Here is a 115343-nt window from a genome sequence, read left to right as displayed (position 1 = left end):
TCGTCATGGCGGTGATTTGCAAGGCGTGATCAATAATCTGGATTATATCCAAGGGCTTGGTGTTACTACATTATGGTTTACTCCAATTATGGAAAATGATATGGAAAAAAGAACCGAACACGGATATGCCATTACCAATCATTATAAAATTGATAAAAGATATGGCGACGAGGCGTTGTATCTGAAGTTGGGTGATCAATTACATAAAAGAGGGATGAAGCTTATTTTTGATGCGGTCTACAATCATATCGGATCGTTTCATTTTTTAGAATTAGATCCTCCAGCCAATGATTGGGTACATCGCTGGCCAACCTATACGCAAACCAATTTCAGAGAAATTACTTTGTTTGACCCGTACGGCACAAAATCAGATAAAAAAAGAATGAGTGATGGCTGGTTTGATACGATAATGCCAGACATCAATCACGATAATCCATTTATGGCCAATTTCATTATTCAAAATTGTATTTGGTATATTGAAAAGTTTGGTATTGACGGAATTCGTCTCGATACCTATACTTATAATGATTTGGATTTTGCAAATCGTTGCAACAAAGCGATTATGGATGAGTTTCCTAAAATGACTCTTTTTGGAGAAATAATGGTTCATGGTGTCGCTAATCAGGCGTATTTTGAGCAAAATAATATGGATGTGAGTTTCAAAAGCAATTTGCCATCCGTTGTTGATTTTCAAGCTTTGTATTACGGAATTATCCCCGCTTTGACTGAGCCTTTCGGATGGAAAGAAGGTGTAAACAGAATGTATTATACTTTGAGCAGCGATTATTTGAGTAAGAACCCAATGCAAAAAGTATTGCTGTTGGATAATCATGACGAACCACGTTTTTTCTCAGTAGTCGGAGAGAATGTAGAAAAGCAAAAAATGGGATTTCAATGGTTGCTGACCTGCAGGGGAATTCCGCAGCTGTATTATGGATCCGAAGTGTTGATGAAAGGATTTAAAGCTCCTGATGTTTTGGTTCGTGCTGATTTTCCTGGTGGTTGGAAAGGAGATTCCAAAAATGCATTTACTGGAAAAGGAATGACAGATGATGAAAAATCTACACAGGATTTAGTTCGTAAACTGGGAAATTTCAGGAAAAACTCTTCTGCACTTAAAACGGGAAAAATGATGCATTATGTTCCTGTTGATGGATTGTATGTTTATTTCAGATATGATGAAAATCAAACTATAATGTGTGTTATGAATACAAGCAATTCTGAAAAAGAAATTGATTTTCAAAAGTATGATGAAAGAACTACTGGTTTTACCTCTGCAAAAAATGTTATTACAGAGGAGGGATTAAATACTTCGAATAAGACTTCTATTCCTGCGATGAAAATGTGGGTGTTGGAACTGAAATAACAGGGAAGAGACAGCCTATTTTTTTATTTTGTAATAAAATATACATATCTTGTAGTTTAAAACATTTATTATCAACAGATTTGTATTTGTAAAAAATAGCCTAACATGAAACAAACGTATTTAATAGCTATAATAGTAATTCTTTTTGGAGTAAACAATTCTACTGTTTTTGGGCAGCAAGGAAAAAAAGGACCTACGAGTGCATTTCAAAATCGCCTCTTTAAAGGTGAAAAATATATGCCTTTGCGTGATCTAAAATGGACTTTTAAAACAAACGGAAAGATCTTTTCATCACCAATTGTTCATAATGGAGTTGTTTATGTAGGTAGTGAGGATGGGAATCTTTATGCTATTGATGAAAACACGGGCAAGACATATTGGAAATTTAAAACCGGTGGTCCAGTACATAGCTCTGCTGCTGTTTTCAAGAACACTGTTTACATAGGTAGTTTTGATGGCTATTATTATGCTGTCGATTCCAAAACAGGTCAGTTGAAATGGAAATTTAAAACTGGGGGCGAACAATGGTCTGGTGAAATAAGCTTTTTAGGATTGAAACCTATTGATAAGTATATGGATGATTTGTGGGATTTCTTTTTGTCATCCCCAGTTATAAATCCTGACAAGCAAAACCCAAGTGTTTTCTTTGGGAGCAGTGATGGAAATGTATATGCACTCAATGCAAATACAGGTGAACTGAAATGGAAGTTTGAAGCTAAAGGATCGATTCACTGCAGTCCTGTTCTGTATAAAAACACTTTGTATATAGGTAGTTGGGATGCAAATTTGTATGCCATAGATATAAAAACCGGAGAAATGCGTTGGAAATTTGAAACAGGAAAACAGATGGGTTTCAAAGGAATAGAATCTACTGTGGCTGTTGCCAATGACATGGTGTACTTTGGAGCTCGTGATCCCTTTTTATTTGCACTCAATGCCGAAACAGGAAAATTAGTTTGGAAGTATGATGCCGCTTATTCTTGGATAATCAGTTCGGCAGTTGTGGATAACGGTGTTGTGTATGTAGGTACTTCGGATACTTTTGCATTATTAGGTTTGGATGCAAAAACAGGAAAAGAATTATTTAAGTTTAAAGCAAACGGTTATGTGTATTCTTCTCCTGCTATTGCTGGTGATACGGCTTATTTTGGAGATTTTACAGGTAATTTTTTTGCTGTAAATACAAAATCTTTGGGTAAGGAATGGAATAGCTTCAGCACGGAAAACAGAAAATTGTTTAGCCCGGAAATATTAAATAATAATCTCATTGACTTTTCTTATGCTGCCAAAGGAGCAGATCTTTCTTTTTATGATATCAATAAAACGGTGATGGACCAATTTTATAAAATGGGATCCATTGTTTCTTCTGCTTTTGTAGCTAATAATACTGTTTATTTTGGAAGTGCCGATGGCAATTGTTATGCCATTGAATTGCAGAATAAAAAATAATTTCCAAAAGGTGTCATTAAATAAAAAAGAAGCAAGAATCTCTATGGTTGCCAACCAAATGTTATTTCTGCTTCTTTTTTGTTTTTATTTAAACTGAGTACTAAAAACTGCTAACTGAGTTCTTTTTCTAATGTGCTTCCAGCCAATTTTTTCCCATTCCAATTTCTACATCCAAAGGAACTGCCATTGTAAAGGCATTTTCCATCTCATATTTGATCATTGGCTTAATTTTTTCCAATTCAGAGTTATGGACATCAAATACAAGCTCATCATGAACTTGCAATAACATTTTGGATTTCCAGTTTTCAGAGGTTAGCTTTTTGTGGATATTAATCATCGCAATTTTGATAATGTCGGCAGCACTTCCTTGGATTGGGGCATTCACAGCATTTCGTTCGGCACCACTTTTCACCATCATATTGGCAGAATTAATGTCTTTCAAGTAACGTCTTCTTCCTAAAACTGTTTGCACATACCCATTTTCTCTGGCAAAATCAACTTGATCGGACATATAAGATTTTAATTTTGGATAGGTTGCATAATATGCATCAATCAACTCGGCACTTTCTTTTCTTGAAAGAGATGTTTGATTGCTTAATCCAAAAGCAGAGACACCATATATAATTCCGAAATTTACGGTTTTGGCATTGCTACGTTGTTCTTTGGTTACTTCTTCTAATGGAACGTTGAATACTTTAGCAGCAGTACTCCTGTGGATATCTTCGTTGTTTTGAAAAGCTTTAATCATATTTTCTTCGCCAGATAAAGCCGCTATAATTCGCAGTTCTATCTGAGAATAATCCGCAGAAACCAAGGTGTAATTTTCATCACGGGCAATAAATGCTTTTCGGATCAAACGTCCTCTTTCGGTACGAATAGGGATGTTTTGCAAGTTTGGATTGTTAGAACTCAAACGCCCTGTTGCAGCAACAGTTTGCATATAATCGGTGTGAACACGTCCTGTTTTTTCATCAACTTGGTTAGGTAAAGCATCGATATAAGTACTTTGTAATTTTACCATTTGACGCCATTCGAGAATATCACGGACAATTTCGTTATCATTGGCCAGATACGATAAAACTTCTTCGCCAGTGGCATATTGACCAGTTTTGGTTTTCTTTTGTTTAGCTCCGCCAATTTTTAATTTGTCAAATAAAATATCACCAAGTTGTTTTGGAGAAGCCAAATTGAATTTCTCGCCAGCAGTTTCATAGATTTTTTGTTCCAATGCATTGCTTTCGGTGGCCATTTCAACCGACATCGATTTTAAGAAAGGAACATCCAGATTAATTCCTTCCAATTCCATTGCGGCCAAAACAGGTATTAATGGAATTTCGATTTCGTCAAATAATTTTTTTGTTTCCGCTTTGTCAAGAATTGGACTGAAATTTTGTTTCAATTGGTAGGTAACATCAGCATCTTCCGCAGCGTATTCTTTAATGTCTTCCAATGCTACATCACGCATTGTTTTTTGCCCTTTGCCTTTTTTACCAATTAAATCTTCAATTGATTTTGGTGAATATTTCAAATAGGTTTCGGATAAGACATCCATATTATGACGCATATCGGGATTGATTAAATAATGCGCAATCATAGTATCAAATAACTTTCCTTTGATTTGAACACCATAATTCAATAAGATTTTTAAATCATATTTGACGTTTTGACCAATTTTTTCGATGTTTTCATTTTCAAAGAAAGGCTTGAATTTGTCAACTAAAATTTGTGCTTCGTCTTGGTTTTCCGGAAACGGTACATAAAATGCTTTTCCTTTTTCGAAAGAAAAGGACATTCCAACCAGTTCGGCATTCAAGGCATCAATTCCGGTAGTTTCAGTGTCAAAACATACCGAAGTTTGATTCATTAGGTTTTGCAAGAGTAATTTCACAGCAAAATCTCCTTGAATACTTTGGTAAAAATGTTCGGTATTTTCTAAAGTTGCATAATGTGAATTCTGATGAACTTCGTTGCTTTCTTCATCCGAAAAACCAAACAAATCAAATTGATCTTCGTTAGTTTTTTTAGCGGGAGCTTTTTTTGGAGTTCCTTCTCCCTCTCCTTTGGAGATGGCTGGGGTGAGGATTCCATTTGTATCAATTTCATCATATTCTTTGCCCGTGCCAAAATATTTATCAAATTGCGCTTTCATTTGACGAAATTCCAATTCCTGAAATAACGCATCAGTTTTTTCAACATCAGGTTTTGATAATTCGTAGTCAGCTTCGTTGAATGTTACTGGGCAATCGAGTAGGATGGTGGCTAGTTTTTTAGATAAAATTCCTAATTCTGCATTGGCTTCAATTTTATCTTTTATAGCACCTTTTAATTGATGTGTGTTGGCCAATAGATTTTCCATTGATCCGTATTCGGCTAAGAATTTTTTTGCTGTTTTTTCGCCAACGCCTGGTAATCCAGGTATATTATCGGCAGCATCACCCATCATTCCTAAATAATCAATTACTTGTAAAGGATTGGTGATTTCAAATTTTTCCAACACTTCAGGAATTCCCCAAATTTCTATACCATTTCCCATACGTGCGGGTTTGTACATAAAAATATTCTCGGAAACCAATTGGGCAAAATCCTTGTCTGGGGTAACCATAAAAACTTGGTAGTTTTCTTTTTCCGCCTGTTTTGCAATGGTTCCTATTAAGTCATCAGCTTCAAAACCAGGAACTTCAATAATGGGAATGTGCATTGCTTTCAATAATTCTTGAATATATGGAACGGCAATTTTAATGGCCTCAGGGGTTTCGTCGCGATTTGCTTTGTATTCTTGGTACATTTCGTATCGGTATGTACTCCCGCCTTTGTCGAAAGCCACAGCCAAATGATCTGGCTTATCCCTTTTTATAACATCCATCAAGGCATTCATAAATCCCATAATAGCCGAAGTATCCATTCCTTTCGAATTGATTCTTGGGTTTTTTATAAAGGCAAAATAACCACGAAATATTAATGCATAAGCATCAAGAAGGTAAAGGCGTTTTTGAGCAGACATATAAAAAATTTAGTCTGTAAAAATAGGCAATTGAGTTTTAAAAATGAATTTGTTGTCGAAATTTATAGATACCAATCGAAAAGTAGTAATCGTTCCCTTTTTTTAAACTTTAAAGATGAGTGCGTTAAGACAAAGTTAAACTTTTGTACAATGGTAAATCTTCATTTTGTCTTCATTTCACGGTTATACATTTGACCTATAAATAACAAATTATTAATTCAAAATTTTAGAAATCATGAAAAAGTTATTGATGTTAATCGCAGTATTATTTGGAACAACAGTTATGGTAAATGCCAAAACACTGACTGAAAAAACAGCTACAGTGAAAGAAGTGAAAATGACTAAACATCCAAAACACAAAAAAGCGAAAAAAGAGCAAAAAGAAGCTACAACAGCAACACCAACCTCTAAAGAAAAAAAATAATCAATCCTTTTGTTTTGCTTGCATATGAGGATGCAAGCAAAACAAAAGGGATAATTGTTTTTGAAAGTCAGTAGAGAAATTTACTGACTTTTTTTGTATTTTTAGTTACGTTAAAATTTTAATAACGTAATATGTTTTAATTTTTCATTAGTTGTTACTTTGAGTGTTTATTAATTTTAGAGTTTATGAAGATTCTTATTGTTGAAGATAATCCCGAATTGGCTTTGGAAGTGAAAGAGTATCTTTCAAGTAATGGTTATATCTGTAAAATATCCAAGAATTGCGAAGAAGCATTAGAGGAAGTTAATAGTAATGATTACGATATTATGCTTTTGGATTTAGGCTTACCTGACGGAAGTGGTTTTGATGTTTTAAAAAGCATTCGTAAAACAGATTCAAAAGTTGCCGTAATCATCATTACTGCCCAAGGAGAATTAGAAGACAGAATAAATGGACTGCAACTTGGCGCTGACGATTATTTAACAAAACCTTTTGCTTTGACAGAGTTGGGAGCTCGCTTGTTTGCCATTATTCGTAGAATGCATGGGTATACTGTCAATCAGTTGGATGTTCATGGATTTAGTCTGAAATTACAAGATTATAAAGTGAATTACAATGAAGTTTCAATTAATCTCACCAAAAAAGAGTTTGATATTTTTCAATATTTAGTCTTAAACAAAAATCGTGTAATAACACGTTTACAGTTAACCGAGCATATTTGGGGAGATATTCTTGAAGTAAATTCCGATTCTAATTTTATAGATGTTCATGTTCGAAATCTTAGAAAAAAATTGGACAAACATTCCCCAATTGAATGGTTTGAAACGGTTAGAAATGTGGGGTATAGAATAAATGTGTAGCTTTAAATAATTAAATCCTGTATATGAAAATCAAGCACCAACTGGCTATTTTTAATGCATTGTCGCGTTTGTTGCTGATTTTAGTTTTATGGCTAATGCTTCCTGTTTTGGTCGAAAAAGTGGTTTACAATCACATCAACAAGAGTTTACTGGAGAAAAAACAAAAGTTCATTGAGCATTTAGACAAGGAAGAAATAAATGATTTTATTGTTCGGAATGACACTTCTGAGACTTATGCCAGTTTTTCAACTTTACATAGTGAATTTCTTTCGCTTTCCAGAGAGCCTTCCAATAGTAAAATAAATCAAACCTTTTTTATCACAGAGCCAAGAATAATTGAAGATGAACGCAACGATTATAGAATTCTTCAATATTATTTTAAGTACGAAAAGGCAAACTACCTTTTGGAAATTGGAAATAGTTTAAGCGAAATTAATGATCTTACCTTTGTGATTCGATTTTTCTTTATAATTGTTTTAATCATAATAGTTGTCATTACTTTTTTGGCAGATACTTTTTATATCGAATATTTATTAACGCCATTTTATAAAATTATAGACACTAAAATTCGTCATGTAAACGAACCCGAATCTTTTGATCATACGCCAATAAAAACTCATTCTAGGGATTTTCAGGAATTGGATGTTGTTCTGAATCAAATGATGGATAGAATAAGTGACTTGTTTAAAAAGGAAAAACAATTTATAGCCAATGTTTCCCATGAACTATTGACTCCAATTGCATTGTTGAAAAATAAATTTGAAAATCTACTTCAAAACAAATCTTTGGATGATGGTGCTGTAGATAAAATTGTAGGTTCTTTAAGTACGTTAGATTTACTAAAAAAGATAATTGCCAATTTATTATTGATTTCGAAAATTGAAAACAATCAATATGAAGCAAATGAGACGATAGATTGTAATGTTATAATTGCAGATTTGACAGCAGATTTGCAAGATAGAATTGAAGATAAGGAATTGTTTTTTTATAAAAATCTGAAGTATCATTTTGGCTTTACAGGAAATAAAACCCTAATGCATATTCTCTTTTATAATTTAATTGTTAATGCGATTAAATACAATAAACCTCTAGGTACAATTGAAATTAAGGACGGTTTTTTGAATGGAAATTATTTCGTGTCAGTTTCGGATTCGGGTATTGGAATGAGTAAAAAACAGCAGCAGAATGTTTTTAAACGATTTGCCAGAGTAAGTTCAGATCAGGAAGGGCAGGGATTGGGGCTTGCAATTGTTGAAAGCATAGCTCAATTTCATCATATTACCATTGAGATAACATCGGAGATAAACATCGGATCCACTTTTCTTTTGTTGTTTCCAAATGAGCAAAAAGCCAATTAAACGTTAATTTTTTTCAGAAGCACAAAACTTCATTTAATCTTCATTTTCCATGAATAACTTTGACCTATTAATAAACGAATTATTAATCTAAAATCTAAAATCATGAAAAATTTATTGATGGCATTGGCAGTAGCTTTAGGAACAACAGTTATGGTAAGTGCACAAACTACACCAGCTCAAACTACTCCTTCTAAAGAAGTAAAAACTACCAAAAAAGAACCAAAAAAAGAAGCGCACAAAACACACAAAACAGAAGTTAGCAAGCCAACAACTACAGAGGCTGCAACTCCAAAAAAATAGGACAATCTTTTGTTAGTGAATATTTCAAAAGATATTAAAAGTTGGTTTTAATAGGTGAAAAGGGGAGATAAAGAAATTTACTCCCTTTTTTTGCGTTAAAATTATGATAATATGGGTATTTAGCATTTTCAATAGTTGTTACTTTGTATAAAATTTTATAAAATAATGATCTTACGTTTATTCTTTATAGGTGCTATTCTTTTTGTTATTGAGCTTTATGCCTTTCAGGCTATTAAAACTTTAATTAAATTAAGATGGGTGTTGGTTTCTTATCAAATAATAAGCCTTTTTCTTTTCGTATTCATCCTTTATTCTTTCACGCAATTTGATCGTTCTGTTGGACAGACGAAGCAAACCATGTTTACAATGGGGTTGTTATTGGTTATTTATCTCCCTAAAATTGTAATGACAGTGATTCTTTTAGGAGAAGATGTGTTTCGACTGGCGGCAGGATCAATTAATTATTTTATTGATAATAATAGCAATGCCAATTTTTTACCTTCCAGACGAAAATTCGTTAGTCAAATTGGTTTAGGGTTAGCTGCAGTCCCTTTTTTGTCTTTGATTTATGGGATATTTGAGGGGAAATATAATTTTAAAGTAATAAAACAAGCAATCCATTTTCCGGATTTACCCGATGCTTTTGATGGTTTTACAATTACACAAATTTCGGATGTGCATAGCGGAAGCTTTGATAATTCGGAAAAAATCAATTATGCTATCGATTTGGTTAATGAACAAAATTCGGATATGATTTTATTTACGGGCGATATTGTGAATACACATGCCAAGGAAATGCATCCATGGATAGAAACTTTCAACAGAATTGAGAAACATGAATATGGTAAGTTTTCGGTTCTTGGAAATCACGATTATGGTGAATATGTAACTTGGTCAACGCAATCCGCCAAGGATAAAAATTTTGAAGATATAAAAAAATTATATGGTCAAATAGGATTTCAGCTGCTATTAAATGAACATACTTTTATCGAAAAAGATGGAGATAAAATTGCATTGGTTGGGGTAGAAAACTGGGGTAAAAATTTTAAACAGGCTGGTGATTTAAAGAAAGCTTCACAACAGTTGAGTAAAGAAGATTTTAAGATTTTAATGAGTCATGACCCTAGTCATTGGAATGAAGTGGTTCAGCATGATGATAAGCATTTTCAGTTGACTTTATCTGGTCATACTCATGGAATGCAATTTGGGATAGAGATTCCAGGTTTTTTCAAGTGGAGTTTGGCTCAGTATGTTTACAAACAATGGGCTGGATTATATGAAAACTTGGGTAGATATGTATATGTGAATCGTGGATTTGGATTTCATGCCTATCCTGGGAGGGTGGGAATTATGCCCGAAATCACAGTAATTCAACTAATAAAGAGTAAAAAATTAGCATAATTGGTTTAAAATGCTAAATTTGCAAGATGATATCTCTTTTCGAAAGTAATAGAAATTAAATATTTTGGTTTTATGTCAAAATTTGGAGAACTTATAAATACTCAAGTTCCTGTGTTAATAGATTTTTACACAGATTGGAACGAATCTTCGGTATCGATGCATCCTGTTATAAAAGATGTAGCGGCGGCGCTTGGTGACAAGGTAAAGGTTATCAAGATAGACGTTGACAAAAATCAAGAATTGGCCGATGCTTTACGAATCAAAGGCTTGCCTACCTTGATGATTTATAAAGAAGGAATGATGATCTGGAGGCAGTCTGGTGAATTGGATGCCAATACTTTAATCGGAATAGTGCAAGAACAATTGTAATATTTAAGAATTAGATTATTGAATTACTTCAAAAACAAACCCTCTTTGTTTTAAAATTTCCAAAGATTTTGGGAGTGCATACTTTAAGTTTTTGTATGCTTTTATGCTGTCATGAAAAACGATTATACTTCCTGATTTTACATTCTGCAATACATTGTCTAGACATTTTTCTGCCGTTATGGTTTGGTCAAAATCAGCGCTGAGAACATCCCACATTATTATTTTATAACCTAATTGTCGCAATTTTTTGGATTGTGATTTTTTTATTTTGCCATAAGGTGGTCTGAAGAGAAGAGATTGCAGATTACAAATTACTGAATTTAGACCATTGATTTCGGATTTACACAAAGCAGTATTGTGCAGATAATCTTCAGTCGATGTAATCCATCCTTTCAAATGATTGTAGGTGTGATTTCCAATGGAATGGCCCTCATCTATGATTTTTAAAAAAATATCCGATTGATTATTTATGTTTTTGCCAATGCAGAAAAATGTGGCTTTGGCTTGGTGTTTTTTTAGTTCTTCCAAAACCCATTCTGTAATCTCTGGAGTTGGTCCATCGTCAAATGTGAGGTAGATTTTATTCTCCACATTTGGGATATCCCAAATGTAATTGAGGAATATTTTTTTTATGAACTTATTTGTTTTGATCCAATAGAATTTCATAATTCAATACTACAATTAAATACAGTTTTAAGCAAAAAAATGCAGTGCTTTTTTAATGGCACTGCATTTTGTGAGATATTTTTAAATCTAATAATTACTCTTTTTTACGTCCAAATCGAGCAAATATTTCGATATAGGTATTGAAAGTTTTTTTACTTGAGTTATAATAGTCCATGTCCTTGCTGTCTTTCATGGCAATCAATAAACCTCTGTAACGTTCTAAGTCGGTTATGATTTCAATGCTAATGCTGGATTGCTCAGATGGGGCTAATTTGGCATAATAATTAAGGTTCTCCTTGTATTTTCCCATTAGTTTATCTAATAAATCATGAGCTTTTGCTTTTTCTCCAACTTCATAATATCCTTTGGCAAATGGTTCCAAAAGTGAATAGTAGCCAAATTTTTCCAAAGGCATTTTTCTCATAGCCAAATCAATGATGTTTTTCGCTTTGTCTTTCTTTCCTTCGGCGATAAGCTGATTCACTAAACGAGATAAATTCATTCTGTAAGTAAGGCTTTCTCTGCGGGTTTCAGGGTCGTGATATATTTTGTCACTTTCACTATTACCCCAATCCCATTTCATTACCTTATTGTACATGTTTTCGGTGTCAATTCGCCCCATATCCATTTGGCCAGAATCTTTTGGTAATGCTGTTTTTATTGGGACTAATTTATAAACCATACCTTCGAGTTGAAGATATTCTTTCATCCATAAATAATCTTCATCGTCAAAAGCTCCTCCACTAAAATATACTGGTCTTTTCCAATTGTTGTTGTTGATTAGATCCAACATCATCAACCTGTTCTTGTAGATTGCGCTTGCTTTGATGTCAATGTCAATATATGGAACAATAGAATCGATAAGTTTTGGATCCACAACTTTGTTCTTTAGAATATTTGCTTTGTCTATCGGAATTCTGATTTTGCTTGTTGGGAAGAAATGTATAGTCTGTCCATTTTGCATTTCAACCGTTGATTTTGGGTTCTTTATGAAAGCTAGAATAGCATTTAAATCCCAACGATTTTCAGTTTTGGGAATTCGAGCCACATAATCCAGTTTGTCACCAACGTATTCATCATGTGTAAATGAAATTGGTAAAGCTTCAGATTGATATGCTTTTCTTTTCATTTGGTCAATGTACCAGTCTGTCATAAATAAACTAGTGTTTACTATCTTAACATCTGTGCGTATACCTTCTATTTCCTGTGCATACCAAAGAGGAAAGGTGTCATTGTCTCCAATTGTGAATAAAATGGCATTAGGGTCGCAGGATTCCAGATATGCTTTTGCCATTGCAGTAGCAGTATATTTTTCTGAACGATCATGGTCATCCCAGTTTTGGTAAGCCATAAGCATTGGAGCAGCCAATAAACATCCACCAATAAGAACCGGTCCTGCAATTTTTGGAGCGATATATTTTTGTGCACTTTCATACAATGCATATACTCCAAATCCAATCCAAATTGCAAATACGTAAAATGAACCTACTAAGGCATAGTCTCTTTCACGGGGTTCAAATGGTCGTTCGTTTAGGTAAATTTTCAATGCAATTCCCAAGAAAAGGAAAAGAGCCAATAAAACATAAAAGCTTTTTCTGTCTTTGCTTGCATGATACATAATTCCGACAAGTCCCAGTATAAAAGGTAAGAAGAAATATACGTTTCGTCCTTTGTTGTTTAAAACATCCGAAGGTAAATTGTCTTGTGAGCCTAAATGTAAATTGTCAAGGAATGTAATTCCACTTATCCAGTTCCCGTCCAGATAATCATATCTTCCTTGATTGTCGTTTTGTCTTCCAACAAAATTCCACATCAAATATCTCCAATACATATAGCCAAATTGATATTCAAACATGAAGCTGAAATTATCGGCGGTAGTAGGCTTTTCTACAATTAAATATTTGTTATAATGGTTTAAAAACGAAACATAGCCTTCATTGTCAATTTGTTTTTGAGCGTAGGCCTGTCTGAACTCGGCTATCGTTTTTTCGGTTTCATTTTTTAATTGAGCAATGGCTTTATTGTAATCTTCCTCGCTTAATTTGCTTGGGTCCAATCCGTATTGGGCTAAATCCTCTTCGTAAGGATAGTCGGGATTCATTCTGAATGCTGGAGGATTAGTAAAATTGATATAGTTTTCAATATGTTCTGTACTCCACATTCTTGGCAAAATAGTTTTTTGACTGTCATCACTATTTTGTTCTGCTTTTATATAATTGTTTACAATAACATATTTTCCAGTTTTGTAATCTCTCTCGTAATTGGGAGCTTTATCCAAATAAGGATTGTTTGGATCCAATCCTGCAAAAGTTTCAGTATATTGAGGTCCGTAAAATAATGGATTTACACCATATTGCTCTCTGTTGTAGTATGCAAGTACTTCGGCAGCATCCGATGGTTTGTTTTCGTTGATAACCGTATTTGAATTAGCACGAATTGGCAACATTAGCCAAGTTGAGAATCCAATTAGGATAAAAAGCACACATAAAATAAGGGTATTGTAATGTATTAATCCTTTTTTACGGGTGTAGTTTAATCCAAAATAAAAGAAAGCTACAAGAAGTAGTGTTACAAAGATAGTTCCCGAATTAAATGGTAGTCCCATTGAGTTAACCATGAAAACTTCGGTTTTACCAAAGAAAGCCATTGTTAACGGAAGTAATAATTTGAATATAAAAAGTAAAATAGACACAACGACAACATTGGCGATAATGAAGTTTTTTACAGTTACTACTTTATAGTTTTTGAAAAAATATAAAAATCCTATTGCAGGAATGGTCAATAGAGACATAAAGTGTACACCAAAAGACAATCCAACTACCAATGATATTAAGAGTAACCATCTGTTTCCTCTTGGAGTGTTCATCTCCTGCTCCCATCGTAATCCTAGCCATAAAAGCAAAGAGATTAATAAGGTGGCCATAGCATAAACTTCGGCTTCAACAGCATTGAACCAGAAACTATCTGAAAAGGTATAGGCTAAAGCACCAACTAATGAACTTCCTAGGATGACAATTGAATTGTTTTTGTTGATTTCGGAGTATTGACCAATTATCTTTTTTAAGATCATTGTTGATGACCAAAACATAAATAATATAGTAAAGGCACTAGAAAATACAGAAGTCATATTTACCATTAAAGCAATGTGCTCTTTATCTATGGCAAACATTGCAAAAAACGCTCCAATCATTTGGAATAATGGCGCTCCTGGTGGGTGACCAACCTCAAGTTTGGCGGCTGTAGCGATATATTCACCACAATCCCAAAAACTCATTGTGGGTTCAACAGTAAGTGTATAAGTTACTAATGCTATTGAAAAGGCAAACCAACCTGTAATTGTATTCCATTTGTTGAAATTGAATGATGTCATATACTAGTCTTCTGTTTTTTTTATATGTTTTAAAAAKTGTTACAAAGAAAATGTTTTTTTTTTTAAAGTTAAGTCGCATTATTATAATTTTATATAAAATAATCGTTTTGGCAAATGCTTTGTCTTTCAGTATTTTAATAAGATTTTGTTTTTTAAATTGGAATTTGTTTCATTTTTTTTGAATAAAAAGACAAAAAAAGTTTGCACAGCTTGGAATTTGTTTTAAATTTGCACTCGCTTAGCAGAAATGTTAGCAAGAAAGCTGGTCTATGGTGTAATGGTAACACAACTGTTTTTGGTGCAGTCTTTCTAGGTTCGAGTCCTAGTAGACCAACATAAAGCCTCTCAATCGAGAGGCTTTTTTTATGGTATTAATCGAAGTGTTTGATGTGTAAAATAACGAAGCCTCTCAAATCTGAGAGGCTTCGTTTGTAATGTCTTGTTATATTCTAAATGTTAATACAGGTCTTGTGGCGTGATTTACCAAATCTTCAGAAATGCTTCCTGTAAAGAAATGGTTAAGGCCAGTTCTTCCATGAGTGCAGAATGCGATTAAGTCGGCATCTTTTTCGTTGGAATAGTTGATGATCCCTTTTTCTATATTGCTTTCGTTGTATGTTTCAAATGAATATTCGGGCATGTCAAAATCAGCAACAAAGTCGGTTACAATCTTGCGTGCAGCTGAAGTGCTTTTGAAAGTATTCGGCGTGCAAATCATTACTAAGTTTAATTTTGATCCAAATAATTTGTTGAAATCAAGCATTTTTTGAAATGGTTTTTTGGTTTCTTTTGAAAAATCAGAAGCAAAAATGATGTTTTGGACTTTGAAATTATCTATTTTGTTTTTAATTACTAAAACAGGAGTTTCGGATTGTCTTACTACTTTTTCTGTATTAGATCCAATGATAATTTCATCAATTCCTGATGCTCCATGGGATCCCATGACAATAAGATCCATGTTGTTTTGTTTGATGTAGTTGTTTATTCCGTGGTATGCACCATCAAGTCTTATTACTTCTGTTACTTTGATTCCTTGTAGGTAAGGTCGGTTTTTAATGTTTTTTAATGTTTCTTCTGCTTTGCGTTTAAAAAGCATTACCTCTGGAATACTCGTTGCTCCGGTTAAGGCATCATTCATTTGGCCTGGTAATTCAAGCATGTGAATTAAAATGATTTCACAGTCGTTTTTTTTTGCAATTTCTGCGCCAACTTCTATTGCTTCATCAGCATATTTAGAAAAGTCAGTTGGGATTAGAATTCTTTTCATGGTGTTTGGGGTTTAATTTATTCAGTAAAACTGTGCTAATTTAATAGATTAAAGATATAAATTTTTTTAATAGTAATCAATTTTTTTGATTTATAAAAAAACACTATCTTTGCACCGTTATTTATTAAAACTTAAATAATGAGGGGACTAATGTCCCCTCTTTTTATAAAGATATGACATTTAAAGAAAAAGTAAAGCAAGTATTAGAAGAGGCTCTTCTTGAAAAACCATCTATTTTTTTAATTGACTTGGCCATAACGGACAGTTTTAAAATTATTATTGGGATTGATGGGGATAATGGCGTGGTTTTGCAGGATTGTATTGATATAAGTCGTGCTGTTGAGAATAATTTAGATAGAGAAGAACAGGATTACTCTTTGGAAGTAGCTTCTGTAGGAGTCGGTTCTCCTTTAAAATTGGTTAGACAGTATAAAAAAAATATCGGTAGAACATTAATTGTTAAGACGAATACCGAAAATATTGAAGCAGAATTAGTTGAAGCTAATGATCTTTTTATAATTTTGTCTTGGAAAGCTAGAGAACCGAAAAAAATTGGTAAAGGAAAAGAGACGGTTCAAAAAGAACAACAAATACCTTACTCAGATATTAAAGAAGCAATTGTTACAGTAACATTTTAATTAAAGAATTCGCATGGAAAATTTAGCATTAATCGATTCATTTTCAGAGTTTAAAGATGATAAACTTATTGATCGTGTAACGCTTATGGCAATTTTGGAAGATGTATTTAGAAATGCATTGAAGAAAAAATACGGTTCAGATGATAATTTCGATATCATTATAAATCCTGATAAAGGAGATATGGAGATTTGGAGAAGAAGAGTAATCGTTGCCGACGAGGATTTGGATTTTGAAAATGAAGAAATAACATTAACTGAAGCTAGAAAAATTGAGGCCGATTTTGAAATTGGTGAAGAGGTTTCTGAAGAAGTTAAATTGATAGATTTGGGTAGAAGAGCGATATTAGCTTTAAGACAAAATTTAATTTCAAAAATACACGAACACGATAATACCAATCTTTACAAACAATTTAAAGATATTATTGGAGATATTTATACTGCGGAAGTGCATCATGTACGTCCAAGAGTTGTAATTTTGGTGGATGATGACGGAAATGAAATCATTTTGCCAAAAGAAAAACAAATTCCTTCAGATTTCTTCCGTAAAGGAGATAATGTGAGAGGTATAATTGAAAGCGTTGAATTAAAAGGGAATAAACCTCAGATTATTATGTCTAGAACTTCAGATAAGTTCTTGGAGAAATTGTTTGAACAAGAAATTCCAGAAGTTTTTGACGGTTTGATTATGGTTAAAAATGTAGTGAGAATCCCTGGTGAAAAAGCAAAAGTAGCTGTAGATTCTTATGATGATCGTATTGATCCAGTTGGAGCTTGTGTAGGTATGAAAGGATCTCGTATTCATGGAATCGTTCGTGAATTAGGAAATGAAAATATTGATGTAATCAATTATACTAGCAATGTTCAATTGTATATTACTAGAGCATTGAGTCCTGCTAAAGTTTCTTCAATCAAAATTAATGAAGAAACAAAAAGAGCTGAAGTGTTTTTGAAATTGGAAGAAGTTTCTAAAGCAATCGGTAGAGGAGGTCATAATATTCGTTTAGCTGGTTTGTTGACTGGTTATGAGTTGGATGTAATACGTGAGGGTGATGTAGCTGGAGCAATTGCAGATGATGACGATGTTGAATTGACTGAGTTCTCAGATGAGATAGAAGAGTGGGTAATTGAAGAATTTGCAAAAATTGGTTTGGATACTGCGAAAAGTATTTTGAAACATGATGTAGAAGATTTAGTTAGAAGAACCGACCTAGAAGAGGAAACGATTTTAGATGTAATGAGAATATTAAATGAAGAGTTTGATAGTTAACATGCTATTAATTCCTCATATAAAATAAATTTCTATTTTTATTATAAAAAAGTAGAACAACGAATAAGGTAAAAATAAAAAGGTTTTATGTCTGAAGAGAGAATTATTAGAATAAACAAGGTTTTAAGGGAATTAAATATTTCGTTAGAAAGAGCTGTGGATTATCTAAAAGATAAGGGTATTGCTATTGAATCAAACCCAAACACAAAAATTTCTGAGCAGGAATTTAATATCCTACAAAGTCAGTTTGCAGGCGACAAGGGGAATAAAGAGGCTTCTAAGGAAGTAGGTGAGGAGAAGAGAAAAGAAAAAGAAGCTTTGCGTATTGAGCGTGAAAAAGAAGTTGAAGACAAACGTAAATTAGAAGAAGACCGTTTGAAACAACAAGAGGTTATAAAAGCTAGAGCTGTTTTGTCAGGACCAATACAAGTTGGTAAAATTGATCTTAATCCTAAAAAGCCTACTACTGCTCCAGATCCTGTTGTTGCTGAAAAAGTAATTGCTCCTAAAGAGGTAGTTCCAGAAGACAAGCCTGTTGTAAAAGAAGAAGTTAAAAAAGAAATTGTCGAAAATGTTGTAAAAACTGAAGCGCCAGTTGAAAAAATTATAAAAGAGATTCCTAGTTCTGAGGTAAAAGATAAGCCAAAGTTTAAGGAAGTTAAGAATGTTGAGAAAGCAGAAGCGGTAACAGAGAAAAAAGCTGAAGCTACTTCAGGTGAAACTCCGGTTGAAGAATCAATTACAACTCAATATCAAAAACTTTCTGGTGCAACTTTGACGGGGCAAGTTATTGATTTGTCTCAATTCAATAAGCCTAAAAAGAAAAAGGAAGATCCAAAAATTACGCCTAATAAGCCTGGTGCTCCTGGGGCAGCTGGTGCTAATAATGCGAATAAAAATAAACGCAAAAGAATTGCTCCAAAGCCTGGTGCGCCTAGACCACCTGCTACTCCTGGAGTTCCTGGAGCGCCAAATCCAAACAAAATCACTCCGAATACAGGAGGTGGAGGTTTCAATGCAAGTAGAAGTGCAAGACCAGGATTTGTAAAAGGAAACCGACCTGCAATTGTTGCAAAAGTTGAGCCAACTGAGGAAGAGGTTAAAAATCAAATCCGTGAAACTTTGGAGAAACTTCAAGGTAAAGGTGGTAAATCGAAAGCAGCAAAATACAGAAGAGATAAAAGAGATACACACCGTCAGAAATCTGATGATGAGCAAAGAGCTTTAGACGAAGGAAGTAAAACAATTAAAGTTACGGAGTTTGTTACTGTAGGTGAAATTGCAATTATGATGGATGTGCCAATTACTAAAGTGATTGGAACTTGTATGTCACTTGGTATTATGGTTACCATGAACCAACGTTTGGATGCAGAGACATTAACTATTGTTGCAGACGAATTCGGTTATGATGTTGAGTTTATTACAGTAGATATCGAAGAAGCTATTCAAGTTGTCGAAGACAAAGAAGAAGATTTGGTATTCAGAGCTCCTATTGTTACTGTAATGGGTYACGTCGATCACGGTAAAACATCTTTGCTGGATTATATCCGTAAAGAAAATGTTATCGCTGGTGAATCTGGAGGAATTACACAACACATTGGTGCCTACGGAGTGACTTTGGATAACGGTCAAAAAATCGCATTTTTAGATACACCTGGTCACGAAGCCTTTACTGCGATGCGTGCTCGTGGTGCTCAAGTTACGGATATAGCAATTATTGTGATTGCAGCGGATGATGATATCATGCCACAAACCAAAGAGGCGATTTCTCATGCACAAGCAGCAGGAGTTCCTATTATTTTTGCAATCAATAAAATTGATAAACCAAATGCTAATCCTGAAAAAGTAAAAGAAAGATTGGCGGGTATGAACCTTTTGGTAGAAGATTGGGGTGGAAAAATTCAATCTCATGATATCTCTGCAAAAGTGGGTACAGGTGTTAAAGAGTTGTTAGAAAAAGTATTATTAGAAGCTGAGATTTTAGATTTGAAATCGAATCCAAATAAAGCGGCTCAAGGAACAGTTGTTGAAGCTTTCTTGGATAAAGGAAAAGGATATGTTTCTACTATATTAGTTCAACATGGTACTCTTAAAATTGGAGACTATATGTTGGCTGGAAAACACCATGGTAAAATTAAGGCTATGCATGATGAGAGAGGTAATATAGTTACTGTTGCAGGTCCTTCGACTCCAGTTTCTGTTTTGGGTCTTGATGGTGCAGCTACTGCCGGTGATAAATTCAATATTTTTGAAGACGAAAAAGAAGCAAAACAAATTGCTGCTAAACGTTCTCAATTAATGCGTGAACAATCTGTACGTACACAAAGACATATTACATTAGATGAAATTGGACGTAGAATTGCATTGGGTCAATTTAAAGAATTGAACATTATCCTTAAAGGGGATGTGGATGGTTCTGTTGAAGCATTATCTGATTCGTTCTCTAAATTATCTACTGAAGAAATTCAAATTAATATTATACATAAAGGAGTTGGTGCGATTACAGAAACTGACGTAATGTTGGCTTCTGCTTCTGATGCAATCATTATCGGATTTAATGTTCGTCCTGCTGGAAATGCTAGACAATTGGCTGATAAAGAAGAAATCGATATTCGTTATTACTCTATTATCTATGCTGCTATTGATGACTTGAAAGATGCAATGGAAGGAATGTTAGCTCCTGAAATGAAAGAAGAAGTACTTGGTACTGCTGAGATCAGAGAGATATTCAAAATTTCTAAAGTTGGTTCTATCGCAGGGTGTATGGTTATGGATGGTAAAATTGCAAAAAATGCCAAAATCAGAATCATTAGAGATGGAGTTGTTGTATTCACAGGTGAATTACTTGCATTGAAACGTTTCAAAGACGATGTGAAAGAAGTTGCTAAAGGATATGATTGTGGTATTCAAATAAAAGGATACAATGATATCGAAGAAAGAGATGTTATTGAAGCATACCATGAAGTAGCAATCAAAAAGAAATTGAAATAAGATTTCATAGTTCTATAATTTAAAATCCCAATTCGTTGGGATTTTTTTGTTTACATAATGATGGTTTATTATTTGGTAATTTTAAAAATTGCTAATAAACTGAAGTCATAGTATTAATTTTGGAAGCAGAAACATTTGGCTTATTTGTTAATATTGTCCCGTTTTTCGTTGTAATCTTTTGTGCCGAACACCGGCACAAAAGGATTTCCACTTCAACCAGGGCTAAAAGGTGATATTTTGCTTTTTGCCAATCATCTGAAATGGGAAAACAGTAACAATCATACTCAGGTTAAAATATTAAATAGTATATGAAAAGAATTGGGATTCTTGGCGCAATGCCAGAAGAGATAAACGGTATTGTCTCTTTGTTGAAAGACAAAACAGAAGTTGTGAAGGGAATGCGTACCTATTATTTAGGGACAATAAATGATGTGGAAGTTGTAGTGGTGTTTTCTCGTTGGGGTAAAGTAGCATCCGCAACCACAGTTACGCATTTAATTGTTGAATTTGGAATAACTCAATTGTTTTTTACTGGAGTGGCAGGTGCGATTAATACAGATTTAAATATAGGTGATATTGTAGTAGCTAGTAGTTTAATTCAACATGATTTGGATGCACGTCCTATAATGAATAGGTTTGAAATCCCTTTATTGGGGAAAACAATACTTTGCCCTCCAAAAGAGATGTTGGTTGTGGCTATAGAAAATATCCAAGAATTGGTAAGAGCTGAAAGTTTGATTCATTTGCTTTCGTTAAAACAAAGAGAGAAGTTTTCTTTGTCGAATCCAAAAATGGTTGTTGGTCAAATTGCCAGTGGAGATCGTTTTTTTGCAAGTCATGAAGATAAAGAAAATCTTTTAGCAATACTCCCAGAGGTTTTATGTGTTGAGATGGAAGGTGCTGCAGTCGCACAAGTCTGTTTTGAATACAATATTCCTTATGTTATAATTCGAACTATTTCAGATGAGGCAAATCATAATTCTGTGGTAGATTTTAAAGAATTTGTATCCCAAGTAGCTTCTCGGTTTGGAGTTGAGATAATTAAAAAACTATTAAAAAAATAGCCCTGAAAAGGGCTGTTTTTTGTTAGAAATATTATTTGCTTGGTTTTATTAAAAACACATTTTTATATTTCTTTTGAATGTCAACAAGATTTCTTTCAGCTTCCATTCTGGTTCTAAAATTACCAACCCAGACTTTATAATTTGGAGTGTTGAAAATAATTGTCCCATCTGTGTTTTTGAATTCTTGACGAAATTCGGTTAAGGTTTTTTTGGCTCCCTCGCTGGCTCCATTGAAAATTTGGATTTTGTAACGATCGGAATAGGACAAATTAGTATTAGATTTTCTTTTTTCATTCAATAATTGCTCGAATTTAGGGTCTTGATTTACACTTAAATTAGTGTTTTGAGCTGCTATTTTGTTCGTTGTTGTGAAAAATAAAGTAAATAGCAACAATGCTTTAAGGGTTCTTAAAAATCTCATAATCTGATTATTTATTTTACAAAAATAGTTTTTTAACAGGAAATCGTAATAGTTTTGTTATTTAGATTTGATATAAATTATAATTAAGATTATTTTAAGGTTTTGAGAATAGTTCTTAAGTCGTATTTTTGTGCAAGTTTTTAAATAAGGTTCGTTTTGTTTTCTATTTTTTGTAGTTAGCAAGCGGACAATTTTTTAGTAGATAATCAATATATTAATATGAAAAAGGTGGGTAACCATAATTCGAATTCAAGGAAATTATTTTTAAGCTTAGCATTGATGTTGAGTATTTCCGTAGCTTCATTTGCTCAGGATGCAGCTCCGGTTGCAGCTGCTGCAACTACAGCAGCTCCAGCGGCGAGTTCTGGAGGTGATGCTGCAAAAGGTAAAGAGCTTTTTAATGCCAATTGTGCAGCATGTCACAAGTTAGATGCAAAATCTACGGGTCCAGCTCTTAGAGATGTAATTTCAAGACATGAAATTTCTTGGATTTATAAGTGGGTTCACAATAGTTCAGATTTAATTAAATCTGGTGATGCTGCTGCTGTCAAGGTTTTTGAGGCGAACAATAAAATTCCAATGACTTCATTTCCTCAGTTGGCTGAGGCAGATATTGATAATATTATTGCTTATACTTCTGAGCCAAAAGCTGCTGCTCCTGCCGCTGCTGCTGGTACTTCTGCTGCTGTTCCTGGTACAGTTCAAGAAGAGGGTATTTCTAATAATGTGATATTAGGAGCTTTGTCATTAGTAATGGCAATACTTATCGTGATGTTGGTTTTGGTTAACAATGTCTTAAGAAAAGTAGCTGCTGCAAATGGAATTGAAGTAGTTGCAAAAGAGCCTACTTTACCTATTTGGAAAGCTTTTGTTAAAAATCAATTTTTAGTTTTGGTTTCTGCTATATTCTTATTGCTTTCGGGGGCTTATTTAGTATATGGGTTTTTAATGCAGGTTGGTGTGGATCAAAACTATGAACCAATTCAGCCAATACACTATTCTCACAGAATACATGCTGGTGATAATGAAATCAACTGTAAATATTGTCACTCTGCTTCTCGTGTTAGTAAAACTGCAGGTATTCCTTCTTTGAATGTTTGTATGAACTGTCATAAAAGTATTAGTGAAGTTGCTGAAACTACTGCTACTCCAGAATACAGCAAGGCTTTTTATGATGAGCAAATCCAAAAATTATATAAAGCTGTTGGTTGGGATGCTACTTCTCAGTCTTATACAGGTAAAACTGAACCAGTGAAATGGGTTCGTATTCATAATTTACCTGACTTCGTTTATTTTAATCACTCACAACACGTTACTGTTGCTGGTATTGAGTGCCAAACATGTCATGGTCCTGTTCAGGAGTTTGAAATAATGAAACAATTCTCTCCTCTAACAATGGGATGGTGTGTGAATTGCCATAGAAAAACTGATGTTAAAATGGAAGGTAATGAGTATTACAAAAAAATACACGAAGAGCTTTCTAGAAAATATGGTGTAGATAAACTAACTGCTGCTCAAATGGGTGGATTAGAATGTGGTAAATGTCACTACTAAGGATTTAATATTTTGTTTCTTGGTTTATTCGATCAAGTGATTAAAAATTAAATGATACAACTAAAAAAAATTATTAAGATTAATATTTATATATAATATGTCATCAAACAAAAAATACTGGAAAAGTGTTGAAGAACTAGACGGAAATAGTTCTATTGTTGAGGCGCTTAGAAATAACGAATTTGTTGAAGAGATTCCTACAGATGAATTTTTAGGAAATGAGGCAGCTTTGTCTTCTTCTTCAACTACACGTCGTGACTTTTTAAAGTACGTTGGTTTTAGTACAGCGGCAGCTTCTCTAGCTGCGTGCGAAGGTCCTGTGCATTTGTCAATTCCTTATGTGCTACAACCAGAACAAATTATTCCTGGAGTAGCAGATTATTATGCAACTTCGGTTTTTGATGGATTTGATTTCGCAAACCTTTTGGTAAAAACACGTGAAGGTCGTCCAATTAAAATAGATAATAACACTATTGCTGGAGCTAAGTTTGCAGCTAATGCTAGAATTCATGGTTCTATATTGTCATTATATGATAATATGCGTTTGAAAGAGCCTAAACTAGATGCTAAAAATGCTTCTTGGTCTGCAGTTGATTCAAAAATCAAATCTAGTATTGTTGATGCTAAAGCAAAAGGTGGTCAAGTAGTATTTTTGACAAATACATTGGCAAGTCCTTCTACTGAAAAACTAATTGCTGATTTCATTGGAAAGAATCCTAATGCAAAACATGTAATATATGATGCTGTTTCTTCTTCAGAAGCTTTAGATGCTTTTGAAACTGTTTATGGAGAAAGAGCTTTAGTAGATTATGATTTTTCTAAAGCTTCAGTTATTGTTTCTGTTGGAGCTGATTTCCTTGGAGATTGGCAAGGTGGAGGATATGACTCAGGTTATGCTAAAGGTAGAATTCCTTCTGGAGCTGTTGGAAAGAAAACAATATCAAAACACGTACAATTAGAGTCTAATATGACTTTATCTGGTGCTGCTGCTGATAAGCGTGTTGCTATGTCGACTGCTAATCAAAAACAAGCATTAGTTCAAATATATAATGTTGTTACTGGATTATCTATTTCTACTTCATTAGATGCTGCTTTTAAAGCAGATGTAATTAAAGCAGCTCAACAATTGAAAGCTGCAGGGTCTAAGGGAGTTTTAGTTTCTGGTATTCAAGATAAAAATGCTCAATTATTAGTTCTTGCTATTAATCAAGTTTTGGCTAGTGAAGCTTTTGCTACTTCTGGAACTAGACAAATCCGTAAAGGATCTAATGAGAAAGTTGCTCAATTAGTAAAAGACATGAATGCTGGAAGTGTTCATACTTTGATTATGAGCGGTGTTAATCCAGTTTATACTTTAGCTGACAGCAAGTCATTTGTTGAAGGATTGAAAAAAGTAAAAACTTCTGTTTCATTATCATTAAAAGAAGACGAAACTGCTTCATTGTCAACAATTGCTGCTCCAGTTCCTCATTATTTGGAAGCTTGGGGAGATTTAGCTTTGACAAAAGGAACTTATAGTATCACTCAACCTACTATTCGTCCATTATTTAATACAAAACAATTTCAAGATATTTTATTGTCTATTAACGGTATTCCTGGAACTTATTATGATTATTTGAAAGCGTTTTCGTCTTCAGTAATTGCGGGTTCATCTTGGAATAAAGTTTTGCATGATGGTGTTTATGTAGGTGTTATACCAACATCAGCTGCAGGTACTGCTGATTACAATGGTGCTGCAAATGCATTAGCTCAAGCGAAATCTACTGGTGTTGAATTAGTATTGTATACTAAAACAGGAATGGGAGATGGTCAACAAGCTAATAATCCTTGGTTGCAAGAATTTCCAGATCCATTGACAAGAGTATCTTGGGATAATTATGTTACTGTTTCTAATGCTGATGCTAAGAAATGGGGATTAACAAATGAAATTGTTGCTAATGGAGGATTAAATGGTAGCTATGTTACTTTGACTGCTAATGGCGTAAAACTTGAAAATGTTCCTGTAATTGTTCAACCAGGTCAAGCTGTTGGAACTGTAGGTATGGCTTTAGGTTATGGCCGTAAAGCAGCTTTAAAAGAAGAAATGCAAGTAGGTATTAATGCTTACGCCTTATATAGTGGATTTAATAATGTACAATCTGTTTCTATTGTGAAGGCAGACGGTGAACACGAATTTGCTTGTGTTCAAGGTCAAAAAACATTAATGGGAAGAGGAGATATCATTAAAGAAACTACTCTTGAAATTTTTAATACTAAAGATGCTGAAATTTGGAATGAAAAACCAATGGTTTCTTTAGATCACAAAGAAGTTGAAGCTACTTCAGTAGATTTATGGGGTTCATTTGATCGTTCTACAGGACATCACTTTAATCTTTCTATAGATTTGAATGCTTGTACTGGATGTGGGGCTTGTGTAATTGCATGTCATGCTGAGAATAACGTTCCTGTAGTTGGTAAATCTGAAGTAAGAAGAAGTAGAGATATGCACTGGTTGCGTATTGACAGATATTATTCTTCTGAAAGTACTTTTGCTGGGGATGATGAAAGAAAAGATAATATCGCTGGTTTGTCTAGTTCATTGTCTACTTTTAATGAAATGGAAAAAGCAGGAGATAATCCACAAGTTTCTTTCCAACCTGTAATGTGTCAACATTGTAATCACGCTCCTTGTGAGACTGTTTGTCCTGTTGCAGCAACTTCACACGGCCGTCAAGGTCAAAATCAAATGGCTTATAACAGATGTGTTGGTACTCGTTACTGTGCTAACAACTGTCCTTATAAAGTACGTCGTTTCAACTGGTTCTTATACAACAAAAACAGTCAATTTGATTATCATATGAATGATGATTTAGGACGTATGGTTTTAAATCCAGATGTTAACGTTCGTTCTCGTGGAGTAATGGAAAAATGTTCAATGTGTATTCAAATGACACAAGCAACAATTTTGAAAGCTAAAAATGAAGGAAGAACAATAAAAGATGGTGAATTCCAAACTGCTTGTTCAAATGCTTGTTCTACTGGAGCAATGATATTTGGAGATGTAAATGATAAAGAGTCAGCTGTTACTAAATTGGCAGAAGACGAAAGAAGTTATCATTTATTGGAGCATGTTGGAACAAAACCAAATGTTGTATACCACGTTAAAGTTAGAAATACCTAGTACAAAAATTATTAATTAAGAATCAAATAAAGGATTATGTCGTCTCACTACGAAGCAGCCATTAGAAAACCCTTAGTTATAGGTGATAAATCTTATCACGATATAACTGTTGATGTAGCAGCACCTATCGAAGGTAAAGCAAACAAACAATGGTGGATTGTATTTACAATTGCATTAACAGCGTTCCTTTGGGGAATGGGCTGTATTATATACACAGTGTCCACAGGTATTGGTACTTGGGGATTAAATAAAACTGTTGGATGGGCTTGGGATATTACTAACTTCGTTTGGTGGGTTGGTATTGGTCACGCAGGAACTCTTATCTCTGCAGTACTTTTATTATTCCGTCAACGATGGAGAATGGCTATTAACCGTTCTGCAGAGGCAATGACAATTTTCTCTGTAATCCAAGCGGGTTTATTTCCAATTATACACATGGGACGTCCTTGGTTAGCGTATTGGGTATTACCAATTCCAAATCAGTTTGGATCTCTTTGGGTGAATTTTAACTCACCATTACTTTGGGATGTATTCGCTATTTCAACTTATCTTTCAGTATCATTGGTTTTCTGGTGGACTGGATTGTTGCCTGACTTTGCAATGTTACGTGATAGAGCTATCACACCTTTCAATAAAAGAGTATATTCTATCCTAAGTTTTGGATGGAGTGGTAGAGCTAAAGATTGGCAACGTTTTGAAGAGGTTTCATTAGTTCTTGCAGGTTTGGCTACTCCACTTGTACTTTCTGTGCATACTATTGTATCGATGGACTTTGCTACATCTGTGATTCCAGGATGGCATACTACAATTTTCCCTCCATACTTCGTTGCTGGAGCGGTTTTCTCTGGATTTGCAATGGTAAACACCTTGCTTATCATTATGAGAAAAGTTTCTAATCTTGAAGCTTATATTACTATTCAACACATCGAATTGATGAACATTGTAATCATGATTACTGGTTCTATCGTAGGTGTTGCTTATATTACTGAGTTATTTATTGCTTGGTATTCTGGAGTAGAATATGAGCAATATGCTTTCTTGAACAGAGCAACTGGACCTTATGCTTGGGCATATTGGGCTATGATGACATGTAACGTGTTCTCTCCACAATTTATGTGGTTCAAAAAATTAAGAACAAGTATTATGTTTTCTTTTATAATTTCAATTGTTGTAAACATTGGAATGTGGTTTGAAAGATTTGTAATTATCGTAACTTCATTACATAGAGATTATTTACCATCTTCATGGACTATGTTCTCTCCAACATTTGTTGATATTGGAATTTTTATCGGAACAATAGGTTTCTTCTTTGTGTTATTCTTATTGTACGCAAGAACATTCCCTGTTATTGCTCAAGCCGAGGTTAAAACAATATTGAAAGCTACAGGAGAACATTATATTAAAGAAAGAGAAGCTAATAAACATTCACATCATGAGTAATAAAGTTATATACGCCATTTATAATGACGATGATATTTTGATGGATGCCGTAAAAAAGACACGTGCAGCTCATCACCATATTGAAGAAGTATTTACGCCTTTCCCAGTTCACGGATTGGACAAAGCAATGGGACTTGCACCTACACGTTTAGCAATATGTGCTTTTATCTATGGCTTGTGCGGTTTGTCTTTTGGTACTTGGATGATGAATTATATTATGATTCAAGACTGGCCTCAAGATATTGGTGGTAAACCAAGTTTTAGTTATATTGATAATATGCCTGCTTTTGTGCCTATTATGTTTGAAGAAACGGTATTTTTTGCTGCTCACTTAATGGTAATTACTTTTTATATGAGAAGTAGATTATGGCCATTTAAAGAGGCTGAAAATCCTGATGTTAGAACTACTGATGATCACTTTTTGATGGAAGTAGCGGTTAACAATAATGAAGAAGAACTTGTTTCTTTCTTTGAAGGTACTGGTGCGGTAGAAGTTAAAGTAATTGAAAAGCATTAATTGTAGATATGAAAAGTTTATATAAAATAACACTTGTATTGGGTTTAATGATAATAGTCTCGTCATGTCATAGTAATGATAAGCCTAATTATCAATACATGCCTAATATGTATGAGGCAGTGAGTGGTGAAACTTATGCTCCAGCTCCAGTTGATGTATTTAAAAACGGTAAAGAAGGTCAACTTCCACCTGTTGGTTCAATAAATAGAGGTTTTGAGCCTTTTGAATATGAGCATACGCCTGAAGGATATGCGTTAGCTAAAGCTAATTTGAAATCTCCTTTAGATTCATTAGACAGAAATTCAGGTAAAGGAAAAGAGCTTTTTGAAATTTATTGTATTAGCTGTCATGGTGCTGCTGGTGATGGTAAAGGAAAATTAGTTGAAAGAGAAAAATTTCTAGGTGTTCCTAATTACAAAGACAGAGAAATTACTGAAGGAAGTATTTTTTATGTTGAAACTTATGGCTTAAATGCTATGGGCTCACATGCTAATCAAATGAGTGCACACGAACGTTGGTTAGTTGCTGACTATGTTCTTGAACTAAAAGCACAATAATAATTGTTGAACAAACTGATCGTAATAGATATGTATACATTTTCAAGTAAATTAAAAACTTTTTCTTTCGTCTTAATGGCTGTTGGTCTTTTAGGAATTGGATATGGTTTTTTAACTGCACCTAAAGATATTCAAGATGTTGAAAAAATACTTGCTGCTGATGCTCATGGTAGTCATCATGAAGCAAGTAGTGAATCTGAAGGAGCTCACGCAGTTTCTGCTGAAGCAAAAGTGAAAGCTGAAGCGGAACATACAGAACATTTAACTCATGTTTTGCATCAATTAGAGAACAAACCATGGTCTGCATTATATGTAGCATGTATTTTCTTTATGTTACTTTCTTTGGGAACATTGGTTTTTTATGGTATTCAACAAGTAGCACAAGCAGGTTGGTCTCCAGTACTTTTTAGAGTAATGCAAGGAATTACGGCCTACTTACCTGTGGGATCTGTTATTTTCTTCATCTTTTTAATTTTATGTGGCTTACATTTTAATCATTTGTTTATATGGTTAGATCCTGAAGTTGTTGCTCATGATAAAATTATTGCTAATAAATCTGGTTATTTAAATTTTCCATTTTGGATTGTTAGAGCAGCAGTATTTTTAGCTGGTTGGAATGCTTACCGTTATTTCTCTAGAAAAAATTGTTTAGCTCAAGATGAATCAGATGACAATAGTTTTTACAAAAAGAATTTTAACATATCAGCTATGTTCTTAGTATTCTTTATTGTTTCAGAATCTATTATGTCTTGGGATTGGATTATGTCTTTAGATCCACACTGGTCTAGTACACTTTTTGGATGGTATGTATTTGCTAGTTTCTTTGTAAGTGGTATTACTATGATTGCTATGGTGACTGTTTATCTAAAATCTAGAGGTTATTTAGAAAATGTAAATACAAGTCATATCCATGATTTAGCTAAGTTTATGTTTGGAATCAGTGTGTTTTGGACTTACTTATGGTTTTCTCAATTTATGTTAATTTGGTATGCTAATATACCTGAAGAGATTACTTATTTTGTAATGAGAATTCAAGTTTATAATTTGCCTTTCTTTGGCGCTGTTGTTATGAATTTCTTGTTCCCAGTTTTAATTTTGATTAATACTGATTTCAAAAGAATCACTTGGATTTTAGTTATGGCTGGTATTGTAATTTTATTAGGTCATTATATTGACTTCTTTAATATGATTATGCCTGGTACCGTTGGTGGTAGCTGGTTTATTGGTGTTTCAGAAATTGCATCGGTTTTATTCTTTCTTGGATTATTTATTTTTGTTGTCTTCTCAGCATTAACTAAAGCTCCTTTGTTACCAAAAAGAAATCCATATATAGAAGAGAGTAAACATTTTCATTATTAATATTTAAAGAGATAAACAGATGACAAGTTTGTTGGTAATTATAGTTTTAGTTTTATTGGCTGTTGCTGTTTGGCAATTGACGAAAATATTCGATTTAACGCAAGTTGCTTCGACTTCGGACAATTCTCAAGTTGCAAACGATGACGATAACAATGTACAAGGATATTTAATGTTTGGTTTTTTGGCCTTCATTTATATCTTTACAATATATGGTGTTTACACATGGGGACCATTAGTTCTTCATACTCCTGCATCTGAACATGGTGCTTTGATTGATAACCTAATGAATATCACATGGGTGTTGATTTTTACTGTTCAAGCAATTACTCAAGTACTATTGCATTACTTTGCTTTTAAGTATAGAGGTAATAAGGATAAAAGAGCCTTGTATTTTGCAGATAATAATAAATTAGAAGCAATTTGGAGTGTAATTCCTGCTGTTGTTTTGGCTGGTTTGATTCTTTATGGTCTTTATGCATGGACAAATATCATGTTTATTGATGAGGATGAGGATACAGTAGTTGTTGAGTTATATGCTCAGCAATTTAAATGGACTGCAAGATATGCTGGAGCTGATAATGTTTTAGGGAAAGCAAATGTTAGATTAATTGAAGGAGTTAATACTCTTGGAGTTGATTTGTCTGATCCATATGCACAAGATGATATTGTGGTATCAGAATTACATATACCTAAAGGTAAAAAAATTCACTTCAAGATGAGATCTCAAGATGTATTGCATTCAGCATACTTCCCTTATTTTAGAGCTCAAATGAACTGTGTACCAGGTATGGTTACTGAGTTCGCTTTTACTCCAATATATACTACAGCCGAATATCAAGCTTTGCCTTATATGGTTGAGAAAGTTGCTAATATTAATGCTATTAGAGCTAAAAAAAGTTTAGAATTAGTGGCTAAAGGAGAGACTGGCTTAGATCCTTACACTTTTGAATATTTGTTATTATGTAACAAGATTTGTGGAGCTTCTCACTATAATATGCAAATGAAAGTTGTAGTTGATACTCCTGAGGATTATAAAAAATGGTTGAGTGAAAAAACTGCTTTGGTTAGTGAAGTAAAAGCTTCTAAAGCTGAACCAGCTGCTCCAGATGCAGCTCCAACTAAAGATTCAACTCTTGCAAAAGATAGTGCAGCTGTTGCGAAAATAGCTATGAAATAATTATTAAGAAAATTTAAAGGATAAATATATGTCAGCAGAAGGTCACGATCACGGACACGATCACGAACACGAACACCACCATAAGGACACATTCATTACCAAATATATTTTTAGTATTGATCACAAAATGATTGCCAAACAATACCTACTTACAGGTATTATTATGGGAGTTATAGGTGTTGGTATGTCTATGCTTTTTAGAATGCAATTAGCTTGGCCAGAAGAATCTTTTAAGATTTTTAATATATTACTTGGAGACAAATGGGCTCCAAACGGAGTAATGGCAAACGATATTTACCTTTCATTAGTTACTATACATGGAACTATAATGGTATTCTTTGTTCTTACTGCAGGATTAAGTGGTACGTTTAGTAACTTATTGATACCATTACAAATTGGGGCAAGAGATATGGCATCAGGATTCATGAATATGATTTCCTATTGGTTGTTCTTTTTATCTAGTGTATTAATGGTTTGTTCATTATTTGTTGAGTCAGGACCTGCTAATGCTGGTTGGACAATTTATCCACCTTTAAGTGCACTTCCTCAGGCTATATCTGGTTCTGGTGCGGGTATGACTTTATGGTTAGTTTCTATGGCAATTTTCATCGCATCTTCATTAATGGGATCTTTGAACTATGTTGTAACTGTAATTAACTTAAGAACAAAAGGAATGTCTATGACAAGATTGCCACTTACTATTTGGGCTTTCTTTGTAACTGCAATTATTGGTATTGTTTCTTTCCCTGTTTTATTGTCAGCGGCATTATTGTTGATTTTTGACAGAAGTTTTGGTACTTCTTTCTTCCTATCTGATATTTATATCGCTGGTGAAGTTTTACATTATCAAGGTGGTTCTCCAGTTCTTTTTGAGCACTTGTTCTGGTTCTTAGGTCACCCTGAAGTATATATTGTGATCTTACCTGCATTAGGGATTACTTCTGAAATTATTGCTACAAACTCTCGTAAACCAATCTTTGGTTATAGAGCGATGATTATGTCAATTATTGCAATTGCATTTTTATCTACAATTGTTTGGGGACACCATATGTTTATTTCTGGGATGAATCCATTCTTGGGATCTGTATTTACCTTTACTACATTGTTGATTGCAATTCCATCTGCAGTAAAAGCATTTAATTATATTACAACACTTTGGAAAGGAAATCTTCAAATGAATCCTGCAATGTTGTTTTCTATTGGTTTGGTTTCTACTTTCATTACTGGAGGTTTAACTGGAATCATTCTTGGAGATAGTACATTAGATATTAATGTTCATGATACTTATTTCGTAGTAGCTCACTTCCACTTAGTAATGGGTATATCTGCTCTTTATGGAATGTTTGCTGGAATATATCACTGGTATCCAAAAATGTTCGGAAGAATGTTGAACAAAAATTTAGGTTATGTTCACTTTTGGGTAACTGCAATCTGTGCTTATGGAGTATTCTTCCCAATGCACTTTATTGGATTAGCTGGTTTACCTAGACGTTATTATACTAATACAAACTTCCCATTATTTGATGATTTGCAAAATGTAAACGTATTGATTACAACATTTGCTTTGATTGGTGGGGCTTTCCAATTAGTATTTTTATATAACTTCTTTAGTAGTATTTTCTACGGTAAAAAAGCAGTTCAAAATCCATGGAAATCTAATACTTTAGAATGGACTACACCTGTAGAGCATATGCACGGTAACTGGCCAGGAGAAATTCCTCACGTACACCGTTGGCCTTATGATTACAGTAATCCTGCTCACGAAGAGGATTTTGTACCACAGACAGTTCCAATGAAAGAAGGAGAAGTAGTTTTACATCACTAAAATTTCAAAATCATATAAATGCCTTTCATTATTGAGAGGCATTTTTTTATATACAATGATTACTTTTTTTATCTTTATCGCATGAATGAAAACTTAGATCCAACAAATAATAATTTCAGTTCTGAAGAACTAGATATCGAAAAAAGATTGAGACCCTTGTCTTTTGATGATTTTGCTGGTCAGGATCAAGTATTGGAAAATCTTAAGGTTTTTGTTGCCGCTGCCAATCAAAGGAAAGAAGCTCTTGATCATACTCTTTTTCATGGACCTCCAGGTTTAGGTAAAACTACTTTGGCTAATATTTTAGCTAATGAATTAGAAGTAGGTATCAAAATTACTTCTGGGCCTGTTTTGGATAAGCCTGGTGATTTGGCAGGATTGCTTACAAATCTTGAAGAAAGGGATGTTCTGTTTATAGACGAGATACATCGTCTGAGCCCGATAGTTGAAGAGTACTTGTATTCGGCGATGGAAGATTTTAAGATTGATATTATGATCGAATCGGGTCCAAATGCGAGGACAGTCCAGATCAATTTGAATCCATTTACACTTATTGGAGCTACTACTCGTTCGGGTCTTTTAACCGCTCCAATGCGTGCCCGTTTTGGTATTTCTTCAAGACTGCAATATTATACTACTGAGCTTTTGACAACTATTGTGGAACGGAGTGCTATGATTTTCAAAATGCCCATTACTATGGAAGCAGCTATTGAAATTGCGGGCAGAAGTAGGGGTACACCTCGTATTGCGAATGCTTTGTTGCGTCGTGTTCGTGATTTTGCACAAATAAAAGGAAATGGAACCATTGATATTGAAATTGCCCGTTATGCCTTAAAAGCGTTGAATGTAGATGCTCATGGTCTGGATGAAATGGACAATAAAATTTTGAATACCATTATTGATAAATTCAAAGGAGGTCCTGTTGGTTTGTCTACATTGGCAACTGCAGTTTCCGAAAGCAGTGAGACTATCGAGGAAGTCTATGAGCCTTTCTTAATTCAAGAAGGTTTTATTATGCGCACTCCCCGAGGCCGCGAAGTAACTGAAAAAGCCTATAAGCATTTGGGAAAAATTAAAACTAATATACAAGGAGGATTGTTCTAAATAGTTAGGAGCTATTCCTGCTATCCGCTACAATCTTATAAGCCGAACACCGGCTTATAATGATTTCCACTTCTATCAGGGCTAGGGCTTTGGTGCTAAATATTTTATTTTCTTTAAATAAAGAAGTCATAAATAGTAAATCAAAATACACGCAATTTATAAAATCCGAGGCAAAACGTCTTGGGTTTTTATCTTGTGGTATATCAAAAGCTGGTTTTCTGGAGCAGGAAGCTCCTCGTTTAGAAAATTGGCTAAATCAAAACTACAATGGACAAATGTCCTATATGGAGAATAATTTTGACAAGCGTTTGGATCCAACTTTATTGGTTGATGATGCCAAAAGCGTGGTCTCTCTTTTGTTGAATTATTACCCTTCTGAATTTCAAAATCCTGATTCTTATAAAATATCCAAATATGCTTATGGACAGGATTATCATTTTGTCATAAGAGATAAACTCAAAGAATTGCTTTTTTCGATAGAGTCTAATATTGGTGCTGTATCTGGACGTGCTTTTGTTGATTCTGCACCTGTTTTGGACAAAGCTTGGGCCGCAAAAAGTGGTTTGGGTTGGATTGGAAAAAACAGTAATTTATTGACCCAAAAAGTGGGTTCTTTTTATTTCATTGCTGAGCTTATCATCGATTTGGATCTGGAATACGACCAAGCCGTTACAGACCATTGTGGAACATGCACAGCCTGTATTGATGCTTGTCCAACAGAAGCTATTGTTGCGCCTTATGTTGTAGATGGGAGTAAATGCATTTCTTACTTCACAATAGAGCTTAAAGAGAATATCCCTTCAGAGATGAAGGGGAAATTTGATGAATGGGCTTTTGGGTGCGATACTTGTCAAGATGTTTGTCCTTGGAATCGTTTTTCTAAACCCCATAATGAACCTTTGTTCAATCCCAATCCCGAATTGCTTTCGATGTCTAAAAAAGATTGGATTGAAATAACCGAAGAAACTTTTAAAATAGTATTTAAGGATTCTCCTCTTAAGCGATCAAAATTTCATGGAATTCAGAGAAATGTAACTTTCTTGAAAAAATAGTTTTTAACAATACTTTTTTTAACTAACATGGCCTTTTAAATTGTTAGTAAAGTTCAATTGACTTTGTTTTTAATGATATTCTTTTTATAAGACTATATTGTTGTTTTATTCATACGTCTATTTATCAGCATTTTACTTACTTGTCTGGTTGAAAGCGCACTTCGTCGTTTAAAAGTGTCTTTTATCGGCTGTTGTTAACAAGTTGCATAGGATTTTTATATTTTCGCATCAACCTTATCTACTTATTAACACTGCTAAACGAGATTATATTGAAAAAAACTACTTTCGAGACTTGCTGTAATTTAATTTCAAAATTTCTTTTATTTTTTTTACTCTCTGCAAATTTAGTTTTTGCGGTAGATAAATGTGCTTTTACTTCAAACGGCACAATGGAAATTTCATTGCCACAAACGACACTCTCTAATAGATTTTCATTTCTTAATTGTTTACATAAAAAACAATTTTATTCTGGAAAATACATTTGTTTATGCAATTGTGTTAATGGCATTTTCTGTTTATATAATTGCTTTAAATCAAATAATATTAATGCTTATTATAAGTTTTGCTGTGCCATCTGAATGTTAAAGATTTGATCATCAAACTTAATACAACAATAAAACACTAGTCTTTTCTTTAGGCTTTGAAAATTTATTACTATGAAAAAATTTTTACTTGAATTACGAACCAAACTAGTAAAAAAGATTGGACTGATTGGTATTTCTTTGATGCTGATCGGGATTAGTCAAACAACTTTTGGACAGGTAACTGGGGACTATATGTCTGTTGCATCAGGTAACTGGACTAATTTAGCTACTTGGCAGGTCTATAATGGGTCAAGTTGGGTAACCGCAAGTTCATATCCTGCACAAAATTCCAATGCTGGTACGGTAACAATAACAAACGGAATAGATGTTATTCTAAATACATCTATCCCTTTTCCGCCAGCTGCAGGCCCTTATTACAGCATTTCTAATTTAATTATTGGGAATGGTAGTTCTGGAAGTCTTTTAATAGATGGTGATTATCAATTAAATGCCTTAACTGTCAAAATCAACACTGGTGGCTTGTTGAAATTTTCTAATAATAAGGAACTAAAATTACCTGCTAATTCAGTAATTGTTCTTAGTGGTGGAAAACTAGATAAAACCAATTGTTCTAATAATGTGGCTTTATATTTGGGAGCTGTTAAGTATGCCGTGTGTACTGGAAACGGTAATTCAGAATTTACATTTGATGATCTAAATAATAGTAGCGGAACAATCAATGCAAACCCCTCATATGTCTCTCCTGCTTGTGCTGGCAATGATATACAATTAAATGGCAATTATTCTGGAGCAGTAAATACATCAAGTCTCACTTTTTTGTGGGAAGTTTCAGGAACTAAAGGGTTTTCTGCAACATATAATATACAAAATCCATCAATTCCTAATGCGGTTGAGGATGATTATACAGCAAAGCTTACGGTTACAACAGTAAGAAATGGAGTTACTTATACAAATTTTGAAACCATTCTAGTAAAGGTTAATACCGCTCCTACATTTACATCGTGTCCAACCAATCAATCAGTAAATAATGTTTTGGGCTCTTGTTCAGCTGTTGTTAATTATACTGCAACAGTATCTAACCCCACAATTTCTGCCATTACTTTTACTTTTTCAGGTGCCACCACTGGTGCAGGGAGTGGTACCGGATCAGGCTCCGTTTTTAATAAAGGTGTAACAAATGTTGTTGTCACTGCAAGTAATGGATGTGCTCCTAGTGCTACTTGTAGTTTTACCATAACGGTGGCCGACTTTCAAAATCCGATCATTGCCACACTGTCTGCAATCGTGGTAAATGCCGATGCGGGAGTCTGCACTTATGCTAGTTCACAATTACCCCGGCCAACGGCTTCAGACAACTGTAGTGTAGCAAGCATTGTTGCCATGCCAGTAAGTTTAGCAAAAGGTGCAAATACGGTGACCTGGACAGTTACCGATGGATCAGGATTGTCGGCTACATCAACGCAAACGGTAACGGTTACGGAAACCCAAGCGCCTGTGATTGCTGGGCTACCATCGAACATCAGTAAAAATAACGATACGGGAGCATGCGGTGCGTTGGCAACATGGACCGCTCCAACTGCAACGGACAACTGTCCAGGAGTAACGATTGCCCAGACGGCTGGTCCTTCTAGCGGCAGTTTGTTTCCATTGGGCWCAACAACGGTAACCTACACGGCTACCGACGCATCGGGTCTGACCGAYGTGAAGTCCTTCACGGTAACGGTTACAGATAATGAGGTTCCAGTTGCCAATGTTATAAGCCTGCCTGCAGTGGAGGGACAATGTTTCGCAACAATTGTCACGGCTCCAACTGCCACGGACAACTGCAGCGGATTGATCACAGGAATAACTTCTGATTCATTGACCCGTTTAACACAAGGAACATCTACGATTACTTGGACATTTACTGATGCTTCAGGAAACAGCAGCACACAAACCCAAGACATAGTAGTTACCGACACCACAGCACCTGTTATCCCAACGATAGCCGATGCATCAGGCCAATGTTCGGTTACGCCTACAGCCCCAACTACCACAGACGCTTGTGCAGGAATCATCACAGGAACCACCTCAATGGTTTTCCCAATCACGACTCAAGGAACCACGGTGGTGACTTGGAGTTTCAATGACGGCAACGGACAAATCGTAACGGCCATCCAAAAGGTAATTGTATCAGCTTTTCCCGGATTACCAACAATTGTAACTACTGCTTCGAGCTGTTCAGCATCAGGCACGAGTACAATCAGCAACTACAATTCATCGAATAATTATGTTTTCAGTCCTTCCGGACCTACGGTGGGAGCTACGGGCTTGGTAAGCGGCATGGTATTCGGCACCCCTTATACTGTGACTTCAAATAATGGAAGCTGTATCTCTGCTGCATCTGTTTCGTTTAGCAACGCGGCTGTGATATGTGCAACTGATGATGCTATAACGGCCGTTGGGATAAATAGAACTGTCAATGCAGGAAATGTGTTGCTTGAAAATCCAACAACTCCTGATATTTTAAACGGTTCTCCTGTAGTTGTAGGATTAGTTAACTTAACGGTAATTACACCGGCTACTCCAACATCGTTAGGTTCACCTGTGCCAAGTATTGATATTACATCAGGTCAAGTTAGCATTCCTGCAAATACGCCAGCTGGGACTTACACCTTAATCTATTCTATATGTGAAAAATTAAATCCGACAAATTGTGATACTGCTACAGTTACTGTAACAGTGGTGGCTCCAACAATAACCATAACAGCCAATAACGATGATGTTGGTGTCATAGATGGTTCAAAAGCCTTAAATGGAATTTTTAATGCTATAGCAAATGATACTTTTAATGGATTGCCTATAAAACTGTCTGATGTAGTTTTAAACTTTAACTCAAGCCCAAATTTTACAATGACAACAACTGGATTGTTAAATACTTTGTCCAATATTCCAGGGGGGACTTATACTTTGACTTATAGCATTTGTGAAAAAGCTAACTCTAGTAATTGTAGTACAGCCACGATAACTGTATTTGTTGCCAGTCCAAGTATTGCATTGGTGAAAAAAGCCAATTTCAATGATGAGAATGCTGATGGTTATGCTCAGGCAGGAGAAACTATTACATATAGTTTTGAAGTGACAAATAAAGGAAATGTTCCATTAACAAACATAACTATAGTAGATCCATTGCCAGGGGTTACAATCACAATCATAGGAATTCCATTAACTTTGGCTGTAGGAGAAACTAATACGACTCATTTTCAAGGGATTTATATAATTAAGCAAACGGATATTAATATAGGATCCATTTCTAATCAGGGTATTATTTATGGGACTAGTCCAAATGGTCGAATAGTTGAGGATAAGTCGGATTATGAAAATATAGACAACGACAATCCTACCGTATTGTCACTTTCAGGATGTGAAATTAAAGTGTACAATGCTGTAACACCAGATGGAAGCGATAAATATGATAAATTGGTTATTCAAGGATTAGAATGTTATTCGGACAATTCGATAGAGATTTTTAACCGTTGGGGGGTTTTAGTGTTTGAACGCGAACATTATAACAATGATGACATAGTGTTTAGAGGTGTTTCAGAGGGTAGAGTTACTGTTGAAAAATCACAAGAATTACCTGCTGGAACCTATTTCTATATACTGAAATACAAGGACAATAATTCCAATGCTTTTGAGAAATCAGGTTATTTGTATTTGAATAGAAAATAGTCATATGAGCCCAAGTATTATGAATAAAAAACAACACATGAAAACAAGAATAATAGGGTTGGTAGTATTGCTTTTTACTATTGTCAGTTCAGCGCAACAGGACACCCAGTATACCCAATATATGTACAATACTATAGTGGTGAATCCAGCTTATGCAGGGTCCAGGCAGACGATGAGTATTTTTGCTTTGCACCGTAACCAATGGGTTGGAGTAGATGGAGCTCCAGTAACGAACTCCTTTTCTATCAATACCCCTATAAATGAAAGTAAATTAGGACTGGGGTTGTCAGTTGTAAACGATAAAATTGGTATTTCTACAGAGAATAATATCACTGCTGACTTTTCGTATACAATCCCTGCGTCGGAAAAATATAAAATATCATTTGGATTAAAAGCCAGTGCCAATTTGTTAAGTCTAGATTTCAGTAAACTGACCTATCAACCAGGTGATCCAAATATGTATCAGGAAAATATAGATAATAAATTTTCTCCTAATATTGGAGTTGGATTCTATTTGCACTCTGATAACAGTTACATCGGAATATCGGCACCAAACTTGATTGAAACCGAGCATTTTGATAAATCAGCAGACTCGAATTCTACAAACCATATCGCTACAGAGAAAATCAACTATTATTTGATAGCTGGATATGTTTTTAATTTGAGTCCAAGTTTGAAATTGAAACCCTCTATGGAAACCAAGTATGTTCAGGGAGCCCCTTTACAAGTGGATGTGTCGGCTAATTTTATGATGAATGAAAAATTTGTTGCTGGATTGGCGTATAGATGGGATGCAGCCATGAGTGTCATGGTAGGATTTCAAGCCACCGATTCATGGTTTATTGGATACAGCTATGATTTTGATACTACTGAATTTGCAGAATACAATTCTGGTTCACATGAAATCTTTTTACGATACGAATTGTTTAAGAAATACGACAAAATTATCTCCCCAAGATTCTTTTAAAACCTATCATCTATGAAAATTAAAAATTTACTATACGGTCTGCTCTTGAATGTTTTTGTTTTACAGGGATATGCACAAAAAGCAACAGTGACTAGAGCTGAAAAAAATTATGATCGTTTTGCGTACGTAGATGCGATAGATAATTATGAAAAAGTTGCGGCAAAAGGATATCAAGACGAAAAAATGTTTCAAAAATTAGGAAATGCCTATTACTTTAAAGCTGAATTTTCACAGGCCTTAAAGTGGTACGAACAACTTTTTTCTTTATACCCTAATCAAGAGCCAGAATATTATTATCGTTATTCACAGACTTTAAAATCTAAAGGAGATTATACTAAAGCTGACGAGATGTTGAATCAGTTTAACCTAAAAAAAGTTGACGATAAACGAGGGAAGCTGTTCAAAGATAATAAGAATTATCTTGAAGAGATTAAAGCCAATTCGGATCGCTTTCAAATAGCTGATGCAGGGGTAAATTCGGCATTTTCAGATTATGGTAGTTCATTTTTGGGAAGCAAACTAGTATTTGCATCTGCCAGAGATACGGGTGGAGTTGCTAAGAATGTATTTAAATGGACCAATAAATCGTTTACCAATCTGTATTGGTCAGAGATTAAACCCGATGGAGAAATGGGGAGACCAGAACGCTTCGAACGCAAAATCAATTCCAAGTTCAATGAATCGACTCCTATATTTACACAAGACGGTAAAACGATGTATTTTACCCGAAACAATTTTTTGGAAGGCAAAAGAGGTAGAGATACCAATAAGAATACTTTGTTAAAATTATACAAAGCTACACTCGATAAAGATGGTCAATGGGATAATGTTTCTGAATTACCATTCAATAGTAGTGAATATAGTGTAGCTCATCCTGCTTTGAGCGTAGACGAAAAAATGTTGTATTTTGCTTCGGATATGCCTGGGACATTAGGGCAATCTGATTTGTTCAGAGTTAAAATAAATGACGATGGCAGTTACGGAGTTCCTGAGAATCTTGGCCCTGAAGTCAATACCGAAGGAAGAGAAACTTTTCCTTTTGTCTCTAAAGATAACGAGTTGTATTTCGCTTCAGATGGAAGACCAGGTTTAGGTGGTTTGGATATTTTTGTAGCTAGAACCGGAAGAGACAATAGTTATTATGATATACAAAATGTAGGTGAACCGATTAATAGCAAGGAAGATGATTTTGCTTTTTTAATCAATAGTAAAAACAGAAACGGATTTTTCACATCAAATAGAGAAGGTGGAAAAGGATACGATGATATTTACCGATTTGTGGAGAACAAAAAACTGACTTGTGAACAAACTCTTTCGGGATTGGTAACCGACTTGGATTCAGGTCAAATTTTGGTTAATGCTCAAATGAGTTTGTTTGATGCTAACTTCAAACAGCTGCAAGTGGTTCAAACTAATGAACAAGGGCGTTATAGTTTTCCAGTAGATTGTAGTAAAACTTATCATGTAAGAGGAGAGAAAGAGGAGTATCAGACTAATGAAGTTCCTGTAACAACCAAAACTTTTTCTGGAACTAAAGATCTTTCTGTGGTTTTGGAGCGACGCATAAAACCTGTAGGAGTTGGAACCGATTTGGCTAAAACATTGAATATTCCGATTGTTTATTTTGATTTGAATGAATCGTCAATCCGTAAAGACGCCACTTATGAATTGGCCAAAGTATTGGAGGTGATGCAACAATATCCAGAGATGAAAATCGAAGTCCGGTCGCATACTGATAGTCGACAAACAGCTAAGTACAATCAAAAATTGTCAGATAAGAGGGCCAAAGCCACAGTGGATTGGTTAGTGAAAAACGGTGTTAATTCAGTTCGATTAATAGGGAATGGTTACGGAGAATCTCAATTGGTAAACCATTGTTCAGATGGGGTGAAATGTACAGAAGATGAGCATCAAGCCAATAGACGAAGCGAATTTATTATTGTTTCGATGCACGAGTAGTTAATTATGACATTAATAAAAAATCCCTTCTTTCTGAAAATTTCCAGAAGGAAGGGATTTTTTATGAAATTAATTTTGATTACCTAATAGTTGATTCCCGTATGATAATATTTGTTTCTAATTCTATGGTTCTCGGTGTAAAAGGAATTTCGTCTCTATGGGCATTCATTTCTTCTAATAATAAATTAAATGACGCAACTCCCATTTCATGACTTGGTTGATCGACCGAACTTAATTTTGGTGAAATTACTTGTGACATGAACCAATTGCTAAAACCAATTACTGCAATTTGGTTCGGTATTTTAATTTGATTTTCATTACAATACGATATAACCCCTGAGGCTGCTAAATCAGTAATAATAAAGATACCGTCTACATCTGGATGATCCTTTATTATCTGTGAAGTAAAGTCATAACCTTCTTGGAAAGATACTTTGTCACAAGTATAAACAAGGCTTGAATCGTATGGGATATTGTTTTTTTCCAATGCTTTTTTGTATCCAATAAAGCGGTCAATCGAATTTTGCGGATTAAGTGGGCCACGGATATGGGCTATTTTTTTACATCCTATATTTATTAAATGTTGAACAGCATTAAAACCAGCTTTTTGGTCATCTATGATAACTTTAGAACAAGAAGCTAACTTGGTTATCTTGTCAAACATTACAAAAGGGATTTTTCTATTTATGATCTGCTGGATATGATCGTCATAATTACTTTCGTTGGACAAAGACATCAAGATACCATCGACCCTTTTGTTAATTAATAAATCCACTTGTTTTCTTTCTAAATCAATAGATTCATTTGACTGTAGAATGATAACCAAATAGCCATTTTTTTCGGCTTCATCTATAATGGCATTAATTACATTAGAAAAAAAATGATGCATTACCTCCGGAATAATCAAACCTATGGTTTTGGACTCTTTCGTTCGTAAGTTTACAGCAAAACTATTAGGGGTGTAATGTAAATTTTGAGCAAGGTCAATTACGGCCTGCTTGGTTTTGGCACTAACGTCTGGGTAGTTTTTTAAAGCTTTTGAAACGGTAGTAATTGAAATTCCTAATGTAGTCGCTATTTCTTTGAGAGTAATATCTTTCATGGTTCAAATCGAGGCTAAATTAAGTTTGGAATTATTGTTTTGATTTAAAAAATGCTTACGCAATATATTAATTATAATTCAATAACCAATTAAGAAGATTCTCTTTCTAAAATAGATGTTCCTAACTCTATGGATTGAAAAATAATGGGCTCATTTCTCTTTTTTGAATTGATTTCATCAAATAAAATCGATGCAGCAACTCTGCCTATTTCAAATCCTGGTTGATCAACTGTGGAAAGTTTTGGGGTAGTTACTTCAGTTACAAATGAATTGCAAAATCCAACAATGGCAATTTGTTTAGGCATTGGGATGCTTACTTCATTTAAATATTTGAGAACACCAACAGCAACCATATCGGTTACTGTAAAAATTCCATCCAAATGAGGATGTTCCGCAATGGCTTTTATGGCATTTGCGTACCCATCTTCTAAGTCGGTATTGTTGTCACAAACATAGATCAAGGATGGGTCATAAGGAATATTGTGGTCTTCCAATGCTTTCTTATATCCTAAAAATCGATCAATTGAATTTTGAGGCATATAGGATCCGCGAAAATGGGCTATTTTCTTGCGTCCTTTTTTAATTAGATATGAAGTAGCATCATAAGCCGCTTTTCTATCATTTATGGTTACTTTGGAACAATTAACCAATTTAGCAATTTTGTCAAAAAGGACTAAAGGGATATTTTGGGCCAATATGTTTTTTATATGATCGAATTCACCCGTTTCATTAGATAGTGAAATAATAATACCATCAACTCTTTTGCTTAATAATAGTTCGAGTTGCTTTTTTTCTAATTCTAATTTTTCATTAGATCGCAAAATGATAACTAAATAGTTTCTTTTCTCGGCTTCTTCCAATACACCTTGAAAGACTTTAGAAAAAAAATGATAATCAACTGTTGGTATTATAACACCTATGGTTTTTGATTCTTTGGTTCTGAGATTTACGGCAAAGCTATTCGGAGTGTAGTTCAGTGAAGTTGCCAAGTCAACAACCTTTTTTTTTGTTGCTGGACTTACATCTGGATAGTTCTTAATCGATTTTGAAACAGTAGTGATGGAAATACCTAGCTGGTCAGCAATTTGTTTGAGTGTGGCGTTTTTCATAATAGTAACTCCAGATTTAAAAATCTAATTAAAAAAAACAGTTTCTTGAAAAACAAACATACAATTTATTTATTGTATTTTCATTTTTCAAGAAACTGTTTGGAATTAACTTTTATTAAATATTAGGTGTGCTTTTTTTAATTGGTTTAGAATCAATTGATAAAAAATGTATCAAATATTATGTTGAGTTTCTGTTAGATTTATTTCACTAATTTTTAATGTTTTGTGCGAATTTGAGCAAGATTTTTAGTTTTAAAAAATTTGATTTCTTTTCGTTAATTCCTTAAGTTATTAATTCAATTTTATTTTAAAAGGTAACTTTAAATAGTTACCAGCCTTAGAATTTGTTTTTAAACATAGTAACCAAACTATTAACTAAATAAAACATGGCTTTAAAAGTGTTCAGTCAATTAAAGACCCATAATTTTATCATCTAAGACTGTGTAACTAAATAATATATTGTGTTCAGTAAATTAAATTATTCGGCTCCATCTGTTTTGGCTCTAGCTACTGCAAAGTTACCAACTGTTTCGCCAAGAATCAAACCTTTTTCGCAATCACTTCTGTAATGTATGGCCCCAAACATTCTTGAGTCTGATGCTTCTTTTGCTAATGCTTTGAAATTTTCAGCTTTTGTTGGTAAAAGATGAGATAAAACAGTGCAGGCAGCTCCACTAAAAGTAGAGTGTCCAGATACATATGCAGGAAAATTAGGAACACCAGTTGTTGTTTTTATAGACGAATCCATTTGACAAGGTCTTGGGTTGAAATAAAAATACTTAGCATCCCAACAGCTTATGGCGGCATCCATCATTGAAATGTTTAATAAGGCCATATTTCTTGCCCATCTTACTTCGCTGTAGTTTTGTTCTACAAATGCTTCTGAAGCGATAGCATTCCAGTGTCCGGGTGGAGTGTAAGTTCCAACACCATCAGCCCAGAAAGTGACAATTTCTTGGTGTTTTTTAGAATTGTCTTCGCTGAATGCTTTTATCTCCGCTAATTCTTTTGCAAATTGTTCAGATTTTGTGGAAGGAGGCGGCATCGGACGACTCGCAATAACCATTTCAGGAGTCATCAAGAAAGATTTTACTTTTCCAAACAAAGGCAGCATAGGAGGTCTAGCTGGTATTTCTAGTGATTTCCATGGTGTTTCTCCTTTAGCTGCAGTTTGTGTTTCGAGTAAGGTCCATAAATCTTGATTTCCCACAGCAGCTCCAGCTCCATCTGTTGAAGCACGTGCAATAAATTTGCTTGCTATTTTTTTACCTAGACTTATTCCGGCATCAACATCGCTGCGTACATTGGCACCACTAATAATTCGGTATAATTTTTCTTCTTCTGCCTTCTCTTGAATGAAAGCAATTTCGGTTGGGAATAATAATTTTAATAATTCAACAGTAACTCCAGCCAAAACAGCATCTTCGCTAGGATAAGATGGTAAACTGCTTTTTGGAATTAAAACAGGTAAAGTTGCATCTACTACAAATGGTGCGGGTCTATTGTAAAGTTTTTTGTAATGCCAAGCAGCAATCATTGCATCATATTGTGCAGCACTTACATATGCATAAGCCCTAGCAGAATATGGAGGATTTGAAAAAGGGAATTCTGGATTGGCAAATGGATTTGCGCCAGAAGGAATAGGATATGTTCCATCAGGATTTTGAAAAGGAGGGCGATTGTGTTTGGCAACCAGAGTTCTCATGATTTCATTCCAACGTAAGACTCCGCCAACACTCCAATAGTCAATTATAGCCTGTTGTTCTTTAGTGATATTTGCTTGATAGCTTTTTATTTCATTTATTTCTCTTGTGTAGGCCGGTAATGTAGTTGCTATAGGAGCGTCTAATGGAAATTCATCGGGAGCGGTTAATAATATAGGTTTCCATGTTCCTGCGAGTTCGTCTGCGTTTGTTGGGTTTAATTGAGGGAATTGATTATTACGTTCAGAAATATCATCATTACACGCATAGTTGAATGCTACTAAAAGTATTAATAGACTTTTTGAAATATTTATTTGAATCTTATTTTTCATCTTAGTTCGCTTTTTTGTTAAAATTGATTACATAAAATGCACCTCCATAAAAACTGGTTGATTGACCTACGTTTCTGCCATCAATCACATAATTGGTTCCTCCAATAAAGGCGAGTTCTGGAATCTTTTTTAAAGTGTATTTTATATTGGTTCCCAATCGTAAAGCATTCATAGTATTGCTTGGGAACGGCATGTTGTTTTGAGTTATGTCAAATCCTCCAGATTGTGTAACCCAATTATCAATAATTGCTTCTGCAATTAATCTATCAGAGCGGTAACCAATTCTACCGTTTATGCTGATAACATTTGGCATGTCCACTTCGTTAGTGTAATGCATTTCATCAGTGAAATAAGTGTTTCTTTCAATATTAACATTGCTTCTAAATAAATAAGCACCTGAAAGAGTGGCGAAAAATTTTCCTAGTTGATAGTCTCCCATCAATCGAAAGGTGGCTACTTGACTGCCTAATCCAAGACTTAACGGCAAATAATCTATAGCATAATTGGAAACAGGGGTAGAATAACCTCCGAGGGCATATAGTGAATAAGTTGCATTTTTAATTTTCTTTTCAAAAGGCATGTATTTTACGGTTAGCGATAGGTCTTGAAAACCTTCCTGGCCTTTCATGGTTCCGGCTGAAGCATTCGTTATTACGTAGGGAATGTTAAAAAGAACATTGACTTTGTTTGTAATTCCATAGTTACCCATTACTCCGATGGATTGAGTGGAAACCGTTCCCATATTCAAATTTTCTCTTTTGTTGGTTCCTTCCCAATACTCATCCCAACTGCTGTATTGGTAAACAGATCCAACGCAGAATCGGTTTTTACTCATCATAATGGCATCAATCTCTGTTTGAGCATTTGCAAAAAAAGTGCCGAGTATAAAGCAACCTAAATAAATTTTCTTCATGTTTTTATTTCTTTTTTTAAGTCTTATAAATTAACTGATACATGTTTTTTCTTTCCAAGCCCAAAACGATAATAATAGCCTACATTAAAAGAATAATCGGCAAAAGCAGCGTCACCTTGTACATGAACATATTTACTTGGGTCGGTTATTGTTGAGTTTTGCAAATCTTGTGAGGCAATATCTGCTGCACTTTGGATACGATTTTTCACAATGTTGTAAGGAATGAATAAGCTAAAACCATGATGGCCTAAAGTATATGCAAAACCATATTCTACAGCTACTACATAGCCGGGACGGCGATAGGCAACTTGTCCTCCAAAGGCATCATAAGCAGGAATTCCTTCGACACGGCCAGCTAGAGAAACATTGAAATTTTGGTTTTTGTCTACAGCGACCATCAATCCACCACGGGCAAAATATTGATCTGGACAAGCATATATTTCATATCCTTCTAAGCCAGGTTTTGGTGCTGATTTGAATGTGCCATTAGATTCCTTTGGGTTGAATAAATAATATCCATTGGCAAAACCGTAAAGACGGTCAGTTAGTTTTCTGAAAAGTTGAAGTTCTGATATAATGCCTACTCCGCCATCACCAGGTTGGATAGCTTGATCCATTACGACACTTTGTATGCTTCCGTCAGTTTGCGGAGCATTGTCCATTTCGTCATGGCTACCATTGTTTAGTTTTACTCCTAAACCTACCATGATATTTCCTTTTGGCATTTTTGAGGGATCAAATATCCAAAAATTAGCACTCAAACGAATATCAGCTATTCCATCTGCATATACACTATAGCGATAATTTTTGGTTGTTGGGTTTTGTTTTAAAACTTGGGAACGTTCATTGTTGACATAAGGTAATGTGGCGTTCAATTGAATACGATCGGTTAATCCGTAAGAAATGTTGAAATCAATAGCGTGTGAATAAATGTTCACAGCATTACCACGTTCGTTTCCATTTTCATCTAGGCCTCCTCCAGTGGTTTGTCTTTGCGGTTGCTCTTCTTTGCCGACAAAATGTCTCCAAGAGTGGAAATAACGATAATTTCCTCCTACTTGAAAATCACCCTTGTTTAAATTATAGGAGTTGGTCAAAGTCATGTTGAGCCCTCCCATTTGTCGAACGGCTACGCATCCTTGAGCATTGATTTTTTGAGACTGAAAGGCTGTGAAAAATGATAGTATTAGGGTAAATGTAATATATATAGTAGGGTTTGATTTTTTCAAAATTTTGATTTTACTTGTTTAGTTTTGGACCTATGTGATTTATGGAACAGGTTTGTTTTGAACAAAAATGTTTTGTGTGAACTAAAAATAATTTCAGCTCAAATCGATAGGCTTTTTGATTTTTAAGTTGGAAAGAAAAAAGGGAGAACTGTAAATTTGAATTTGCTAACAATTAAATCCTAAAATGCGAAAATGGAAATTGTTTGAATCCAATTAATCAAATATTTTAAATATGTCCATCCAAAATAATTTCCTTCATCACAATTGATGATTGATCATGAAAAGACTTATAATAAATACGAATAAAGGGTAATCTCAAATGATAGTAGTCTTTGCTTTTTTTCTATAAATAATAAAAACTAAACTAAGTCTGGAGGAGAATAAAAAGAAGGTATAAATCCAGCATGCAATTTCTCTTTTGAAAAAGAAATTAAAGGAATTGATTTGAAATCTGTAGTATTAGTGATTGTAATAGATTCTGGATATTGTATGAAATAATCTACCGTAAACGACTTAACAATTTTTTTTGAAGATCCTTTGTTTTCGTTACTACCACCGAATAGTTGATTGTCAACAATGTTTTCTATTTCTTGTGTTGATAAGGAAGAATTAACATTAGGGAGGTAGTATAAATTAAGAATATTGTCCTTGATTTGTTTTTTGAAAATATGGTAATTTTTATTGTTGATTGAAATGTTTTCATTTACATATTCTAATTCGGTATCATCTGCAAAAGTGTACAATGAGGCGTTTAGATGAATTACCTTAAATTCTGGATCTGGAATTTTTTTCATAGCCGTTACCCATTCTTGCTCTTGATCAAAAGCAAAAAGCATGCGATAGCCTAATGCATTGTAAAACAAGGTCACAAGTAATGTGCTAAATAGTAATATGTAAGCTATTTTTTTCATTCGTTCCAAAAATAACAATTAATATTGATTGTTGTTAATTAAAATAAAAAATTAAGAAATAATTTTTAATATGTTAAAAAATAAGTTAATTTATTTTGTTATTTGTTTTTAAATATGTCTTTTTGGTTTTTTTTATTGCATTTTCGTAAATTAATTTTTAATATTTATGCTTAAAATTTAGAATTAAGACTCGTTTAGTGCCAAAACAAGTGCCTCAAAAGGTCTCAATTCATTTGTTTTGTTTAAACTTGAATAATTATTGAGTAATGTGGTTGATTTTTCTAGTTCGAATTCACAATTGTACTCTGCACTTTCTGCCGAAAAATTAAGTAAAACAATTATTTTTCTACCCTCAAATGCTCTTAAATAAGTATACACTTTAGGGTTTTCTTTGTCTAACAACGTATATGTTCCGTAAACCAAAGCAGGTTCTTGTTTGCGTAATTGAACAAGTTTTCTAAAATAGTTTAAAGTTGAATCTGCATCTTTTTCTTGAACTTCGGCATTAATGGTTGCAAAGTTAGGATTGACTTTTAACCAAGGTTTGCCATCTGAAAAGCCAGCATTTTTACTAGTATTCCATTGCATTGGTGTTCTTGAATTTTCTCGTGAAGCTTGCTTTTGTTCTTCGAGAAAAGCCTTCAAGTCTCCATTTTCACTTTTTATAGCAATGTATTTATTTTTGGTGTCAATATCATTATAGTCATCGATATTGTCAAAGCGAATATTGATCATTCCTAACTCATCTCCTTGAAAATAATAAGGCGTTCCTCTCATCGTAATGACAAATGTGGAAAGCATTTTGGAACACATTTCTCTAAATTCGGGAGCGTCATTTCCAAATTTACTAACCATTCTAGGTTGGTCGTGATTGGCTAAGAAAATAGAAAGCCATCCTTTTTCTTTGAACCCGTCATCCCATCTGGAATATAATTTTTTGTAGTTTATAAAACCATATTCATCAAGGTGTTTGCCAATTTCTACACCTTCGAGATGATAAGCCATACTCAATTCATTTCGATCCGGGTCTACAAAAAGCATTGCTTCTTCTGGAGATGCACCCGCACCTTCGGATACAGTCATAACTTCGTATTGACTCAAAACTTCCCGATTCATTTCTTGAATGTATTCGTGTAGATGTGGGCCTCTACCATAAAATTTCATGATTTCGGGAATGTTGCCCAAAATTTCAGATGGCAATTCAGGAAAAGAATCATCTTTCGAAATAAACTGAAACGCATCCATTCGAAATCCATCAATACCTTTGTCTAACCAAAAACGCATTACTTGATATAATTCCTGACGTACTTTTGGATTGTTCCAATTGAGATCAGGTTGCTTTTGTGAAAAGTAATGCAAGTAATAAGCATCGGTAGTTTCGTCATATTTCCAAGCATTGCTGTTTACATCAAACCAACTCCAGCGGTAAGGTGGGATTCCTTTTTCGGCAGGCCACCAATAATAATAATCTCGGTATTCATTTGTTCTTGATTTTCGACTTTCTTGGAACCAAAAATGTTCGTCGCTACTGTGATTGAATACTAAATCCATAATGAGTTTGATTCCTCTTTCCTGTAGTCCTTTCATCAGTAAATCAAAATCTTCCATGGTGCCAAAATCGGCTAGAATTGAGCAATAATCACTCACATCATATCCATTGTCATCATTGGGAGATTCATAAATGGGATTAATCCAAATGGCATCAATCCCTAAACTTTTGAGGTAATCCAATTTGGAAATAATACCTCTTAAATCGCCAATCCCATCGCCATTACTGTCTTTGAAACTTCGAGGGTATATTTGATAGATTACGGCTTCTTTCCACCATTTTTTTTCAATTTTTGAAACTATGGCAGTTGATTTATCGGGGTTTGATGGGGTATTCAAAATAAATGGATTTAATAATTATTGTTTTATAACTGATAAATTATGGCTTCGTATGGGCGCAATTCTTCAGATGTTGATTGTGTAGAGTAATTGTTCATTAGCACTTTAGCTGTTTTGAGATTGATTCCTGTTTTTGCGGAAGCGTTTTTAGAAGTAAAATTCAAAATGATTAGTAATTTTTTACTATTCAATTCTCTAGTGTAGGCAAAGATAGCAGGATTGTTTTCGTCAACCAATTCAAATTTTCCATAAATCAATGTGGGTTCATTTTTGCGTAATTGGACTAATTTTCTAAAATAATTCAATATCGAATTAGGGTCCTTTTCTTGTTGAGCAGCATTTACAGTAGTGTAATTTGGATTGACTTTAAGCCAAGGTGTTCCAGTTGTAAAACCTGCATTTTGTTTCGAATCCCATTGAAAAGGAGTTCTTCCGTTTTCTCTGGATGTTTGTTTTTGCTCTTCTAAAAAAGCCTTCAAATCACCACCTTTATTTTTTAATGCGATATATTTATTGCGAGTGTCAAGGTCATGGTAATCGTCAATATTATTGAAACGAATATTGTCCATTCCTAACTCATCTCCGTAATAATAATAGGGAGTTCCTCTCATAGTCATTAAAAAAGTAGAAAGCATTTTGGATGAAATTGCTCTAAATTCTGGTGTGTCATTCCCAAATTTACTCACCATTCTCGGCTGATCGTGATTGGCCATAAAAATAGCCAACCAACCTTTGTCCTTGAATTCTTGATCATATCGAGAAAAAATAGCTTTGTATTTGACTAATCCAAAATCATTTAGATGTTTTCCAATATCTACACTTTCAAAATGATAAGCCATGTTTAATTCTTTTCTGTCAGGGTCAACAAAAAGCATTGCGTCCTGAGGGGAGCTACCGGCACCTTCGGCAACAGTCATGATATCATATTTACTAAAAACTTCTTTGTTCATTTCTTGCAAATAATCATGTAAATGAGGTCCAACTCCGTAATATTTGATAATGTTTTTTTCATATCCTTTTGGTAGTTCTGGCCAAGTAGTGTCTTTGGAAGCAAACTGAAAGGCATCCATTCGAAATCCATCAATACCTTTATCAAGCCAAAAACGCATCATATCATAAATTTCTTCTCGGACTTTTGGGTTTTCCCAGTTGAGGTCGGGTTGTTTTTGCGAAAAATAATGAAGGTAATAGGAATTTGTTTGTGCATCGTATTTCCAAGCGTCACTATTTACATCAAAAAAGCTCCATCTGTAGGGTGGCTTTCCTTTTTCGGCTGGCCACCAATGGTAATAATCTCGATACTTATTGTCTCTGGAGCTTCTCGATTGTTTGAACCATTCGTGCTCGTCACTACTATGATTCACTACTAAATCCATGATTAGTTTTATGTTGCGTTTGTGCATTTCTTTCAATAAAAGATCAAAATCTTCCATGGTTCCAAAGTCTTTCATTATGGCTCTGTAATCGCTGATGTCATAGCCGTTATCATCGTTTGGAGAGGCATAAATAGGATTGAGCCAAACGGCATCAATTCCGAGACTTTTTACATAATCCAGTTTGGAAATAATACCTTTCAAATCACCAACTCCATCATCATCACTGTCCTTAAAGCTACGTGGGTAAATTTGATATACAACAGCTTCTTTCCACCATTTTTTATCAGTGTTTTTTAATAGTAATGTCTTATTGTCTTGAGCTGTTAGGCTTAAAGATGAAAAGAGGACTAAACCTATATATAGCAATATAATACGATGTTTTTTCATGATTATTTTTTTTATAATTCTAAAACTATCGCTTCATAAGGTCTCAGTTCATTACTTTTTGACGGCGTTGCATAATTGTTAATTAGAACTTTTGCTTTAGAGATGTTGATTCCGGTATTTGCGGAAGCATTTTTAGCACTAAAATTTAATAATACCAACACTTTTTTACCTTCAAGTTCTCTGGTATATGCGTATACATTAGGATTATTTTTGTCCAAAAGTGTATATTTACCATAAACCAATACTGCATTATTTTTGCGCAATTGAACCATCTTTCTAAAATAATTCAATACCGAGTTGGGGTCTTTGTCTTGTGCTTCAGCATTCAAAACGGTGTGATTGTCGTTTACTTTTATCCAAGGAGTTCCTGTCGTGAATCCACTGTTGGTTGAGCTGTCCCATTGGAAAGGTGTTCTTCCATTATCTCTTGCACCACCTGTTTTTTGATCTTCAATGAATTGCTTTAAATCGCCACCGGCGTTTTTTACTTTTTCGTATTCAGCAAAAACTTCAATATCACGATAATCTTCAATTTTGTCAAACTTGGCATTTACCATTCCTATTTCGTCTCCGTTGTAATAATAGGGAGTTCCTCTCATCGAAAGCAAAAAGGTAGTCAGAAGTTTAGAGGAATAATCATGAAACTCTGGCGAGTCATTTCCCCATCGAGTTGCCATTCTAGGTTGGTCGTGATTGCCCAGATAGATAGTTCCCCAACCTTTAGTCTGGTAAACGGCATCCCAGTCTGAATAGATTTTTTTGAAATCAACTAAGGAGTAAGGTCCCGATTTTTTGAAATAACCAGGAACATACCCCAAATTGGTTCCTTCAAAATGATATCCCATATTCAATTCTTTTCTGTCGGCATCCACAAAATTCAAAGCTGTTGATGTAAGCATTCCTGCGCCTTCGGCCAATGACATGCAATCATATTTGCTCAAAACTTCGCGGTTCATTTCCTGAAGGTATTCGTGTAAATGTGGGCCACTTCCCATATAAACATCCCAACGGCCGTGGTAGTTTTTGTCCAATTCTGCTTGTGTAATTACAGGAAAACTTGGGTCTTTGGAAATAAAAGGAATCACATCCATTCTAAATCCGTCAATGCCTTTGTCCAGCCACCAACGCATCATGCTGTAAATTTCTTGTCTTACTTTTGGATTTTCCCAATTCAAATCGGGTTGTTTGAAATTGAAATAATGTAAGTAATACGAATCAGTGGTTTTGTCGTATCTCCAACCACTTCCATCCGCTTCAAATGCACCAGGGCGAAATGCAGGTTTTCCTTTTTCTGCCGGCCACCAATGGTAGTAATCTCGGTATGGATTATCACGAGATTTACGGCTTTCTTGAAACCATTTGTGCTCGTCACTACTGTGATTGACAACTAAATCCATTACTAGTTTGAGTCCTCTTTCGTGCATTCCTTTTAACAAAGCATCAAAATCTTGCATCGTACCAAATTCTTTCATGATGTTTTGATAATCGGAAATGTCATAACCGTTATCGGCATTTGGGGAACTGTAGATGGGATTTAGCCAAATGACATCTACACCCAAACTTTTGATATAATCCAGTTTGGAAATAATTCCTTTCAAATCACCTACACCATCTCCATCAGAGTCTTTGAAACTACGTGGATAAATTTGGTAAACTACTGCTTCTTTCCACCATTTTCTGTCTATTGGTGTTTTTTTTTCTTGGGCTATCATAGTATTGCAAATAATATTAATTAGTGTAATTAATACAAGCGAAAGTGTGGTATGTTTTTTCATTTTAGTTGTTGTTTATTTTTTAATTGGATTCATAAAAGAATCAATGGTTGATTTGTTGATTTTTGGATTGGCCCCTTCTTTTTGTGCTACTAACGCTCCAATGGCACAAGCAAAATCGATGGCGCTTTGAGGAGATTCTCCAGCTAATAATTTACTTAACAATCCTGCCAAAAAAGAATCGCCAGCCCCAACAGTATCGGCAACTTTTATTTTGTAACCACTATTGTAATAGAATTGTTTGTTATAATACAAAACGGCTCCATGACTACCCTTGGTTACGCAAATATGTTTGGTATTGGTTTGCTCGGCAATAAAAAGAATGTTTTGTTCCAATGAATGAAAAGGTGATTGTAGATATTCACTTATTTCATAAATTTCATCATCATTGAACTTTATAAAATCTGCTTCATGCATCAGATGATTAAGTAATTCTTTAGTGTAAAAAGGAGCACGTAGATTGACATCAAAAACAGTATATTTTGCATAATTTATTAATTCAAACAAAGTGTTTTGCGAAGCACTATCCCTACAAACAAGACTGCCAAAAACTAATGCATCAGCATTTTTTACAATAATTTCATCTTCGGGAGTTTCGATAATTTTATCCCAAGCGGCAGGATAATTAATGGTGTATGAAGCGGAGCCTTTATCGTTCAATTGTACTATGACTTGGCCTGTTTTTAGATTTTTATCAACTTGTATGGAATCCGAATTTACTTTATGGTCTTTGATGTATTGCAGCAATTCTTTCCCTATTTCATCATTTCCTATTCTGCTTATTATTTGAGAGTGTATTCCCAAAGAAGCTAGTCGAATAGCAACATTTAATGGTGCCCCTCCAATTTTTTTATGTGTCGGAAAAACGTCAAACAAAACTTCTCCAAAACATAGTACATTGATTTTTTGATTTGTTACTTTCATTCGGTGATCATTTTTAGTTCTAATTCTTCAAGTGATAATCCTTTGGTTTCAGGCATCATGAATAAAACGAATACCAATTGCAATAGCATCATGAATGCAAAAAAGGCAAAAATTGGCCAAGGGTTTTCGTGAAATAAATCGATAACAACGGGGCCAAGCAAAGTTATTAATGCAGCAAAAATCCAATGAATACTTGTGCCGAAGGATTGACCACGAGCACGAACGGTATTTGGGAATATTTCAGATATAAAGACCCAAATTACAGCACCTTGACCAATTGCATGCGAAGCGATAAAAACAAGAATGGATGACAATAATACAACAGGTCCTGCATTAGTATTGAAAGCCCAAGCGATTATGAGTAAACTAAAAATGTAACCAATACTGCCGATAGTCATTAATAGTTTTCGACCTAAAATATCAATTAAACGCATGCCAATAATGGTGAAAATAAGATTAATAGCGCCAATTAATATGGAATTCATCAGGGACTCTTTCGACCCTAATCCTGCCATTTCCAGAATTTCCGGTGCATAGTATAAAATGAAATTAATCCCGGACAGTTGGTTAAAGAAAGCAATTAAGAAAGCTAAAAGAATTGGCCATTTGTATTTTTTGGTAAATAATTTTTCTTTTACATTGGAGTCGACTACATCCTTTTTGATTTCATTAAAATTTTCCAAAGCTTGTTCTTTAGAATAAATCATTTCGAGGACTTTTAATCCAGCAACGTCGTCTTTTTTGTTTAAAATTAACCAACGTGGACTATCTGGAATTTGAAAAACAATGATACTATAGATTAATGCTGGTAATGCAACAATTCCAATCATCCATCTCCAATCATTTGCACCGCTAAAACCTTCAAATAAATAATTGGAAAAAAAAGCAATCAGAATTCCAAACACAATATTGAATTGAAAAAGAGCAACTAGTTTCCCCCTGTTTTTGGCACTTGAAATTTCTGAGATATAAATAGGTGCAGCTACCGAAGAAGCTCCAACTCCGATTCCTCCTATAAATCTAAAAAAAGAAAAAACGTAAGGATTGGGAGCCAACGCCGAACCTAATGCAGATACTAAGAATAAGATTCCAATCCATAACAAGGTTTTTTTTCTTCCCCATTTGTCACAGGGAATGCCACCGAACATTGCTCCCAAAACGGTACCCCACAATGCCATAGACATAATGAATAGTCCATGAAATAGTGGAGTTGTGTGCCATAATTCTTTGATAGGTAAGTTGGCGCCTGATATTACTACAGTGTCAAAACCAAATAAAAACCCGGCAACTGCTACGGTTATGGACCATTTTTGTACGTTGTTCATTTTTTTAATTTTAATTATTTTTAGTAGAAGAACTTGTTTCCCAAATGCCTTTTATTTTAGAAATACTTAGGTTTTTGATTTCTTGATTTTCATCTGATTGTATGCTTAATTTGGTATATGGTTTATTAGGAAATATTTGTTCCGTAAAGGAATAGAAACCGCCATTCAAGAAAATTTCTATTGACGACCAATCCAAAATGATTTGATAATCTAAAGTTGCTGTTGTCAGATTTGGTGTCTTGGTTTTGTGAATTGATTTTCCAAAATCGGCTTCAAAATTGACTAATCCGGAATGTGTTCTGTCTATTGAAAAGGAATTTATTTTGTGATCATAAATAAGAACTAATGAATCATTGACTTCATTTGAAAACGTCAATTTTAAATTTTTGGTTAAAGCTTTAAAATCAATTTGAGATTGATTGAGATGATTGTACTCAAAAGCTATTTTTTTATTTGCTTGAAGGTTCAATAATTCTTCTGAATATTCAGGAATTATAATTGATTTCAATTGTCGGATTGGACTGTTTTTGAGAACATAATTATTGCCTATTTTTTCTAACGAAAGTTTTCTGGGTAAGGTCATGGCACTTCTCCAATTTTTTGTTGGAGTATTTCGTGCATATAACCAGTTACTCATCCAACCAATAAAAATGCGTTCGTTATTTGGAGTATTATTATAGGTCACCCCAGCATAATTATCCGTTCCGTAATCAATCCACTTGATGTCTTTTTGATTTGTGTTAAAGCTTTTGCCGTCATAGTTGCCTATGAAATATTGTGTTCCAGAACCTCCATTTGGCGCTCCAGGATTGATACTGATAAGTAAGACCCATTTTTCTTCTTTCGAATTTTCTACTTGGAGTTTAAAAAGATCGGGACATTCCCAGACGCCACCATGCGCACCAATATTTTTACCAAATTGACCAACCTTAGTCCAATTAATCAAGTTTTTTGAAGTATAAAATTGAGCATGATCACCAGCAACTAAAGTCAAATTCCAAAGGTTTGTCTCTGAATTCCAAAAAACTTTTGGATCTCTGAAATCTTTCAGAGTGGTATTGCCAATAATAGGATTGCCCTTATATTTTGTCCAAGTTTCTCCATCGTCAAGGCTATAAGCCAAACCTTGCGATTGGGTGTTTGTTTTTCCTGCTTTTTCAATTTCCATATTGTGATAGGTAAAAATGGCAATCATAGGCGGATTTTCAATAGTACCAAGTCCAGAAGTGTTATTGATGTCAACAACTGCACTTCCAGAGAAAATATATCCTAATTTGTCTGGGAATAAGGCAATTTTTTTGTGTTTCCAATGGATTAAATCTGTACTAATTGCATGTCCCCAATGCATAGGTCCCCAAACAATATCTCCAGGGAAATATTGGTAAAATAAATGATAGGTTCCTTTGTAAAATATCAAGCCGTTTGGGTCATTCATCCATTTTTTTTCAGGTGAAAAATGAAATTGTGGGCGATAGGAGTCTTTATAAGGTAAAGTGGAATCTATTGCGATTGTTTCTGTAGCAGCAATAGCTATTGTGCTATTGTCTTCTGCTTTTTTGCAAGAAAACAACAATGCAATTAGATTGAGCGCCAAAATGAATAATGCTCTATGGAGTTTCAATTGCATTGCTTTTTTATTTTATAGTTAAAAATATAACGAATTATAAAATTAGGATTCAATTTTGAGTTATGTCTAATTATAAAAATCGAAAACGTTTTCGAAGTCTCGAAAACGTTTTCGATTTAAATTTCAATTAGTTACAGAATAAAAGTTTTAAGTTTGATTAACTAAAAAAAGAAGATATATGATTTCAAAAGTAAAAGGATTGTTTTTTGTACTCATGGTTGGATCAGTTATGTTTGGTCAAGAAAAATCAGATGAGTGGCATTTGTATGCTAATTCTAGAGAGAATTATTTTGGAGTGGCAATGGCCAATGGTAAAATCGGTATTGTTACTGATGATACTCCTCTTAAAACCAAAGAAATTATACTGAATGGTGTTTATGACAGTAGTCCGGAAAATGGAATCAGTAGAATAGTGCGTGGCATAGAGTTTTTGAACCTTCATCTGAGCATAGATAATCAGGAAATTCAATCGAATAATATTTCCAATTGGAGTCAGATTGTCAATATGAAAGAAGGAACGACTACCACTTCGTTTTCGTTTAAAGATTTAGCGACTATCAATTATACAATTTTGGCCAATAGGGCTGTGCCTTATTCAGCTATGGCAATTGTTACTATTGTCCCAAAAAGCGACATTGAAATTACAACTACTAATTACATGACGGTACCTAATGAATTAAAGGATACAAAAAGTCAGTTTCGAGTGTTGAAAGACAATCAGTATTTGATGCCTGTTTTTGGGACAACTGCTAAAACTTTGACTGGCAAATACACCGTTTCAGCTGCTACGACTTTTTTATTTGATGGGGAAAAAGAAGAGTTGAAGCAAACTGGGAATGAAGTGGGCTTTTCGAAAAAATTATTAAAAGGAAAGCAATATCGATTTGCTATTGCTGGCGGAATTTGTACTTCAAAAGATTTTAGTGATCCATTGAACGAATCGGAAAGACAGCCTATTTATGCCCTTCAACAGGGAATTGATAATTTACTGAATCGCCATAAACAGGCTTGGAACGAATTGTGGAATACAGGAGACATTCAAATAGAAGGGGATTTGGATGCACAACAGCGAGTTCGATTCGCATTGTTTAATTTGTACTCCTACAATCGTCCAGAAACAAGACAGAGTATAGCTCCTATGGGGTTGTCTTCTCAAGGTTATAATGGACATATTTTTTGGGATAGTGAACTTTGGATGTATCCTACGCTTTTGGCATTACAGCCTGATATGGCCAAATCATGTTTGGATTATCGCTTCGATCGTTTGGAAAAAGCCAAGCAAAAAGCAACTATTTATGGTTACAGGGGAGCAATGTATCCTTGGGAATCGGATGATACAGGTGAGGAGGCCACTCCAACTTGGGCTTTGACTGGAATTTTTGAGCAACATATTACTGCAGATGTGTCTATTGCTTTCTGGAATTACTACTCTTACACTCAAGATAAAACTTGGTTAAAAGAAAACTACAAAGTTCTTAAGGAAACTGCTGATTTTTGGGTAAGCCGTGTTATCAAAAATGAAGATGGTAGTTATTCCATTCTAAATGTTGTTGGCGCTGATGAGTATGCACAGCATGTGGACGATAATGCGTTTACTAATGCTTCGGCTATAGAAGCTTTGAAAAATACAATTAAGGCGGCCACGATTTTGTATGAGCCTATAAATCCAATGTGGTTGGAGGTTTCAAGTAAGTTAATCATTCATTCGGAAAATGGGGTAACCCAAAACTATAAAGGATATAAAGGGCAAATGATTAAACAAGCTGATGTGAATTTATTGGCTTACCCTCTGCATGTTATTACAGATAGAAAACAAATCGAAAAAGACTTAGAGTATTACACTGAAAAAATTGATAAAAAAGATGGTCCAGCGATGGCATCGGGAGTATTATCAGTTTTGTATGCAAGATTAGGTGACAAGGAGAAAGCATATTCGTATTTTGTGAAATCGTATTTGCCTAATAGTCGTCCTCCATTTGGAGTATTCTCTGAATCTGCAAATAGTAGTAATCCTTATTTTGCAACTGGTGCTGGTGCGATGCTTCAAGCTGTTATTTATGGTTTTGGAGGGGTGGAACAGACAGATAAGGGATTGCAGTATAATAAAGGACTTTTGCCTAAACAATGGAAATCTTTAACAATAAAAGGTATTGGTCCTGATAATAGAACAATTACAATAAAATAATAATTTTATTGCCATAACCACAAACATTAAAGTTGCATTTGAAGAGAAAATGTTGTCTTAATGTTTGTGGTTTTTTTATGCCTAAAAGTTTGTAATTTTTATTTGTTTTACTTTAGAATGTTAGTTTTTTAATAAGCTAACAATAGGTTTTTATGTTTTATTTAAGAATAAATTTGAGACTTGCCTTTTTTGTAGGTAATTACGTTTAAAACCAGATTGTTTATTTCTTGTATTTTGATTTTTGTAATTAAAATGATAAAAAATAATTAAATATGTTTTTTTTACACTTTTTTATTTCATTATATATTTTTATTTCTTAAAATTTTAACACTCATTTTTCGAAATCGAAAACGTTTTCGGTCTTACTACAACGTTATAGTTTTGTTTTTCTTAAAATTTTCTTAATAAAATAACTATGTTTGATTTTATATTTTAAACAAATAACCAAATTATTAACTAACTTATTTATTACGTATGAAAAATAGTCTACAAAAAGGCTTAATGGTTTTCATAACCATGCTATGTACTAGCTTGATATATTCGCAAGATGTATCAGGACTGGTGACTGATGCGAGTGGCCCACTCCCTGGGGTTTCGATATTAGTAAAAGGAACAAAAACGGAGACACAAACTGATTTTGATGGAAAATTTACAATTAAGAATGTGGGTTCAGACGCAGTCTTAGTTTTTACTTACATTGGTCTTAAAACTCAGGAAGTAGGTGTTGGGGGTAAAAGCACTATAAATGTAAAGATGGCACAAGATCAAAGCCAATTGAATGAAGTTATTGTAGTAGGTTATGGTTCAGTAAAAAAGAAAGATGCTACTGGCGCTGTCGATATGTTAAGTTCAAAACAATTTGACAACATATCAGCGACTTCTCCATCAGAATTATTGAGAGGAAAAGTATCTGGGGTACAAGTAACGCAAACTAGTGGTGAACCAGGAGCTGGTGTTACAGTAAGAATTAGAGGTAACTCATCTATTCGTTCTGGAAATAATCCATTATATGTTGTAGATGGTGTTCCATTAGATGGGGGAGAAGTTTCTTCTGCAGGAGCTACTATTGCGGATCTAGGTGCGTCTTCTGCTAGAAATCCTTTGAATTTCATTAATCAAAATGATATTGAAAGTATTTCTGTTTTGAAGGATGCTTCTTCTACTGCAATTTATGGATCTCGCGGAGCTAATGGTGTAATTGTAATTACAACCAAAAAATCGAAAACAAAAGCTCCTACATTGACATTCAATTCTTCTGTTAGATTCAGTACTATGTCGGGAGATTTTAAATTGTTAAACGGTGATGAATTTGTTGCTGCTGGAGGTCCAGATACAGGATCAAGATCTTACAATTGGGAAGATGCTATTTTGAGAAACGGATTTACTTCTAATAATGATTTATCCATTAGTAGTGGAACTGAGAATTCTAATACAAGATTCTCTTTAGGCGCCAGTTCAACAGATGGGATTGTAAAAAACACAGGTATAGATAAATATACCGCTTCATTTGCAAATTCAAATGATTTTTTTGGTGGTGTACTTAAGGTTGATACTAATTTATTATATGCAGGACTTAAAGATCAAACTACTTTACTTAGTAATGATGCTGGTTTTATCGGGAATTTGATAGGTACGGCTTTGTATTGGAATCCAACGAATCCTATTTATGATGATTCGCCTGATGGATATTACAATCCAGGATATGTAGCAGATGATCCATCGACACCGGAGGATGAATATAAATATGGTGCTGACGATTATTTGAATCCAGTTCAATTGTTAGATGCCTATGATGACCATACTCAAACAAACAAAGTTCTTGGAAGCATTGCCGCAACATTAAAACTAGGAAATCATTTCAAATATAAATTCTTATTTGGAATTGAGTCATCGAATTCTACAAGAAAACGTCAAATATTGCCTACTATTTATATTAATAGTGTGGATTTAAAGAAGAATGATGCTGCAAATGGAGGTGTTGATAAAAGAGGAATGGGTGAAATATCCGGTGTAAGCAAGTTCAATAAAACAATAGAACATACATTGACTTACGATAATAAATTTAGTGACAATGTATCTCTTAATGCATTGGGCGGTTTTTCATATTATTCTTATGATACAGAAGGCTTTAGCGCAAGAGGTATTGGTTTTGTGCCGGAACAAACTTTGATTGTTGATAATATTCAAGGGGGTATTGCTCAGGAGTTTAGAAATACTTCTTTCAAAAACAGAATTGAATTGCAATCTTATTTTGCTAAAGCTGAAGTTACATTGTACAAAAATTTAATTGTAAATGGGTCAATTCGTGCGGATGGATCAACAAAACTTGGAGAAGATAACAAATGGGGTTATTTTCCAGCAGCTGGTGCAGCATATAAAATTATAAACAATAAAGAAGGAGCTTTAAATGATATTAAAGTAAGAGGAAACTGGGGTATTACTGGAAATCAAGAATTTCCTGTGAACTCAGCTGTTTCAAAATCTAATTATGGAAATGGTGGTTCTCCACAAACTGTATCTGGTGCAAATAACAAGTTACGTTGGGAAACTACTACTTCGTATGGAGTTGGAATTGATTTTGAATTTTTAAATAATCGTTTGTCAGGTTCGTTGGATTACTACAAAAGAGATACCCAAGATTTAATTGCACCAGTACCTCAAGCTTCAACGCAACCGGGTCCCGCTTCAAACAGAAGTGTTAATTTACCAGGTAATTTAATCAATGATGGTATTGAGGTGTCATTAAATTATAAAATTATCGACAGCCAGGATATGTCTTGGAACGTTGCTGCAAATGCTGCCTTTTTGAAAAATAAAATGACAAACTTTGGTTCTGTTTCTTTATTGGCAGGAGGTATTAATGGACAAGGTTTGTCTGGAGCTAATGCTGAAATTATAAAAGATGGTTATCCATTATATACTTACTTTCTATATGAATTTAGAGGGTATGATGCAGCAGGTAATTCTATTTATGCAGCTTCAGATGGATCGGATACTGGCTTAGGAAATGCTGATAAAAAATTATTAGATAAACAACCTTTGCCAAAAATTAATCTTGGCTTTTCAACTTCCTTTTCTTACAAAAGTTTAGATGTAGGAATGTCATTCTATGGTGCTTTTGGCCATTATTTATATAATAACACGGCAAATGCTTACTTTTTCAAAAGTGCATTGTATGGAGGTAGAAACGTAACTCCTGAAGTAGCAAGTTCTCCTCAAAACGGAAGTGATCCTAACTCACCATCTACTAAATATTTAGAGAGTGGGGACTTCTTGAGAATGGGCAATTTAACAGTTGGATACACCTTCAAAGGGGCTTTTATGGATAAAATAAAATTAAGTTCTGCGCGTTTATTTGTTAGTGGTGAAAACTTATTTGTAATCACAAACTATTCCGGATTTGACCCAGAGGTAAATACTGACAAAGCTCTTAATGGAGTTCCTTCTGCAGGTATGGATTATTTATCATATCCAAAAGACAAGAGTGTTTCTGTAGGAGTTAGTGTAACATTTTAATTAAGAAAACAATGAAAAGAATAAATATAATTAAAAGCATCTTTTTTATTGGTACAATCGCTTTTGGTGTGAGTTGTACAAATTTAGATGAAGAAGTTTTAGATGGTTTCGTTACAAGTGGTGATGGAGGAAATGTGAATACTGGTAGCTTTTTGCAGTCCGCTTATGAAGGATTAAGAGGATTTCAGGACCAGGACAAAATGTTTACATTACAGGAAATGTCTGGTGACGGATTAGTTGGCCCTACAAGAGGGGGTGACTGGGATGATAACGCAAAATGGAGACAATTTCACGTTCACACGTGGGGAGCGGATAATATTGAAGTTAGAAATGCTTGGAATTCTTTATTGACGAATGTGTACAACTGTAATCTTGTTATTTACAACCAAGCGACTAATTCTCAAAAAACACAAGCCCGTTTTCTAAGAGCTTTCTATTATTACAATGTAATTGATTTCTTCGGTCAGGCACCTTATAGAGAGGAGGGTTCTGCAATCACGGATGATCCTAAATATTGGACAAGAAAAGAGGCGACCGCTTTTGTTATAAGTGAATTAGAAGCTATAGTAGGTTTATTGCCAGCCCGTAATCCAAATGAAGCTAGTATAGCAAATGCCGATGCAGCACATTTTTTGTTAGCTAAATTGTATTTGAATAAAGCTGTATTTAATGCAGAGAATGCTGCAGGACCATACACTTTTGATGCCGCAGATATGAATAAGGTAATTTCACATGTTGATGCAATCACTTCAAGTGGCTTGGCAACTGACTATTGGAGTAATTTTGCCCCGACAAACAATACTTCAAATGAGATTATATTTTCTTCTAAAAATGTGTTAGGTTCAGGTGGAGGAATACAATCAAGATGGAGAATGGGTATGCACTACAATCAAACTCCAGGAGGTTGGAACGGTTTTGCTACAGTGGCTGAGTATTATAACAGATTTGATGCAGCAGATGATCGTAGACAACACACTTCCCCGTCAATTATAGCTAATTTTGGTAATCCAATTGGTTTCCAATATGGGCAAATGTATGCTCCAGGTGGGGTTATTCCTTTGAAAGACAGAAAAGGAAATCCATTGTTTTATACTAAAGAGTTAACAATGATTACTAGTGGGCCTACTTTGGAAACTGCAGGTATCCGTACTCAAAAATACGAACCGGATAACGCCAATTTAGGAAATCCAGAAAATGATTATGTATTGATGCGTTATTCTGATGCTTTGTTAATGAAAGCCGAAGCAGCCTTAAGAGGTGGTACAGGAGGAGCTGCAGTAGCAACAACTATTCTTAATGAAATTGATGTCAGAGCTAAATTACCAGCAGGATCTACTCCAGCAACTTTAGATGGTATTTATCTAGAAAGAGGAAAAGAATTATGGTATGAAGGATGGAGAAGAAATGATATGATTCGTTTTGAAAAGTTTTTGGCACCTAGAGAGTTAAAGCCAATCGCTTCAGATCCAAAATATGCATTATATCCAATTCCGGCGGAGGCATTGTTTAATAAAAATGCTAAACAGAACCCTGGATATTAATAATTTTTTTACTTCATTTTGTTTTGAGTTAGTTATAAAGAGGGTAATTTATTACCCTCTTTATTTATTTAATTTTTTATATTTTTTGCTTTTTTATTACTAATTATTGTATATTTTACACCGTAATAACAGAGCCAATTCCCTAACCAAATACTACCAAATACTATGCGCAATCGAGTTGTCCTATTTTCTCTTTTTATTATTATTTTTTCTAATTGTTCCAAAGAAAATAGCGCTAATGAAAACAGTTTATTTACCAAACTTGAATCTTCAAAAACCGGAATTAATTTTGTTAATGAAGTTAAGAATGGAAAAAACATGAATATTTTCAAATACCGAAATTTTTATAATGGTGGGGGGGTAGCTATTGGGGACATTAACAATGATGGTTTATCTGATGTTTTTTTTACTTCCAATTTAGGGGAGAACAAATTGTACCTCAATAAAGGGAATTTTAAGTTTGAAGATATTTCTAAATCCTCAGGAATTGTAATCTCCAAATCTTGGTCTACTGGTGTCGAAATGATCGATATCAATGGGGATGGATTATTGGATATTTTTGTTTGCAATGCTGGAAATGGTATTGATGCAAAAAGAAAAAGCGAATTATTTATCAATAACGGAAACCTGACTTTTACTGAAAAAGCCGCTGAGTACAATCTTGCCGATACCGGTATTACGACTCATGCTGCTTTTTTTGATTATGATAAGGACGGTGACTTAGATGTTTATATTTTAAATAATAGTTTTATTCCTGTAAGCAGTCTTAATTATTCCAATAAAAGAGAATTAAGAGATAAAGATTGGGCGGTTAGCGATATTTTAAAAGGCGGTGGCGATAAATTGATGCGTAATGATAATGGAAAATTTATAGACGTAAGCGAAGCTGCGGGTATTTATGGAAGCCTTATCGGTTTTGGACTCGGTGTGACAATAGGTGATGTTAATGGAGATTTGTACCCAGATATTTATATTTCAAATGACTTTTACGAACGCGATTATTTGTACATCAATAATAAAAATGGAACTTTTAGTGAGCAAATACAGGGTTGGGCATCGTATACAAGTCAGTCTTCCATGGGGGCTGATATGGCTGATATAAATAATGACGGGGAGCCGGATATTTTTGTTACCGATATGTTACCTGAAGGTGATGAGCGTTTGAAAACCACAACAAGTTTTGATAACTACGATTTATTTACCCGAAAATTAAATTTGGATTTTTTCTATCAATACATGCAAAATACTTTGCAGTTGAATAATGGAAATAATCAATTTCTTGAAATCGCGAATTATGCTGGAGTTGCCAAAACCGACTGGAGTTGGGGTGCCTTGATATTTGATATGGATAATGATGGGTATAAAGATATTTATGTTTGTAATGGAATTAATAATGATTTGACGAATCAGGATTTTATGGATTTTTTTGCCAATGGGATAATTCAAAGAATGGCAGTTACTGGCAAGAAAGAACAAATGGAAAATATTATTGGTAAAATGCCAAGTACTCCAATACCAAACTATGCTTTTAAAAATAATAAAGATTTAACTTTTACCAATGAAATTACTAATTGGGGATTGGATACGCCTAGTTTTTCAAATGGAGCAGCTTATGGTGATTTGGACAATGATGGCGACCTTGATTTAATCGTAAATAATGTTAATCAAGAGGCTTTTGTTTTTCAAAATAATTCCGAGAAAAACAAAGACAATCATTTTATAAAAGTGAAATTGAAAGGCGATAACCAGAATAAATTTGCTATTGGAAGTGTTGTCGAATTATTTTCTGGGAAAGAAACCTTAAGGCAAGAATTAATTCCTTCCAGAGGTTTTCAATCTTCAATAGATTATGTGATGACTTTTGGAATTGGAACCAAAAAAATAGATTCTCTACAAGTAATATGGCCAAACGGTAAATATCAAACCATTAAAAAAGTGGCTAATAATTCGACTGTTAATTTGAATATTGCAGATGCAACTTTAAATTATACTTTCAAAAAACAGAATGTAAAATCGTTGTTTTCGGAAAAACCAAGCTCATTTTTGGCACACAAAGAGAATGACTACATTGATTTTGATTACGAAGGTTTGATTTCGAAAATGCTTTCTCAAGAAGGACCTTCACTTGCCGTAGCCGATATTAATGGTGATGGGAATGATGATGTTTTTATTGGCGGAGCGAAAGGGATGTCAGGGAATATTTATTTAAATAAAGGCAACGATACTTTTTCGATTACTAAACAAAATGATTTGAATGCCGATGCCAATTATGAAGATACTGCAGCGAGTTTTTTTGATGCAGATAATGATGGAGATCAAGATTTAATGGTAGGTTCTGGTGGGAACGAAAAAGCGGATCAGGGAAATTATAAAAACCGTTTGTATTTGAATAATGGAAAGGGAGTTTTTACAAAAAGCAAAACGACTATTCCAACTACCAATAATAACGTTTCTGTAATTGCTGACTGTGATTATGACAATGATGGAGATTTGGATGTTTTTGTGGGAAGTAGGAGTGTGCCAGGAGTATATGGAATTGACCCAAAACAATTATTTCTGGAAAATGATGGGAAAGGGAATTTTACTAACGCTACCGATAAAAAAGCATTCAAACTGAATGAGGTGGGAATGATTACCGATGCCGTTTGGGAAGATATTGACAACGATGGGAAAAAAGATTTAATTGTGGTTGGTGATTGGATGGCTCCTCGAATATTCAAAAATACGGGTCGCCGTTTGGTTGATTTTAAATCTAATCTTACCAATTTAAGTGGTTTTTGGAACGCAGTAAGTTGCGTTGATATAAATAATGATGGCAAGAAAGATCTAGTTTTAGGAAACAAAGGAACCAATACTTCATATAAAGCTTCCGAGAAAAATCCAATGAGAATGTTTGTCAATGATTTTGATAATAACGGGACCATTGAACAAATTACAACACGCTCTATCGATGGAAAAGATATGCCTTTGCATTTGAAAAAAGAATTAGCAGGCCAAATTCCTTCCATAAAAAAGAAAAATTTGAGTTATGCTGACTATTCAAAAAAATCATTTCAAGAAATATTCGCTCAAGACGTAGTTGATAATTCCATTCAGAAAACCGCAACGATTCAGCAAAGTGTAATTGCGATCAATAAAGGAAATGGCAATTTTCAGGTTAAGGCACTTCCAAAAGAGGTTCAGTTCTCGTGTGTTAATACTATTTGCGTAACAGATGCAAATAAAGATGGGATCCCAGATCTTGTTCTTGGAGGTAATCAATATGAATTTAAGCCTCAATTTGGAAGAATGGATGCCAATTGTGGAAGTGTGCTTTTAGGAAGTAAATCGGGTTCTTATTCTTGGTTACCTTATAATCAATCTGGTTTCTTTTTGAAAGGAGAAATCAAGCACATTCAGACTTTGAAGAATAAAAACAAAGGAGTTTTAATACTTACAGTTACAAATGATAATGCCCCAAAAATATTTAAGAGCAATGAATAAGTTTTATAGTTTAGGATTAGTTGCATTGCTTTTGTTAAGTTGTTCGGAAAAACAAGATCGTTTGTTCGAAAAATTAGATTCTACCACTAGCAATATTACTTTTAAAAATGAATTATTAGATTCAAAAAAAATTTCCATTTTAGATTACCTCTATTATTACAATGGTGGAGGTGTTGCCTTGGGAGATGTTAATAATGACGGCTTGGTTGATATTTATTTTACATCAAACCAAGGAAAAAATAAATTGTATCTCAATAAAGGCAATAATAAATACGAAGATATATCTGAGAAAGCAGGAGTTGAAGGTGAAAGCGATTGGAATACAGGAACGGTGATGGCAGATGTAAATGGAGATGGCTATCTTGATATTTATGTATGTGCTGTTGTTGGAATCAATGGTTTTGAAGGCCATAATGAGTTGTTTATTAACAATAAAAACAACACATTTACCGAAAGCGCAGCTGAGTATGGTTTGGATCTCGATAATTACAGCACATCGGTAGCTTTTTTTGATTATGATTTGGATGGTGATTTGGATATGTATTTGTTAAATCACGCAGTACATTCGGAGTTGTCTTTTGGGAATGCCAATATTAGAAATAATAGAAACTATGAATGCGGCGATAAATTGTTTAGAAACGATAATGGAAAATTTGTTGATATAAGCGCTCAAGCTGGAATTTTTGGCGGGGCCAATGGATATGGATTAGGCATTGCTGTTTCTGATTTTAATTTAGATGGTTACCCAGATATTTATATAGGGAATGATTTTCACGAAGATGATTATTATTACCTCAATAATGGAGATGGGACTTTTACAGAAAGTTTGAAAAGTTATTTTGGGCATACAAGCAGGTTTTCGATGGGTGTTGATGTCGCTGATATAAATCATGATGGGTTTCCAGATATAATGTCATTGGATATGCTTCCCGAAGACGAGAAAGTTTTAAAATCATCTTTAGGAGACGATAATGTTCAAATGTTGAAATTAAGAACTGAGAAATATGGGTATCATAATCAGTATACCCGAAATATGCTGCAAATAAACCAAGGAGGGCAACATTTTACAGAAATGGCCTTGTTGAGCGGAGTGGCTGCAACCGATTGGAGTTGGAGTGCCTTATTTGCTGATTACAATCAAGATGGAGAGCAGGATATATTTGTATGCAATGGAATTCCAAAACGGCCAAATGATTTGGATTATGTGAAATACTTTTCGAATGAACAAGTCAAAAGAAAAATCAGCTCGACGAAATTATTAGACAAAGAGGCATTGAAAAAGATGCCAAAAGGGAACGTGACCAATTATGTTTTTGAAGGAGCGGCAGATCTTCAATTTATAAATAAATCAAATCAATGGATTGAGAATGATTCCATTATTTCAAATGGAAGTGGTTACGCAGATTTAGACAATGACGGAGATTTGGATGTGGTAACGAATAACATCAACGAGATTGCATCGGTTTATATTAATCAAACGAATAACAAAGCTCATTATTTAAAAGTAAAACTTCAATTCGCGGGTAAAAATATTTATGGAATTGGAGCTAAAGTAATTTCTTATTCAAAAGGGAAAAAGCAATTTAAAGAATTACAAACGACTAGAGGTTTTCAATCGTCATCAGAACCAATGCTTCATTTTGGATATGGAAAAATTGAAGCTATTGATTCTATAGTAGTAGTTTGGCCTGATAAAACGTATCAGACGTTGAAAAATGTTAAGTGTAATCAAACTTTGACTATAAAGGCAAATGCCAACAGAAAAGCATTTGATTATCAAAAATTACATCCAGCTGTTATTCCTGTTTTCAAGAAAGTTGAAACAGGATTAGGTATTGATTTTACGCATCAAGAGAATGATTATATTGATTTTGTGTACCAAAAACTAATTCCTTATGGACGTTCCGATAGAGGACCTGCAACAACAATTGGAGACCTAAATGGGGATGGCAAAGAAGATATCTTTTTTGGCGGATCCAAAGGAAAAAAATCAGCAATTTATATTCAAAATGCGAATGGGTTTTCTAAAAAAGGGTATGCTGAAATTGAAAAAGATTCTGTTTTTGAAGATGCTTCTGCTGTAATTGGAGATTTTAACAACGACAAAATAAATGATTTGTTCGTGGCTTCTGGAGGTGGAGAAAATGCTTCAAATTTACAAGATCGATTGTATGTTGCCAAAGGAAATCAATTGGTGAATTCAGTTTTGCCTGAACTTTCCCAAAACGCATCAGTAGTAAAAGCTTTTGATTATGATAAGGATGGAGATTTAGATTTATTTGTTGGCAATAATTCGCTAAATAATAGATTTGGAAGTACGTCAGACTGCTATTTGCTAAAAAACAATAAAGGGATATTTTCATTAGCGGAAGCGAAAACATTTGAAGGAATTGGAATGGTTACCGATGTCATTTTTAGTGATTTTAACAAAGATGGTAAAGTTGACTTAATCGTTGTTGGTGAATGGATGAAACCTACCTTTTTTGCTAATAAAAATGGAAAATTTGTTAATGTAACGGAAACTGTTTTTCCTGAAAAAAGTAACGGACTATATCAATCAATTATTCCATTTGATATTGATAATGATGGAGATCAAGATTATTTGGTAGGAAACTGGGGAATGAATTCTAAGTTTAAAGCTTCTCAAGAATTTCCGATGAAAATGTATTACGATGATTTTGATAAAAATGGAACTTATGAAACCATTGTTGCAAAAGAAAAAGATGGAAAATATTATACAATATTGGGACTGGATGAATTGGTGGAAGAATTTAGCGGTTTGCTGAAAAAGAAATTCAATAGCTACAAATCTTTTGCAGGAAAACCACTTGAAGAAGTTTTCGATATGGGAATGCTAGAAAAAGGGAAATTATATGAAGTACATAACTTGAAATCTGGTTATTTAAAAAATGATAATGGGAAATTTACATTCGTTCCGTTTACTAATAAGATGCAAGTGTCGCCTATTACAAGTTTTGTGAAATCCAATTTTGATAACGATGCAAAGGAAGAAGTTTTTGCCGCTGGAAATTATTTTGGAGTTACACCTTATCACAGTCGATTTGACGGATTCTCTGGAGCTTTAATCAAAAATGAGAAAACAATATTCTTAGGAAATCAAATAGGCATTGACTTGACTCAAAAAGCGGTAAGACATTTGAATATTATTCATTTTAATGGTAAAAAATATTTATTGGTTACCATAAATAATAAAAAAGCTGAGGTTTATGAATTACCGATGAGCTCTAATTAACAAAAATAAAACCTACTCAAAATTTAATAATATATAATATGAAGTCTAAATTATTTACGATAGCAGCAGTTTGTTTGCTTTTTATTTCATGTGGGAAAAAAGAAAAAATAGTTGTATCAGCTAGTGATTTCCGTGCTGCGGTTGATACCGTTTCAGAAATAATGATTCATGATATTTTTTCTCCTCCAGTAGCAAGTAGAATATATGCATATCCAAATATTGCAGCTTATGAAGTTATTGCCCAAAATAGTAAAACGTACTCTACTTTGCAAGGTCAGTTGAATGGACTTGATTCTATACCAATATTGGATGCTAAAGCTGGAGTTAACCAAAAATTGGCGGCAATTATTGCACACATGGAAGTGAGTAAGCAATTGATTTTTTCCGAAGAAGCATTAGATAAATATAGAGATAGTTTGTATAAAAAATGGGAAGGTGAAAATTCCAAGGAATTTGAAGTATCAAAAGAGTATGGATTGAAAGTTGCCGAGCGTATTAAAAAATGGATGGGGAAAGATAATTACAAACAAACTAGAACCTTACCTAAATTTTCAGTTTTTGCTAGCCAACCAGGAAGATGGCAGCCAACTCCACCTGCTTATATGGATGGGGTAGAACCACATTGGGGAGAAATAAGAACCATGGTTTTAGATTCGGCTTCACAATTTAAACCATTGCCTGCAATCCCTTTTTCATTAGATAAAAAATCAGCCTATTTCAAGGAGGTAATGGAGATCTATAACATAAGTCTAAAAATATCTGAAGGATTAAAAAAATCCGAAGAATCTAAAAGTAATCCCGTTCCAGAAGAATCAAAAGTTGCAGTTTTTTGGGATTGTAACCCATATGTGACCGTAAGTCAAGGACACATGATGTTTGCCAAAAAGAAGAATACACCGGATGCACACTGGATTGGAATAACTAAAATAGCCTGTGTAAAAACCAATGCTGATTTTGAGAAAACAGTATATGCATACACCAAAACATCAATAGGGATTTTTGAGTCTTTTATCAGCTGTTGGGATGAGAAATTTAAAAGTAATATGGTGCGCCCTGAAACGGTGATTAATCAGCATATTGATGAGAATTGGAAACCATTATTACAAACACCACCATTCCCTGAATACACAAGCGGACATTCTGTAGTTTCAACTTGTTCTGCAGCACTTTTAACTACAATTTTTGGAGATAATTTTGCTTTTGTTGATGATTCAGAAATTCCTTTTGGCTTGCCAAAAAGAAGCTTTACATCTTTTAAAGCGGCTGCAAAGGAAGCTGCTTCAAGTAGAATGTATGGAGGAATCCATTACAGAGCTGCTGTTGAAAATGGAGTTGTTCAAGGTCAAAATATAGGGGATTTTATTATTTCAAAATTGAAGATGGTTAAATAATTATGAAAATTAAAGGTAAAATTATATTAGGATGCAGCTTATTGTTGTCGGTTTTTTTGATTTGGTATCTCTTTATAAAAGAAACTGACTATACCATTTCATTTACTGTTAAAGCAGCGACTGGAACTGTTTTTCAAGGAATTCAAGAGTGGAGTGTTACTCAATTTGAAAAAGAAAAAGAAAATTATAAAATTATTTCAAAGAATAATTTTGATTTCATTCAGCAAAAAATGATTAAGGGCAATTCACAAATGGAGTATACTTGGGAAATGGTCTCCATAAATGATTCAATGACCAAGGTGAATGTGAGTATAAAAGAGTTAGGACATGGATTGTATAATAAAATTACTGCTCCCTTTTGGAATACACCATTTAAAGTAAGTCAGATAAAAAAAATAAAGTCTTTTAAAGAGGGTTTAAATGACCATATTTCAAAATTTAAATACAAAATTGATGGACTAGGTTCGTCAAAAGAAGAGTTTGTGGCTTACATATCATTAAAAAGTGTTTTGCAAACCAAAGCGCAAACGATGATCGGGAATGATGGAGTAATTACGGGTTTTCTACAAACTCATAATATCAAAATTCAAGGAAGACCCTATGTTGAGGTTACAAAATGGGATTTGGATAAAGAAACACTAGATTTCAATTATTGCTTTCCAATTAATAAAAGCACAAAAATTATTGCAGATAAGGATGTGAAATTTAAAACAATTCCAGCAATAAAAGGGTTGAAAGCTACTTATTTTGGTAATATGAGAACTTCGGATCGTTCTTGGTTTGCATTGTTGGATTATGCAAAAAAGAATGGCTATGAGCTAGATAATGTGCCGTTAGAACATTTTCTTGCAAATCCTTTTGATGGGGGAGATGAGCTTACATGGGAAACTCAAGTTATTATTCCTTTCAAAAAGAAATAATTGCTTCAATTCTTTTTGCTTTACGAAAACGTTTTTGGTGTTTTCGAAATCGATTTCGATTTTATATTATGTTTTAATTGCTTGTATAGAATTACTTTTAATTAAATATTAACTAAACCACGGTATGAATTTTAAAGCAAAAATGAGTTTTTGGCAAATTATCAATATGAATGTTGGTTTTTTTGGCATTCAGTATAGTTTCGGATTACAGCAAAGTGCCGTTAATCCAATTTATGATTTTCTTGGAGCAAGTCCAGATCAACTACCAATACTTAATCTTGCTGGACCGTTAACAGGATTGTTGATTCAGCCCATAATTGGTGCTTTGAGCGATAAAACGTGGTCACCAAAATTTGGTGGAAGACGAAAACCATATTTTTTTATTGGTGCATTGGTTTGTAGTTTAGCTTTGTTTCTTTATCCTTTTAGCAGTTCGTTATGGATGGCTGCGGGTTTACTGTGGATATTGGATGTAGGGAATAATACAGCAATGGAACCTTATCGTGCTTTTATTGCCGACAAGTTAGATGAATCACAACAGCCAATTGGTTTTCAGGCTCAAAGTTTTTTTACCGGTTTTGGACAAACATTGGCTAATGTTTCTTTATTTATTTTCCCACTAATTTTTATTGGGACAACGGGAAAATTGCCAACTTGGGTTTTTGCCTCATTTTTTTTGGGAGCAGTTTGTTCGATCGGCTCAGTTTGGTGGAGTTCACATACTACCAAGGAAATTCCTCCTTCAGAGGAAGAGTTAAAAATCATGCAATCGGAATCATTAAATCTTTTTACTCCATTTATTGATATTGCAAAAGCAGTAAAGCACATGCCTAAAGTAATGTGGCAACTTGCGTTGGTTTATTTATTTCAATGGTATGCACTTTTTTGTTATTGGCAAAATTCATCAAAAAGTATAGCACTTTCGGTTTGGCATACAACGCCTCAAAAAGATATGAATTTGTATGGAGAAGCAGTAAGTTGGACGGGTTTAGTAAATGGCTGGTATAATGTCGTAACTTTTTTAGTTGCCTTTGCATTGGTCTATTTTGCTAAAAAATATTCAGCAAAAATGGTGCATTTTACCTGCTTGATTTTAGCTGCAGTTGGATTTTTACTTTTCCCTCATATTGAGAATAAGTACTTATTGTTTCCTGCTATAACTGGTTTTGGAATCGGCTGGGCTAGCATGATGGGAATTCCATATCTAATGGTTGTTTCTCAAATTCCGAAAGAACGATACGGAGTTTATATGGGGATAATCAACATGATGATTGTAATTCCAATGTTTATTCAAACTATTAGTTTTGGATATATTTTAAAGCATTTTTTAAATAATGATCCACGATCAGCAATAACGTTTGCTGGTATTTTATTGCTTTTAAGTGCTGTTTTTACCCTATTTATTAAAACCAAAAAAGAAGTTATCAGTGAATGATTTAGGATATAATAAGGCAATAGAATTACTTCAGAAAGTTTCTTCCTCTGAAGGATTTTTGGCGAGTGCTCAAAATATTTCAAATTACAAAAGAGTTTGGGCTAGAGATGGTGTGATTTGCGGTTTAGCAGCATTAGCATCTGGAGATGAAAATTTGATAGAGACTTTTCGAAAAACACTGGAAACTTTAGCTCGGAATCAACATCATAACGGTACAATTCCCTCCAATGTAATGACTAGCGAAGAGGGCGTGGAAGTAAGTTATGGAGGTCTTGCCGGAAGGGTAGACGCGGTAACTTGGTTTGTAATTGGAATTTGCCAATATGCTTTTCATACCAAAGATTATTCTTTTGTAAAAAAATACGAACCCAATATTGAGAAATGTTTACAGTTGCTTGAAGCATGGGAATTTAATAATAAAGGACTTTTGTATGTGCCTTTATCCGGGAATTGGGCCGATGAGTATATCACGGATGGTTATGTTTTATACGATCAATTGCTTCGTGTTTGGGCTTTGAAAAGTTACAACCATTTTGTAAAAAATGATTCTTTAACCGTCAAAATTGAAATTATAACAACTCAAATAGAATGTAATTTTACTCCTCATTCGGTTGGAGAGAAATACCACGAAAGAGCGTATAAGGAAGTAAATATTAAAGATTATATGCCTTGTTCATTTTCTCCAGCAGGATACAAAACCCAATTTGATGCTTTTGCTAATTCATTGGCTTTGATGCTGAATATTGGGTCAAAAGAATTTCAGAATTCAATAATCAACTATTCTTTAGATCTTAAAAACAAAATGCCATTGCATTTATTGCCAGCTTTTTGGCCTCCCATATATGAAGCAGATTTAGATTGGAATCTTCTTAAAAACAATTGCAAGTACGAATTTAGGAATTACCCTAATGAGTTTCATAATGGAGGTAGCTGGGCTATGGTGAATGGATTTTATGGATTGGCTTTATTATCTAAAGGAAAACAAAAAGAAGCTGATGAAATACTGGATGCCATAAATCAAGCCAATGCTATAGAAGAGTTTAGTTTTTATGAAAATTTCAATAGTGAGACCAAAGTTCCTAATGGTGTGCCTTTTTGTGCTTGGAGTGCTGCGGCGACGGTTTTTTTGCATCAAAATAGGTTTGCTAATTTTAAATTTTTAGTTTAAAATGGAAAAAACTATAGATATTATATGTGTGGGGGAATTGTTGATTGATTGTATCGGTCATCAAGTGAATGCTACTATTAGAGAGACCGAAGATTATCACAGGTATCTTGGCGGTTCACCTACTAATGTGGCTTCAAATGCTGCGATTTTAGGATTGAAATCAGTTTTGGTAGCTACATGCGGGAATGATGGTTTAGGGGATTTCAGTATTCAAAAACTTCAAGAGAAGAAAGTGATTACTAGCCAAATTGCTCAATTGGATGATGCTTCCACTTCAATAATTTTGGTATCCAAGTCCACGGGAACACCTGATTTTATTCCGTATCGCGATGCTGACTTTAAGATTTTTTCAAGTCAGATAACAGAAGATTTATTAAAAAGTGCCAAAATATATCACACGACTTGTTTTGCTTTAAGCAAAAAACCGGCTCAGGAAACTATTGTTGAAAATGCCAAGAAAGCTAAAGCTTTGGGTTTACAAACTAGCATCGATATTAATTTTTCAGAAAGAATTTGGCCTGATCGGGAAGAAGCCAATCAGGTTCTATGTGAGTATTTAGCAACTAATCCTTTTGTAAAATTAAGTGAAGATGACTGTTACCGTCTTTTTGCGGAAGCGAAATCAGAAGATTTTATATTCAACTATTTTCATGGTTTGGGAGCTTCGACAATATGTTTGACCAAAGGAGGAGATGGAGTCGTGTTATCTGATAGAGAAACTGGGATAATTCGTAAACAAGCATTGCCAGTTGCCGAAATAAAAGATACAACCGGAGCAGGAGATGCTTTTTGGACGGGATTTTTATACGCTCAATTGCAAAATAAAAATTGGGAAGAAACGATTACAATTGCCCAAAGATTGGCCGTTTTGAAACTTCAAAATATAGGAGGATTACCAGACGGAATCAATATTCTGGATTATCTAAATGCAGATTTATAAACTAATTTAAACCGTTTTAAATGAAAAACATTACGATTAAACTCGCATTATTTATTAATTATTTTGTTTTTGCTGCCCTTTTGAATAGTGTGGGACTGTTGATTCAAAAGTCTCAAAATATGTATGGCGTTTCAGAAGTACAAGCAAGTGTTTTGGAACCAGCAAAAGATTTGACTATAGCATTTGTAGCCTTTTTGATTGGCTCGTTGCTTCCAAAATTGGGCTATAAAAAGGGAATGTTAATCAGTTTGGCTATCGTTTTTGTTGGCTGTTTTGTAATGTATCTAGGTGATTCATTTTGGAGTGTCATTGTGTTGTTTGCCTGTACAGGATTTTCGTTTGCAATAATCAAAGTGTCAGTTATGGCTTTAATAGGTGTCGTTACCGATACTGAAAAACAGCATAAGGCTTTTATGAGTTATATCGAAAGTGTTTTTATGTTAGGGATTGTGTTTGCCTATGTTATTTTTCCAATGTTTTATAGTGAAACCAATCCGAAAGCTTGGCTCAATGTTTACTTAGTTTTGGCGGGATTGATTGCACTAGTTTTTGTCTTTATTTTGACCTCAAAATTTAATTTGCCCAAAGTAGAAAATCCTAAATCTTTTCAAGAAGATTTTAAAGATATGTTGAGTTTAATGAAAAGGCCTTTGATTCTGCTTTTTGCCGCTTTTGCTTTTATGTATGTAATGACCGAACAAGGAATAATGTCTTGGTTGCCAACGTTTAATCAAAAAGTATTACACCTCAATGAAAGATTAGCAGGGCAAATGGCCGTGATTTTAATGCTTTCGATTGCTTTTGGAAGATTTGTTTCGGGGATAATTGTAAAGAAAATACATTGGTATGTTTTTCTGACCGTTTGTTTATTTGCGGCAGCGAGTTTAGTTGTCTTTGTTCTGCCAATGGCTTCTGGAATTGAGATTAGGGAGATTAATATGTTATCCGAAGTTCCATTAATAGGATTTGTGTTTCCATTAATTGGGTTGTTTTTAGCTCCTATTTATCCTATTGTGAACTCAACAATTATAAGTGCAACTGAGAAGCATTTTCATGGAGCTGTTGCTGGTTTGCTGACTTTTTTTTCCGCAATTGGAGGAACTAGTGGATCTGTGATTATTGGATATTTATTCCAAAAAATAGGAGGAAGTAAAGCGTTCTATTTTTCGCTTATTCCGCTGGGAATTCTTATTGTCGTTTTGTTTTTTATTAACAAATTAAATAAAAAAAATGAAGTTCTTACTTAATATCGAACAAGTGTTTGAAGCGCTGCTGCTTCAAGAAGATACGGATCATGATAAAAAAATAACCAAAGATGATTTTGGTCCAAAAAGATTTTTGTTGGTAGATGAAAATACCAAGGAAGAACAAATTATTGAAGGGACATATCATTTGTCCAATCTGCTTCAAGAATTGGCTGTATTGAAAGAAAATGAAGAGATTTTCGGGGAAGTTGATTTGGATTACATTCAAGAAAATCCAGTAGAAAGAATTTCCAGAAAAATAAAAGAAGATTATTGGGATGAGCTGACCCGAACTATTGATAAAAAAGGGTTGAAACTAATTATCGAAGACGTAAAAACTTCTAATGAAATGGCAACTCTTTATGTTTCAGAAAAAGACTCACAGGGCGTTGCTTATTTTAAAGAATTAGAAAAGGAATTGAATAATTTCGAAGTGGTTGTCATGCCTTCGGTTATTTCGGAAGATTATGTAGCCACATTGGATCATAAGCCAGGGATTTTGGCTTTGGCCTTACAGAAAAAAGTTTACAGTTTGCAAGGAGTTCCTTTTGTCGTGCCTGGAGGAAGATTCAATGAAATGTACGGTTGGGATAGTTACTTTATTGGAGTTGGATTATTGATTGATGGCAAATTAGATAAGGCAATTGCTATTGCAGAGAATTTTAAATATCAAATTTTGCATTACGGAAAAATCTTAAATGCCAATCGCAGCTATTATCTCACCAGAACACAGCCGCCTTTGTATTCTTCATTACTCGTTGCTATTGCCAAAGAGGGTAATGTTGCTCAGGACTGGTTGAGGAGTCATCTGGAAACAGTGATTTTAGAGTACAATACGGTTTGGATGGTAAAGGGAAATAGATTGACACCAACAGGATTAAGTCGCTATAAAGCTGATGGAGTGGGAATGCCTTTTGAGGTTGAACTAGGCCATTTTGATGATGTTTTGGAACCGTATGCAATTAAATATAATTTACCAATTAGAGAATTTGAAAAACAATATTTGGCACGAACGATTACCGATACAGAACTGGATTTGTATTTTGTACACGATCGAAGTATGCGTGAAAGTGGTCACGATACAACCAATCGCTTAATTAATACATGTGCCAATTTGAATTCAGTTGATGTCAATAGTTTTCTGTATAAATATGAAAAAGACATCGAAAATTTAATCATACATTATTTTGAAGGTTCATTTACTTTAGAAAACCTAACATATACTGCGGATGAATGGGCCAAGAAAGCGCAGTTCAGAAAAGAAAAGATGAATGAATTGTGTTGGAATGAAGCTTCAGGTATGTATTTTGATTATGATTTTGTAAACAAAAAACAATTCCCATTTGAAGCAGCAACAACATTTTTTCCGCTTTGGGCAGGATTATGTGATGAGGATCAAGCTCAGAAGTTAGTGGAAAAAGCGTTACCTCTTTTTGTTAAAATGGGCGGAATTACGGGCAGCACTCAAAACAGTTGGTTAGAATCGGATCCAAATGCTCCACAACGACAATGGGATTATCCTTTCGGATGGGCTCCTCACCAAATGCTGTTGTGGGAAGGATTGCTGAAATACGAGTATAATGATAAAGCGCAAGAAATGGTTTATCGTTGGCTTTGGTTAATTACAAAAAATGCAGTGGAATACAACGGAACTATTCCCGAAAAATTTGATTTGGAAACCAGTTCACACAAGGTTTTTGCCGAGTATGGAAATGTCGGGACCGAGTTTGATTATATTGCAAAAGAAGGTTTTGGTTGGGTAAATGCATCGTATCAATATGGATTGCAAATTTTGGATGGTAAATTGATTGAAGAATTGAATCAATTGACATCTCCAGATTTATTATTTGAGTAATTAAAATTTATTGTTTTTTTTACTTTTTGTATATGATTTTTTTCTAAATTTAACTTTCTAAAATTTATCTATTATGACTGTAAATCAAATACTAAGCACAAAAGGGAGAGAAGTTTATTCTATAGTTTCAACCATTACGGTATTCGAAGCCTTGAGAGTCATGGGAGAAAAAAATATAGGAGCTATTCTTGTAATTGAAGATGGAGCTTTAAAAGGAATTCTATCAGAAAGAGATTATGCAAGAAAAATTGTTTTAAAAGACAAGTCTTCAAAGAAAACACCTGTAAGTGAAATCATGGAAAGTGATGTTGTGACCGTTAAGCCATCAGATAATTTGGATTATTGTATGGAATTAATGAGCAAAAGAAGAATCAGACATTTACCAGTGATTGAAAATGGAAATATAATTGGACTTGTTTCAATTGGTGACGTCGTAAAATCTATAATAGAGGTTCAAAAAGAAACCATAAAACATCTGGATTCCTATATTTCACAATAACAGTCAGTTAAAATTATTATTAAGTAGCTACATCATGTGTAGCTATTTTTTTTAGTTATAAATTACCTTAAATTTTAATAAAAGAAACGGATAAAGGCTTCGGTTTTAAAGGAAGTCCGTTACCTTTGTGTATTAGAAAAAAAATAAAAAATGGATAAGAACAGTAAAAGAAGAGAAGCGTTATTGTACCACGCCAAACCTACTCCAGGTAAAATCCAAGTAGTCCCTACCAAAAAATATGCAACACAAAGAGATCTGTCGTTAGCCTATTCTCCAGGTGTTGCAGAACCATGTTTGGAAATTGCAAAAGATGTTAATAATGTTTATAAATATACCGCTAAAGGGAATTTAGTGGCTGTTATCACAAATGGAACCGCCGTTTTGGGACTTGGTAACATTGGGCCAGAAGCTTCAAAACCAGTAATGGAGGGAAAAGGTCTGTTGTTTAAAATATTTTCTGATATTGATGTGTTTGATATCGAAATAGGAACCGAAAATGTTGAAGAATTTATCCAAACGGTAAAAAATATTGCGCCAACTTTTGGGGGAATTAATCTTGAAGATATTAAAGCGCCAGAATCTTTTGAAATCGAGCGTAGACTTGTTGAGGAACTGAATATTCCGGTAATGCATGACGATCAGCATGGAACAGCAATTATATCTTCAGCAGCTTTAATTAATGCATTAGAATTGGCAGATAAAAAAGCAGAAGATGTGAAAATGGTCGTGTCTGGTGCAGGATCTGCAGCTATTGCCTGTGCCGATTTGTATATTTTATTGGGAGTAAAAAGAGAGAATATTTTAATGTTCAATAGTAAAGGTCTTTTAACCAAAGACAATCCTGCTTTGTCTGAATTGCAATTGAAATATGCTGTTGAAGGAGCTTCTCTTACCCTCGAAGAAGCACTGACAGGAGCCGATATTTTCTTAGGATTATCAACTGCAAATGTAATGACTCCAGAAATGTTATTGGCAATGGCAGATAATCCTATTGTTTTTGCTATGGCAAATCCAGATCCGGAAATTGCATACAATCTAGCTATCTCAACACGTAAAGATGTTATTATGGCAACTGGACGTTCTGATCATCCTAATCAAGTTAATAACGTACTTGGATTTCCATATATTTTTAGGGGAGCACTTGATGTTCGTGCTACAAAGATTAACGAGGCTATGAAAATGGCAGCTGTAAAAGCACTTGCCGCGCTTGCAAAAGAAAATGTTCCGGAACAAGTGAATATAGCTTACGGTGCCACTAAATTGGTTTTTGGTAGAGAATATATCATTCCAAAACCTTTTGATCCTAGATTGATTGCTGTAGTTGCACCTGCTGTTGCTAAAGCTGCAATGGAATCGGGTGTAGCATTGAATCCGATAACGGATTGGGAAAAGTATGAAGAAGAACTTTTGAATCGTTTGGGTAATGACAATAAAATGATTCGAATGATTACCAATAGAGCCAAAACTGATCCTAAGAGAATTGTTTTTGCGGAAGCGGAACAATTGGATGTTTTAAAAGCTGCACAAATTGTTTATGAGGAAGGTATTGGGTTCCCAATTTTATTAGGGAATAAAGAAATTATTTTGGAACTAAAGGAAGAGCTTGGCTTTGATGCTGATGTTCAAATTGTAGATCCAAAACTTGACGAAGAACAGGACAGAAGAACAAGATATGCTGTTGAATTATGGGAGTCTAGAAAAAGAAATGGTGTCTCGCTTTTTGATGCTGAAAAGTTCATGAGAGAGAGAAATTATTTCGCTGCTATGATGGTCAATACTGGTGAAGCTGATGCGTTAGTTTCTGGACATTCTAGAAGTTATCCTTCAGTTGTAAAACCGATGTTGCAAATAATTGGTAAGGCTCCGAATGTTTCTTTGGTAGCCACCACAAATATTATGATGACTAATCGTGGTCCGATGTTTTTGTCGGATACAGCGATAAATATAGATCCAACTGCTGAAGAATTGGCTAAAATTGCAGTAATGACTGCCAATACGGCAAAAATGTTTGGAGTTGAGCCTGTGATAGCGATGGTATCGTATTCAAATTTTGGGTCTTCGATAAATAAAAGTGCTACAAAAGTGAAAGAAGCGGTAGCTTATTTACATGAAAATCATCCTGAAATTATTGTTGATGGAGAAGTTCAGGCTGATTTTGCTTTAAATCCAGAGATGTTGTCTGCTAAATTTCCTTTCTCAAAACTTGCAGGGAAAAAAGTAAATACCTTGGTTTTTCCAAACCTAGAATCGGCAAATATTACTTATAAACTCTTGAAAGAGTTGAATAAAGTGGGTTCAATTGGGCCAATCATGATGGGAATGAAAAATCCAGTTCACGTTTTTCAATTGGGCGCCAGTGTTGAAGAGATGGTAAATATGGCTGCAATTGCAGTAATTGATGCACAAGAAAAAAGCATGAGATTGAAAGGGAAATAGATTCAAAATACCCAGAGATTAAAATTTGAGATTTTAAGGTTGAAAACGTAACGTGTTGGTTTATACTTAAAAGTGTAGTCCATTTAACGCAATACATTTGCCTTTTAATCTCAAATTTTTATTATATTTGAACAGATAATTTATTATATGATAGCACATTTACAAGGGAAATTAGTAGAAAAATCACCTACAGATGTTGTGATAGACTGTAATGGAGTTGGTTATCACGTAAATATATCTTTACATACTTATTCATTACTACCTAATTCGGATTTTGTAAAACTTTATACCTATCTTCAAATAAAAGAAGATGCACATACTTTGTTCGGTTTTGTAGAGAAATCGGAAAGAGAAATTTTTAAAATGTTGCTGTCGGTATCCGGAATCGGAGCCAGTATTGCACGAACGATGCTTTCTTCTTTGGAGCCTAAACAAATTATTAATGCGATTGCTTCGGGAGACGTGGTTACCATTCAAAAAATAAAAGGAATTGGTAGTAAAACCGCACAAAGGGTAATTCTTGATTTAAAAGAAAAAGTGTTAAAATTATATGATTTGGATGAAGTTTCAATGTCATTGAGCAATACAAACAAAGATGAGGCGTTATCTGCTCTAGAAGTTCTTGGTTTTGTTAGGAAAACATCTGAAAAAATTATTGAAAAAATTGTCAAAGAAGATCCAGAGGCTACTGTGGAGACAATAATTAAAAAAGCTTTAAAAAATTTATAAAAGACATTAGAAGCCTAATAGATATGCATAAAATTTACATTTTTTTGCTGGTATTTTTTTGTGGTTTTGTATCACAGGCTCAAGTGCAAGGTGTTGTTCAGGATACCGTAAAAAAAGGATATGATGTTGGTGAGGTTCAATTGGCTAATCCTCAAAGTATTTTGTCTGCCTATACGTATGATCCTGTCACGAATACTTATGTCTATACCAATTCTATAGACGATTTCAATATCAATTATCCTATTGTTTTAACTCCTGCAGAGTATGAAAAATTGATGCTAAAAGAATCGATGAATGATTATTTTAGTAAAAAATTGGACGCTATAGATGGGAATAAAGCTGGAAGTGATGCTGCTAAAAAGGATTTGTTACCTCGATACTATATAAAATCAGGACTTTTTGAATCCGTTTTTGGAAGTAATACTATTGATGTAAAACCAACTGGATCTATCGAGATCGATTTGGGGTTATTGTATACCAAACAAGATAATCCGGCATTCTCTCCACGTAATAGAACGAATACTTCATTCGATTTTAATCAAAGGATAAGTATGAGTTTGTTAGGAAAAGTGGGTACAAGACTTCAAGTTAATGCTAATTTTGAYACCCAGTCTACATTTGCYTTTCAAAATTTATTAAARTTAGAATATACCCCGGCGGACGATGATATTATTCGAAAAATTGAAGTTGGGAATGTTAGTATGCCATTAAATAGCACTTTGATTCAAGGAGCTCAAAGTTTATTTGGGGTAAAGACAGAATTACAGTTTGGGAAAACAACTGTTACAGGAGTCTTTTCAGAACAAAAATCACAGGCCAAAAGCGTAATTGCCCAGGGGGGAGGAACAATTCAAGAATTTGAAATGTATGGACTGGATTATGATAATGACCGCCACTTTTTCTTGTCTCAATATTTTAGAGACAAATATGATGCTTCATTAAAAAATTACCCTTTTATTGATTCAAGGGTGCAAATAACAAGGTTGGAAGTTTGGGTTACCAACAAACAAAACCGGGTTAACACAACCAGTAATAATTTAAGAAACATTATAGCACTTCAGGATTTAGGGGAAGGAGAGTTAGCAGACGCAAATGGTAATCCAATAATTGGCAAGCAGAATGAGGTAGTAGTACTAAATCCTATTCCTCCAGGTTTTTTTGTTGACCAACCAGGGCTAAAAAAATCGTATCCATCAGATAATAGAAATAACCTTTATGACCCAGCTTTAATTAAGACCAATTCGGGTTATTTAAATAATAATATTCGTGAAATTGTAACCGCAAGTTCTGGGTTTTCGCCTACAATTACTGTTAGTGAAGGACAAGATTATTCGAAATTGGAAAATGCCAGAAAATTATTGTCTAATGAATATACTTTTAATGCCCAATTGGGATATATCTCCTTGCAACAACGATTAGGGAATGATGAGATTTTGGCAGTAGCTTATCAGTACTCTATTGGTGATCAAGTATATCAGGTAGGTGAGTTTGGAAATGATGGTGTTGAAGCAACAGTAGTAGGGGGAACTCAACCTTCTGATCAAACGATTATTTCTCAGACTTTAATTCTGAAAATGTTAAAAAGTAGTTTGACAAATGTGTCGAATCCAGTTTGGAATTTGATGATGAAAAACATTTATCAAATACAAGGAGCCTATCAATTGCAGCAGGAAGATTTTAGATTAAATATTTTATATAAAAATCCATCGGCCTTAAATTATATTACTCCTGTTGATGGAAGTCCTTTTCCTGCCAATCCAACTCCTGAAAATACGTTAGAAAACACTACATTGTTGAAAGTACTTAATGTGGATAAGTTGAATTATAACAATGATCCACAAGCTGGTGGTGATGGTTTTTTTGATTTTATTCCTGGTTTAACTGTGGATACCCAGAATGGTAGAATTATTTTCACGAGTAAAGAGCCTTTTGGGGAACTGTTGTTTTCGAAATTGAAAAATGAAGGTTCTACAGAAGATTATAATGATGTAAATACCTATAACGAAAATCAAAAAAAATACGTAAATCCTTACATGTACAGAGTTACCCAAGCAGGAGCCATTCAAAATCCCGAAGTGAATAAGTTCCTGTTGCGAGGAAAATATAAATCGGTAGGAGGCGAAGGAATTGCGATTGGAGCGTTCAATGTACCTTTGGGGTCCGTAAAAGTAACTGCTGCGGGAAGGGTGTTGGTTGAAGGGGTTGATTATAGCGTTAATTATCAATTGGGTAGAGTTCAAATTTTGGACCCGTCATTACAGGCATCGAATACCCCAATTGAAATCTCATTAGAAAACAACTCTGTTTTTGGACAACAAACCAGAAGGTTTTTTGGGGTTAATGTAGATCATTTAATATCAGAAAATTTTATGGTTGGGGCTACTTTTCTAAATATGAAAGAGAAGCCTTTTACACAAAAATCAAGTTATGGTCAAGAATCTGTAAATAATAGTATTTTTGGATTGCACGGAAATTTTTCATCGCAAGTTCCTTTTTTTACTCGTTTGGTTAATAAATTGCCAAATATTGATACCGATGTTCCTTCCAATATTTCAGTAAGTGGTGAATTTGCTTATTTGATGCCTAATGCATCCGATGGTGATAAGTTTCAGGGCGAATCTACTATTTATGTTGATGATTTTGAAAGCTCTCAGTCCTCTATTGATTTGCGTTCTCCTTATGCTTGGACCATGTCTTCAACTCCAGAGAATAACACGACAAGTCCCTATAATTTTAATGGGAATTTAGATGGTTTGGATTATGGTTTCAAAAGAGCCAAATTATCGTGGTACACTATAGATCCTGTTTTTTATACTTCAAAACCATCTGGAATAACAAATGATGATTTATCCTTGAATTCGACGCGGAGGGTTTATAGTGATGAATTGTATCCATTGACAGATATTGTGCAAGGTCAATCTCTTGTGGTTAGTACGCTAGACATGAGTTATTACCCAAAGGATCGTGGGCCTTACAATAATTCCTCGACTGTCGCAGACAATCCCAATGAAAATTTTGGAGGAATTGTGAGATCGTTAAGTTCTACCAATTTTGAACAAAGTAACGTAGAATATATTCAGTTTTGGGTAATGGATCCTTATGTCGGTGCTGGGAGCGTCCCAAAATCAAACACTGGAAAAGTCTATTTCAATCTTGGGGAAATTTCAGAAGATGTTCTGAAAGACGGTCGTAAAGTGTATGAAAACGGTTTTGGTCCAGATCAGATTTTAGTAAAACCTCCTACAGTATGGGGAAATGCGCCAGCCTCCCAATCATTAATTTATGCTTTTGATAATAATGAGGGCAATCGTACCAATCAAGATATTGGACTAGACGGGCTACCTTCCAGTCAAGAAGGAACGAAATATGATAATTATGCTGGAGAACCCGATCCAGCAGGAGATGACTATATTTATTATTTAAATACCTCTGGAAGTGTTTTAGACCGTTATAGAAATTACAATGGAGTCGATGGAAATTCAAACGTTAACATTAATTCTGCTAACAGGGGTTCTTCAACAGTTCCTGATGTTGAAGATGTGAATAGGGATAATACAATGAACACTATCAATGCCTATTATGAATACAGCGTTGACATGAAACCAGATATGCAAGTTGGACAAAATTATATTGCGGATGTAAGAAATACTACTGTTACTTTGCCGAATGGTAGTTCAACCGAAGCAAGATGGATTCAATTTAAAATTCCGATTTCACAGCCAGAAAACACCATTGGGAAAATTTCGGATTTTAGATCTATCCGATTCATGAGAATGTTTATGACTAAGTTCACGGATGAAGTTACTTTACGTTTTGGAGCATTGGATTTGATAAGAGGTGAATGGAGACGTTATACTCAAGCATTAGATTTTAATGATTTGAATGTAGACGATGATGGGACTGTTTTTGAAACAGCGTCAGTAAACATTGAAGAGAATTCAAGTAGATGCCCAATAAATTATGTGACTCCACCAAGTGTAGTAAGAGAGCAATTGTATAATAACAATACAGTTATCAATCAGAATGAGCAATCCTTATCGATGAAGGTTTCTGGAAATGGGCTTGAGCCGTTGGATGGACGTGGAGCTTTCAAAAATTTCAATATTGATATGCGTCAATATAATAAGCTTAAAATGTTCCTGCATGCAGAATCTTTACCGGAGGAGACAGCTTTGCAAGACAATCAAATGGTGGCATTCTTGCGTTTTGGAGCGGATTATTCGAATGATTTTTATCAAGTAGAAATCCCTTTGAAGGTTACTGTGGCATCTGCTTCCGGAGGGAAAGATTGTCCGCCATTGAGTGCAGACTTAGTATGGCCATCAGATAATGAAATAGATTTGTCTTTGGAATTATTAACCAATTTAAAGCTTAGGTCTTTAAAAATAGATAAATCTACTTTGCCAGCAGATGGTATTTATTATTCTGATGATGATCCAAATGAAGCTGATGGTGATGGAAACAGTAAACTGCGTTTAGGAATCAAAGGAAATCCCAATTTAGGTTTGATTCGAAACATAATGCTAGGTTTAAAAAGTAATGAACTTCATCAAGATATAAAAGGAGAAGTTTGGTTCAATGAACTTCGTTTGGCTGATATGGATAATAAAGGAGGTATTGCAGCTTTGTTAAACGTGGATACTAACTTTGCCGATCTGGCCACAGTTTCATTAACTGGTAATATCAAAAATTTTGGTTTTGGTACTATTGAACAAGGTCCTAATGAAAGAAGTCGAGAGGATATTCAACAGTATAATGTTGTAACCAATATTAATTTAGGTAAGTTTTTGCCTAAAAAATGGGGAGTTAACGTGCCTTTTAATTATTCTATTGGAGAAGAAGTTATTAAGCCAGAATACGATCCTTTTTATGAGGATATAAAGCTGAAACAAGTTTTGGATGATGCCGAAACCGATGCCGAAAGAAAAAGTAAATTGGATCAAGCAATTGATTATACTAAGAGAAAAAGTATTAATTTGATTGGAGTGCGAAAAGAAAGAAGTGCAGAAAAGAAACCTATGCCATATGATGCTGAAAATTTCACTTTTTCGCAATATTATAATGAAGTAGAACGTCACGATTTTGAAGTTGAAAAGAATGTGGATCAGCAATCTAGGACTACTGTTGATTATGCTTTTGCTTTTCAGCCAAAACCAATTGAGCCTTTTCAAAAAACTAAGTTCGTATCAAAAAGTAGTTATTGGAAATTTTTGAAGGATTTTAATTTTAATTATTTGCCTTCAAATATTACTTTTAATACCAATGTGGTTAGACAAAGTAATGAACAGCAATTTAGACAAGTAGAAGATATAGGTATTGGTTTCGAACCATTATACAGAAGAAATTTTGGATTTAATTACCAATATGGCTTTAATTTTAATTTGACAAAATCATTAAAAATAAATTATACAGCTGCTTCAAGAAACTTAGTAAAGAATTATTTGAATGCCGACGATCAACCTATGAATGATGTGACTATTTGGGATGGCTACTTCGATACAGGAACTGCCAATTTTCATATGCAACAGTTTATTTTGAATTATGAAATTCCTTTTGATAAAATACCAGTTTTAAGTTTTATAAAGGCTAATTATTCTTATACCGGTGATTACAGTTGGCAACAATCTTCTGAGGCATTGAGTAAAGTCCCAATTGGAGATTTGGTTTATGATTTGGGAAATACAGTGCAGAATGCGAGAACAACTAATTTTAGTACTACATTCAATATGGAAACTTTGTATAAGTATATAGGGATTTCCAAAAGTTCAGCAAATAAGCCAAAACCTATTGAAGCTCCAAAGCCAGGAGAAAAAGTTGTGAAAACAGATCCATTAAAAAAAATTAACCAAAATCAGTTTATAGATGGATTGAAAGGTATATTGACTAGTATAAAAACTATCAATCTTAGTTTTGCTGAGAACCAAGGAACTGTTCTGCCTGGGTATATTCCAAGTGTTGGATTCTTTGGGTCTTCTAAGCCTACTTTGGGTTTTGTTTTTGGTAGCCAAAGTGATGTGCGATATGAAGCTGCAAAAAATGGATGGTTGACAACTTACCAGGAATTCAATCAAAACTATACCAAAATCAATAAACAAGATTTTAAAGGTTCTGTCAATTTGGAGTTAACACCAGATTTTAAAATTGATTTATTAGGAGATCGTTCCTATTCCGAAAATTTTTCAGAACAATATGACGTGGGTGCAGATGGAGGTTATAATCCAAGGTCTCCATATAATTTTGGAATTTTCTCAATTTCTACAGTATTGATAGGAACTTCTTTTTCTACAAGTAATGAAAGTAGGTCTTCGGCTTTTGATGAGTTTAGAAAAAACAGACTTATTGTTGCCAATAGGCTAGCAACCGAAAAAGGAATCGATATTAATAATCCAGCAAGTCTTGATTCGAAAGGATATCCTATTGGGTACTCCAGTTCCAATCAGGCTGTTTTGTTGCCTGCATTTTTAGCTGCTTATTCTGGTACTAGTGCTGATCATGTTTCATTTGATATTTTTAAGAGTTTTCCATTGCCTAATTGGGCTATTAAATATACTGGATTGATGAGATATGGCTTTTTCAAGAAAAATTTTAAACGTTTTTCTTTGCAACAAAACTATAGAGCGTCTTATACGGTAAATTCTTTTAGATCGAATTTTAATTATACAAAGAATCCTAATGGTGTAGATGATAGCGGGAATTTTTATAATCCTATCATTATGTCAAATGTTACTTTGGTTGAACAATTTAATCCGTTGTTGAGAGTTGATTTTGAGTTAAAAAATTCTTTCAAATTACTGGCGCAAATTAATAAGGATAGGGCTTTGTCTATGAGTTTTGATAATAATTTATTGACTGAAGTTCATGGAGTTGAATACGTGGCAGGCTTAGGATATCGTATAAAGGATGTTACTTTCTCTTCCAGATTGGCGGATAATCCAATGGGTGTCATAAAAAGTGATATTAACATTAAGGTTGATTTGACTTATAGAGACAACCAAACGATTGTTCGTTATTTAGATTACGATAATAATCAGTTGGGTGGAGGGCAAAACATATGGACATTGAATACTACAGCCGATTATTCTTTGAGTAAAAACTTAACCATAATTTTTTATTACAATCACTCTTTCTCAAAACCGGTTATTTCAACTTCGTTTCCACTAACGAATATTAGTTCAGGATTTACTTTCCGTTATAGTTTTGGAAATTAATTTTTGAAAATCTAAACCATAATTGTGCATAAGATTGTTACATTTGTACAAAAAATAAGTATTAATTATCAATTATCATTTTTATGAGCATACCAGCAAATTTAAAATACACAAAAGATCACGAATGGGTTAGTCTTGAAGGAGATGTTGCTACAGTGGGAATCACTCATTTTGCACAAAAGGAATTAGGAGATATTGTATATGTTGAAGTTGAAACATTGGATCAAACTTTAGATAGAGATGAAGTTTTTGGAACGGTTGAAGCTGTGAAAACAGTATCTGATTTGTTTCTTCCTTTGTCTGGAGAAATTATTGCATTCAATGATGCTTTAGAAAGTAATCCAGAAAGTGTAAATTCAGATCCTTATGGTGCTGGATGGATGATTAAAGTAAAAATTTCTAATCCTTCAGAAGTTGAAGAGTTGCTTTCAAGTGAAGCGTATAAAGAACTTATTGGTGCCTAAATATTTATTGTTTTTAGCTGCATTACTATGGACAGGAATTGTGAGTTATTTTTGTTTAGTCAACTCAAATGAAATCCCTACGATAAACATTCCAAATCTAGACAAGTGTATTCATACTTTCTTTCATTTAGTATTTACTTTTGTTTGGTTCTTGTTTTTTAGTAAACAGTTGCAAAGTAACACGATATTCAAACCTTTGGTTTATTCTGTTGTGTTTTCATTTATTTTTGGAATAACGATAGAAATATTGCAGGAATTAGTAACTACAACTAGAAGTGCAGATATTTTTGATGTTGTGGCCAATGTAATTGGAGCGCTAATAGCTGTTTTTATAGTTGTGATTTGTAATAAATACAATATGTTTAATTCAATATTAAATAAATAATACCCACTTCGGTGGGTTTTTTTATTTTGTATGATTTACCATTGAGGTCATATCGTTCGAATAATGTAATTTTACGGTTTTTAACTTCTTAAATGCTAAAGATGAACATTAGGGATTATTTGGATTCTACCTATTTGAAAACTGATGCTCAAGCTTGTTTGAGTGAAAGTGAGAATATTGTTGTAGCAAAGGGTTTTATTCAAGAAGCCATAGACGAAGGTTTTAAATTGATAATGATCCGTCCTGATAGAGTTACACTTGCAAAGCAAATGATTGTTGCGGCAGGGTCAAAAGTATCGATAGGAACAGTGATAGATTTTCCTGAGGGAAAATCTTCTTTGGATAAAAAATTGGAAGAAGCTATTGAATGTATCCAAAATGGTGCAGATGATTTGGATTATGTTTGCAATTATGAAGCTTTCAAAGCGGGTGATATTGACTTAGTTAAAGAAGAGATTCTTAAAGGTACTCAACTAGGATTGAACCATAATAAAACAGTAAAATGGATTATTGAAGTGGCTGCGCTCAATGAATTACAAATTGCACAATTGTCTGCGTTGATAAAAAATGTGGTGATTTTTAATTTTAAAGAAGAGTCATATAGTTCTGTTTTTGTGAAATCTTCAACAGGTTTTTATAAAACAGAAAATAATTTACCTAATGGGGCAACTGTTCCTTCTATTAAAATAATGCTTGAAAATGCATCTCCACTCCCCGTTAAAGCGGCTGGTGGAGTAAGAACATATGACGAAGCTATGCAAATGGTTGAGCTTGGTGTAAAACGGATTGGGACTTCTGGTGCCAAAGCGATCGTAAATGGAGAAGAGTCTTCTTCTCAGTATTGATTAGATATAAAATTCAAATGATTAAAAACTTTATCTTTCTTTTTGTTTTCTTTAGTGCGTTGATTGGGAAGGCACAAACTCCAACTTCGAATCAATTGGAATCCTCCGATGAGCGTTTTCCTGTTTTTTCTAATTGTCAAAATTTACAGGGTGATGATTTGAAAAACTGCTTCTATAATGAAGTGCAACAATTTGTTTATCATAATTTCAAAGTACCAGAAAAATTACAACAGAGCAATTATAAAGGACTTGTTAAAGTGCTTTTTGAAGTTGATATTACTGGTGCATTTAAGGTGCTATATGTGAATTCTAACAATGAAGAACTTATTACTGAAACCAAAAGGGTTTTTAGTGGTTTTCCTAAAATTGGACCGCCTACTTATGCTGGAAACCCAACCTATTCAAAGTTCAATATAAGTATAGATATCCCTTTGTTGTCTCCTGAAGAAATAGCGACTGCAGCTTTGGCTAAAAAAGAAAATATCAACGTGAATGCAGGTTTGACAGAGTTGGATAGTATTGTTTATAAACGTTTTGATAATCCTCAATTTTCAAGCCATTTAAATATTCCTTTTTCGCATAGTTACTATGCCCAATTTGATGGTGAAATGAATCAGATAGGAAGTAATAATCATACTGCATCAAAGCCATATACTTATGTCGAGGTTGAAAAATATTATAATTTTCAAAAAGTTAATGCTAGCCTTAAGAAGAATAAGTCAAGTTGGTGGGGACGAAAAGTATGGAATGAAAATTTAGCTGAAATTAAAGGAGAAGGATATTGGTTTGCTTTGAATTTTTTATTTAATGTTCAGGGGGGGATCTCTAATCCAAGTTCAACAGATTATACATTTGTAAATACAAGAGCACTTAATTTTAAAGGAGGTCTTGGCAATCATTTGAATTTTACAACTACTTTTTATGAAAGTCAAGGGCGTTTTGCTGATTATTATAATGATTATGCAAATTCAATAAAACCTTCTGGGGGTAATCCCGCGATTATACCAGGAATTGGTATTGCAAAATCGTATAATTCGGATGCTTATGATTTCCCTATGGCCGATGCAAATATTTCCTATAATGCTGCAAAATTTTTGGATTTGCAATTGGGTTATGGTAAAAATTTTATAGGTGATGGTTATCGTTCCTTGTTCTTGAGTGATGGAGCGAGTCCTTATCCTTTTTTTAAGATTGATGCCAATTTTTGGAAAGTTAAATATACAGTTGATTATATGTGGTTAAAGGATGTTCGTCCCGATGTTACTGTTGATAAAACGTATGCTTCCAAATATATGGTGAGCCATTATTTGAGTTGGAATGTTTCAAATCGATTGAATTTAGGATTTTTTGAATCAGCTGTCTGGACAAACAGTAATGGTAGAGGTTTTGATGCGAATTTTATTAATCCGATTGTTTTTTATAGAGCAGTTGAATTTTCTTCTTCTTCCAGAAGTGGTAATGCTGTTTTGGGATTGAGCTATAAATATAAATGGAATAAACAAGTAAATCTATACGGTCAACTTCTTATTGATGAGTTTTCTACTGGTGATATTTTTGGTGGAGAAAATAGTTGGAAAAATAAATTGGGTTACCAATTAGGCGCGAAATATTTCAATGCATTTCATGTGGATAATCTGCAGTTGCAAGTGGAATTTAATCATGTTCGTCCTTATGTGTACTCACATAGCGATCCAATTACAAATTATGCCCATAACAATCAAAGTTTGGGTCATCAATGGGGAGGTAATTTTCAGGAGTTAGTTTTGTTGGCTTATTATCATAAGGATAGATTTTATTCAAATGCGAAACTTACTTGGGGCAAGAGAGGTTTCGATTTTGATACTGCTGATAATAGCTACAATTATGGACAAAATATCTATAAGGACTATGATATTAATAGACCGTATGATACTGGAGTAACTGTAGGACAAGGGAATAAAACAAATGTTTTTATCTCAGAAGTTCAGGTGGGTTATCTTGTAAATCCAGCTACTAATTTGAAGTTTTTTGGGAATTTTTTATATCGCGATTTTGATCCAACAACCAATACTGCGACAGTTTTTAAAGAACAAACGACCTGGTTTACTATTGGTTTTAGATCAGATGTATTTAATTGGTATTTTGATTATTAGTAAATTTATTTAGAAAGAGTTTTTTTTGAATTAATTTAAAATTAATAAAATGATAAAAAAGATATTGACTTTCTTTCTAGTAATCTCATGCTTAAGTTTGCAGGCTCAAAAAAGCAAAAAATTATCGGTTCTTGCATATTATACCGGTGATGAGAAGCAGATAAATGATTTTGAAGTTGAAAAATTGACTCATATAATTTATAGTTTTTGTCATCTTAAAGACGGGAAATTAAATGTAGATACAGCTAAAGATTCTATTGCAATCAAATATTTAGTTTCATTAAAATCCAAATATCCTCAACTAAAAATAATGTTATCCTTAGGTGGTTGGGGAGGTTGCGAAAACTGTTCGAAGACTTTTTCAACAGAAGCAGGGAGAACTGTTTTTGCCAAGTCAGTAAAAGAAGTTAATGACTATTTTAAGACTGATGGTTTGGATTTGGATTGGGAATATCCAACTATAGAAGGTTTTTCGGGACACTTATATCAGACAGCAGACAAGAAAAATTTCACGGAGTTGGTAAAAGTTTTAAGAGCTGAATTGGGGAGCTCTAACGAATTGAGTTTTGCAGCAGGAGGATTTCAAAAATATTTAGACGAGTCTATAGAGTGGCAATTGGTAATGCCTCTTGTGGATCGTGTAAATATAATGAGTTATGACTTAGTGAATGGATATTCGAAAACAACAGGACATCATACACCTCTTTTTAGTGCCAATAATAATGAAGAATCTACAGATAAAGCAGTCAAATATTTGTTGAAATTAGGAATTCCAGCTCATAAATTAGTTATTGGAGCAGCATTTTATACTCGAACATGGAAAAATGTTGAGGACGTTAATAACGGATTGTATCAACCAGGATTACATGTGGAAGGAGTGAGTTTTAAAAATTTTAATGATTCATTGAGTAAGAAAAAAGGGTGGAAGTATTTTTGGGATAAAAAAGCAAAGGCGCCATATTGGTATAATAAGAAACAGAAAATGTTTGCAACAAGTGATGATATTGCCTCTGTGAAAGCTAAAACGTCTTATGTTATAAAATATAAATTAGGAGGTATCATGTTTTGGGAACTTGGTTTGGATGCCACTAGAAATGGTATGGTGAATGCTATTTACGAATCAAAAACTAAGTAATCGTTTGTGCTTTACTTGGGTTCTGTATAATAAAGGCGTTTTGATTCTATAGTAATGTTGCTTGGTAATAATATTTCTTTGAAGAACTTAATTAAACAGTAAAAACCGACTAAAGAAATAAGTAGTTTTTCAATTTTGATTTTCATAGACCGTTTTTGAATCTAATTTGTATATTTGCACCAGTTTTCAAAAATATACCAATTTTATCTGCATTGAGTACAACATCAAATCCCACCTCGATTAAATCTATTTACATTGACTTTAAAGCTATTACTAAGGCTGGTTTGGCTATTAGTGTTGTTTTTTCTTCAATAGCAGGTTATGTTCTTGGTTTTGATACCACACACACTTTTAGTTGGTTAGTTTTGTTGAAATTGGCAATTGGAGGATATTGCATGGTCGGAGCTTCTAATGCTTACAATCAAGTAATAGAGAAAGATTTGGATGCTTTGATGGATCGAACAAAGAATCGTCCTGTTGCCTCTGGAAGAATGTCTCCTAGTTTGGCTTTGATTGTAGCAAGTTTGCTTACTATTTTAGGAGTTGCTTTGCTTTATACGATAAATCCCAAAACAGCCATGTTTAGCGCGATTTCAATTTTCTTATATACAAGTATTTATACACCTCTTAAAACAGTAACTTCGCTGTCAGTTTTTGTGGGTGCTTTACCAGGAGCAATTCCTTTTATGTTAGGATGGGTTGCGGCTACAGGGGAGTTTGGGATTGAAGCGGGAACTTTGTTTCTTATTCAGTTTTTTTGGCAATTTCCTCATTTTTGGGCTATTGGTTGGTTTTTGTATGAAGATTATGAAAAAGCAGGTTTTTTTATGTTGCCAACAGGTAAGAAAGATAAAGGAACTTCTTTACAAATTATATTATATACAATCTGGTTGATGATTGCGTCTCTTTTGCCTGCACTAGGGTACACAGGACGTTTGTTTATTACACCAGCTGCATCGATTTTAGTGTTGTGTCTTGGCCTTTGGATGTTGTTTTATGCGGTTCGTCTGTATCAAATAAAAACAGCAAAAGCAGCAAGGACATTAATGCTTGTAAGTGTTTCTTATATAACGTTATTACAATTAGTGTATATTTTGGATAAATTTTTAAGATAATTATGGAAATGACAATGACAGCCGAAGATCATAAATTGAGAACGGCAAGATCTTATAAATTGATTTTATTGTTCGCCATGGTGAGCATGACAATGATGTTTGCGGGTCTAACGAGTGCTTATGTAGTGAGTCAATCAAGAGCAGATTGGTTGAAGGATTTTCAATTACCATCCGCTTTTTATTTTAGTACAATTGCTATTTTGGGATGTAGTATTACTTTTTATTTGGCAAAAAAAGCAATACAAAAAGATAATCGTAGTAAGACAACTTCATTGCTTTTGGCTACATTAGCTTTGGGGATTTCATTTGTAGTATTGCAATTTGTTGGATTTGGACAAATAGTTGCAAATGGTCATTATTTTACTGGAAATGCTAGTTCCATCACTACAACATTTTTGTATGTAATAGTAGTAGTTCATTTGATTCACCTTGCTGGAGGTATGATATCGCTATTAATTATTATTTATAATCATTTTAAACAAAAATATAATTCAACACAAACTCTTGGAATAGAACTAGGTGCAATGTATTGGCACTTTCTCGACTTCTTGTGGGTTTATTTATTTTTATTTTTATATTTCTTTAAATAAGAAAAAAACGTAAATTTGGAAACTTTTTAACGAATAACTTTTATGGAAGCGACAGTTACTACTGCAAATAGTGAAAAAACTTGGGGAGGCGGCAATGAGCCAATGGGAGCAAGTTATGGTAAATTAATGATGTGGTTTTTTATCGTATCAGATGCCTTAACGTTCTCTGGATTTTTAGCAGCTTACGGGTTTTCTAGATTTAAATTTATTGAAACATGGCCATTAGCCGATGAGGTGTTTACGCACTTTCCATTTTTACACGGTGTATCTGCTCCGATGTATTATGTGGCGTTAATGACTTTTATTTTAATTTTTTCATCTGTAACAATGGTTTTGGCTGTTGATGCAGGACATCAAATGAAAAAGGATAAAGTAGCCCTTTATATGTTTCTAACAATCATTGGAGGTTTAATTTTCGTTGGTTCTCAAGCATGGGAATGGAAAAATTTTATCAAAGGAGAATATGGTGCTGTTGAGACAACAGGGGGTAGCTTGCTACAGTTTGTTGACAAGGAAGGTCATCGTGTTGCCTTGGAAGATTTTGCTGCGAAATTACCAGTTGAAAGAGAGCAATTGTCAAGAGCTAAAGGAAAATGGTTCATGGATGAAGCAGCTATTCCTAGTTATACAGTAGCAGAAGTTCAAGCTGGATTCAAATCTCATCCTGATGTTTTGGTGAGAATTGAGACTTTAAACAAAGAAAAAGAAAAAATTGTCCTTTCTAGAGAAGAATCTCTAGTGCGTTTGGATCAAGCTAAGATAGTTATTGAAGGAGCCAATCTAACTCATAATGAATACGGAAGTAAACTTTTTGCTGACTTCTTTTTCTTTATTACAGGTTTCCACGGGTTTCACGTTTTCTCAGGTATAGTAATTAATATCATTATCTTTTTTAATGTTCTTATGGGTACTTACGAGAAAAGAGGAAGTTACGAAATGGTTGAGAAAGTGGGGTTATACTGGCACTTTGTTGATTTAGTTTGGGTATTTGTTTTCACATTCTTCTATTTAGTTTAATTTTAGATTTATCATTATGTCACACGCACATGTTTCTAATACAAAAAGAATTTGGACTGTTTTTGGTCTATTATCTTTAATCACAACTGTTGAGGTTGCTTTTGGTATCATTAGACCAGATGCATTATACATGCACACTTTTTTAACTATGAGCTTGTTAAACTGGTTGTTTATCATACTAACATTAGTTAAGGCATATTACATTGTATGGGCATTTATGCACATGGAAGGAGAAAAAAAAGCATTGAGAAATGCTGTTGTTTTTCCATTAATATTCTTAGTTTGTTATTTGCTTTTTATTTTATTGACAGAGGGAGACTATGTATTTGAGGTTTTTAAAAATTCTACTATTAAATGGAATTTTTAACAAGATATTAATTCAATGAAAAAGGTATCCGTCTCGACGGATGCCTTTTTTTATTTTAATACAATAAATTTTATAAAGTTATAATGAAAAAAAATATTGTTCTTTTTGTATTGTTTATATTGCCTATAGTTGCTTATTTATTTTTTGCATCGGGGGTTAATAGCTTTACAAAATTGCCTGTTATTACACCAAAAATTCCTGATCTTGGGGAATGGAAAACCTTAAATGGAGAAAAAGTAAGTTTGGACAATAAAATTACAATACTTGGTTTTTCCGGTACTGAAATTCTTAAAAATAGAGGTAATTATTTCAACTTAAATGAAAAAATTTACCAACGCTATCACGATTTTAAAGATTTACAGTTTGTTGTTGTTGCTCCTTTTGGAACAGAAAAAGATGTTAAAGCTGTAGTTGATGCTTTAGGAGCTTTTACAGATGTAAGTCAATGGCATTTTGTATTTACCACTCCTGAAGAAATTAAGGCATATTTTGGTCAGCTAAAACTAAAAGGGAATTTGAATCCTGATTTGGGTACTCCAGATGTTTATATCGTTGATAAAGAAAGAAACTTGAGAGGAAGAAAGGAAAAGAAAGGTTATAAAGAAGGGTATAGTACATTCCATCCAGCAGAATTAAGTAATGAAATGTTGGACGACTTCAAGGTTATTCTTTATGAATATCGTGCCGCTTTAAAAAAGAATCATAACGCAACAAAACAATTGTAAAAGATGCTTAAAAATAAATCATATATAGGGATTTCTTTTGTGATACTTGTTTTTGGAATATATGCTGTTCCGAAAATTGTAGATAGAATGCAAAATAATAGTGTAGTTCAGGGTGATCGTTTGGACAAAGTAAGTGGTTCTAAAGCTATAGATGGTAAGTTGGTTAAAATTGGACCTGCTCCAAAATTTGAATTAACCAATCAAGACAATGTGAAAATTTCTAATGACTTTTATAAAGGGAAAGTATATGTTTTGGAGTTTTTCTTTGCAACATGTCCTTCTATTTGCCCTAAAATGAATGCTAATATGGTGACGCTTCAAAATGATTTTTTTGGGAATCCTAATTTTGGAATTGTTTCGATAACAATAGATCCTTTACATGATACTGCAGCAGTTTTAAAAGAGCATGCTAAAATATTAGGGGTGAAATCATCCAACTGGAATTTTTTGACTGGAGACAAAGATTATATCTACAATTTGTCTAATAAAGGATTTAATATCTATGTTGGTGAAAACAATAAAGTACAAGGAGGTTTTGAACATTCTGGGCTTTTTGCTTTAATTGATAAAAACGGAAATATCAGATGTAGAAAAGATGATTACGGCAATCCAATTTTATATTATGACGGTTTGGAGAAAAAAGGAATTAGAGATATTCAGCAGGATATCAATATATTATTAAAAGAATAAAAATGAAAGAAAATACAATAGATCAAAAATTTAATAAGTTTATAATTGTTGTTTCAATCGTAATTCCGGTAGTGGTTGCGATTCTTTTTGGAGTTAAGTTAAAAGATTTTGGATATGATGTTGCTCCATTATCCTTTTTACCACCAATCTACGCTGCTATAAACGGACTTACAGCTATGGTTTTGGTATTGGCAGTTGTGTCTATTAAAAACGGAAATAGAGCTCTTCATGAAAGATTGATGACTACGGCTATTTGTTTATCTGTCACATTTCTTGTAATGTATGTAGCGTATCATATGACTTCGGACTCTACAAAGTTTGGAGATATAAATCATGATGGAGTGTTAGATTTAATCGAAAAAGGGAATCTTGGAAGTTTAAGATTAGTTTATTTTTTTATATTAATATCACATATTATTTTATCGATTGCAGTTATTCCACTTGTCTTGGTTACTTATGTGAAAGCCCTAGCCAGTAAATTTGATAAACATAAAAAAATTGCCAAAATCACTTTTCCGATTTGGCTTTATGTAGCCGTTACTGGAGTAATTGTATATCTAATGATTTCGCCTTATTATGTTTAGTAAAGTAAATAGAAAAGAGGAAATAGTAAAAAGAAGAATTGGATTAAAAGTATATTTCTATATTTTATGTTCTTTATTCTTTTCTTTTTCTTCGTATGCGCAATGTGCAATGTGTCGGGCTGCTTTGTCCGGTGATGAGAATAAAGCCAAAGCCGCTGCTGTAAATGATGGAATCGTTTATCTTATGGTGATTCCTTATGTGCTTGTTGGAGCACTTGGTTATTATGTCTATCGAATGAAAAAGAAGAAACAATAGGTCAATATCAATTGCAAAATTCATTTGCAATGGCATAAAAAAAAACAGTTTCTAAAAATATTTTTAGAAACTGTTTTTTTATTATTATGTAGTAATCAGTAAAAAAAAACAACCAATCATTACTTTTTTGCTGAATACCGTAAACTGATTACTTGAGTCCGTCGATAGCAACATTTATGGTTCCATTTACTTTTATAAAAGCAATCATTGCTTGGTTGGTTAATTCTATTTTTTGAAATTGTATGTCTTCCATTTTTCCGTTAATAAAAACGCCAGGCATAGGAGAATAGTTTTTTAAATAACCCATCATGCTTTGTTTAGCATCATCCAAATTTTGTTTGATAGAATAACGACAACTTTCCTCTATTTTTTTCAAAATAATTCCTTGAGCTAGCCAGTTTGCTGTACGCATCAATTTGCTTTTGGTGTCTAATACATAATCCAATTTATCAAAATAGATTTCTTTGGTTGTATCATTATATTGCGGAATTCCATTCAAATAAATAGTCCCGTTAACTGATCCTAAAAGATCTAGAGCAATTACCAATTTTCCGTCTTTGTGCCAAATTGCAACGTTTTGCACTTTTACTTTTTTGCTTCCTGATCCAAATTCTTGCCCAACAAAATTGGTTGTCATTAATTTAGAAGCGTCTTGATAGGTGGAAACAGCAGCTATATTCGCAGAGATTTGTTCTGGAATTTTTTCAACGGCTTTTAGTGCAATTTTGTTCGCTTCAAATTTTGATTCAGGCTTTTTTCCAATTGAAGTTTCCATATTACATTTCATGCCCATGTTGAGTAAAAAGGAATCGTTTTTTAGTTTAGCATTGGTTGAATATGCTTCTATTGGAACAATTCTGAGCCAGCTTTTATAAGTTTCACTCATTTCAAAAGGGGTACATATTTTGGATAAAGCATCCATTACATTCGGTTTGAAATCCATGGAGTCTTCAATGGCGGTATCAATGCTTTTTTCAATTTTTGATTTAAAAAGACTTACTGCAGGATTGATGAGATACGTTACAGGCATATTTTTTCCAAAGACTGTCATTGTTGGACTTTCAACCCAGTCTAATGATTTTAAATTTGTTTTTGAACTTAATTTCCAATTGTTTAAACTTACGCTGCTCAACAAAGTGACTATTCCATTCAGATTGAACTCTTGTGTTTTGTATAAATCAACACCCATAGTTTTTGTTCCAATTCTATATTTGACCCAAACTTTTAAAGGTAATACGGTTTTTATTTTTTCACCTTCTTTTCCATGGTCATTGGTAATACTTATTGGAGCTTGTTTCCAGACTTTTATTTCAATATTGTCGTCTTCAATATTATTGTCTTCATATATCAAACCATTCAATAAGGTGTTGGTCTGGTTCTCAATATCTTTTAGTTTAATGCTAACGGGTAAATTTATATAAGAAGGTGTATTCGTATAAGTCAGTGGTACTGCATCGTCAGGTTCGGGTTTTAATGCTTCTATTTTTTGGGAAGTTGATGAACAACTTGTAGTTAGCGTTAATATAGTCATGAAAATTATTATAATCGAAAGAGATTTTAGCATTTGTTTGGTGTTTTGAGTGCAAATTTAACAAAACAAATATATTTTTTGGTTAAGGGTGTAACATTTTAGTGAGATATAAGTCTTATAAAATGTGCATAAGGAAAAATTGGTTGAAAACACTAATTGATGATGTGCGAATTATATATGGGTGATTAAAAAATAATTAGAAAGCCTGTAAATTAAAATAGTAATTTTAAAATTCTTTTTTCTAATTGCTATTTTTATAACATAAAAACTATTGCTTTAAAATAAAAGAAATCATGATTGAAATTAAAGACTTACACAAATCATACAAAATGGGACATTCCGAATTGCATGTGCTAAAAGGAATTAATTTCAATATAAAAGAAGGGGAATTGGTAGCCATTATGGGATCATCAGGATCAGGAAAGTCTACTTTACTTAATATTTTAGGAATTCTTGATGAAGCCGATTCAGGACTTTATACTTTGGACAATGTGCCAATTAAAAAATTAAATGAAACTCTTGCTTCAAAATACCGAAACCAATTTCTTGGTTTTGTTTTTCAATCTTTCAATTTGATTAATTACAAAAGTGCATTAGATAATGTGGCTTTGCCTTTGTATTATCAAGGATTAAAGAGGAAAGAACGTAATGAGATCGCAATGAAATACCTTGAGAAAGTAGGACTGGCTTCTCATTCACACCATTTACCAAATGAGCTTTCAGGAGGACAAAAACAACGTGTGGCCATTGCAAGAGCTTTGGCTTCCAACCCAAAAGTGTTATTGGCGGATGAGCCTACTGGGGCTTTGGATACATTGACTTCCTATGAAGTGATGGAATTAATTCAAGGGATCAATGATGAAGGTAAGACTATTTTGATAGTGACACACGAACCTGATATTGCCGCTATGTGCAAAAGAAATGTAGTCTTGAAAGATGGATTAATCATTGATGATAAAATGGTAGAACAAGTTAGAGCTTCTTCTTATGTTTAATATTGAACGCTGGCAGGAAATATTTGAGGCAATTGCCAAAAATAAGCTGAGAACCTTTCTCACGGGAGTTTCTGTGGCTTCGGGTATCTTTATTTTGGTGATTTTGCTTGGGGTTGGAAAAGGTTTGCAAAACGGAATTGAAAAATCATTTGAACGTGATGCTGCTGGTGTAATTGAAGTTTGGTCAGGTGCAACTACAAAAGCCTACAAAGGATTAAATCCGGGAAGGCAAATACAATTTAGAAATAGCGACTATGATATTTCGGTTCAAAAATTTGGGGATAAATTAGACAAAAAAGGATCTACATATACTGCATGGGGAATAAGTGTAGTATATGGTAAAGAATCTGGGAATTATCAGTATCGTGGTGTTAACCCCGATTGTTTGGCAATTGAAAACGTAGCTGTTATTCAGGGGAGATATATCAGTCCAAATGATTTGACTCACAACGAAAAAGTGGCTGTCATTGGTCAAAAAGTTAATTTAGATTTATTCAAAGGAAAAAATCCTATTGGAGAACAAATAACGGTGAATAATATCAATTTTAAAGTAGTTGGTGTTTTTACTGATCCTGGAGGAGAGAGAGAAGAAAGCAGGGTGTTTTTACCATTAACCACTGCACAAAGGGTCTTTGGGCTAGGAGATAAAGTTGGTTATATGGCTTATACTCTAAATAAGAAAGATACTTATGAGGAAGCTTTGGCAGAAGCAGCCAAATTCACTACAGATTTGGGGACAATATTAAAAAGTAAAAATGGAGTTGCTCCCGATGACGAAAGTGGTATTGGGATTCATAACTCAACTGTTGAAGCCAAGAAGTTTTATGATTTGAACCTTTATATTCGATTGTTTTTTTGGTGGGTTGGAATCTGTACTATTATTGCCGGGGTTGTTGGAGTTAGTAATATTATGATGATTATTGTAAAAGAAAGAACCAAGGAAATAGGTATTCGAAAAGCGCTTGGGGCTTCTCCGATTTCAATTATTATAATGATTTTGCATGAATCTATCTTTATTACCACTATTTCTGGTTTTATCGGATTATTGACTGGATTGGCCCTTTTGGAATTAATTGGACCCCATGCGCAGAGTGAATATTTTGTGAACCCACAAGTAGATTTTACGGTAGCGATGTCAACCTTAATTGTTTTGGTAGTGGCAGGAGCTTTGGCTGGATTTATACCAGCTTATCGAGCGGCCAAAATTAGACCTATTGTAGCACTTAGAGACGAATAATTATGTTTGATAGAGAAAAATGGAATGAAATTTTAGAGGCATTAACTGCCAATACCTTCCGAACGATGCTTACTGCTTTTGGGGTGTTTTGGGGTATATTTATTTTGGTGATCTTGTTGGCTGCGTCTAATGGTCTTGAAAATGGGATCAGAAAAGGATTCGATGGTATTGCTACTAATACCATGTTTATGTGGACACAAACTACATCAAAGGCTTATAAAGGGTTACCTAAAACCCGACGATATGATTTTAGAAATAGCGATGTCGATGCTTTAAAACAAAAATTTCCTGACCTATTATACGTTTCTCCCCGCAATCAATTGGGTGATTTTAATGGGGTTAGTAATGTAGTTAGAGGTACAAAAACAGGTGCTTATACTATTTATGGTGATTATCCAGAATTGGTGAAACAAGAGCAAATGGACATTGTTAAAGGTCGTTTCGTAAATCAACAAGATATATTGGCAAGACGCAAAGTTGCCATAATAGGTAATGGTGTTATCAATGAATTGTATATGAATGCCGAAGAGGTCATAGGTACTTACATTAAAATAAACGGCGTCAATTTTATGGTGGTGGGTGTTTATAAATCCAAGGGAAATAATAATGGAAATGCTGAAGGGGCTCAAAAAAATATTTTCATTCCTTTTACCACTTTTCAGCAAGCCTTTAATTTTGGGGATAAAGTAGGTTGGATGGCACTTACGGCAAATGATGATGCGTCAATTACTGAGCTTAGACCAGCAATTCTGGCATTGATTCGAGAGAGACATTCTATTCACCCTGATGATGAAAGAGCTGTTGGTAATTTTGACCTGTTTGCCGAATTTCAAAAAGTGCAGGACTTATTTAATGTTCTTACATTCATAGCTTATTTTGTTGGGACTTTAGTATTGTTATCAGGCATCATTGGGATTTCAAATATTATGCTAATTGTTGTAAAAGAAAGAACCAATGAAATAGGGATCCGAAGAGCATTGGGAGCAACACCAGGCGCCATTCGGTCTCAAATATTATTAGAAGCAATTTTTCTAACCATAATAGCAGGTATGTTTGGTATTGCGGTAGCAACAGGATTACTGGCCATACTGAATATGATTTTAGCGTCAATGCCTTCAGAAGGGATGATGTTTGTGAATCCGAGTGTTAATTTAACAGTAGTTTTTTTAGCCTTATTAATTTTAGTGGGTTCAGGATTATTAGCTGGATTTATTCCAGCACAAACTGCCATAAATGTGAAACCGGTAGATGCTCTACGAACAGAATAAAAACCAATCAAAAAACAATAATAATCGAATAAAATTTATAAAATGAAAAAAGGAGTAACCATAACCGTATTGATTTTAATAGCAATAGTTTTCTTTGGAGCTTTATATTATTTGTACGCAAAAAACCAAGAATCTCCTATAGTTTTTGAAACCGATAAGGTGGAGATAAAAACTATAGTGAAAAGTACTCTGGCCACAGGGAATATTGTGCCAGATGAAGAAGTATTGATTAAACCAAATATTTCCGGAATTATTGAAGCTGTTTATATTAAGGCTGGGGAATCTGTAAAGGCTGGAGACATGATTGCTAAAATCAAAGTTGTGGCCAATGTTTCTAATTTGAGTAATTCTCAAAATCAAGTGAAAACTGCAAAAATTGAATTGGATAACCAAGAGAAACTATATCAAAGACAAAAGACCTTGTTTGATAAAGGAGTGATTTCTGCCAATGATTTTGACGCTGCACAATTGGCCTACAATCAAGCCAAACAAAATTATTATGCCTCGACACAAGGATTTGATATCGTAAAAACAGGTACGGCTTCTGGGTTAGGGAATTATGCCAACACTTTGATTCGTTCTACTGTAAATGGAATGGTATTGGATGTTCCGGTAAAAGTAGGGAACCAAGTAATTGAAAGCAATAATTTTAATGAAGGAACTACGATTGCAAGTGTTGCTGATGTAGGGCGAATGATTTTTGTTGGTAAAGTGGATGAATCTGAAGTAGGGAAAATTAAGTTAAATATGCCTATTGAAATTACTGTTGGAGCAATTGAAAATAAAAAATTCACGGCTGTTTTGACTGATATAGCACCAAAAGGGAAAACAGAAAACGGAGCCATCCAATTTGAAATTAAAGCAACATTAACCAATAGAGACAATACTTTTATCAGAGCTGGTTTGAGTGCTAATGCATCTATAATTCTGGAAAAAGCGAATAATGTTCAAGCTTTAAAAGAATCATTAATTCAATTTGATAAAAAAACAACAAAACCCTATGTTGAGATTCAGACGGGGCCACAAAAGTTTCAAAGAAAAGATATAACATTAGGTGTTAGCGATGGGATTTATGTAGAAGTAAAAAGCGGTATTAAAGCTTCAGATAAAATAAAAGTTTGGAATCTAGGTTTGAAAACTGAGGAAGCAAAACCAAACTAATCACTGAGAAAAGTTTTTGATAAACAAATTAAGTTAAATATAAGCAGTGTGTTTGCTGCGCCTTTACTCCATAACAAATGAAAAAAATAAATTATATAAGTATCGCTTTTATCTTCCTGATTGGATTAGCTTCCCAGGCACAAACCAAGGTTTGGACTTTGGATGAGTGTGTGAGATATGCCGTAAAAAATAATATTTCTATAAAGAACACTGAACTGGATACACTTTCTGCTAGTATTGATAAAAGAGGTGCTTTTGGAAATTTTCTGCCAAGTGCAAGTTTAAATGCAAGTCATTCGTGGAATATTGGTTTAAACCAAGATATTACAACAGGGCTTTTGAGAAATCAGACTACTCAGCAAACGGGTGTTGGAGCCAATGTTGGTGTAGATATATATAAAGGATTGCGAAATCAAAACACAATGCGAAGAGCTAAGCTTTCCATTGTTGCGTCCAAATACCAATTATTGAAAATGCAGGAAGACATTGCCTTGAACGTTGCCAATGCTTTTTTGCAGGTACTTTTTAATAAGGAAAATCTAAAAGTACAGCAGGAGCAATTGGCGATTAATGAAAAACAATACAATCGTTCTGAAGAATTAGTCAAAGCGGGCTCTATTCCACGTGGGGATTTATTGGACGTAAAAGCGACTGTGGCTACTAATAAACAAAATGTTATTAATGCTGAGAATGCCTTGTTGATTTCTAAACTGAGTCTAGCTCAATTATTACAATTGAAAGAGTTTTGGGATTTTGATGTAGTAGATGATACCAATATTAATGACGAGAATAATATTATGTCGGTAAAACCGATTGATATTTATGCCAAGGCAAAAGAAAGCAGAACAGAGTTGAAAATTGCTCAAACGAATTTAGAAATAGCCGAGAAAGATGTTGCAATTGCAAAAGGGGGGTATCAGCCAACTTTAACTGCTTTTTATGGTTTTAATTCAAGGGTTTCTTATGCTGATGTTGTAGCTTTTGATGATGCAGGGAAACCAATAGGGACTAAGTCTGCAGATTCTTTTGGTACACAATTGAATGATAACAAAGGGCAAAATTTTGGATTGCAATTGAATGTTCCTGTATTTGACGGATGGTCTGTTAGAAATAGTGTAGATCGTAATAAAGTTAATTTAGAAAAATCTAAAATTGCATTAGAAAAAGCAGATTTAGATTTGCAAAGAAATGTTTATACAGCTTTTACCGATGCTAAAGGAGCTATGAATGCACATGAATCAGCGATTGTAGCACTTGAGTCGAGAGATGAAGCATATAATTATGCAAAGGAAAAATATGCGGTGGGCTTGATGAATTCTTTCGATTTCAATCAATCACAAACTTTGTTGACCAATGCTCAGTCTGAAGTAATAAGAACCAAATATGATTACATATTCAAGATAAAAATACTAGAATTTTATTTCGGAATTCCAATTGACCAAATCATGAAAAAATAATACTATGTCTAAAAAAACAATTTACATCATAATAGGAGCTGCACTAGTTATTATTGGGGCATTAGTAGGACTTTCAAAAGCTGGAGTTATCGGGAATAAAGATAAGGGCAAAGAAGTGGAAATTGCCAATGTTGAAACAGGGACAATAGTTGAGACTGTTTCGGCAACAGGTAAAATTCAACCAGAAATTGAGGTAAAAATTGCTTCTATGGTTTCTGGTGAGATTATAGATTTGCCTATCAAAGAAGGACAAGTAGTAAAAAAAGGAGAATTATTGGTAAAGATAAATCCTGATTTATATACTTCTGGATTGAATAGAAGTGTTGCTAATTTGTCAGGTTCCAAAGCAGGTTTAAGTCAATCTGATGCATCTTTTAATGAGGCTAAGGCCAATTATGAAAGAAATAAGACTTTGTTTGAGAAAGGGATTATTTCCAAATCAGATTGGGACAAGGCAGTTTCTTCTTTCGAGGTAGCGAAAGCCAATAAACAATCTGCTTATTATAATGTACAAAGTGCATCGGCATCTGTAAATGAAGCTAAAGATAACTTAGGAAGAACGGTGATTTATGCTCCGGCTGACGGAACTATATCGGTCTTAAACGTAGAACTTGGTGAAAGAGTTTTAGGGACGCAACAAATGGCGGGTACCGAACTTTTAAGAGTGGCCAACTTAAACAATATGGAAGTTGAAGTTGATGTCAACGAAAATGATATTGTAAAAATAAAGGTGGGAGATTTGGCCAATGTTGAAGTTGATGCCTATTTGAAAAAACAATTCAAAGGAGTTGTAACCAGTATTTCCAATTCTGCGAGTACAGCATTAACAGCTGATCAGGTGACTAATTTTAAAGTGAAGGTTAGAATTTTAAAAGAGTCTTATCAAGATTTAATGGTTGGCAAACCGGCTTCTTATTCTCCATTCCGACCAGGGATGACTGCTACGGTTGATATCATTACCACAACCAAAACCAATGTGGTTCATGTTCCTATCAGTTCGGTTGTTGTGAAGTCTGATACAACTGCAGTAAAAGTGGGTAAAATGGATGGTCCAGAAGGAGATGACAAAAAAGCAGCTCCGAAAAGCGATAAAAAACTAGAATGTGTTTTTGTGAAAGTTGGTGATAAAGCCAAAATCAGAATTATAAAAACAGGAATTCAAGACGACACGAACATTGAAGTGATGTCTGGTCTTAAGAAAGGGGATGTAGTTATCACGGGCCCTTACACTACGGTTTCCAAAGATCTAAACTCTGGTGATAAAGTATTTGTGGCAACAGAAGAGGGCAAGAAGAAATAGTTGTTGACTTCATATAAAAAAAGCACGCCTTGAAATTTTCAAGGCGTGCTTTTTTTATGGTATATGTGACAAATAACAACCTATGATTATATGTTTAAATAGTTGAATTATATATTTATATAATTGAGTTATATTTTTTCATAGTTGATTTATGTTTTTATATAGTTGAATTGTATTTTATCAGAGTTGAGTTATATTTTTTCATAGTTGATTTATGCTTTTGTATAGTTTAATTATACTTTTTCATAATTGAGTTGTATTTTTTCATAGTTGATTTATGCTTTTATATAGTTTAATTATACTTTTTCATAATTGAGTTGTATTTTTTCATAGTTGATTTATGCTTTTATATAGTTTAATTATACTTTTTCATAATTGAGCTATACTTTTTCATAGTTGATTTATATTTTTTACAATACTTCTGTATTATTATAGGAGCAACTGTCATTATTATGCTTGTGGCAATTTATATACTGTTATTATTTTATTCATACACCGTGCGTTTAGTATCGTTTTCTTTTTAAATGATTGTAATAATGGGCATTCACTCCCTTTAGCCCCGATTACTTCACTATGTTTTTATTTCATTGGAGTTCAGTGAACTTCGTTTGAAGTGAAAATCCTCTCTCGTTTTTTCAACTAGAGAGATTGTAGCGGAAAGCGGGACGATGTGTCCAAAAAAGCCAAATCTCCCTGCTTCAAAATTTATTAATTGAACTCCCGTTTTAAATAAAGGATTTATCAAAATTCGGTGTAAATTTGCAACCGTATCAATTATTCACAGATTAAAATCTAAAATTAAAGTGTCGTACATCCTCAACATTGAAACCGCTACCAAAAATTGTTCTGTTGCTTTGGCAAAAGAAGGAAAAACAATATTGCACAAAGAAATTGCAGAAGAAGGTTATTCCCATGCAGAGCGTTTACATGTTTTTATTGAAGAAATCATCAGTGAAGCTGGAATTGCTATGAAAGATTTGGTGGCTGTTGCGGTAAGTCAGGGGCCTGGATCTTATACTGGCTTGCGTATTGGGGTTTCGGCAGCAAAAGGTTTGTGCTATGCTTTGAATATACCATTAATCGCTATAGATACTTTGCGGGCTTTGGCTTCAAGAGTTTCTGTAACAGGCGGTTTGATTGTGCCAATGATTGATGCTCGCAGAATGGAAGTCTATAGTGCTGTTTTTTCTGCTTCTTTAGAAAAAAAACGAGAAGTCCTAGCCGAAATTATCACGGAAAACTCTTTTGAGGATATAAAGGAAAAGATATATTTTGTAGGCGATTGCAATGAGAAATGCAAAAGTGTTTTGACAAAAGATAATTTTGTGTTTTTGGATGATATTAAATATCCTTCCGCAAATGAAATGAGTGTTTTAAGTTTTGATAAATACAAAAAAAGCGACACTGTTGATGTCGCCTATTTTGAACCTTATTATTTGAAAGACTTTTTGATTGCCACTCCGAAAAAATAGTTAGTCTTTTTTGGTATTGTTATTTCTGGAGAACTCGGTAACAAACGGTTGAAAATTGATTCCTTCAGCGTCCAAGGCCAGTTTGCAGTTTTCCAAGGTATCTGATACAACCGAACCAAAATCTTCATTTTTTGCCCAAGGTCTGACCGCAAGTTGTACAGAATTGTCTGTTATGTTCTTTACGGAAACTTCTGCCGCTGGTGAAGTAAGTACTTTTGGGTTGTTTTTAAGGACTGTCATTATAATATCTTTCGCCACTTTTAGATTGGTTTCATATGATATAGAAAATGTTAAATCGGCTCTTCGAGATCCTTGCATCGAATAGTTGATAATTGTTCCGTTTGATAGAGTTCCGTTGGGAATAAAAATAGTTTGATTGTTTGAAGTAATTAATTTGGTTACAAAAATTTGAATTTCCAAAACGGTTGCCAATACTCCTTGAGCTTCAATTGTATCTCCAACTTTAAAGGGTTTGAAGAGAATAATAAGCATTCCTCCAGCAAAATTTGATAACGAACCTTGCAAAGATAAACCAACAGCAAGTCCCATTGCCCCTAGTATGGCTACAAATGAAGAGGTTCCGATTCCTAGTTTGTCGATGAAAGTAACAAATAATAATACTCTTAAAACCCAAAGTAAAATATCGGCAAGAAACTTGCTAAGAGTAGGGTCTAAGTTCCGTTTGACCATTATTTTTCGAATAAGCCTGTTGATTATTCGAATTGCATATAGGCCAATAAATAGAATAATTAAAGCAGAAATAACTTGTGGTGAATATTCTAATATTTTTGTAACGAAAATGTTTACGTATTGCTCAATGTAATTTGGATCTAAAGTCATATTTTAATTCATAAAAAACCTTCTTGAGAAGAAGGTTGTAAGTTGAATTGCAAAAATACGGATTTAATATTTTTTATAAAAAGCTATTGGGAATCTTCTTCTGTTTTATTTGGACTTTCAATTTTTTTTGAGTCTGAAGTATTTGCTTTTTCTTTTAGGTTGTTTATGGCTTCAGTGCCTTTTGCTTTGGCTTCTTCCATTATTGATTCTGCTTTTTCAATCAATGGTTTTGCTGCTT

82 protein-coding genes and 1 tRNA gene (2 of these 83 running past the window's edge) are annotated in these 115343 nt (G+C 34.0%); 62 read left to right on the top strand and 21 right to left on the bottom strand.

Going from position 1 to position 115343, the window contains the following annotated elements; all coding sequences use genetic code 11:
- Positions 1-1366, top strand: the 3' portion of a protein-coding gene (locus AC1DY0_RS04830) for an alpha-amylase family glycosyl hydrolase (protein WP_477187528.1). 485 nt of this gene lie to the left of the window's left edge; only the last 1366 of its 1851 coding nucleotides appear in the window; its start codon lies beyond the left edge, outside the window; the stop codon is at positions 1364-1366.
- A 105-nt stretch (positions 1367-1471) separates the two neighbouring features.
- Positions 1472-2815, top strand: a complete 1344-nt coding sequence (locus AC1DY0_RS04825; RefSeq protein WP_477187527.1) for an outer membrane protein assembly factor BamB family protein — start codon at positions 1472-1474, stop codon at positions 2813-2815.
- 127 nt (positions 2816-2942) lie between these two features.
- Here the strand turns inward: AC1DY0_RS04825 and polA are convergent, their stop codons facing one another.
- Positions 2943-5816, bottom strand: a complete 2874-nt coding sequence (gene polA, locus AC1DY0_RS04820; protein ID WP_477187526.1) for a DNA polymerase I — start codon at positions 5814-5816, stop codon at positions 2943-2945.
- Between the two features lie 235 nt (positions 5817-6051).
- Between polA and AC1DY0_RS04815 the strand changes: the two genes are divergently transcribed.
- From AC1DY0_RS04815 to AC1DY0_RS04790, 6 genes are all read left to right on the top strand, one after another.
- Complete coding sequence (locus AC1DY0_RS04815) at positions 6052-6240, top strand: hypothetical protein (RefSeq protein WP_477187525.1); 189 nt, start codon at positions 6052-6054, stop codon at positions 6238-6240.
- Positions 6241-6425: 185 nt separating this feature from the next.
- Entirely contained in the window at positions 6426-7100 is a 675-nt protein-coding gene (locus tag AC1DY0_RS04810) for a response regulator transcription factor (protein WP_477187524.1), read from the top strand.
- Between the two features lie 23 nt (positions 7101-7123).
- A complete protein-coding gene (locus AC1DY0_RS04805) occupies positions 7124-8458 on the top strand; it encodes a sensor histidine kinase (RefSeq protein WP_477187523.1) in 1335 nt (444 codons plus the stop codon).
- 102 nt (positions 8459-8560) lie between these two features.
- On the top strand, positions 8561-8758 hold the full coding sequence (locus tag AC1DY0_RS04800; protein ID WP_477187522.1) for a hypothetical protein: 198 nt from the start codon (positions 8561-8563) through the stop codon (positions 8756-8758).
- Between the two features lie 165 nt (positions 8759-8923).
- Entirely contained in the window at positions 8924-10159 is a 1236-nt protein-coding gene (locus AC1DY0_RS04795) for a metallophosphoesterase (protein ID WP_477187521.1), read from the top strand.
- Between the two features lie 72 nt (positions 10160-10231).
- Positions 10232-10528 carry a thioredoxin family protein gene (locus tag AC1DY0_RS04790; RefSeq protein WP_077371545.1) on the top strand — a complete coding sequence of 99 codons (297 nt, stop codon included), beginning with the start codon at positions 10232-10234 and terminating at the stop codon, positions 10526-10528.
- A 15-nt stretch (positions 10529-10543) separates the two neighbouring features.
- Here AC1DY0_RS04790 and AC1DY0_RS04785 read toward each other — a convergent pair whose 3' ends face one another.
- Together AC1DY0_RS04785 and AC1DY0_RS04780 are read right to left on the bottom strand one after the other, a co-directional pair.
- On the bottom strand, positions 10544-11194 hold the full coding sequence (locus AC1DY0_RS04785) for a polysaccharide deacetylase family protein (protein ID WP_477187520.1): 651 nt from the start codon (positions 11192-11194) through the stop codon (positions 10544-10546).
- Positions 11195-11288: 94 nt separating this feature from the next.
- Positions 11289-14564, bottom strand: a complete 3276-nt coding sequence (locus AC1DY0_RS04780) for a glycosyltransferase family 117 protein (RefSeq protein ID WP_477187519.1) — start codon at positions 14562-14564, stop codon at positions 11289-11291.
- 263 nt (positions 14565-14827) lie between these two features.
- Here AC1DY0_RS04780 and AC1DY0_RS04775 point away from each other — a divergent pair.
- A tRNA-Gln gene (locus tag AC1DY0_RS04775) sits at positions 14828-14898 on the top strand.
- Between the two features lie 108 nt (positions 14899-15006).
- On the opposite strand, the gene AC1DY0_RS04770 is transcribed toward AC1DY0_RS04775, so the two are convergent.
- Positions 15007-15831, bottom strand: a complete 825-nt coding sequence (locus AC1DY0_RS04770) for a universal stress protein (protein ID WP_477187518.1) — start codon at positions 15829-15831, stop codon at positions 15007-15009.
- Between the two features lie 173 nt (positions 15832-16004).
- Here AC1DY0_RS04770 and rimP point away from each other — a divergent pair, with 173 nt between their 5' ends.
- From rimP to AC1DY0_RS04750, 4 genes are all read left to right on the top strand, one after another.
- Positions 16005-16469, top strand: a complete 465-nt coding sequence (gene rimP, locus AC1DY0_RS04765) for a ribosome assembly cofactor RimP (RefSeq protein ID WP_477187517.1) — start codon at positions 16005-16007, stop codon at positions 16467-16469.
- Positions 16470-16482: 13 nt separating this feature from the next.
- Positions 16483-17736, top strand: coding sequence for a transcription termination factor NusA (gene nusA, locus AC1DY0_RS04760; RefSeq protein ID WP_310006832.1), 1254 nt, complete (start codon positions 16483-16485; stop codon positions 17734-17736).
- Between the two features lie 87 nt (positions 17737-17823).
- On the top strand, positions 17824-20727 hold the full coding sequence (infB, locus tag AC1DY0_RS04755) for a translation initiation factor IF-2 (RefSeq protein ID WP_477187516.1): 2904 nt from the start codon (positions 17824-17826) through the stop codon (positions 20725-20727).
- Positions 20728-21035: 308 nt separating this feature from the next.
- Entirely contained in the window at positions 21036-21791 is a 756-nt protein-coding gene (locus AC1DY0_RS04750) for a 5'-methylthioadenosine/adenosylhomocysteine nucleosidase (RefSeq protein ID WP_477187515.1), read from the top strand.
- A 31-nt stretch (positions 21792-21822) separates the two neighbouring features.
- Here AC1DY0_RS04750 and AC1DY0_RS04745 read toward each other — a convergent pair whose 3' ends face one another.
- Complete coding sequence (locus tag AC1DY0_RS04745) at positions 21823-22212, bottom strand: SPOR domain-containing protein (protein WP_477187514.1); 390 nt, start codon at positions 22210-22212, stop codon at positions 21823-21825.
- A 219-nt stretch (positions 22213-22431) separates the two neighbouring features.
- On the opposite strand from AC1DY0_RS04745, the gene AC1DY0_RS04740 reads away from it, so the two are divergent.
- The 13 genes from AC1DY0_RS04740 to AC1DY0_RS04680 all read left to right on the top strand — a co-directional run bounded on the left by AC1DY0_RS04740 (position 22432) and on the right by AC1DY0_RS04680 (position 43139).
- On the top strand, positions 22432-23766 hold the full coding sequence (locus AC1DY0_RS04740; RefSeq protein ID WP_477187513.1) for a c-type cytochrome: 1335 nt from the start codon (positions 22432-22434) through the stop codon (positions 23764-23766).
- Positions 23767-23863: 97 nt separating this feature from the next.
- Positions 23864-26926, top strand: a complete 3063-nt coding sequence (locus AC1DY0_RS04735) for a TAT-variant-translocated molybdopterin oxidoreductase (protein WP_477187512.1) — start codon at positions 23864-23866, stop codon at positions 26924-26926.
- A gap of 36 nt (positions 26927-26962) precedes the next feature.
- Entirely contained in the window at positions 26963-28366 is a 1404-nt protein-coding gene (nrfD, locus tag AC1DY0_RS04730; protein ID WP_100432160.1) for an NrfD/PsrC family molybdoenzyme membrane anchor subunit, read from the top strand.
- Positions 28359-28883, top strand: a complete 525-nt coding sequence (locus AC1DY0_RS04725; protein WP_111409729.1) for a DUF3341 domain-containing protein — start codon at positions 28359-28361, stop codon at positions 28881-28883. The genes nrfD and AC1DY0_RS04725 overlap by 8 nt, the downstream gene beginning before the upstream one ends.
- Before the next feature lie 8 nt (positions 28884-28891).
- The gene (locus tag AC1DY0_RS04720) at positions 28892-29440 is read left to right on the top strand and encodes a c-type cytochrome (protein WP_477187511.1); all 549 of its coding nucleotides are present in this window, start codon (positions 28892-28894) and stop codon (positions 29438-29440) included.
- 30 nt (positions 29441-29470) lie between these two features.
- Positions 29471-30799 carry a quinol:cytochrome C oxidoreductase gene (locus AC1DY0_RS04715; protein WP_477187510.1) on the top strand — a complete coding sequence of 443 codons (1329 nt, stop codon included), beginning with the start codon at positions 29471-29473 and terminating at the stop codon, positions 30797-30799.
- A gap of 19 nt (positions 30800-30818) precedes the next feature.
- Entirely contained in the window at positions 30819-31976 is a 1158-nt protein-coding gene (locus AC1DY0_RS04710; protein WP_477187509.1) for a cytochrome c oxidase subunit II, read from the top strand.
- Positions 31977-32004: 28 nt separating this feature from the next.
- On the top strand, positions 32005-33801 hold the full coding sequence (locus AC1DY0_RS04705; RefSeq protein WP_477187508.1) for a cytochrome c oxidase subunit I: 1797 nt from the start codon (positions 32005-32007) through the stop codon (positions 33799-33801).
- Positions 33802-33882: 81 nt separating this feature from the next.
- Positions 33883-34905 (top strand): Holliday junction branch migration DNA helicase RuvB, encoded by a 1023-nt coding sequence (gene ruvB / locus AC1DY0_RS04700; protein ID WP_116796215.1) that lies wholly within the window; start codon positions 33883-33885, stop codon positions 34903-34905.
- A gap of 128 nt (positions 34906-35033) precedes the next feature.
- Positions 35034-35957 carry a tRNA epoxyqueuosine(34) reductase QueG gene (gene queG, locus AC1DY0_RS04695; RefSeq protein ID WP_477187609.1) on the top strand — a complete coding sequence of 308 codons (924 nt, stop codon included), beginning with the start codon at positions 35034-35036 and terminating at the stop codon, positions 35955-35957.
- Positions 35958-36613: 656 nt separating this feature from the next.
- Positions 36614-40213 (top strand): T9SS type B sorting domain-containing protein, encoded by a 3600-nt coding sequence (locus AC1DY0_RS04690; RefSeq protein WP_477187507.1) that lies wholly within the window; start codon positions 36614-36616, stop codon positions 40211-40213.
- 37 nt (positions 40214-40250) lie between these two features.
- Positions 40251-41180, top strand: a complete 930-nt coding sequence (locus tag AC1DY0_RS04685) for a PorP/SprF family type IX secretion system membrane protein (protein ID WP_477187506.1) — start codon at positions 40251-40253, stop codon at positions 41178-41180.
- A gap of 12 nt (positions 41181-41192) precedes the next feature.
- Positions 41193-43139, top strand: a complete 1947-nt coding sequence (locus tag AC1DY0_RS04680) for an OmpA family protein (protein WP_477187505.1) — start codon at positions 41193-41195, stop codon at positions 43137-43139.
- A 79-nt stretch (positions 43140-43218) separates the two neighbouring features.
- Here the strand turns inward: AC1DY0_RS04680 and AC1DY0_RS04675 are convergent, their stop codons facing one another.
- The 12 genes from AC1DY0_RS04675 to AC1DY0_RS04620 form a co-directional block, all read right to left on the bottom strand.
- On the bottom strand, positions 43219-44241 hold the full coding sequence (locus AC1DY0_RS04675; RefSeq protein WP_477187504.1) for a LacI family DNA-binding transcriptional regulator: 1023 nt from the start codon (positions 44239-44241) through the stop codon (positions 43219-43221).
- 89 nt (positions 44242-44330) lie between these two features.
- Entirely contained in the window at positions 44331-45350 is a 1020-nt protein-coding gene (locus AC1DY0_RS04670) for a LacI family DNA-binding transcriptional regulator (RefSeq protein WP_477187503.1), read from the bottom strand.
- Between the two features lie 478 nt (positions 45351-45828).
- On the bottom strand, positions 45829-47385 hold the full coding sequence (locus tag AC1DY0_RS04665) for a vanadium-dependent haloperoxidase (RefSeq protein WP_477187502.1): 1557 nt from the start codon (positions 47383-47385) through the stop codon (positions 45829-45831).
- A 1-nt stretch (position 47386) separates the two neighbouring features.
- On the bottom strand, positions 47387-48298 hold the full coding sequence (locus AC1DY0_RS04660) for a hypothetical protein (RefSeq protein ID WP_477187501.1): 912 nt from the start codon (positions 48296-48298) through the stop codon (positions 47387-47389).
- A 23-nt stretch (positions 48299-48321) separates the two neighbouring features.
- Complete coding sequence (locus AC1DY0_RS04655; protein WP_477187500.1) at positions 48322-49527, bottom strand: hypothetical protein; 1206 nt, start codon at positions 49525-49527, stop codon at positions 48322-48324.
- A 359-nt stretch (positions 49528-49886) separates the two neighbouring features.
- Entirely contained in the window at positions 49887-50438 is a 552-nt protein-coding gene (locus tag AC1DY0_RS04650) for a hypothetical protein (protein WP_477187499.1), read from the bottom strand.
- Between the two features lie 183 nt (positions 50439-50621).
- Positions 50622-52325, bottom strand: a complete 1704-nt coding sequence (locus AC1DY0_RS04645) for a glycoside hydrolase family 13 protein (protein ID WP_477187498.1) — start codon at positions 52323-52325, stop codon at positions 50622-50624.
- Positions 52326-52351: 26 nt separating this feature from the next.
- On the bottom strand, positions 52352-54088 hold the full coding sequence (locus tag AC1DY0_RS04640) for a glycoside hydrolase family 13 protein (protein WP_477187497.1): 1737 nt from the start codon (positions 54086-54088) through the stop codon (positions 52352-52354).
- An 11-nt stretch (positions 54089-54099) separates the two neighbouring features.
- Complete coding sequence (locus AC1DY0_RS04635) at positions 54100-55863, bottom strand: glycoside hydrolase family 13 protein (protein WP_477187496.1); 1764 nt, start codon at positions 55861-55863, stop codon at positions 54100-54102.
- 12 nt (positions 55864-55875) lie between these two features.
- Complete coding sequence (locus AC1DY0_RS04630; protein ID WP_477187495.1) at positions 55876-56784, bottom strand: carbohydrate kinase family protein; 909 nt, start codon at positions 56782-56784, stop codon at positions 55876-55878.
- Positions 56781-58109, bottom strand: a complete 1329-nt coding sequence (locus tag AC1DY0_RS04625; RefSeq protein WP_477187494.1) for a sugar porter family MFS transporter — start codon at positions 58107-58109, stop codon at positions 56781-56783. Before AC1DY0_RS04625 ends, AC1DY0_RS04630 begins: the two co-directional genes overlap by 4 nt.
- Positions 58110-58119: 10 nt before the next feature.
- Positions 58120-59736 carry a glycoside hydrolase family 32 protein gene (locus tag AC1DY0_RS04620; RefSeq protein ID WP_477187493.1) on the bottom strand — a complete coding sequence of 539 codons (1617 nt, stop codon included), beginning with the start codon at positions 59734-59736 and terminating at the stop codon, positions 58120-58122.
- Between the two features lie 178 nt (positions 59737-59914).
- Between AC1DY0_RS04620 and AC1DY0_RS04615 the strand changes: the two genes are divergently transcribed.
- From AC1DY0_RS04615 to AC1DY0_RS04605, 3 genes are all read left to right on the top strand, one after another.
- A complete protein-coding gene (locus tag AC1DY0_RS04615; protein ID WP_477187492.1) occupies positions 59915-61921 on the top strand; it encodes a glycosyl hydrolase family 95 catalytic domain-containing protein in 2007 nt (668 codons plus the stop codon).
- A gap of 474 nt (positions 61922-62395) precedes the next feature.
- Positions 62396-65437: a SusC/RagA family TonB-linked outer membrane protein gene (locus AC1DY0_RS04610; RefSeq protein WP_477187491.1), complete on the top strand. Its 3042-nt coding sequence runs from the start codon at positions 62396-62398 to the stop codon at positions 65435-65437.
- A gap of 11 nt (positions 65438-65448) precedes the next feature.
- The gene (locus AC1DY0_RS04605) at positions 65449-66978 is read left to right on the top strand and encodes a RagB/SusD family nutrient uptake outer membrane protein (protein ID WP_477187490.1); all 1530 of its coding nucleotides are present in this window, start codon (positions 65449-65451) and stop codon (positions 66976-66978) included.
- A 68-nt stretch (positions 66979-67046) separates the two neighbouring features.
- Here AC1DY0_RS04605 and AC1DY0_RS04600 read toward each other — a convergent pair whose 3' ends face one another.
- The gene (locus AC1DY0_RS04600) at positions 67047-67310 is read right to left on the bottom strand and encodes a hypothetical protein (RefSeq protein ID WP_477187489.1); all 264 of its coding nucleotides are present in this window, start codon (positions 67308-67310) and stop codon (positions 67047-67049) included.
- Here AC1DY0_RS04600 and AC1DY0_RS04595 point away from each other — a divergent pair.
- From AC1DY0_RS04595 to AC1DY0_RS04470, 26 genes are all read left to right on the top strand, one after another.
- Positions 67297-70461, top strand: a complete 3165-nt coding sequence (locus AC1DY0_RS04595) for a VCBS repeat-containing protein (RefSeq protein WP_477187488.1) — start codon at positions 67297-67299, stop codon at positions 70459-70461. The two genes, AC1DY0_RS04600 and AC1DY0_RS04595, sit on opposite strands and share 14 nt — an antisense overlap.
- A complete protein-coding gene (locus AC1DY0_RS04590; protein WP_477187487.1) occupies positions 70454-73714 on the top strand; it encodes a VCBS repeat-containing protein in 3261 nt (1086 codons plus the stop codon). Before AC1DY0_RS04595 ends, AC1DY0_RS04590 begins: the two co-directional genes overlap by 8 nt.
- Before the next feature lie 38 nt (positions 73715-73752).
- Positions 73753-75105, top strand: coding sequence for a vanadium-dependent haloperoxidase (locus AC1DY0_RS04585; RefSeq protein WP_477187486.1), 1353 nt, complete (start codon positions 73753-73755; stop codon positions 75103-75105).
- 2 nt (positions 75106-75107) lie between these two features.
- Positions 75108-76025 (top strand): GyrI-like domain-containing protein, encoded by a 918-nt coding sequence (locus AC1DY0_RS04580; RefSeq protein ID WP_477187485.1) that lies wholly within the window; start codon positions 75108-75110, stop codon positions 76023-76025.
- Between the two features lie 124 nt (positions 76026-76149).
- Positions 76150-77460, top strand: coding sequence for an MFS transporter (locus AC1DY0_RS04575; RefSeq protein WP_477187484.1), 1311 nt, complete (start codon positions 76150-76152; stop codon positions 77458-77460).
- A complete protein-coding gene (locus tag AC1DY0_RS04570) occupies positions 77453-78628 on the top strand; it encodes a glycoside hydrolase 100 family protein (protein ID WP_477187483.1) in 1176 nt (391 codons plus the stop codon). The genes AC1DY0_RS04575 and AC1DY0_RS04570 overlap by 8 nt, the downstream gene beginning before the upstream one ends.
- Before the next feature lies 1 nt (position 78629).
- The gene (locus AC1DY0_RS04565) at positions 78630-79568 is read left to right on the top strand and encodes a carbohydrate kinase family protein (RefSeq protein WP_477187482.1); all 939 of its coding nucleotides are present in this window, start codon (positions 78630-78632) and stop codon (positions 79566-79568) included.
- Positions 79569-79588: 20 nt separating this feature from the next.
- The gene (locus AC1DY0_RS04560; RefSeq protein WP_477187481.1) at positions 79589-80815 is read left to right on the top strand and encodes an MFS transporter; all 1227 of its coding nucleotides are present in this window, start codon (positions 79589-79591) and stop codon (positions 80813-80815) included.
- The gene (locus AC1DY0_RS04555; RefSeq protein ID WP_477187480.1) at positions 80799-82667 is read left to right on the top strand and encodes a trehalase family glycosidase; all 1869 of its coding nucleotides are present in this window, start codon (positions 80799-80801) and stop codon (positions 82665-82667) included. Before AC1DY0_RS04560 ends, AC1DY0_RS04555 begins: the two co-directional genes overlap by 17 nt.
- Before the next feature lie 73 nt (positions 82668-82740).
- On the top strand, positions 82741-83166 hold the full coding sequence (locus tag AC1DY0_RS04550) for a CBS domain-containing protein (RefSeq protein WP_111409780.1): 426 nt from the start codon (positions 82741-82743) through the stop codon (positions 83164-83166).
- Between the two features lie 150 nt (positions 83167-83316).
- A complete protein-coding gene (locus tag AC1DY0_RS04545; RefSeq protein WP_477187479.1) occupies positions 83317-85602 on the top strand; it encodes an NADP-dependent malic enzyme in 2286 nt (761 codons plus the stop codon).
- A gap of 147 nt (positions 85603-85749) precedes the next feature.
- A complete protein-coding gene (ruvA, locus tag AC1DY0_RS04540; RefSeq protein WP_477187478.1) occupies positions 85750-86331 on the top strand; it encodes a Holliday junction branch migration protein RuvA in 582 nt (193 codons plus the stop codon).
- Positions 86332-86354: 23 nt separating this feature from the next.
- Complete coding sequence (gene sov / locus AC1DY0_RS04535; RefSeq protein ID WP_477187477.1) at positions 86355-93539, top strand: T9SS outer membrane translocon Sov/SprA; 7185 nt, start codon at positions 86355-86357, stop codon at positions 93537-93539.
- Between the two features lie 83 nt (positions 93540-93622).
- Positions 93623-94003 (top strand): glycine cleavage system protein GcvH, encoded by a 381-nt coding sequence (gcvH, locus tag AC1DY0_RS04530; RefSeq protein WP_477187476.1) that lies wholly within the window; start codon positions 93623-93625, stop codon positions 94001-94003.
- Positions 93996-94388 (top strand): VanZ family protein, encoded by a 393-nt coding sequence (locus AC1DY0_RS04525; RefSeq protein WP_477187475.1) that lies wholly within the window; start codon positions 93996-93998, stop codon positions 94386-94388. Before gcvH ends, AC1DY0_RS04525 begins: the two co-directional genes overlap by 8 nt.
- A 101-nt stretch (positions 94389-94489) precedes the next feature.
- Positions 94490-95233 carry a deoxyribose-phosphate aldolase gene (gene deoC, locus AC1DY0_RS04520; protein WP_477187474.1) on the top strand — a complete coding sequence of 248 codons (744 nt, stop codon included), beginning with the start codon at positions 94490-94492 and terminating at the stop codon, positions 95231-95233.
- Between the two features lie 17 nt (positions 95234-95250).
- Entirely contained in the window at positions 95251-97365 is a 2115-nt protein-coding gene (locus tag AC1DY0_RS04515; RefSeq protein ID WP_477187473.1) for a gliding motility protein RemB, read from the top strand.
- A gap of 49 nt (positions 97366-97414) precedes the next feature.
- A complete protein-coding gene (locus AC1DY0_RS04510; RefSeq protein ID WP_477187472.1) occupies positions 97415-98500 on the top strand; it encodes a glycoside hydrolase family 18 protein in 1086 nt (361 codons plus the stop codon).
- A 200-nt stretch (positions 98501-98700) separates the two neighbouring features.
- The gene (gene cyoE, locus AC1DY0_RS04505) at positions 98701-99615 is read left to right on the top strand and encodes a heme o synthase (protein ID WP_477187608.1); all 915 of its coding nucleotides are present in this window, start codon (positions 98701-98703) and stop codon (positions 99613-99615) included.
- Between the two features lie 2 nt (positions 99616-99617).
- Positions 99618-100205 (top strand): cytochrome c oxidase subunit 3, encoded by a 588-nt coding sequence (locus tag AC1DY0_RS04500; protein WP_477187471.1) that lies wholly within the window; start codon positions 99618-99620, stop codon positions 100203-100205.
- A 42-nt stretch (positions 100206-100247) separates the two neighbouring features.
- The gene (locus tag AC1DY0_RS04495) at positions 100248-101222 is read left to right on the top strand and encodes a cytochrome c oxidase subunit 3 (protein WP_477187470.1); all 975 of its coding nucleotides are present in this window, start codon (positions 100248-100250) and stop codon (positions 101220-101222) included.
- Positions 101223-101238: 16 nt separating this feature from the next.
- Positions 101239-101589 (top strand): cytochrome C oxidase subunit IV family protein, encoded by a 351-nt coding sequence (locus tag AC1DY0_RS04490; RefSeq protein ID WP_477187469.1) that lies wholly within the window; start codon positions 101239-101241, stop codon positions 101587-101589.
- A gap of 83 nt (positions 101590-101672) precedes the next feature.
- On the top strand, positions 101673-102314 hold the full coding sequence (locus tag AC1DY0_RS04485) for a hypothetical protein (protein WP_477187468.1): 642 nt from the start codon (positions 101673-101675) through the stop codon (positions 102312-102314).
- 3 nt (positions 102315-102317) lie between these two features.
- The gene (locus AC1DY0_RS04480; protein ID WP_477187467.1) at positions 102318-103004 is read left to right on the top strand and encodes an SCO family protein; all 687 of its coding nucleotides are present in this window, start codon (positions 102318-102320) and stop codon (positions 103002-103004) included.
- A gap of 2 nt (positions 103005-103006) precedes the next feature.
- Positions 103007-103588: a DUF420 domain-containing protein gene (locus tag AC1DY0_RS04475; RefSeq protein ID WP_477187466.1), complete on the top strand. Its 582-nt coding sequence runs from the start codon at positions 103007-103009 to the stop codon at positions 103586-103588.
- Complete coding sequence (locus AC1DY0_RS04470; protein WP_477187465.1) at positions 103581-103844, top strand: hypothetical protein; 264 nt, start codon at positions 103581-103583, stop codon at positions 103842-103844. Before AC1DY0_RS04475 ends, AC1DY0_RS04470 begins: the two co-directional genes overlap by 8 nt.
- Before the next feature lie 148 nt (positions 103845-103992).
- On the opposite strand, the gene AC1DY0_RS04465 is transcribed toward AC1DY0_RS04470, so the two are convergent.
- On the bottom strand, positions 103993-105375 hold the full coding sequence (locus AC1DY0_RS04465) for a DUF4403 family protein (RefSeq protein WP_477187464.1): 1383 nt from the start codon (positions 105373-105375) through the stop codon (positions 103993-103995).
- A 293-nt stretch (positions 105376-105668) separates the two neighbouring features.
- On the opposite strand from AC1DY0_RS04465, the gene AC1DY0_RS04460 reads away from it, so the two are divergent.
- The 7 genes from AC1DY0_RS04460 to tsaB all read left to right on the top strand — a co-directional run bounded on the left by AC1DY0_RS04460 (position 105669) and on the right by tsaB (position 114265).
- Positions 105669-106370: an ABC transporter ATP-binding protein gene (locus AC1DY0_RS04460; RefSeq protein ID WP_477187463.1), complete on the top strand. Its 702-nt coding sequence runs from the start codon at positions 105669-105671 to the stop codon at positions 106368-106370.
- Positions 106363-107607, top strand: a complete 1245-nt coding sequence (locus AC1DY0_RS04455) for an ABC transporter permease (protein ID WP_477187462.1) — start codon at positions 106363-106365, stop codon at positions 107605-107607. Before AC1DY0_RS04460 ends, AC1DY0_RS04455 begins: the two co-directional genes overlap by 8 nt.
- Before the next feature lie 2 nt (positions 107608-107609).
- The gene (locus AC1DY0_RS04450) at positions 107610-108875 is read left to right on the top strand and encodes an ABC transporter permease (protein WP_477187461.1); all 1266 of its coding nucleotides are present in this window, start codon (positions 107610-107612) and stop codon (positions 108873-108875) included.
- A 42-nt stretch (positions 108876-108917) separates the two neighbouring features.
- Positions 108918-110036, top strand: a complete 1119-nt coding sequence (locus AC1DY0_RS04445; protein WP_477187460.1) for an efflux RND transporter periplasmic adaptor subunit — start codon at positions 108918-108920, stop codon at positions 110034-110036.
- Positions 110037-110113: 77 nt separating this feature from the next.
- On the top strand, positions 110114-111493 hold the full coding sequence (locus AC1DY0_RS04440; protein WP_477187459.1) for a TolC family protein: 1380 nt from the start codon (positions 110114-110116) through the stop codon (positions 111491-111493).
- A gap of 4 nt (positions 111494-111497) precedes the next feature.
- Positions 111498-112793, top strand: a complete 1296-nt coding sequence (locus AC1DY0_RS04435) for an efflux RND transporter periplasmic adaptor subunit (protein WP_477187458.1) — start codon at positions 111498-111500, stop codon at positions 112791-112793.
- A gap of 803 nt (positions 112794-113596) precedes the next feature.
- Complete coding sequence (tsaB, locus tag AC1DY0_RS04430; RefSeq protein ID WP_477187457.1) at positions 113597-114265, top strand: tRNA (adenosine(37)-N6)-threonylcarbamoyltransferase complex dimerization subunit type 1 TsaB; 669 nt, start codon at positions 113597-113599, stop codon at positions 114263-114265.
- On the opposite strand, the gene AC1DY0_RS04425 is transcribed toward tsaB, so the two are convergent.
- Both AC1DY0_RS04425 and AC1DY0_RS04420 read right to left on the bottom strand, forming a co-directional pair.
- Complete coding sequence (locus AC1DY0_RS04425; RefSeq protein WP_477187456.1) at positions 114266-115105, bottom strand: mechanosensitive ion channel family protein; 840 nt, start codon at positions 115103-115105, stop codon at positions 114266-114268. It abuts the gene before it with no gap.
- An 83-nt stretch (positions 115106-115188) separates the two neighbouring features.
- Positions 115189-115343, bottom strand: the 3' end of a protein-coding gene (locus tag AC1DY0_RS04420) for a YtxH domain-containing protein (protein WP_477187455.1). It continues 364 nt past the right edge of the window; 155 of the gene's 519 nt are visible here — the last part of the coding sequence; its start codon lies off the right edge, out of view; its stop codon occupies positions 115189-115191.

The organism is Flavobacterium sp. P1_E4 (genome assembly GCF_056405915.1).
This window is presented reverse-complemented; position numbering and strand designations above follow the sequence as displayed.

Coding starts and splice junctions, on each gene's coding strand:
- AC1DY0_RS04825 (WP_477187527.1), top strand. CDS start 1,472: ATGAAACAAACGTATTTAATAGCTATAATAGTAATTCTTTTTGGAGTA.
- polA (WP_477187526.1), bottom strand. CDS start 5,816: ATGTCTGCTCAAAAACGCCTTTACCTTCTTGATGCTTATGCATTAATA.
- AC1DY0_RS04815 (WP_477187525.1), top strand. CDS start 6,052: ATGAAAAAGTTATTGATGTTAATCGCAGTATTATTTGGAACAACAGTT.
- AC1DY0_RS04810 (WP_477187524.1), top strand. CDS start 6,426: ATGAAGATTCTTATTGTTGAAGATAATCCCGAATTGGCTTTGGAAGTG.
- AC1DY0_RS04805 (WP_477187523.1), top strand. CDS start 7,124: ATGAAAATCAAGCACCAACTGGCTATTTTTAATGCATTGTCGCGTTTG.
- AC1DY0_RS04800 (WP_477187522.1), top strand. CDS start 8,561: ATGAAAAATTTATTGATGGCATTGGCAGTAGCTTTAGGAACAACAGTT.
- AC1DY0_RS04795 (WP_477187521.1), top strand. CDS start 8,924: ATGATCTTACGTTTATTCTTTATAGGTGCTATTCTTTTTGTTATTGAG.
- AC1DY0_RS04790 (WP_077371545.1), top strand. CDS start 10,232: ATGTCAAAATTTGGAGAACTTATAAATACTCAAGTTCCTGTGTTAATA.
- AC1DY0_RS04785 (WP_477187520.1), bottom strand. CDS start 11,194: ATGAAATTCTATTGGATCAAAACAAATAAGTTCATAAAAAAAATATTC.
- AC1DY0_RS04780 (WP_477187519.1), bottom strand. CDS start 14,564: ATGACATCATTCAATTTCAACAAATGGAATACAATTACAGGTTGGTTT.
- AC1DY0_RS04770 (WP_477187518.1), bottom strand. CDS start 15,831: ATGAAAAGAATTCTAATCCCAACTGACTTTTCTAAATATGCTGATGAA.
- rimP (WP_477187517.1), top strand. CDS start 16,005: ATGACATTTAAAGAAAAAGTAAAGCAAGTATTAGAAGAGGCTCTTCTT.
- nusA (WP_310006832.1), top strand. CDS start 16,483: ATGGAAAATTTAGCATTAATCGATTCATTTTCAGAGTTTAAAGATGAT.
- AC1DY0_RS04750 (WP_477187515.1), top strand. CDS start 21,036: ATGAAAAGAATTGGGATTCTTGGCGCAATGCCAGAAGAGATAAACGGT.
- AC1DY0_RS04745 (WP_477187514.1), bottom strand. CDS start 22,212: ATGAGATTTTTAAGAACCCTTAAAGCATTGTTGCTATTTACTTTATTT.
- AC1DY0_RS04740 (WP_477187513.1), top strand. CDS start 22,432: ATGAAAAAGGTGGGTAACCATAATTCGAATTCAAGGAAATTATTTTTA.
- AC1DY0_RS04735 (WP_477187512.1), top strand. CDS start 23,864: ATGTCATCAAACAAAAAATACTGGAAAAGTGTTGAAGAACTAGACGGA.
- nrfD (WP_100432160.1), top strand. CDS start 26,963: ATGTCGTCTCACTACGAAGCAGCCATTAGAAAACCCTTAGTTATAGGT.
- AC1DY0_RS04725 (WP_111409729.1), top strand. CDS start 28,359: ATGAGTAATAAAGTTATATACGCCATTTATAATGACGATGATATTTTG.
- AC1DY0_RS04720 (WP_477187511.1), top strand. CDS start 28,892: ATGAAAAGTTTATATAAAATAACACTTGTATTGGGTTTAATGATAATA.
- AC1DY0_RS04715 (WP_477187510.1), top strand. CDS start 29,471: ATGTATACATTTTCAAGTAAATTAAAAACTTTTTCTTTCGTCTTAATG.
- AC1DY0_RS04710 (WP_477187509.1), top strand. CDS start 30,819: ATGACAAGTTTGTTGGTAATTATAGTTTTAGTTTTATTGGCTGTTGCT.
- AC1DY0_RS04705 (WP_477187508.1), top strand. CDS start 32,005: ATGTCAGCAGAAGGTCACGATCACGGACACGATCACGAACACGAACAC.
- ruvB (WP_116796215.1), top strand. CDS start 33,883: ATGAATGAAAACTTAGATCCAACAAATAATAATTTCAGTTCTGAAGAA.
- AC1DY0_RS04685 (WP_477187506.1), top strand. CDS start 40,251: ATGAAAACAAGAATAATAGGGTTGGTAGTATTGCTTTTTACTATTGTC.
- AC1DY0_RS04680 (WP_477187505.1), top strand. CDS start 41,193: ATGAAAATTAAAAATTTACTATACGGTCTGCTCTTGAATGTTTTTGTT.
- AC1DY0_RS04675 (WP_477187504.1), bottom strand. CDS start 44,241: ATGAAAGATATTACTCTCAAAGAAATAGCGACTACATTAGGAATTTCA.
- AC1DY0_RS04670 (WP_477187503.1), bottom strand. CDS start 45,350: ATGAAAAACGCCACACTCAAACAAATTGCTGACCAGCTAGGTATTTCC.
- AC1DY0_RS04665 (WP_477187502.1), bottom strand. CDS start 47,385: ATGAAAAATAAGATTCAAATAAATATTTCAAAAAGTCTATTAATACTT.
- AC1DY0_RS04660 (WP_477187501.1), bottom strand. CDS start 48,298: ATGAAGAAAATTTATTTAGGTTGCTTTATACTCGGCACTTTTTTTGCA.
- AC1DY0_RS04650 (WP_477187499.1), bottom strand. CDS start 50,438: ATGAAAAAAATAGCTTACATATTACTATTTAGCACATTACTTGTGACC.
- AC1DY0_RS04640 (WP_477187497.1), bottom strand. CDS start 54,088: ATGAAAAAACATCGTATTATATTGCTATATATAGGTTTAGTCCTCTTT.
- AC1DY0_RS04635 (WP_477187496.1), bottom strand. CDS start 55,863: ATGAAAAAACATACCACACTTTCGCTTGTATTAATTACACTAATTAAT.
- AC1DY0_RS04630 (WP_477187495.1), bottom strand. CDS start 56,784: ATGAAAGTAACAAATCAAAAAATCAATGTACTATGTTTTGGAGAAGTT.
- AC1DY0_RS04625 (WP_477187494.1), bottom strand. CDS start 58,109: ATGAACAACGTACAAAAATGGTCCATAACCGTAGCAGTTGCCGGGTTT.
- AC1DY0_RS04620 (WP_477187493.1), bottom strand. CDS start 59,736: ATGCAATTGAAACTCCATAGAGCATTATTCATTTTGGCGCTCAATCTA.
- AC1DY0_RS04615 (WP_477187492.1), top strand. CDS start 59,915: ATGATTTCAAAAGTAAAAGGATTGTTTTTTGTACTCATGGTTGGATCA.
- AC1DY0_RS04610 (WP_477187491.1), top strand. CDS start 62,396: ATGAAAAATAGTCTACAAAAAGGCTTAATGGTTTTCATAACCATGCTA.
- AC1DY0_RS04605 (WP_477187490.1), top strand. CDS start 65,449: ATGAAAAGAATAAATATAATTAAAAGCATCTTTTTTATTGGTACAATC.
- AC1DY0_RS04595 (WP_477187488.1), top strand. CDS start 67,297: ATGAATATTTTCAAATACCGAAATTTTTATAATGGTGGGGGGGTAGCT.
- AC1DY0_RS04590 (WP_477187487.1), top strand. CDS start 70,454: ATGAATAAGTTTTATAGTTTAGGATTAGTTGCATTGCTTTTGTTAAGT.
- AC1DY0_RS04585 (WP_477187486.1), top strand. CDS start 73,753: ATGAAGTCTAAATTATTTACGATAGCAGCAGTTTGTTTGCTTTTTATT.
- AC1DY0_RS04580 (WP_477187485.1), top strand. CDS start 75,108: ATGAAAATTAAAGGTAAAATTATATTAGGATGCAGCTTATTGTTGTCG.
- AC1DY0_RS04575 (WP_477187484.1), top strand. CDS start 76,150: ATGAATTTTAAAGCAAAAATGAGTTTTTGGCAAATTATCAATATGAAT.
- AC1DY0_RS04565 (WP_477187482.1), top strand. CDS start 78,630: ATGGAAAAAACTATAGATATTATATGTGTGGGGGAATTGTTGATTGAT.
- AC1DY0_RS04560 (WP_477187481.1), top strand. CDS start 79,589: ATGAAAAACATTACGATTAAACTCGCATTATTTATTAATTATTTTGTT.
- AC1DY0_RS04555 (WP_477187480.1), top strand. CDS start 80,799: ATGAAGTTCTTACTTAATATCGAACAAGTGTTTGAAGCGCTGCTGCTT.
- AC1DY0_RS04550 (WP_111409780.1), top strand. CDS start 82,741: ATGACTGTAAATCAAATACTAAGCACAAAAGGGAGAGAAGTTTATTCT.
- AC1DY0_RS04545 (WP_477187479.1), top strand. CDS start 83,317: ATGGATAAGAACAGTAAAAGAAGAGAAGCGTTATTGTACCACGCCAAA.
- ruvA (WP_477187478.1), top strand. CDS start 85,750: ATGATAGCACATTTACAAGGGAAATTAGTAGAAAAATCACCTACAGAT.
- gcvH (WP_477187476.1), top strand. CDS start 93,623: ATGAGCATACCAGCAAATTTAAAATACACAAAAGATCACGAATGGGTT.
- deoC (WP_477187474.1), top strand. CDS start 94,490: ATGAACATTAGGGATTATTTGGATTCTACCTATTTGAAAACTGATGCT.
- AC1DY0_RS04515 (WP_477187473.1), top strand. CDS start 95,251: ATGATTAAAAACTTTATCTTTCTTTTTGTTTTCTTTAGTGCGTTGATT.
- AC1DY0_RS04510 (WP_477187472.1), top strand. CDS start 97,415: ATGATAAAAAAGATATTGACTTTCTTTCTAGTAATCTCATGCTTAAGT.
- AC1DY0_RS04500 (WP_477187471.1), top strand. CDS start 99,618: ATGGAAATGACAATGACAGCCGAAGATCATAAATTGAGAACGGCAAGA.
- AC1DY0_RS04495 (WP_477187470.1), top strand. CDS start 100,248: ATGGAAGCGACAGTTACTACTGCAAATAGTGAAAAAACTTGGGGAGGC.
- AC1DY0_RS04490 (WP_477187469.1), top strand. CDS start 101,239: ATGTCACACGCACATGTTTCTAATACAAAAAGAATTTGGACTGTTTTT.
- AC1DY0_RS04485 (WP_477187468.1), top strand. CDS start 101,673: ATGAAAAAAAATATTGTTCTTTTTGTATTGTTTATATTGCCTATAGTT.
- AC1DY0_RS04480 (WP_477187467.1), top strand. CDS start 102,318: ATGCTTAAAAATAAATCATATATAGGGATTTCTTTTGTGATACTTGTT.
- AC1DY0_RS04475 (WP_477187466.1), top strand. CDS start 103,007: ATGAAAGAAAATACAATAGATCAAAAATTTAATAAGTTTATAATTGTT.
- AC1DY0_RS04470 (WP_477187465.1), top strand. CDS start 103,581: ATGTTTAGTAAAGTAAATAGAAAAGAGGAAATAGTAAAAAGAAGAATT.
- AC1DY0_RS04465 (WP_477187464.1), bottom strand. CDS start 105,375: ATGACTATATTAACGCTAACTACAAGTTGTTCATCAACTTCCCAAAAA.
- AC1DY0_RS04460 (WP_477187463.1), top strand. CDS start 105,669: ATGATTGAAATTAAAGACTTACACAAATCATACAAAATGGGACATTCC.
- AC1DY0_RS04455 (WP_477187462.1), top strand. CDS start 106,363: ATGTTTAATATTGAACGCTGGCAGGAAATATTTGAGGCAATTGCCAAA.
- AC1DY0_RS04450 (WP_477187461.1), top strand. CDS start 107,610: ATGTTTGATAGAGAAAAATGGAATGAAATTTTAGAGGCATTAACTGCC.
- AC1DY0_RS04445 (WP_477187460.1), top strand. CDS start 108,918: ATGAAAAAAGGAGTAACCATAACCGTATTGATTTTAATAGCAATAGTT.
- AC1DY0_RS04440 (WP_477187459.1), top strand. CDS start 110,114: ATGAAAAAAATAAATTATATAAGTATCGCTTTTATCTTCCTGATTGGA.
- AC1DY0_RS04435 (WP_477187458.1), top strand. CDS start 111,498: ATGTCTAAAAAAACAATTTACATCATAATAGGAGCTGCACTAGTTATT.
- AC1DY0_RS04425 (WP_477187456.1), bottom strand. CDS start 115,105: ATGACTTTAGATCCAAATTACATTGAGCAATACGTAAACATTTTCGTT.